This window comes from Pseudomonas sp. BRM28 (assembly GCF_002939405.1).
Taxonomy (GTDB): domain Bacteria; phylum Pseudomonadota; class Gammaproteobacteria; order Pseudomonadales; family Pseudomonadaceae; genus Aquipseudomonas; species Aquipseudomonas palmensis.
Genome location: NZ_PEFV01000001.1, coordinates 3,036,456 through 3,151,798 on the forward strand (window position 1 = coordinate 3,036,456; position 115,343 = coordinate 3,151,798).

Annotated in this window: 100 protein-coding genes and 3 pseudogenes (2 of these 103 cut by a window edge); 50 read left to right on the top strand and 53 right to left on the bottom strand. The window is 65.3% G+C overall.

Annotated elements, in window-relative coordinates:
* The 6 genes and pseudogenes from CR917_RS28090 to CR917_RS14400 all read right to left on the bottom strand — a co-directional run.
* Positions 1–329, bottom strand: partial view of a methyl-accepting chemotaxis protein gene (locus CR917_RS28090; protein WP_370409268.1) — the start only. 535 nt of this gene lie to the left of the window's left edge; 329 of the gene's 864 nt are visible here — the first part of the coding sequence; the start codon lies at positions 327–329; its stop codon lies beyond the left edge, outside the window.
* Positions 324–1,094 (bottom strand): annotated as a pseudogene (locus tag CR917_RS28095) (MCP four helix bundle domain-containing protein); the annotation flags it as partial. The pseudogene CR917_RS28095 and the gene CR917_RS28090, both read right to left, overlap by 6 nt.
* A 188-nt stretch (positions 1,095–1,282) precedes the next feature.
* Positions 1,283–2,050: a methyl-accepting chemotaxis protein gene (locus CR917_RS28100; protein ID WP_370409269.1), complete on the bottom strand. Its 768-nt coding sequence runs from the start codon at positions 2,048–2,050 to the stop codon at positions 1,283–1,285.
* Positions 2,051–2,137: 87 nt separating this feature from the next.
* Positions 2,138–3,223, bottom strand: a pseudogene (locus tag CR917_RS28105) (cache domain-containing protein); the annotation flags it as partial.
* A 141-nt stretch (positions 3,224–3,364) separates the two neighbouring features.
* Positions 3,365–4,003, bottom strand: coding sequence for a TetR/AcrR family transcriptional regulator (locus tag CR917_RS14395; RefSeq protein WP_088515110.1), 639 nt, complete (start codon positions 4,001–4,003; stop codon positions 3,365–3,367).
* A 123-nt stretch (positions 4,004–4,126) separates the two neighbouring features.
* A complete protein-coding gene (locus CR917_RS14400; protein ID WP_043860246.1) occupies positions 4,127–4,570 on the bottom strand; it encodes a bifunctional diaminohydroxyphosphoribosylaminopyrimidine deaminase/5-amino-6-(5-phosphoribosylamino)uracil reductase RibD in 444 nt (147 codons plus the stop codon).
* Between the two features lie 258 nt (positions 4,571–4,828).
* On the opposite strand from CR917_RS14400, the gene CR917_RS14405 reads away from it, so the two are divergent.
* The 3 genes from CR917_RS14405 (at position 4,829) to CR917_RS14415 (ending at position 7,643) form a co-directional block, all read left to right on the top strand.
* Positions 4,829–6,079 carry a DUF1835 domain-containing protein gene (locus CR917_RS14405; protein ID WP_104572518.1) on the top strand — a complete coding sequence of 417 codons (1,251 nt, stop codon included), beginning with the start codon at positions 4,829–4,831 and terminating at the stop codon, positions 6,077–6,079.
* A 136-nt stretch (positions 6,080–6,215) separates the two neighbouring features.
* On the top strand, positions 6,216–7,115 hold the full coding sequence (gene lpxO, locus CR917_RS14410; RefSeq protein WP_043860248.1) for a lipid A hydroxylase LpxO: 900 nt from the start codon (positions 6,216–6,218) through the stop codon (positions 7,113–7,115).
* Between the two features lie 183 nt (positions 7,116–7,298).
* Positions 7,299–7,643, top strand: a complete 345-nt coding sequence (locus tag CR917_RS14415) for a carboxymuconolactone decarboxylase family protein (RefSeq protein ID WP_078481264.1) — start codon at positions 7,299–7,301, stop codon at positions 7,641–7,643.
* Positions 7,644–7,662: 19 nt separating this feature from the next.
* Here CR917_RS14415 and CR917_RS14420 read toward each other — a convergent pair whose 3' ends face one another.
* Complete coding sequence (locus tag CR917_RS14420; protein WP_043860250.1) at positions 7,663–8,139, bottom strand: GNAT family N-acetyltransferase; 477 nt, start codon at positions 8,137–8,139, stop codon at positions 7,663–7,665.
* 58 nt (positions 8,140–8,197) lie between these two features.
* A complete protein-coding gene (locus CR917_RS14425) occupies positions 8,198–8,734 on the bottom strand; it encodes a hypothetical protein (RefSeq protein ID WP_104572519.1) in 537 nt (178 codons plus the stop codon).
* A gap of 130 nt (positions 8,735–8,864) precedes the next feature.
* On the opposite strand from CR917_RS14425, the gene CR917_RS14430 reads away from it, so the two are divergent.
* Positions 8,865–9,431, top strand: a complete 567-nt coding sequence (locus CR917_RS14430) for a GNAT family N-acetyltransferase (protein ID WP_043863946.1) — start codon at positions 8,865–8,867, stop codon at positions 9,429–9,431.
* Positions 9,432–9,434: 3 nt separating this feature from the next.
* Here the strand turns inward: CR917_RS14430 and CR917_RS14435 are convergent, their stop codons facing one another.
* Positions 9,435–10,187: an outer membrane beta-barrel protein gene (locus CR917_RS14435; protein ID WP_104572520.1), complete on the bottom strand. Its 753-nt coding sequence runs from the start codon at positions 10,185–10,187 to the stop codon at positions 9,435–9,437.
* Positions 10,188–10,436: 249 nt separating this feature from the next.
* Here CR917_RS14435 and CR917_RS14440 point away from each other — a divergent pair, with 249 nt between their 5' ends.
* On the top strand, positions 10,437–10,736 hold the full coding sequence (locus CR917_RS14440; protein ID WP_043863948.1) for an RcnB family protein: 300 nt from the start codon (positions 10,437–10,439) through the stop codon (positions 10,734–10,736).
* On the opposite strand, the gene CR917_RS14445 is transcribed toward CR917_RS14440, so the two are convergent.
* Positions 10,733–11,650 (bottom strand): LysR substrate-binding domain-containing protein, encoded by a 918-nt coding sequence (locus CR917_RS14445; RefSeq protein ID WP_104572521.1) that lies wholly within the window; start codon positions 11,648–11,650, stop codon positions 10,733–10,735. The genes CR917_RS14440 and CR917_RS14445 overlap by 4 nt on opposite strands.
* Positions 11,651–11,749: 99 nt before the next feature.
* On the opposite strand from CR917_RS14445, the gene CR917_RS14450 reads away from it, so the two are divergent.
* From CR917_RS14450 to CR917_RS14470, 5 genes are all read left to right on the top strand, one after another.
* Positions 11,750–12,841: a tartrate dehydrogenase gene (locus CR917_RS14450; protein WP_043863950.1), complete on the top strand. Its 1,092-nt coding sequence runs from the start codon at positions 11,750–11,752 to the stop codon at positions 12,839–12,841.
* A gap of 195 nt (positions 12,842–13,036) precedes the next feature.
* Positions 13,037–14,659 (top strand): BCCT family transporter, encoded by a 1,623-nt coding sequence (locus CR917_RS14455; protein WP_104572522.1) that lies wholly within the window; start codon positions 13,037–13,039, stop codon positions 14,657–14,659.
* 153 nt (positions 14,660–14,812) lie between these two features.
* Positions 14,813–15,934, top strand: coding sequence for an aromatic ring-hydroxylating dioxygenase subunit alpha (locus tag CR917_RS14460; RefSeq protein ID WP_043863952.1), 1,122 nt, complete (start codon positions 14,813–14,815; stop codon positions 15,932–15,934).
* A gap of 45 nt (positions 15,935–15,979) precedes the next feature.
* Entirely contained in the window at positions 15,980–17,428 is a 1,449-nt protein-coding gene (locus tag CR917_RS14465) for an NAD-dependent succinate-semialdehyde dehydrogenase (protein WP_104572523.1), read from the top strand.
* Between the two features lie 23 nt (positions 17,429–17,451).
* On the top strand, positions 17,452–18,423 hold the full coding sequence (locus CR917_RS14470) for a PDR/VanB family oxidoreductase (RefSeq protein WP_043863954.1): 972 nt from the start codon (positions 17,452–17,454) through the stop codon (positions 18,421–18,423).
* Positions 18,424–18,537: 114 nt separating this feature from the next.
* On the opposite strand, the gene glgB is transcribed toward CR917_RS14470, so the two are convergent.
* The 3 genes from glgB to CR917_RS14485 are packed head-to-tail and all read right to left on the bottom strand — an operon-like array spanning position 18,538 to position 26,094.
* Positions 18,538–20,751, bottom strand: a complete 2,214-nt coding sequence (gene glgB / locus CR917_RS14475) for a 1,4-alpha-glucan branching protein GlgB (RefSeq protein WP_104572524.1) — start codon at positions 20,749–20,751, stop codon at positions 18,538–18,540.
* Complete coding sequence (gene treS, locus CR917_RS14480; protein WP_104572525.1) at positions 20,752–24,060, bottom strand: maltose alpha-D-glucosyltransferase; 3,309 nt, start codon at positions 24,058–24,060, stop codon at positions 20,752–20,754.
* Positions 24,061–24,087: 27 nt separating this feature from the next.
* Positions 24,088–26,094 (bottom strand): alpha-1,4-glucan--maltose-1-phosphate maltosyltransferase, encoded by a 2,007-nt coding sequence (locus CR917_RS14485; protein WP_104572526.1) that lies wholly within the window; start codon positions 26,092–26,094, stop codon positions 24,088–24,090.
* Between the two features lie 142 nt (positions 26,095–26,236).
* On the opposite strand from CR917_RS14485, the gene CR917_RS27425 reads away from it, so the two are divergent.
* On the top strand, positions 26,237–26,392 hold the full coding sequence (locus tag CR917_RS27425) for a hypothetical protein (protein WP_167400188.1): 156 nt from the start codon (positions 26,237–26,239) through the stop codon (positions 26,390–26,392).
* A gap of 132 nt (positions 26,393–26,524) precedes the next feature.
* On the opposite strand, the gene CR917_RS14495 is transcribed toward CR917_RS27425, so the two are convergent.
* Positions 26,525–28,198 (bottom strand): AMP-binding protein, encoded by a 1,674-nt coding sequence (locus CR917_RS14495; protein ID WP_043863958.1) that lies wholly within the window; start codon positions 28,196–28,198, stop codon positions 26,525–26,527.
* Between the two features lie 204 nt (positions 28,199–28,402).
* Between CR917_RS14495 and CR917_RS14500 the strand changes: the two genes are divergently transcribed.
* From CR917_RS14500 to CR917_RS14515, 4 genes are all read left to right on the top strand, one after another.
* Positions 28,403–29,566: an isovaleryl-CoA dehydrogenase gene (locus tag CR917_RS14500; RefSeq protein ID WP_043863959.1), complete on the top strand. Its 1,164-nt coding sequence runs from the start codon at positions 28,403–28,405 to the stop codon at positions 29,564–29,566.
* A gap of 83 nt (positions 29,567–29,649) precedes the next feature.
* Positions 29,650–31,254 (top strand): carboxyl transferase domain-containing protein, encoded by a 1,605-nt coding sequence (locus tag CR917_RS14505; RefSeq protein ID WP_104572527.1) that lies wholly within the window; start codon positions 29,650–29,652, stop codon positions 31,252–31,254.
* A 3-nt stretch (positions 31,255–31,257) separates the two neighbouring features.
* A complete protein-coding gene (locus CR917_RS14510; RefSeq protein ID WP_043863961.1) occupies positions 31,258–32,076 on the top strand; it encodes a gamma-carboxygeranoyl-CoA hydratase in 819 nt (272 codons plus the stop codon).
* Complete coding sequence (locus CR917_RS14515; protein ID WP_104572528.1) at positions 32,073–34,031, top strand: acetyl/propionyl/methylcrotonyl-CoA carboxylase subunit alpha; 1,959 nt, start codon at positions 32,073–32,075, stop codon at positions 34,029–34,031. The genes CR917_RS14510 and CR917_RS14515 overlap by 4 nt, the downstream gene beginning before the upstream one ends.
* A gap of 72 nt (positions 34,032–34,103) precedes the next feature.
* Here the strand turns inward: CR917_RS14515 and CR917_RS14520 are convergent, their stop codons facing one another.
* A complete protein-coding gene (locus CR917_RS14520) occupies positions 34,104–34,721 on the bottom strand; it encodes a LexA family transcriptional regulator (protein WP_104572529.1) in 618 nt (205 codons plus the stop codon).
* Between the two features lie 132 nt (positions 34,722–34,853).
* Between CR917_RS14520 and CR917_RS14525 the strand changes: the two genes are divergently transcribed.
* The 3 genes from CR917_RS14525 to CR917_RS14535 all read left to right on the top strand — a co-directional run bounded on the left by CR917_RS14525 (position 34,854) and on the right by CR917_RS14535 (position 37,330).
* Positions 34,854–35,186 carry a DUF6124 family protein gene (locus CR917_RS14525; RefSeq protein WP_043863964.1) on the top strand — a complete coding sequence of 111 codons (333 nt, stop codon included), beginning with the start codon at positions 34,854–34,856 and terminating at the stop codon, positions 35,184–35,186.
* 434 nt (positions 35,187–35,620) lie between these two features.
* Positions 35,621–36,133, top strand: a complete 513-nt coding sequence (locus CR917_RS14530; protein ID WP_043863965.1) for a DUF4880 domain-containing protein — start codon at positions 35,621–35,623, stop codon at positions 36,131–36,133.
* A gap of 48 nt (positions 36,134–36,181) precedes the next feature.
* A complete protein-coding gene (locus CR917_RS14535; RefSeq protein WP_104572530.1) occupies positions 36,182–37,330 on the top strand; it encodes a M14-type cytosolic carboxypeptidase in 1,149 nt (382 codons plus the stop codon).
* A 106-nt stretch (positions 37,331–37,436) separates the two neighbouring features.
* On the opposite strand, the gene CR917_RS14540 is transcribed toward CR917_RS14535, so the two are convergent.
* Positions 37,437–37,892, bottom strand: a complete 456-nt coding sequence (locus CR917_RS14540; RefSeq protein ID WP_104572531.1) for a helix-turn-helix domain-containing protein — start codon at positions 37,890–37,892, stop codon at positions 37,437–37,439.
* A 96-nt stretch (positions 37,893–37,988) separates the two neighbouring features.
* Between CR917_RS14540 and CR917_RS14545 the strand changes: the two genes are divergently transcribed.
* Entirely contained in the window at positions 37,989–39,203 is a 1,215-nt protein-coding gene (locus tag CR917_RS14545) for an MFS transporter (RefSeq protein ID WP_104572532.1), read from the top strand.
* Here the strand turns inward: CR917_RS14545 and CR917_RS14550 are convergent.
* From CR917_RS14550 to CR917_RS14580, 7 genes are all read right to left on the bottom strand, one after another.
* On the bottom strand, positions 39,167–40,156 hold the full coding sequence (locus CR917_RS14550; protein ID WP_371920437.1) for a spore coat protein U domain-containing protein: 990 nt from the start codon (positions 40,154–40,156) through the stop codon (positions 39,167–39,169). The genes CR917_RS14545 and CR917_RS14550 overlap by 37 nt on opposite strands.
* On the bottom strand, positions 40,153–42,459 hold the full coding sequence (locus tag CR917_RS14555; protein ID WP_104572533.1) for a fimbria/pilus outer membrane usher protein: 2,307 nt from the start codon (positions 42,457–42,459) through the stop codon (positions 40,153–40,155). The genes CR917_RS14550 and CR917_RS14555 overlap by 4 nt, the downstream gene beginning before the upstream one ends.
* Positions 42,460–42,561: 102 nt before the next feature.
* The gene (locus CR917_RS14560) at positions 42,562–43,347 is read right to left on the bottom strand and encodes a molecular chaperone (RefSeq protein ID WP_078481711.1); all 786 of its coding nucleotides are present in this window, start codon (positions 43,345–43,347) and stop codon (positions 42,562–42,564) included.
* A 45-nt stretch (positions 43,348–43,392) separates the two neighbouring features.
* The gene (locus CR917_RS14565; RefSeq protein ID WP_043863969.1) at positions 43,393–43,890 is read right to left on the bottom strand and encodes a spore coat U domain-containing protein; all 498 of its coding nucleotides are present in this window, start codon (positions 43,888–43,890) and stop codon (positions 43,393–43,395) included.
* A gap of 3 nt (positions 43,891–43,893) precedes the next feature.
* A complete protein-coding gene (locus CR917_RS14570; RefSeq protein WP_043863970.1) occupies positions 43,894–44,427 on the bottom strand; it encodes a spore coat U domain-containing protein in 534 nt (177 codons plus the stop codon).
* Positions 44,428–44,443: 16 nt separating this feature from the next.
* Positions 44,444–44,977: a spore coat U domain-containing protein gene (locus CR917_RS14575; RefSeq protein WP_043863971.1), complete on the bottom strand. Its 534-nt coding sequence runs from the start codon at positions 44,975–44,977 to the stop codon at positions 44,444–44,446.
* Positions 44,978–45,005: 28 nt separating this feature from the next.
* The gene (locus tag CR917_RS14580; RefSeq protein ID WP_078481712.1) at positions 45,006–45,533 is read right to left on the bottom strand and encodes a spore coat U domain-containing protein; all 528 of its coding nucleotides are present in this window, start codon (positions 45,531–45,533) and stop codon (positions 45,006–45,008) included.
* A 215-nt stretch (positions 45,534–45,748) separates the two neighbouring features.
* Here CR917_RS14580 and zapE point away from each other — a divergent pair, with 215 nt between their 5' ends.
* Entirely contained in the window at positions 45,749–46,867 is a 1,119-nt protein-coding gene (gene zapE / locus CR917_RS14585; RefSeq protein WP_173925051.1) for a cell division protein ZapE, read from the top strand.
* A 3-nt stretch (positions 46,868–46,870) separates the two neighbouring features.
* Here the strand turns inward: zapE and CR917_RS14590 are convergent, their stop codons facing one another.
* The gene (locus CR917_RS14590) at positions 46,871–48,760 is read right to left on the bottom strand and encodes a propionyl-CoA synthetase (RefSeq protein ID WP_104572534.1); all 1,890 of its coding nucleotides are present in this window, start codon (positions 48,758–48,760) and stop codon (positions 46,871–46,873) included.
* 129 nt (positions 48,761–48,889) lie between these two features.
* Between CR917_RS14590 and CR917_RS14595 the strand changes: the two genes are divergently transcribed.
* On the top strand, positions 48,890–50,197 hold the full coding sequence (locus CR917_RS14595; protein ID WP_104572535.1) for a leucine-rich repeat-containing protein kinase family protein: 1,308 nt from the start codon (positions 48,890–48,892) through the stop codon (positions 50,195–50,197).
* A 28-nt stretch (positions 50,198–50,225) separates the two neighbouring features.
* Here the strand turns inward: CR917_RS14595 and CR917_RS14600 are convergent, their stop codons facing one another.
* Positions 50,226–50,933, bottom strand: coding sequence for a YebC/PmpR family DNA-binding transcriptional regulator (locus CR917_RS14600; RefSeq protein ID WP_043863975.1), 708 nt, complete (start codon positions 50,931–50,933; stop codon positions 50,226–50,228).
* Here CR917_RS14600 and CR917_RS27430 point away from each other — a divergent pair.
* Complete coding sequence (locus CR917_RS27430) at positions 50,907–51,188, top strand: hypothetical protein (protein WP_173925028.1); 282 nt, start codon at positions 50,907–50,909, stop codon at positions 51,186–51,188. The genes CR917_RS14600 and CR917_RS27430 overlap by 27 nt on opposite strands.
* 10 nt (positions 51,189–51,198) lie before the next feature.
* Here CR917_RS27430 and CR917_RS14605 read toward each other — a convergent pair whose 3' ends face one another.
* On the bottom strand, positions 51,199–52,479 hold the full coding sequence (locus CR917_RS14605; protein WP_104572536.1) for a Zn-dependent hydrolase: 1,281 nt from the start codon (positions 52,477–52,479) through the stop codon (positions 51,199–51,201).
* Between the two features lie 39 nt (positions 52,480–52,518).
* Positions 52,519–54,006 (bottom strand): NCS1 family nucleobase:cation symporter-1, encoded by a 1,488-nt coding sequence (locus CR917_RS14610; RefSeq protein ID WP_104572537.1) that lies wholly within the window; start codon positions 54,004–54,006, stop codon positions 52,519–52,521.
* Positions 54,007–54,353: 347 nt separating this feature from the next.
* Here CR917_RS14610 and hydA point away from each other — a divergent pair, with 347 nt between their 5' ends.
* From hydA to preA, 3 genes are all read left to right on the top strand, one after another.
* Positions 54,354–55,793 (top strand): dihydropyrimidinase, encoded by a 1,440-nt coding sequence (gene hydA / locus CR917_RS14615; protein ID WP_054914390.1) that lies wholly within the window; start codon positions 54,354–54,356, stop codon positions 55,791–55,793.
* Between the two features lie 126 nt (positions 55,794–55,919).
* A complete protein-coding gene (locus CR917_RS14620) occupies positions 55,920–57,287 on the top strand; it encodes an NAD(P)-dependent oxidoreductase (protein WP_043863979.1) in 1,368 nt (455 codons plus the stop codon).
* Complete coding sequence (preA, locus tag CR917_RS14625; RefSeq protein WP_043863980.1) at positions 57,288–58,562, top strand: NAD-dependent dihydropyrimidine dehydrogenase subunit PreA; 1,275 nt, start codon at positions 57,288–57,290, stop codon at positions 58,560–58,562.
* Here the strand turns inward: preA and CR917_RS14630 are convergent.
* Positions 58,544–61,033: a UvrD-helicase domain-containing protein gene (locus tag CR917_RS14630; RefSeq protein ID WP_104572538.1), complete on the bottom strand. Its 2,490-nt coding sequence runs from the start codon at positions 61,031–61,033 to the stop codon at positions 58,544–58,546. The genes preA and CR917_RS14630 overlap by 19 nt on opposite strands.
* 222 nt (positions 61,034–61,255) lie before the next feature.
* Between CR917_RS14630 and CR917_RS14635 the strand changes: the two genes are divergently transcribed.
* Positions 61,256–61,954: a pirin family protein gene (locus CR917_RS14635; protein ID WP_104573176.1), complete on the top strand. Its 699-nt coding sequence runs from the start codon at positions 61,256–61,258 to the stop codon at positions 61,952–61,954.
* Between the two features lie 90 nt (positions 61,955–62,044).
* Here the strand turns inward: CR917_RS14635 and pgm are convergent, their stop codons facing one another.
* The 5 genes from pgm to CR917_RS14660 all read right to left on the bottom strand — a co-directional run bounded on the left by pgm (position 62,045) and on the right by CR917_RS14660 (position 70,742).
* The gene (pgm, locus tag CR917_RS14640) at positions 62,045–63,685 is read right to left on the bottom strand and encodes a phosphoglucomutase (alpha-D-glucose-1,6-bisphosphate-dependent) (protein WP_054914389.1); all 1,641 of its coding nucleotides are present in this window, start codon (positions 63,683–63,685) and stop codon (positions 62,045–62,047) included.
* Positions 63,686–63,780: 95 nt separating this feature from the next.
* Positions 63,781–66,042: an ATP-dependent DNA helicase gene (locus CR917_RS14645; RefSeq protein WP_104572539.1), complete on the bottom strand. Its 2,262-nt coding sequence runs from the start codon at positions 66,040–66,042 to the stop codon at positions 63,781–63,783.
* On the bottom strand, positions 66,039–67,691 hold the full coding sequence (locus CR917_RS14650; protein ID WP_104572540.1) for a VRR-NUC domain-containing protein: 1,653 nt from the start codon (positions 67,689–67,691) through the stop codon (positions 66,039–66,041). The genes CR917_RS14645 and CR917_RS14650 overlap by 4 nt, the downstream gene beginning before the upstream one ends.
* A 71-nt stretch (positions 67,692–67,762) precedes the next feature.
* Entirely contained in the window at positions 67,763–69,172 is a 1,410-nt protein-coding gene (locus tag CR917_RS14655) for a hypothetical protein (RefSeq protein ID WP_104572541.1), read from the bottom strand.
* Positions 69,173–69,719: 547 nt separating this feature from the next.
* Positions 69,720–70,742: a zinc-dependent alcohol dehydrogenase family protein gene (locus tag CR917_RS14660; RefSeq protein WP_043863985.1), complete on the bottom strand. Its 1,023-nt coding sequence runs from the start codon at positions 70,740–70,742 to the stop codon at positions 69,720–69,722.
* A gap of 198 nt (positions 70,743–70,940) precedes the next feature.
* Here CR917_RS14660 and CR917_RS14665 point away from each other — a divergent pair, with 198 nt between their 5' ends.
* The 7 genes from CR917_RS14665 (at position 70,941) to CR917_RS14695 (ending at position 76,627) form a co-directional block, all read left to right on the top strand.
* On the top strand, positions 70,941–71,855 hold the full coding sequence (locus CR917_RS14665) for a LysR family transcriptional regulator (RefSeq protein WP_043863986.1): 915 nt from the start codon (positions 70,941–70,943) through the stop codon (positions 71,853–71,855).
* A gap of 342 nt (positions 71,856–72,197) precedes the next feature.
* Positions 72,198–72,497, top strand: coding sequence for a His-Xaa-Ser system protein HxsD (gene hxsD / locus CR917_RS14670; RefSeq protein WP_104572542.1), 300 nt, complete (start codon positions 72,198–72,200; stop codon positions 72,495–72,497).
* Positions 72,494–73,981 carry a His-Xaa-Ser system radical SAM maturase HxsB gene (hxsB, locus tag CR917_RS14675; RefSeq protein WP_054914384.1) on the top strand — a complete coding sequence of 496 codons (1,488 nt, stop codon included), beginning with the start codon at positions 72,494–72,496 and terminating at the stop codon, positions 73,979–73,981. The genes hxsD and hxsB overlap by 4 nt, the downstream gene beginning before the upstream one ends.
* A 5-nt stretch (positions 73,982–73,986) precedes the next feature.
* Positions 73,987–75,216: a His-Xaa-Ser system radical SAM maturase HxsC gene (gene hxsC / locus CR917_RS14680; RefSeq protein ID WP_054914383.1), complete on the top strand. Its 1,230-nt coding sequence runs from the start codon at positions 73,987–73,989 to the stop codon at positions 75,214–75,216.
* A complete protein-coding gene (gene hxsA, locus CR917_RS14685) occupies positions 75,213–75,821 on the top strand; it encodes a His-Xaa-Ser repeat protein HxsA (RefSeq protein WP_104572543.1) in 609 nt (202 codons plus the stop codon). Before hxsC ends, hxsA begins: the two co-directional genes overlap by 4 nt.
* Positions 75,822–75,872: 51 nt before the next feature.
* A complete protein-coding gene (locus CR917_RS14690) occupies positions 75,873–76,286 on the top strand; it encodes a hypothetical protein (protein WP_054914381.1) in 414 nt (137 codons plus the stop codon).
* Between the two features lie 32 nt (positions 76,287–76,318).
* A complete protein-coding gene (locus tag CR917_RS14695; protein ID WP_054914380.1) occupies positions 76,319–76,627 on the top strand; it encodes a hypothetical protein in 309 nt (102 codons plus the stop codon).
* Between the two features lie 315 nt (positions 76,628–76,942).
* On the opposite strand, the gene CR917_RS14700 is transcribed toward CR917_RS14695, so the two are convergent.
* The 10 genes from CR917_RS14700 to CR917_RS14745 form a co-directional block, all read right to left on the bottom strand.
* Entirely contained in the window at positions 76,943–78,403 is a 1,461-nt protein-coding gene (locus CR917_RS14700; protein ID WP_104572544.1) for an aldehyde dehydrogenase family protein, read from the bottom strand.
* Between the two features lie 21 nt (positions 78,404–78,424).
* Positions 78,425–79,606, bottom strand: coding sequence for a pyridoxal phosphate-dependent aminotransferase (locus CR917_RS14705; RefSeq protein WP_043864003.1), 1,182 nt, complete (start codon positions 79,604–79,606; stop codon positions 78,425–78,427).
* A gap of 44 nt (positions 79,607–79,650) precedes the next feature.
* Entirely contained in the window at positions 79,651–80,340 is a 690-nt protein-coding gene (locus CR917_RS14710; RefSeq protein ID WP_043864004.1) for an ABC transporter permease, read from the bottom strand.
* 10 nt (positions 80,341–80,350) lie between these two features.
* Entirely contained in the window at positions 80,351–81,064 is a 714-nt protein-coding gene (locus CR917_RS14715; RefSeq protein WP_043864005.1) for an ABC transporter permease, read from the bottom strand.
* A gap of 36 nt (positions 81,065–81,100) precedes the next feature.
* The gene (locus CR917_RS14720; RefSeq protein WP_104572545.1) at positions 81,101–81,877 is read right to left on the bottom strand and encodes a transporter substrate-binding domain-containing protein; all 777 of its coding nucleotides are present in this window, start codon (positions 81,875–81,877) and stop codon (positions 81,101–81,103) included.
* A gap of 80 nt (positions 81,878–81,957) precedes the next feature.
* Positions 81,958–82,737 carry an ABC transporter ATP-binding protein gene (locus CR917_RS14725; protein WP_043864096.1) on the bottom strand — a complete coding sequence of 260 codons (780 nt, stop codon included), beginning with the start codon at positions 82,735–82,737 and terminating at the stop codon, positions 81,958–81,960.
* Positions 82,738–82,810: 73 nt separating this feature from the next.
* Complete coding sequence (locus tag CR917_RS14730) at positions 82,811–84,412, bottom strand: 5-guanidino-2-oxopentanoate decarboxylase (RefSeq protein ID WP_104572546.1); 1,602 nt, start codon at positions 84,410–84,412, stop codon at positions 82,811–82,813.
* A gap of 186 nt (positions 84,413–84,598) precedes the next feature.
* Positions 84,599–85,600 (bottom strand): GTP-binding protein, encoded by a 1,002-nt coding sequence (locus tag CR917_RS14735; RefSeq protein WP_104572547.1) that lies wholly within the window; start codon positions 85,598–85,600, stop codon positions 84,599–84,601.
* A 14-nt stretch (positions 85,601–85,614) separates the two neighbouring features.
* On the bottom strand, positions 85,615–87,351 hold the full coding sequence (locus CR917_RS14740) for an amidohydrolase (RefSeq protein ID WP_043864009.1): 1,737 nt from the start codon (positions 87,349–87,351) through the stop codon (positions 85,615–85,617).
* 93 nt (positions 87,352–87,444) lie between these two features.
* The gene (locus CR917_RS14745; protein ID WP_104572548.1) at positions 87,445–89,028 is read right to left on the bottom strand and encodes a peptidase M20; all 1,584 of its coding nucleotides are present in this window, start codon (positions 89,026–89,028) and stop codon (positions 87,445–87,447) included.
* A 148-nt stretch (positions 89,029–89,176) separates the two neighbouring features.
* Between CR917_RS14745 and CR917_RS14750 the strand changes: the two genes are divergently transcribed.
* Positions 89,177–90,079, top strand: a complete 903-nt coding sequence (locus CR917_RS14750) for a LysR substrate-binding domain-containing protein (protein WP_043864011.1) — start codon at positions 89,177–89,179, stop codon at positions 90,077–90,079.
* A gap of 39 nt (positions 90,080–90,118) precedes the next feature.
* On the opposite strand, the gene CR917_RS14755 is transcribed toward CR917_RS14750, so the two are convergent.
* The 7 genes and pseudogenes from CR917_RS14755 to CR917_RS14785 all read right to left on the bottom strand — a co-directional run bounded on the left by CR917_RS14755 (position 90,119) and on the right by CR917_RS14785 (position 97,288).
* On the bottom strand, positions 90,119–90,448 hold the full coding sequence (locus CR917_RS14755; RefSeq protein ID WP_054914373.1) for a hypothetical protein: 330 nt from the start codon (positions 90,446–90,448) through the stop codon (positions 90,119–90,121).
* Positions 90,449–90,474: 26 nt separating this feature from the next.
* Positions 90,475–91,833 carry a dihydroorotase gene (locus tag CR917_RS14760; RefSeq protein ID WP_043864013.1) on the bottom strand — a complete coding sequence of 453 codons (1,359 nt, stop codon included), beginning with the start codon at positions 91,831–91,833 and terminating at the stop codon, positions 90,475–90,477.
* The gene (locus CR917_RS14765; RefSeq protein WP_054914371.1) at positions 91,830–93,086 is read right to left on the bottom strand and encodes a Zn-dependent hydrolase; all 1,257 of its coding nucleotides are present in this window, start codon (positions 93,084–93,086) and stop codon (positions 91,830–91,832) included. The genes CR917_RS14760 and CR917_RS14765 overlap by 4 nt, the downstream gene beginning before the upstream one ends.
* Positions 93,083–94,018: pseudogene (locus CR917_RS27735) on the bottom strand (dihydroorotate dehydrogenase). The gene CR917_RS14765 and the pseudogene CR917_RS27735 overlap by 4 nt, the downstream one beginning before the upstream one ends.
* Positions 94,018–94,848, bottom strand: coding sequence for a dihydroorotate dehydrogenase electron transfer subunit (locus CR917_RS14775; RefSeq protein WP_043864016.1), 831 nt, complete (start codon positions 94,846–94,848; stop codon positions 94,018–94,020). Before CR917_RS14775 ends, CR917_RS27735 begins: the two are co-directional and overlap by 1 nt.
* 186 nt (positions 94,849–95,034) lie before the next feature.
* The gene (locus tag CR917_RS14780) at positions 95,035–96,270 is read right to left on the bottom strand and encodes an MFS transporter (RefSeq protein WP_043864017.1); all 1,236 of its coding nucleotides are present in this window, start codon (positions 96,268–96,270) and stop codon (positions 95,035–95,037) included.
* Between the two features lie 163 nt (positions 96,271–96,433).
* Positions 96,434–97,288, bottom strand: coding sequence for a hypothetical protein (locus CR917_RS14785; protein ID WP_052504312.1), 855 nt, complete (start codon positions 97,286–97,288; stop codon positions 96,434–96,436).
* 218 nt (positions 97,289–97,506) lie between these two features.
* Here CR917_RS14785 and CR917_RS14790 point away from each other — a divergent pair, with 218 nt between their 5' ends.
* Positions 97,507–98,382, top strand: a complete 876-nt coding sequence (locus tag CR917_RS14790) for a helix-turn-helix domain-containing protein (RefSeq protein ID WP_052504313.1) — start codon at positions 97,507–97,509, stop codon at positions 98,380–98,382.
* A 45-nt stretch (positions 98,383–98,427) separates the two neighbouring features.
* On the opposite strand, the gene CR917_RS14795 is transcribed toward CR917_RS14790, so the two are convergent.
* Together CR917_RS14795 and CR917_RS14800 are read right to left on the bottom strand one after the other, a co-directional pair.
* Positions 98,428–98,646, bottom strand: a complete 219-nt coding sequence (locus CR917_RS14795; protein WP_043864019.1) for a hypothetical protein — start codon at positions 98,644–98,646, stop codon at positions 98,428–98,430.
* 81 nt (positions 98,647–98,727) lie between these two features.
* Positions 98,728–99,513: a PhzF family phenazine biosynthesis protein gene (locus tag CR917_RS14800; protein ID WP_104572549.1), complete on the bottom strand. Its 786-nt coding sequence runs from the start codon at positions 99,511–99,513 to the stop codon at positions 98,728–98,730.
* 221 nt (positions 99,514–99,734) lie between these two features.
* Here CR917_RS14800 and CR917_RS14805 point away from each other — a divergent pair, with 221 nt between their 5' ends.
* The 7 genes from CR917_RS14805 (at position 99,735) to CR917_RS14835 (ending at position 108,141) form a co-directional block, all read left to right on the top strand.
* Entirely contained in the window at positions 99,735–101,594 is a 1,860-nt protein-coding gene (locus CR917_RS14805) for an ABC transporter ATP-binding protein (protein WP_054914368.1), read from the top strand.
* Between the two features lie 146 nt (positions 101,595–101,740).
* Positions 101,741–102,571, top strand: coding sequence for an alpha/beta fold hydrolase (locus tag CR917_RS14810; RefSeq protein WP_104572550.1), 831 nt, complete (start codon positions 101,741–101,743; stop codon positions 102,569–102,571).
* Between the two features lie 92 nt (positions 102,572–102,663).
* Positions 102,664–103,194: a cupin gene (locus CR917_RS14815; protein ID WP_078481125.1), complete on the top strand. Its 531-nt coding sequence runs from the start codon at positions 102,664–102,666 to the stop codon at positions 103,192–103,194.
* Positions 103,195–103,330: 136 nt separating this feature from the next.
* Positions 103,331–103,882 carry a dihydrofolate reductase family protein gene (locus CR917_RS14820; RefSeq protein WP_104572551.1) on the top strand — a complete coding sequence of 184 codons (552 nt, stop codon included), beginning with the start codon at positions 103,331–103,333 and terminating at the stop codon, positions 103,880–103,882.
* A gap of 94 nt (positions 103,883–103,976) precedes the next feature.
* Positions 103,977–104,474, top strand: coding sequence for an RNA polymerase sigma factor (locus tag CR917_RS14825; protein ID WP_104572552.1), 498 nt, complete (start codon positions 103,977–103,979; stop codon positions 104,472–104,474).
* A 55-nt stretch (positions 104,475–104,529) separates the two neighbouring features.
* On the top strand, positions 104,530–105,510 hold the full coding sequence (locus CR917_RS14830) for a FecR domain-containing protein (protein ID WP_054914364.1): 981 nt from the start codon (positions 104,530–104,532) through the stop codon (positions 105,508–105,510).
* A gap of 126 nt (positions 105,511–105,636) precedes the next feature.
* Positions 105,637–108,141 (top strand): TonB-dependent receptor, encoded by a 2,505-nt coding sequence (locus tag CR917_RS14835; protein WP_158255590.1) that lies wholly within the window; start codon positions 105,637–105,639, stop codon positions 108,139–108,141.
* Positions 108,142–108,159: 18 nt separating this feature from the next.
* Here CR917_RS14835 and CR917_RS14840 read toward each other — a convergent pair whose 3' ends face one another.
* Positions 108,160–108,885, bottom strand: a complete 726-nt coding sequence (locus CR917_RS14840) for an SDR family oxidoreductase (RefSeq protein ID WP_104572554.1) — start codon at positions 108,883–108,885, stop codon at positions 108,160–108,162.
* A gap of 101 nt (positions 108,886–108,986) precedes the next feature.
* Between CR917_RS14840 and CR917_RS14845 the strand changes: the two genes are divergently transcribed.
* The 8 genes from CR917_RS14845 to CR917_RS14880 all read left to right on the top strand — a co-directional run.
* Positions 108,987–109,805 (top strand): LysR family transcriptional regulator, encoded by an 819-nt coding sequence (locus CR917_RS14845; RefSeq protein ID WP_104572555.1) that lies wholly within the window; start codon positions 108,987–108,989, stop codon positions 109,803–109,805.
* Positions 109,806–109,924: 119 nt separating this feature from the next.
* Positions 109,925–110,602 carry a thermostable hemolysin gene (locus CR917_RS14850; RefSeq protein ID WP_100632645.1) on the top strand — a complete coding sequence of 226 codons (678 nt, stop codon included), beginning with the start codon at positions 109,925–109,927 and terminating at the stop codon, positions 110,600–110,602.
* Positions 110,592–112,073 carry an AMP-binding protein gene (locus tag CR917_RS14855; RefSeq protein ID WP_054914360.1) on the top strand — a complete coding sequence of 494 codons (1,482 nt, stop codon included), beginning with the start codon at positions 110,592–110,594 and terminating at the stop codon, positions 112,071–112,073. The genes CR917_RS14850 and CR917_RS14855 overlap by 11 nt, the downstream gene beginning before the upstream one ends.
* Positions 112,070–112,741, top strand: coding sequence for a TenA family transcriptional regulator (locus tag CR917_RS14860; protein ID WP_058540320.1), 672 nt, complete (start codon positions 112,070–112,072; stop codon positions 112,739–112,741). The genes CR917_RS14855 and CR917_RS14860 overlap by 4 nt, the downstream gene beginning before the upstream one ends.
* Positions 112,728–113,537: an SDR family oxidoreductase gene (locus CR917_RS14865; protein ID WP_058540321.1), complete on the top strand. Its 810-nt coding sequence runs from the start codon at positions 112,728–112,730 to the stop codon at positions 113,535–113,537. Before CR917_RS14860 ends, CR917_RS14865 begins: the two co-directional genes overlap by 14 nt.
* Positions 113,534–114,178, top strand: a complete 645-nt coding sequence (locus CR917_RS14870) for a tetratricopeptide repeat protein (protein WP_078481133.1) — start codon at positions 113,534–113,536, stop codon at positions 114,176–114,178. The genes CR917_RS14865 and CR917_RS14870 overlap by 4 nt, the downstream gene beginning before the upstream one ends.
* 11 nt (positions 114,179–114,189) lie before the next feature.
* Positions 114,190–114,852, top strand: coding sequence for a response regulator (locus CR917_RS14875; RefSeq protein ID WP_054914356.1), 663 nt, complete (start codon positions 114,190–114,192; stop codon positions 114,850–114,852).
* On the top strand, positions 114,849–115,343 hold the beginning of the coding sequence (locus CR917_RS14880) for a sensor histidine kinase (protein WP_104572556.1). 873 nt of this gene lie beyond the right edge of the window; only the first 495 of its 1,368 coding nucleotides appear in the window; it begins with the start codon at positions 114,849–114,851; its stop codon lies beyond the right edge, outside the window. Before CR917_RS14875 ends, CR917_RS14880 begins: the two co-directional genes overlap by 4 nt.

Here is a 115,343-nt window from a genome sequence, read left to right on the forward strand (position 1 = left end):
AGGTGCTCGACCTGCTCGCAGGTGTGGGTCACGTCGTCGGTGAGCTGGCCGATGGAGTCGACGGTGCGCTGCACCTGCTCGCGGCCGTGGTGGGCGGTCTCGTCGGTCTGGCGCGAAGCCTCGGAGGTGCTCACGGCGTTGCGGGCCACCTCCTCCACGGCCGCCGTCATCTCGTTCACCGCCGTGGCCGCCTGCTCCACTTCGTCGTTCTGCTGCTGCAGCGCGCGATTGGAGTCGTCGGTGGCAGCCTGCAGCTCTTCGGCGGCCGAGGCCAGCTGGCTGGAGGAACTGGCAATTTTCTGCAGCGTGCCGCGCAGGCTGCCCTGCATGTCGCGCAGCGCCAGCAGCAGACGCGCCGGCTCATCCTTGCCGCTGATGCTGATCTCGTCGCACAGGTCGCCACCGGCGATGGTCTGGGCAATGCCCACGGCTTCGTCCAGCGGGCGCACGATGCTGCGCGTGAGCAGCACTGCCAGCGCCACGGTCAAAGCCAGCACCACGGCCAGAATCGCCAGCACCAGGCTGATGGCGCCATGGAATACCTCGGTGCTGCGTTGGGCCGCCTGCTCCCCGCCCTTGTCGTTGAGCGCAATGATTTCGAGCAGGTCGGTGAGCATGCCGTCGGCATTGGTCAGGTACGGGCCGGCGTCCACCAGCGCGATGGCGTCGTCCTTGCGCCCCTGCTGCAGTAATTGGACGACCTTGTGCTGATCGGCAAGGTAGCGCGTCTTGGCCTGCTGGTAGCGGGCGAACGCGGCCTGTTCCTGCGCCAGGGTGATCAGCCCGGCATAGGTCGCCTCCTGGGTGTCCAGCTGCGCTTCGAGCTGGTGCAGACGCGTGATCAGGTCCTGCAGGTCGTCGCCGTCGCGCAGTACCAGCAGGCGCAGGGTCAGGGTGCGGATCTGGGTGCTGGTCAGCGCTACGCCGTTGGCCGCGACAATCGAGGGCAGCCAGTTCTGGTCGACCTGGTTGGACTGTTCGTTCATTCGACGCATTTCCAGCAGCGACAGGCCGCCAAGGGCCATCGCCAGCAGGGCAATCAGCGCGAAGCTGAGGCCGGCACGCAGGGAAATGTTGAGGGAGCGCAGAAGCATGGGGTGTTCCTTGTGGCTGCAAAAGTACAACCCGCGCCGGGACAGGCGGCGCGGTCAGGTTCTGCAGGCAAGGCGGTGAAGCGGGAGGGCAGTGTTCTTTATGAGTGCTTGCTCCACTGCCGGCGGGATCACTCGGCGGCAGTGAAGCCATGATATCACATTGACATTAATTGTAACGTTGTCGGTGGTCAGGACTTGAAGCGGCCCACCAGTGCGTTCAATTCGGCCGACAGCGTGGACAGCCGTCCGGAGTCCTCCTGCGCCGAGCTGGCCAGGCTTTCGACCAGGCGCGCTTCGTCGTAGATCTGCTGGATATGCCGGTTGATCTCTTCGGCCACGCTGTGCTGCTCCTCGGCGGCGGCCGAGATCTGCAGGTTCTGGTCGCGGATCTCGTTGACCGACAGCTGGATGCCCTCGAAGCTGTCGCGCGCGCTTTCGATGGAGGTGACACTGGCCCGGGACAGGTCCTGGCAGCTTTGCATCTTCTGCGATACCTCCTGGGTCTTGCTGGCGAGGGTACCGAGCAACTGGTCGATTTCGCCGGTGGAGTCGGCGGTGCGCTTGGCCAGCGCGCGCACCTCGTCCGCCACCACGGCAAAGCCGCGGCCCTGGTCGCCGGCGCGGGCGGCCTCGATGGCGGCATTGAGCGCCAGCAGGTTGGTCTGCTCGGCGATGGCGCGAATGGTGCCCAGGATCTGGTTGATGCTGCGGCTGCCCTCCTCCAGCTCGACCATGGCCTGGGACGACTCGCTCAGGCGGTTGCCCAGGCGGTTGACGTTCTCGGTGGTCAGCTCGATCTGCTGCTTGCCTTCGGCCACCCGGCGATGCCCGCTTTCGGCGGAATCGGCGGCGTTGCTGCACGAGCGGGCCACCTCGTTGGCGGTGGCGACCATTTCGTTGAATGCGGTGGAAACCAGCTCCACCGCTTCACGCTGGCGCCCGGCCGCCTGGTTCATGTTGGTGGCCACCTCGCTGTTGACCTGCGAGGCGTCGTGCAGGTTGGTGGAGGCTGCGCCGATGCGCTGGATCAACTGGCGGATGGCCGCCAGAAACCGGTTGAACCAGCCGGCCAGCTCGGCGGTTTCGTCCTTGCCCTGCACAACCAGGTCGCGGCGCAGGTCGCCCTCGCCCTCGGCGATCGACTGCAGGCCCGTGCTGACCTGGCCGATGGGCTTGACGATCACCCGGGCGAACGCGGCGCCGATCAGCGCGAAGAAGATCGCCAGCACCACCACGATGATCCCGGCCAGGTAGGTCATGCGCGTGGCGGCGCCCATCACTTCGCGCTGCTCGATCAGGCCCACGAAGCGCCAGCCCAGGCCTGGGGAGGTCCATACGTTGGCCATGTAGCGAACCCCGTCGATCTCGACGTCGGCAGCCCCCTGTTCGGTGGCCGCGAGCCTGGCGTAGGGCTCGCCCAGGTCCTTGAGCGGCTTGAAGCTGTGCCCGTCGTCGCGCGGGTCGACCAGCACCACACCGTCCTCGATCAGCATCACGTAGCCGCTTTGACCCAGCTTGATGCTCTTGACCAGTTCGGTGAGGTTCTTCAGCGAGACGCTGACCACGAATACGCCGCGGGGCTTGCCGGCGCCGTCGAGCATGGCCCGGGCGGTGCCCACCAGGGCCACGTCGTCCTTGTCGTAGTAGTAGGCCGGGGTGCGCACGGTCTTGCCGGGGCTGGCCATTGCGGCCTTGTACCAGGGGCGCTGGCGCGGGTCGTAGTTGGCCAGTTGCGGGTCATCCGGCCACTTGGCGTAGGTGCCGTCTTCCAGGCCGATGGACAGGATGGCCGCCGCCGGGTGGGTGGCGCCAAAGCGTGCAAAGGAATCGATCACCCCCTGGGCCGGCGCTGGCAGGGGCTGGCTGGCGGCGTCGGCAGCGCGGTAGTCCTTGAGCGTCTGCACAGCGCTGTATACAGGATCGGCAGACATCTGATCGACGTTCTGCTGCATCCCGTCGAAGAACTGGCGCATGTTGCCGTCGATCTGGCGTATTTCCCGGGTGCTGCCATCGATGAACTGTTCAACCGCCTGGGTGCGGATATTCATCACGCTGACCACCGCGACCACCGTCACCGGGATGAAAGCCACCAGTACAAACGCAAGGACCAGCTTGTTTTTTATATTCATCGCGCGCTTCACCCTCCCCGGGCATGAGGCGCCAGTCACCCGTGCAGCGTGAGTTCTGGCAATTTGCTATCACCGCTGTTTCGGCTGGGGAGGTGAAAATCTTTAATACAGTTTCGTGTACAAAAAAATGCAGGATTGTTTCTAGTTGGTCGGCCGCATGGGGCGCGGCGCCGGCATGCCAGGCGTGGCGCCCTGCAGCACCAGGCGGGTGATGGTGGCGGCCGCCAGCGCGTAGTCGTCGCCCTGGGGCGCATGCACGCCCGTGAGCTGGGCCATGCGCCAGCCGAAATTGGTATAGGTGCGGGTGGCCGACCAGATGAACAGCATCAGGTGTTGCGGGTCGACCGGGGCGATCAGGCCGCGTTTGATCCAGCTGTTCAGGCAGTGCACGTTGAGCTGCGCCTCGGCGTGCAGCAGGTCGCGGCACACCCCGGGCAGTTGCTTGGCCCCGTGCAGCAGCTCGCTGCTGAACACGTTGGAGGTGTACGGGTGGTCACGCACGATGCGGATGCGCGCCTGGATGTAGGCCGGCAGCGCCACCTGCGGGTCATCGCTGGCGCGCAACACGGCGGAGGCCGCGAGCAAGGGTTCCAGAAAGGCCATCAGCACCCGGGTGTAGAGGTTTTCCTTGGTCTGGAAGTAGTAGTACAGGTTGGCCTTGGGCACGCCGGCGCGGGCCGCGATGTCGCGGGTCTGGGCGGCGTTGTAGCCCTTGCTGGCGAATTCCTCGCTGGCGGCCTCGAGAATCAGTTGCTGGTTGCGTTGACGAATGCTGGACATGGCGATGGCACTTCGGGGAAAGACCTTCGCAATATACAAAAATACATAGCGATGAGGCTATGCATGCCAGGTTGCGGGCGCGCCTTCGCCGGCAAGGCCGGCGGCTGGAGTGGGTGGGGCGCCTCAGGCCTCGGCCAGCAGGTAGGTGCGCAGGTCCCTGGAGACCTCTTCGGCCAGCAGCCCGACGATCACCTCGACACCGGCCTGGCGCAACAGGCGAACCCCGGCCCCGGCATTGCGCGGGTCCGGGTCGAGCATGCCGACGAACACCCGCTCCACCCCCTTGTCGATCAACGCCAGGGCACACGATGGGGTGCGCCCCTGGAACGAACAAGGCTCCAGGGTCACATACGCTGTCACACCCCGGCCCCCTTCCGGCAATTTCGCCAACGCCATCGCCTCGGCATGGGGCTGCCCCGGCGGCTGGGTGTGGCCCTGGCTGATCACCTGGTGATCGCGGACCATCACGCAGCCCACCGGCGGGTTGGGCCGGCACGCCGGCAAGGCACGGCGCCCCTCGATCAGGGCCAGTTGCATGAAATCGCTGTTGGAAGGGAGTATCGGCATAAGGTCCTTGCCCAGTGGGTTCCAGAATGAGCGAAGGCGACAGGGTACTCCTGCTGCACGGCGAGGGCACGATTTCTCCCGCATCGTGCGCTCACGCCGTTTGCCCGTTGTCGCTGCCGGCGGGCTTCGCTATAGTCACGCCCTGGCGTTCTCCGCGCCTGCCGTCCGCGCAAAGGGCCACGCCCCGGTACAGAACAGCCTCATTCGTCGATACGACTCCCGGCCTGCAAGCGGACAAGGCCCGACCCAGGAGATCGTATGCTCGCCGCCCTGCCCCCGCACATCTGCCATGACGGCAGAATCAACCTCGAACACCAGCGCAAACGCGCCAAGACCCTGCTCAGGCACCTGCTGGCCGGCACTGCGCCGGCGCACTTCAAGCCCCTGCCCCACAGCCGCGCCCCACGCCTGGCCGATGCGCAGTGGCTGATCGCGCAGGAGCTGGGCTTTGCCAGCTGGCCAAGGCTCAAGGCGCATGTCGACGCCATCGACTTTGCCGCACGCAACCCCGGCTTCGAAGCCGACGACGAAGCCCGCAGCGTGCATTGGCGGTGCGGCAACGACATCGCCCATACCCTGCGCCTGGCCGGTTTCAAGGGGGCCTTCCATACCTTCATCGACCCGCTGTGCATGGGCCCGGTACCGGCACTGCCGGCGCAACCGTTGCTCGCCCTGCGCAACGACTACATCAGCCGCGTGTTCGGCATGCCAGAAGCCGACGTGGCGCGGCGCAGTGCCGAGGAGTACGCCGCCCTGGCGCAGCTCGACGGGTGCCCGCACGCCGTGCTGTGGTGCGAGGCGGATGCCTATGACCAGTTGTTCCTGATCCGCGTGCTGGCGGGCATCGAGCAGTTGCCCGAGTGCCTGGAACTGATCGAGATCAGCCAGGTGCCGGGGGTGCAGCGTTTCATCGGCATCGGCCAGCTCGCGCCGGACCTGCTGGCCTGGCTGTGGCCCCAGCGTCGGCGCCTGGACGAGACAGCGCTGGCGCTGGCCCGGCGTGCCTGGGCGGCGTACTGCGCGCCCTCGCCACTGGCCTGGGCGCAGCTGGCCCATGCGCCAAGCCCGGCACTGCCCTTGCTGGCGCCGGCATTGCTGCGCCAGTTGCAGGAACTGCCGGGGCTGGCCGACGGCCTGTCGCTGACCGAGCGCCTGGCCCTGGGCATCGTCGCCGAGGCCGGCAGCCTGGCGTTCGGCCGGGTGTTCGCAGAGCTCATGGGCAGGCGCGAGCCACTGCCGTACCTGGGCGACCAGATGTTCCATGCGCTGATGCGCCCGCTGATCGATGCGCCCACGCCGTTGCTGATCGAAGCGGACGTTCACCTGCCCTGGCCGCAACGCAGCCTGACCCTCACGGCCCTCGGCCAGCAGGTACTGACAGGCGACGCCTACTGGCTGGACCACGCGGCCCCCGAACGCTGGGTAGGCGGTGTACGCCTGCAGGCCGGGCTGGCGCACTGGGCACTGGATGCCCATGGCCAGCCGGTGTGGCGCCATCAACCGTCCTGATGCCTGCCGAACGACCGCCGACCTAGCCAAAGGTCGGCACCCCAAAACGTAACAATATGTACAAAGCACGCGGTTGATTGTTTATGCTGGCCTGCTCATGCCATGGCGCATAGCCACATCGACCTGTTAATCGACCATGAAAATCTTTCTCGTTCTACTGTTTGTCTTCTCCATCGCCTACGTGCACCTGCGCGGGCGCGTGCGGCACAAGCTCACCCGCCAGCTGGGCGATCACTCCAGCTTCCTGGCCCCGATCAACGTGTTCCTCTACCTGTTCTCCCGGCTGCCGGCCAAGCCCTACCTGCCGGTGGAGGCCTTCCCCGAGCTCAAGCCGCTGCAGGACAACTGGCAGGAAATTCGTGCCGAAGCCCAGCAACTGCTGCACGTGGGCGAAATCAAGAGTTCGCAGAGCCATGACGACGTCGGCTTCAACTCGTTCTTCAAGAGCGGCTGGAAGCGCTTCTACCTGAAGTGGTACGGCGAAAGCCACCCGTCGGCCATGAAGCTGTGCCCACGCACCACCGAACTGCTGCAGGGCATCGGCACGGTCAAGGCGGCGATGTTCGCCACCCTGCCGCCGGGCTCCAAACTTGTGCGCCATCGTGACCCGTATGCCGGCTCCTACCGCTACCACCTGGGGCTGGACACGCCCAACGACGAGGCCTGCTATATCTGCGTCGACGGCGAGAACTACCACTGGCGCGACGGCGAGGCGGTGATGTTCGACGAAACCTACATCCACTACGCGGCCAACCACACCGAGCACAATCGCATCATCCTGTTCTGTGATGTGGAGCGACCGCTGAAGTACCGCTGGGCGACGGCGTTCAACCGCTGGTTCAGCCGCAAGGTGATGGCCGCCGCTGCGGCGCCGAACGATGCGGGCGACAAGACCGGCGGGATCAACCGGCTGTTCACGCGCATCTACAAGATCCGCGAGCGCGGCAAGGCGCTGAAGAAGCGCAACCGGCTGCGCTACTACTTGGAGAAGTGGGCGGTGGTGGCGCTGTTGCTGCTGGTGTTCATCTATATCTGAGGTGGCCCTTTCGCCGGTAAGGCCGGCTCCTGCAGACGGCGCGTGAGCCTGTAGGGGCCGGCCTTGCGGCAAAACGGCCCCTACCAAAGTACGCCCCCACCCCGACCATCGACCAACGGCGCCCCAGTGCCGAAAAAACTAGCTTCACTGTTCATTTTGTCGCAACACAAAAAGGTGAAGACGATGAGCATGATGGACTGGGATGGCTACCGCAAACAGCTGATGGCCGGTATCGGCGACCTCAAGCAACTCTCGCCCGGCACGGTCGACGGCTACATGACCGCCAGCGGCGCCGGGGCCAAGACCAACCACCTGGACGCAAAGACCCGCGAGCTGATCTCCCTGGCCGTGGCGGTGACCACCCGCTGCGACGGCTGCATTGCCGTGCACTCGGCGCAGGCGGTCAAGCAAGGCGCCACCCGTGAGGAAATCGCCGAGGCCCTGGGCGTGGCCGTGGCGATGAACGCCGGCGCCGCCCTGGTGTACTCGGCGCGCGCACTGGATGCGGTGGGCAAGGCCGGGGAGTAACCCGGCCCGGGGCCTGCGCTCATGGCTGCGCAGGCCGCTCCATCAGCACCACCTCGATCGGGTCGCCGCCCACCCCGTGGGAGAAGAAGTCGCGCCCCTTGGCGACAAACCCGTGACGCTGATAGAAGCCCTCGGCATTGAGCGTGGACTCGACCTTGATCACCTCCACGCCCGGCGCCCGGGCCTTGGCCAGGCCCGCCTCCAGCAGGCGGCTGCCCAGTTGCTGGCCGGCCGCCTGCTGCAGCACGAACAGGCGCGTGACTTCGCCAGGTTCAGCGTCGACAAAACCGACCACCGTCTCACCCTGACATGCCACCACCATCGAGCCCTTGGCAATGGAACGCTCGTAATCCTCATGGGTTCGCTGGCCCATCCAGCCGCGCAACTGCTCATCCGAATAGCGCCCACCCGCCAATTGCGTGATCGACTGGTGCGTCACCGCAAACACCGCTGCCCCATCGCCGGCCCGGGCCGCGCGCAAGGTGATCGACTCCATGGGTTCCCTTCCCCTGTGAATGCATGAGCCGCCACTCTAGCCGGCCTGCACGGTGGCCTCAACCACCCGGGTTGGTGAACTGGATGTACAGGCAGAAGGTGCCCAGCAACAGCCAGAAGCCGATGAACAGCCAGGGCGTGCGCATGGAGAACAGCAGCGACTTGCAAAAGCCCTTGTGGCTCGATTCCAGCTCGTTGAACAGCGGCGATTCGTCGTAGGCCAGGCCCATGGCCGGCTTGCTGTGCAGCAGGTTGCTCTGTTTGAAGTGCCAGTGATCGATGATCAGGTAGGCCGCGCGTATGCCCGGCCAGGCGTTGAGCGAACTGACGATGCCAAGCAGCGCCATCAGGCACGGCACCACCAGGGTGAACAGCTTGCCCCATTCGGGGTTGAGGTTGGCCATCGACGAGGCAAAGGCGATCACCAGGAACGACTGCGCCGTGAGGTAGGCGTTGGTCCGGTTGGACAGCAGGCTGGTTTCGTACTGGATCTCGCGCCGGTAGAAGTCCAGGCGCTCCTTGGGCGAGCCGAACAGCAACGGGTCGTCTTCGTCGCTCGATTGCACGGGCAAGGGCTGGGTGATGATTTTCGACATGTCTGGGTATCCGCAACCAGTGGTCGAATTTGGAGCCCGCCCCGGCGCCAGCGTTCAGTTGATTGCGCCGGTCGGGGCGCAATCCTTAGAATGGCGCCCCACCCGCCCCCTTCGCCCGCCAAGGATTCCCATGCTGCAGATCCGCCCGATGACCGCCGCCGATTTCGACCGCTTCTGGCCCACTTTCCAGGCCGTGATCGCGGCGCGGGAGACCTACGCCTACGACCCGAACCTGAGCCTGGAGCAGGCCCGGCACCTGTGGCTGGAGGTGCCGCTGCACACGCTGGTGGTCGAGGACGAGGGCCAGTTGCTGGGCGCGTACTACCTCAAGGCCAATGCCGCAGGCCCCGGCAGCCATGTGAGCAACTGCGGCTACATGGTCGCCGAGGCCGCCCGCGGGCGCGGCGTGGCGCGGCTGATGTGCGAGCACTCCCAGCGCCTGGCACGCAACGAGGGCTTCCTGGCCATGCAGTTCAACTCGGTGGTGGCCAGCAACGAGGTGGCCGTGGCGCTGTGGCACGCGCTGGGCTTCGAGACCGTCGGGCGCCTGCCCAGGGCCTACCAGCATGCGCGCCTGGGCCTGGTCGACTGCCTGGTGATGTACAAGTGGCTGGGTGAAATGACTGCGCCCGAACAGCCAAGGCTGATCGGGCGCAAGAACATCGAGGCGGTGGTGTCGCGCAAGCGCGGGCGCTAGCCCTTAGAACGCAAGGCCGACCTTGATGCCGAACTCGTCACGCTTGAGCTTGATGTTGTCGGCCACTTCCGAGTCTTCGTCCAGCTTGTACTCGGTGCGGGTGTAGTACAGGCCGGCCATCACCGGCATCGAGCCCTTCTGGTTCATCAGCAGGCTGACTTCGGCATAGGGGTTGGTACGGTCCTTGAGGTCGACGGTGTCGTTGCCCACGTCTTCGACATGCAGCTTGGCCTTGCTGTCCAGCGAACGGCGTGCACCGGCTTCCAGGCGCAGGGTCATGTCGTCGAACTGGTGGTTGTAGCCCAGCGCGGCCTTGGCGAAGGGGGTGCGACCGGTCAGCTTCATGTCGTAGCCGTTGGATTCCAGCTCGTAGCGCGACCAGTTGTAGCCGCCGCCCACGATCAGGTCGATCGAGTTGCGCGCATCGATCGCGGCGCGCCAGCCCAGGTCCACGTCGGCCTGGCCTTCCTTGAGCTTGGTGTCGTTGTGGTCGCCGTACTTGAGGTCGACACCGGCCTGGTAGATGAAGCCGGATTCAGCGGTGAGCTTGTTGCCGAAGTTGAAGAACAGGCCGCCTTCACCCATGCGGTCGGTATCGGACTCGCTGCCGCCTTCGAGCTTGAACTTGTTGTAGGCGCCGAGAACACCAAAGGTTGCAATCGGGTCGGTGGGGGCTGCGGCCAGCGCACTCAGGGGGGCGGCCAGTACCGCCAGGGCCGAGGTCTTGAGCAGCAGGTTGCCGAATCGCTTGGACATCACTTTCAGTCTCCATTTATGTGAAAGGCACTCGGGGTCGAATGCGACCTTTCGAACCCCGGGCGTTTCAAAAAGTTCAGACGAAGGCTCTGGGGTGCGGGTTGTGTCACAGAAACCGTGTCGGGCGTTCACAAAACCCTGTGGGAGCTGGCATTGCCAGCGAAGGCAACGCCGCAGATATACAGCCGATTGAATGTTTGCAGCAGCGCGCAGTCCGATTCTTCAAGCCCCAGCCATCAGGAGTACCGCATGACTGCACGCAAACTGTTCACCACCCTTGCCCTGCTCGGCAGTGTCGCGCTGGTCCAGCTCCCGGCCCAGGCCGCCGAGCCCAGCGTGGTCGCCCCCGAGTCTCCGACCCGCGAGCTGAAGGTGCACGACAAGGCCCCCGACCTCTACAAGCGCGACGACATGGCCCTGCGCGGCTGGAAGGAAAAGGGCCTGAGCCAGCCCGACGAAGACAGCCAGTGGGTCAAGATCCAGGACAACTACGTGCTGATCGAAATCACCAACGGCACCATCAAGAAGATCGTGCCCGCCAAGGGCTAACCCAGCGCCGGCAGGCTGTAGCGCTCGGCGAAGTACTGGCGCAGGAACTCGACCGCCACGCGTACTTTCGCCGAGCTGGCCAGGGGCGAGGTGTATACCGCCCAGATGTCCGCCGCCTGGTGATAGTCCTCCAGCACCGGCACCAGCCGGCCATCGGCCAGGCTGTCGTGCACATCCCAGTACGAACGCAGCAGTATCCCCCGCCCGTCCAGGCACCATTGGTGCGCCACCTCGCCGTGGTTGGTCGACAGCCCGCCGGTCACCCGCACGCTCTGCTCGCCCTGCGGCCCCTGTAGTTGCCAGACGCCGAACGGGTGGTCACGCTCCTTGATCACCAAACAGTCATGGCTGCTCAACTCGGCCAGTTGGCGCGGCGTGCCGCGCCGTTGCAGGTAGCCCGGTGCGGCGCACAGCACGCGCCGGTTGTGGGCCAGCGGCTTGGCGATCAGGTGCGGGGCAATCACGTTGCCCACGCGGATATCCAGGTCTACCCCCTCCTCGATCAGGTCCACCAGGCGGTCGTGCACGTCCAGGCGGATATCCAGCTGCGGGTAGCGCTCGGCCAGCTCCGATAGCGCCGGCGCCACGAAGCGCCGGCCCAGGCCCAGGCTGCTGGCGATACGCAACTGGCCCACCGGCACGCGGTGCTGGGTGCTGATGTCGTCGCCCATGCGCTGCACCGTCTCGAAGATTTGCAAGGCCCACTGGTAGACCCGCTCGCCCTCCTCGCTCAGCGACACCCGCCGCGTGGTGCGGTGCAGCAGGCGCACGCCCATCTGCTGCTCGAGCAGGCGCACACGCTTGCTGATGAACGCGGCCGACATGCCCAGTTGCTCGGCCACCGCGGCAAAGCTGGCGCGCTTGGCCACCTGGACAAAAATGTTGAGGTCTTCGAGGTTGGGCAGACTATTCACGATATGTGCACAAAGAATTCATGTTGGGCGAGATTATCTCTGACCCGATGGCTTATAGCATGCGCTCACCTGTTCCCAAACAACAACGAGTGAGCCGCCATGACCAAGACCTTCAAGATTGCCGCCATTCCTGGCGACGGTATCGGAAACGAAGTGCTGCCCGAGGGCATCCGCGTGGTCGAAGCCGCCGCGCGCAAGCACGGCCTGGACATCCAGTTCGAATTCTTCGAGTGGGCCAGCTGCGACTATTACCTGGCCCACGGCAAGATGATGCCCGATGACTGGTTCGAGCAGCTCAAGGGCTTCGATGCGCTGTACTTCGGTGCGGTAGGCTGGCCCGACAAGGTGCCGGACCACATCTCGCTGTGGGGCTCGCTGCTCAAGTTCCGCCGCGACTTCGACCAGTACGTGAACATCCGTCCGGTGCGCCTGTTCCCCGGCGTACCCTGCCCGCTGGCCGGTCGCGAGCCGGGCGACATCGACTTCGTGGTGATCCGCGAGAATACCGAGGGCGAGTACTCCTCGCTGGGCGGTCGCATGTTCGAAGGCACCGAAAACGAGTTCGTGCTGCAGGAGTCGGTGTTCACCCGCCGCGGCGTCGACCGCATTCTCAAGTATGCCTTCGACGTGGCGCAGACCCGTGAGCGCAAGCACGTGACCTCGGCCACCAAGTCCAACGGCATGGCCGTGAGCATGCCGTACTGGGACGAGCGCACCGCCGCGATGGCCGCCAACTACCCCGAGATCAGCTGGGACAAGCAGCACATCGACATCCTCTGCGCACGCTTCGTGCTGCAGCCGGACCGCTTCGACGTGGTGGTGGCTTCCAACCTGTTCGGCGACATCCTCTCCGACCTGGGCCCGGCCTGCGCCGGCACCATCGGCATCGCACCGTCGGCCAACCTCAACCCCGAGCGCAGGTTCCCGTCGCTGTTCGAACCGGTCCACGGCTCGGCGCCGGATATCTTCGGCCAGAACATCGCCAACCCGATCGCGATGATCTGGTCCGGGGCGCTGATGCTGGAGTTCCTCGGCAATGACGGCGCCGACCCGCGCTACCGCGCCGCCCACGACGACATCCTTGGCGCCATCGAGCGCGTGATCGCCGCCGGCGACACCACCCGCGACATGGGCGGGCAGAAGTCCACCCAACAGGTCGGCCAGGCCATCACCGCGCTGATCGAAGGGTGAAACAACGGGCCGGTTGTCTGAATTGCCAGACAATCCGGCCCGTCACCTCTTGCGAGCCCACAAGATTCTAGGCAGAATCTGTTAACCAAAAGATAGTAGTTAACTTATAGTTAACAGAAGGAGGACGCTTTACCGCATTACCCCCCGGATTGCCTGCCGGGTACAGATAAGAACGCCAACGTCCAGGAGACGATGATGTCGCACAAGAATAAAAAACAGATAGATGTGTTCCTGATTACCGTGAGCCTGATTGCCGTGCTGCTCACCGTGATCGGCCTCGCCGTGTTTCCCTCCCAGGCCGAACAGGCCGCCAACCAGTTGTTCGAGATTGCCACCCGTACCTTCGGCACCAGTGTCCAGGTGCTGGTATTCGGCAGTTCGCTGGCCGTGCTGTATCTGGCGTTCAGCAAGTACGGCAACATCCGCTTCGGCAGCGGCAAGCCCGAGTACTCCACCCCCACCTGGGTGTTCATGTTCATCTGTGCCGGCATGGGGTCCTCGACCCTGTACTGGGGCGTGATGGAATGGGCCTACTACTACCAGACCCCTGGTCTGAACATTGCCGCGCAATCGAGCCAGGCGCTGGAATACAGCGTCAGCTACTCGTTCTTCCACTGGGGCATCAGCGCCTGGTCGATCTATGCCCTGGCCTCGCTGGCCATGGCCTATCACTTCCACGTGCGCAAGAAGAGCGGCCTGAACCTGGCCTCGATCGTCGAGGCGGTGACCGGCTTCAAGGCCACCGGCCCGATCGGTCGCACCGTGGACCTGATCTTCCTGCTGACCATGATGGGCGCGCTGACCGTGTCGCTGGCGCTCACCGCCTCGACCCTGACCCGCGGCCTGCATGACCTGGCCGGCACCCCCGACACCTTCACCGTGCAACTGATGGTGATCGGTGCAGTGGCCATCCTGTTCTCGCTCAGTTCCTACATCGGCATCGATGGCGGCCTGCAGCGCCTGAGCAAGATGGTGTGCATCGGCGCGCTGGTGTTCGCCGGCGTGGTGCTGCTGGTGGGCCCGACCCAGTTCACCATCAACAACACCGCCAACTCCATCGGCCTGATGGTGCAGAACTATGTGCGCATGAGCCTGTTCACCGACCCGGCCGGCGACGGCGCGTTCACCCGCAACTGGACGGTGTTCTACTGGCTGTGGTGGGTGTCCTATGCCCCGGGCGTGGCCATGTTCGTGACCCGTGTGTCCCGTGGGCGCCAGCTCAAGGAAGTGGTGTTCGCCCTGCTCGCCGGTGGCAGCGTGGGCTGCTGGTTCTTCTTTGGCGCGCTGGAAAGCTACAGCATGCACCAGTTCATCAACGGCGCCATCGACGTACCGAAGATCCTCAGCGAGCAAGGCGGCGAATCGGCGGTCAGTGCCCTGCTGACAGCACTGCCGATGGGCAAGGTGTTCCTGGGCGTGTACCTGTTCATCATGGCGGTGTTCTGCGCCTCGCACATGGACGCTGCCGCCTATGCCGTGGCGGCCACCAGTACCCGCAACCTGCGCGAAGGCGACGACCCCACCCCCACCCACCGTCTGTTCTGGTGCGTGGTGCTAACCCTGGTACCGCTGGCCATGCTGTTCGCCAAGGCGTCGCTGTCGACCATGAAGACCGCCGTGGTGCTGACCGCGATCCCGTTCATGGTGATCCTGCTGATCAAGATCTACGGCTTCTTCAAGTGGATGCTGCAGGACTACGGCCAGGTGCCGGCCCACCGCATCGAGGAAGAGGCCGCGCGCCTGGCCGGCGAGCAGCCCGAACAGCCTGAACCCGTTGAACAACCCGCAGCGGCCCCGGTAACCGCGACGGCCCGCTGAGTCGCTGACCCCGACCCACCTGCACGGATGCAGGCCTGACGGTCCTTTTTTTTGCCTGTTCTGTTAACCAATAGATACACGTAAACCAATAAGTAAAAGCCAATTGAACAACGGTGCGCCGGCCTGGCTGGACGCCCCCGTGAGGAGATAGCAATGAACGACTTCAAACGCCTGCCCGCCGATTTCTGCGCCAGCGCAGACGAGGCCTTCACCATTCCGGCCAAGTTCTACACCCAGCCTGCGGTGTTCGAGCACGAGAAAGAGAACATCTTCGCGCGCAGCTGGATCTGCGTGGGTCATCGCAGCGAAGTGGCCGAGAACAACGCCTACATCACCCGCGAGATCATCGGCGAGAGCATCATCGTGGTGCGTGGTCGCGACAGCGTGCTGCGCGCCTTCTACAACGTGTGCCCGCACCGTGGCCACCAGCTGCTCAGCGGCAGCGGCAAGGCCAAGAACGTGATCACCTGCCCGTACCACGCCTGGACCTTCAAGCTCGACGGCGAACTGGCCCACGCACGCAACTGCGAGAACGTGGTCAACTTCGACAAGCAGAACTCCACCCTGGTGCAGCTGCGCGTGGAAGAGTACGCAGGCTTCATCTTCATCAACATGGACATGGACGCCGGCAGCGTCGAAGACCAGCTGCCCGGCCTGCAGGCACGCATGCGCCAGGCCTGCGCGGTGATCGACGACCTGCACCTGGCAGCACGTTTCGTCAGCGATACCCCGGCCAACTGGAAGTCCATCGTCGACAACTACCTGGAGTGCTACCACTGCGCCCCGGCGCACCCGGGCTTCTCCGACTCGGTGGACGTCGGCCAGTACAGCCACACCACCTACGGCAACTGGACCCTGCAATATGGCCTGGCCAAGCCGTCGGAGCAGTCGTTCAAGTTCGACGAAAGCGTCAAGGACCCCTCCTTCGCCGGCTTCTGGGCATGGCCGTGCACCATGTTCAACGTGCCGCCAGGCGCGAACTTCATGACCGTGATCTACGAGTTCCCGGTCGACGCCGAAACCACCCTGCAGCACTACGACGTGTACTTCCTGAACAAGGACATCACCGAAGAGCAGCAGAAACTCATCGACTGGTACCGCGAGGTGTTCCGCCCCGAGGACCTGCGCCTGGTCGAAAGCGTGCAGAAGGGCCTCAAGTCCCGCGGCTACCGTGGCCAGGGCCGGATCATGGCCGACCGTGAGCGCAGCGGCATGAGCGAGCACGGCATCGCCCACTTCCACAACCTGATCGCCGTCGCCCACCTCAACGACTGACAACGCCCGCCCCCGGTACGCCGGGGGCGGCATGGAGTGCCTTGCGTGAAACTCAACGATCCCACACTGATGCGCCAACAGGCGTACATCAACGGCCACTGGTGCGATGCCGACGACGGTCGTCAGGTCGAGGTCTGCGACCCGGCCAACGGCGAGCGCCTGGGCAGCGTGCCGCTGATGGGCGGCGCCGAGACGGTACGCGCCATCGAAGCCGCCGAGGCCGCGCTGCAAGGCTGGCGCGAGCGCACCGCCAAGGACCGCGCGCAGGTGCTGCGCCGCTGGTTCGAACTGCTGCTTCAACACGAAGACGACCTGGCCCGGCTGATGACCTTCGAGCAGGGCAAGCCACTGCACGAGGCACTGGGCGAGATCCGCTACGCGGCCTCGTTCATCGAATGGTTTGCCGAGGAAGGCAAGCGCGTCTACGGCGATGTCATCCCCAGCCCTTCCAACGACAAGCGCCTGCTGGTGATCAAGCAGGGCATCGGCGTGTGCACCGCCATCACCCCGTGGAACTTCCCGGCGGCGATGATCACGCGCAAGGTGGCCCCGGCCCTGGCCGCCGGCTGCACCATCGTGGTCAAGCCGGCCAACGAAACCCCCTTCTGCGCCCTGGCGCTGGTGGAGCTGGCCGAACGTGCAGGCATCCCGGCCGGGGTGTTCAGCGTGGTCACCGGTGATGCGGTGGCCATTGGCGCCCAGTTCACCGGGCACCCGGCCGTGCGCAAGCTGAGCTTTACCGGCTCCACCCCGATCGGCCGGCTGCTGATGGGCCAGTGTGCCCAGAGCATCAAGAAGGTGTCGCTGGAACTGGGCGGCAACGCGCCGTTCATCGTGTTCGACGATGCCGACATCGACGCCGCCGTCGAAGGCGCGCTGGCAGCCAAGTACCGCAACGCCGGCCAGACCTGCGTATGCGTCAACCGTTTCTACGTGCATGACAGCGTGTATGCGCAGTTCACCGAACGCTTCGTGGAGCGCGTGCGCGCCCTGGGCGTGGGCCACGGCACCAGCGCCGCGAGCCAGGTCGGCCCGCTGATCAGCGACAAGGCCGTGGCCAAGGTGCGCAGCCTGATCGACGACGCCGTGGCCAAGGGCGCCGACCTGCTGCTGGGCGGCGAAGCCCATGCGCTGGGCGGCAACTTCTTCGCACCCACGGTGCTGGCCAACATTGCGCCGGGCACCCAGCTGTTGCAGGACGAGATCTTCGGCCCGGTGGCGGCCATCGTGCGCTTTCGCAGCGACGAAGAGGTGATCGCCCAGGCCAACGACACCCTGTATGGCCTGGCGGCGTACTTCTACAGCCGCGACATCGCCCGGGTGTTCAAGGTGGCCGAGGCACTGGAGTACGGCATGGTCGGTATCAATACCGGGCTGATCTCCAATGAAGTGGCGCCGTTTGGCGGCGTCAAGCAGTCGGGCCTGGGCCGCGAAGGCTCGCGCTACGGCATCGAAGACTATCTGCAAATCAAGTACCTGTGCCTGGCCGTGTGAGCCAGTGGCAGTCGAGGTGAATCATGGCCAACAAATACGAGATGTTCAGTGTGCAGGTAACCGCCGTCGAGCAGGCGACGCCGCTGATCAAGCGCTTCACCCTGGCCCGTGAGGACGGCGCGCCGATGCCGGCATTTACCGGTGGCAGCCACGTGATCGTGCAGATGCAGGGCGCCGACGGGCGCCAGTTCAGCAACGCCTACTCACTGATGAGCGACCCGCGCGACACCCGCAGCTACCAGATCGGCGTGCGCCTTGAAGAGCAGTCCAAGGGCGGCTCGGCGTTCATGCACCAGCAGGTCGAGGTGGGCAGCGTGCTGACCATCTCCAGCCCCAACAACCTGTTCGCACTGGACCCGAGCGCGGGCCGCCACGTACTGATCGCCGGCGGCATCGGCATCACGCCGTTTCTGGCGCAGTTGCATGAACTGGAGGCCGGCAGCACCGCCTACGAGCTGCACTATGCCTTTCGCAGCCCCGAGCATGGCGCGTTCCAGGCCGAACTGAGCAGCGGGCCGCATGCGGCCAACACGCAGTTCTACATCGACAGCCTGGAGCGCAAGCTGGACCTGGCCACGCTGTTTGCGGGCCTGGATGACGCGGCGCATGTGTATGTGTGCGGGCCCAAGCCGCTGATCGATGCGGTGATCGCCACCGCAGCATCGCTGGGCATTGCCGAGCAGCGCGTGCACTGGGAGCAGTTTGCCGCGGCGCCGGTGACCGGTGCGGCGTTTACCGTGGTGCTGGCGCGCTCGGGGCAGGAGTTGCAGGTGGAGGAAGGCATGACCATCTTGCAGGCCATCGAGAAATCCAAGGCGGCCAAGGTGGAATGCCTGTGCCGCGAGGGTGTGTGCGGCACCTGCGAGACCATGATTCTGGAGGGTGAGGCCGAGCATTTCGACCAGTACCTGAGCGATGAAGAGAAGGCTTCGCAGCAGAGCATGATGCTGTGCGTGTCGCGGGCGCGCACGGCCCGGCTGGTGCTGGACCTGTAGATCGAATCGCGGGTCAAGCCCGCTCCCACAGGTGCAGCGCAGTTCCTGAAAACACTGCAATCCCTGTGGGAGCGGGCTTGACCCGCGAATGGCCTGCGCAGCAGGCCCAAGGTCTCAAGCCGGGCGCAGCACCAGCACCGCCAGTGGCGGCAGGTTCACCGCCAGCGACAGCGGCTGCCCATGGCTGGGCAAGGCCTCGCTGCTCACCGCCCCGAGGTTGCCGTAGTTGGACCCGGCATACACCTGGGCATCGCTGTTGAGCACCTCCACCCACTGTTCGCCAAACGGCACCCCGATGCGATAACCCTCCCTCGGCACCGGCGTGAAGTTGGCCACCACCAGCAACGGCTCGCCCTCGGCGCTCCAGCGCAGCCACGCATACACGCTGTTGCGCGCATCGTCGCCGATCAGCCACTGGAACCCTTGCGGCACGCAGTCCTGCTGATGCAGCGCCTTCTCGTCGCGGTACAGCCGGTTCAGGTCGGCCACCAGCGACTGCACACCCTTGTGCTCGGGGTACTGCAACAGGTACCAGTCCAGTTCCGCGTCATGGTTCCACTCGCGCCACTGGCCGAATTCGCAGCCCATGAACAGCAGCTTCTTGCCCGGATGGCACCACATGAAGGCCAGGTACGCGCGCAGGTTGGCGAACTTCTGCCAGCGGTCGCCCGGCATCTTGTCGATCAGCGAGTGCTTGCCGTGCACCACCTCGTCATGGGAAATCGGCAGGATGAAATGCTCGGAATACGCGTAGATCAGGCCGAAGCTCATCTCGTTGTGATGATGCGCACGGTGGATCGGGTCGTTCTGGATGTAATGCAGGGTGTCGTGCATCCAGCCCATGTTCCACTTGTAGTTGAAACCCAGGCCGCCCTGCTGGGTCGGCTGGCTGACACCCGGCCAGGCAGTGGATTCCTCGGCGATCACCAGCGCCCCCGGCGCCTCCTGGGCCACCACGTCGTTGAGGTGGCGCAGAAAATCGATGGCCTCCAGGTTCTCGCGCCCGCCGTGGCGGTTGGGCACCCATTCGCCGGCCTTGCGCGAGTAGTCGCGGTACAGCATCGAGGCCACCGCATCCACCCGCAGCCCGTCGATGTGAAAATGCTTGAGCCAGTGCAATGCCGAAGCCAGCATGAAGCCGTGCACCTCGTTGCGCCCCAGGTTGTAGATCAGCGTGTCCCAGTCCTGGTGGAAGCCCTCCAGCGGGTTGGCGTACTCATACAGTGCGGTGCCGTCGAACTGCGCCAGCCCATGTTCGTCGGTGGGAAAATGCGCCGGCACCCAGTCGAGGATCACGCCGATGTGGGCCTGGTGGCAGGCGTCGATGAACGCGGCGAAATCCTCGGCCGTGCCATAGCGCGCGGTGGGCGCGAACATCGACAACGGCTGGTAGCCCCACGAGCCGCCAAACGGATGCTCCATGATCGGCATCAGCTCGATATGGGTGAAGCCCAGCTCCTGGATGTAGGGCACCAGCCGCTCGGCCAGTTCGCGCCAGTTGTAGTAGCGGGCCACTTCACCGCTTTCATCCAGCTCGCATTGCCAGGAACCGGCGTGCAGTTCGTAGATCGACAGCGGCGCGTTGGTGGCCTGGTGCGCCGCACGCACGCGCATCCAGCCCTGGTCCTGCCACACATGGCCCAGCGCGGCGGCCACCTTCGAGGCGGTGCTGGGCGGCAGCTCGGTGGCCAGTGCCAGCGGGTCGGCCTTGAGCGGCAGGATGCCGTCGGGCCCGAGCAGTTCGTACTTGTACGTCTCGCCGGCCTGCAGGCGCGGGATGAACAGCTCCCACACACCGCTGGGCACGCGCTTGCGCATCGGGTGGCGGCGCCCGTCCCAGTTGTTGAAGTGACCGACCACCGACACCCGCCGCGCATTCGGCGCCCACACCGCAAAGCGCACCCCGTCGATGCCGTCCACCTGCGCGGGCTGCGCGCCGAATACCTTGGCCAGGTCGCGATGATTGCCTTCGGCGAACAGGTACAGGTCCATCTCGCCCAGCAGCAACTGGGTAAAGCTGTAGGGGTCTTCGGTGACCTGCTCGCCCCCTGCCCAGTTGATGTGCAGGTCGTACGCCTGCGGTTGCTGCAACCGCCCGCTGAACAGCCCGGGCACACTGCCCTGCTCCAACTCCAGCAGCACCTGCCCGCTGTCGCGGGCCACCGCCCGGGCACTCAGGGCATCGGGCAGGTAGGCGCGTATCCACTGCCCGCCCGCGCCATCCGGGTGCGGCCCGAGCACCGCGAACGGGTCGCCGTGCCTGGCATTGACCAGGTCATCGATATCCCTTGTGCCCAACCCAGCCTGTTCCCGCTTGTGCGCGCTCATTCATTCTCCCCACGTACTGACAAGCCCATGGAGGCCATGCAAGGGCACGGCCAACCAGCTCGGGCGATTCTCGGCTTCATACATAATTTCGTAGGCAGCCTTTTCCAGGCTGAACAGGTCCAGCGCCGCGCGTGCCCCGCCGGGCTGTTCCCAGGCGTGCGGCAGGTCGGCGGTGGCCAGATCGTAGGCCTGAACAAAGGCATGCCGGGCCTGGTGCAAGTAGCGCCGCGCCACGCGCTGACGGGCCTGGCGGGCCGGCGGCGAGACGTCCACCCCCGACGCGCTGCGCAACACCATCGCAGCAGCATAGTCGAACGAACGCAGCACGCCGCTGACGTCCTTGTACGGGCTGTGCTTGCCGCGTCGCTCCTCCAGCGGGCGCGCCGGCTCGCCTTCGAAGTCGATCAGATAGGCATCGCCCTGCACCACCAGCACCTGGCCCAGGTGCAGGTCGCCGTGTACCCGTATCAGCACGCCACCGACCGCCTGCATGGCCAGTTCGCTGACCTGTTCGAGCAGGCCCTTGCGCTGCTTGCCCAGGTCGTCGACCAGCGCCTGGCTGTCGGCATCCAGCTCATCGCGGTGCTGCTCCAGCAGGTCGAACGCCTGGTTGAGCTGGGCACTGACCTGCTTGCCCCAGGCCTTGCCATCGCGCACGCTACTCACCCGCGGCTTGAACGCCGGGTCCTGGGTGGGCGCGGCCAGCACCTGGTGCATCTGGCCCAGGCGCTGGCCCAGCTGCGCGGCAAAGGCCTGCAGCTCCTGCAAGGCATCGGCATGGGCCTGCGGGGCCTGGATGCCGGGTTCCATTTCGTCGCGAATCGCGCGTTCCAGGGTGTTCTGGGTCCAGTCCCAGGCGTCGCCCTGGTTGCTCAGGTAGCCCTGGGCGATCATCAGCAGGTGCGGCTGCCCGGTGGCGTCCACCCGGCTCAACCAGCCCAGCAGCGGTGATATGTTCGGGTAGCCGGCGGCAGTGAGGTAGGCGCTCATCTCGAGCTCGGGGTGGATGCCGCCATTGACCCGGCGGATCAGCTTGAGCACCAGGCTGCCCCCTACCACCACCGAGCTGTTGGACTGCTCGGCCGACAGGTAGCGCACCGCCGGCTCGTCGCCCAGCTCCAGGGCGGCCAGCTGCTCGGTGGCCTGGAACTGCAACTCGCCGTCGCTGCAGCTCAGGCGCGTGCCATCGGCAAAGCCGGCCAGCACCGCGCGAATGAAGCTTTCGAGCACGAAACCATCGGTGATCAGGCCCACCTGGCGCCCCCGGCGTACCCGTGACAGGGCCAGTTGCTGGGGCAATGCGCTGGTCAGCTGGTCTTCGCCGATCAGGCCGAACGGCAACTGATAGCGGCTGGTCTGCCCGCCGCTGTCGACCTCGATTTCACTGAGCAGCACGGGGCTGGTGGCCGCACCGAAGCGCACGCCATAGGCGATGCGCACCTTTTCCAGCGCGGCGCCCTTGCCCGCGAACCAGCGGCGCTTGGGCAGGTACTGCGGCAGGATGGCGTCTTGCAGGGTGTCGCGCGACGGCGATTCGAGCAGCTCTTCCATGCGTTTCTTGAGCACCACGGTGGTGAACTCCGGTAGCGGCTGCGCGGGCTGCACATGCCAGCTGGGCATCTGGTCCCTGGGCGCGAGCAGGAACCAGTAGAAGCCATAGGGCGGCAAGGTCAGCAGAAACGGCAGTTGGCCGATCGGCGGGAACGCGCTGCCGCCGAGCATCTCCACCGGCACCTGGTCGACATAGGCCGAGAGGTCCAGCTCTGCCGCCTGGGCGGCGCGGGACACGTTGGCCACGCACAGAATGGTTTCGCCCTTGCCGTCGCTGCCGGTGAATTCGCGGACATACGCCAGGATGCGGCGGTTGCTGGGCGAGAGCATGGTCAGGCTGCCGCGGCCAAAGGCCTTTTGCTGCTTGCGCACCGCCAGCAGGCGACGGTTGAAGTTGAGCAGCGAATGCGGGTCGCTGGCCTGGGCCTCGACGTTCACCGACTGGTAGCCGTACAGCGGGTCCATGATCGGCGGCAGCACCAGGCGTGCCGGGTCGGCGCGGGAGAAGCCGCCGTTGCGGTCGATGGACCATTGCATCGGCGTGCGCACGCCGTCGCGGTCGCCCAGGTAGATGTTGTCGCCCATGCCGATCTCGTCACCGTAATACAGGGTCGGGGTGCCCGGCATCGACAGCAGCAGGCTGGTCAGCAGCTCGACCCGGCGCCGGTCGCGTTGCAGCAACGGTGCCAGGCGCCGGCGGATGCCCAGGTTGATGCGCGCGCGACGATCCTGGGCGTAGTAGTTCCACAGGTAGTCGCGCTCGCGGTCGGTGACCATCTCCAGGGTCAGCTCGTCGTGGTTGCGCAGGAAGATCGCCCATTGGCAGTTGGCCGGGATCTCCGGGGTCTGGCGCAGGATGTCGGTGACCGGAAAGCGGTCTTCCTGGGCCAGCGCCATGTACATGCGCGGCATCAGCGGAAAGTGAAAGGCCATGTGGCACTCGTCGCCCTGCCCTTCGCCGAAGTACAGCTGGGTATCCTCGGGCCACTGGTTGGCCTCGGCCAGCAGCATGCGGTCGGGGTAGTTGGCGTCGATTTCGGCGCGGATCTTCTTCAGCACCTGGTGGGTTTCGGGCAGGTTCTCGTTGTTGGTGCCATCGCGCTCGATCAGGTACGGGATGGCATCCAGGCGCAGGCCATCCACGCCCAGGTCGAGCCAGTAGCGCATCACCCCGATCACCGCCTTGAGCACCTGCGGGTTGTCGAAGTTGAGGTCGGGCTGGTGCGAATAGAAGCGGTGCCAGAAGTACTGGCCGGCAACCGGGTCCCAGGTCCAGTTGGAGTGCTCGGTGTCGAGGAAGATGATGCGCGTGCCGTCGTACCTGGTATCGGTGTCGGACCACACATAAAAGTCCCGCGCCCTGGAGCCGGGCTTGGCGCGCCGGGCCTTCTGGAACCACGGGTGCTGGTCGGAGGTGTGGTTGATGACCAGCTCGGTGATCACCCGCAGGTTGCGCTTGTGCGCCTCGGCGATGAAGCGTCGCACGTCGGCCAGGGTGCCGTAGTCGCTGTGCACGGCCTTGTAGGCGGCGATGTCGTAGCCGTCGTCGCGCCGTGGCGAGGGGTAGAACGGCAGCAGCCACAGGGTGTTGACCCCAAGCTCGGCGATGTAGTCGAGCTTGGCGATCAGGCCGGGAAAATCACCGATGCCGTCGCCGTTGGAGTCGAAGAACGACTTGACGTGCACCTGGTAGATGATCGCGTCCTTGTACCACAGCGGGTCGTTGATGAACGTGGCTGGGCGGGCTTTCTTCGCCATGTACGACTCCTTCTGGTTGGCGGGGGGCTAGCGGGCCGGGGTGATGCGCCAGATGCCGAACGGCTGGTGCCAGGGTTCGATGCGCATCCACTGGGTCTTGCCGTACCAGCTCCAGCGATGGCCGCTCATCAGGTCTTCGCCGAAGGTTTCGGCGTCGTCCTCCAGGCCCAGCTCCCACAGCGGCAACTCGAAGTGCGCCTCCTGGGCGTTGTGCGGGTCGAGGCTGACGGCCACCAGGATCAGGCTGCCGCTGGCCGGATCGCCCTTGGCGAAGTACAGGATGTTGTCGTTCCAGGCGTTGTAGAAGCGGATGCCCAGGTGGGTCTGCAGCGCCGGGTGCTGGCGGCGGATGCGGTTGAGCTGGGCGATCTCGGCAATGATGTTGCCGGGCTGGGTGTAGTCGCGCGGGCGGATCTCGTACTTCTCCGAGTCCAGGTATTCCTCCTTGCCCGGTATCGCCGCCGCCTCGCACAGCTCGAACCCCGAATACATGCCCCACAGGCCCGAGCCCATGGTGGCCAGCGCTGCGCGAATCAGAAAGCCCGGGCGGCCGGAGTCGTGCAGGAAGAACGGGTTGATGTCCGGCGTGTTGACGAAGAAGTTGGGGCGGTAGCAGTACGACCACGGCGGCTGGTTGAGTTCGCTGAAGTACTGTTGCAGCTCGGCCTTGTTGTTGCGCCAGGTGAAGTAGGTATAGCTCTGCGAATAGCCGACCTTGCCCAGGCGCGCCATCATCGCCGGCTTGGTGAAGGCCTCGGCGAGGAAGATCACCTGCGGGTGCTGGCTGCGCACGTTGGCGATCAGCCACTCCCAGAACGGCAGCGGCTTGGTGTGCGGGTTGTCCACGCGAAACTGGGTCACGCCCTCCTGCACCCAGCCCAGCACCACGTCGCGCAGGGCCAGCCACAGGGCGGGCACCGCGTCGGCGGCATAGAAGTCGACGTTGACGATGTCCTGGTATTTTTTCGGCGGGTTCTCGGCATAGCGGATGGTGCCGTCGGGGCGCCAGCTGAACCAGCCCGGGTGCTCGGTGAGCCAGGGGTGGTCCTGGGAGCACTGGATGGCGAAGTCCAGGGCGATTTCCAGGCCATGCTCGGCGGCGGCGGCCACCAGCCGGCGGAAGTCTTCGCGGCTGCCCAGCTGCGGGTGGATGGCCTCGTGCCCGCCGTCGGCGCTGCCGATTGCGTAGGGGCTGCCGGGGTCGTCGGGGCCGGCCTGCAAGGCATTGTTGCGGCCCTTGCGGTGCTGGGTGCCGATGGGGTGGATGGGCGGGAAGTACAGCACGTCAAAGCCCATGTCGCGGATCATCGGCAGGCGCTGATGCACGTCGTTGAAGGTGCCGTGGCGGGCCGGGTCGTCGGTGACCGAACGCGGGAACAGCTCGTACCAGCTGGCAAAGCGTGCGCGCTCGCGCTCCACCTCAAGGGGGAACTCGGCGCTGCGGCTGAGGTAGGCACGGTGGTCGGCGCGGCCCATCAGGGCGCGGGTGTCGTCGTGCAGCAGCAGCTCGACGCCGGCCTGGGCAGGCAGGCTGGCCAGTTGCAGGGCCACCGCCTCCAGTTGCGCACGCAGCGGCTCGCTGCTGCGCTCGGCGCTCTGCATCAGGTGGCGGCGGCCCTCCTCCAGCTCCAGGCCTACGTCGACGCCGGCGGCGAATTTCTTCTCCAGCTCGTAGCAGTAGCTGGCGTACTGGTCGATCCAGGCCTCGATCATGAACAGGTGGCGGCCCACCTCGCTGACCGTGAAGCGCCCCTCCCAGCTGTCGTTGCCCAGCAGCGTCATGGGCACTTCGTGCCAGTTGGGGTGCTGCAGGCGGCGCCAGCTCAGGCGCACGGCCAGCACGTCGTGGCCGTCGGCGAAGATCTTGCTGGTAACGGTGACCTGTTCGCCCACGGTACCCTTGACCGCATGCTGGCCGGCGTCGAGCACAGGTTCGGTGTTCTCGATCACTATGCGCGGCAGCAGCAGCGCCCTGGCCAGGGTCAGGGTGTGCTCGCTGGTTTCATCGGTGCTGAAAGGCTCATCGCGGGTCATCGAACATCGCTCCGTTACGCTGTGACGGTAAGGTTCAGAGCAATGGCAGGCGTGGGGGTTCAATAAAAAATGAGCGATGCGGCGCGGCCACGGTCGAAGAATGGGTCAGCCTTTGAACAGCCCTTTATGTGAGGTTCGGCCCATGAATATTCCTATTCCTGCTGAAACGCCCGATCCGAATATCGATGACCCCAATCTGCCACCACCGGTGCCCGAGAAGGAGCCTGAGCCGCCCAAGGAGCAGGAGCCCGTGGGCGACCCGCCCAGTGAAGAGCCGCCGGTGAAGGTGCAAGCGTAGACCGGGATCTGGCAGTTGCACTGCGGTGTGCCCATCGCGGGTCAAGCCCGCTCCCACAGGAGTGCGGTGGTTTACAGAAATGCGCGATACCTGTGGGAGCGGGCTTGACCCGCGATGGCTGAAACGCCGAGCTCAACGGTTGCACAACTCCTCGATGCTGATCTCGCGCATGCGAAACTTCTGGATCTTGCCGGTCACCGTCATCGGAAACTCCTCGACGAAACGAAAATGTCGCGGCGTCTTGAAGTGCGCGATGCGGCTCTTGCACCAGGCCTGCAGCTCCCCATCGGTGGCGCTGTGCCCAGGGTGCAGCTTGATCCACGCCACGATCTCCTCGCCGTAACGCTCATCCGGAATGCCGATCACCTGCACGTCCGCCACCGACGGGTGGGTAAAGAAGAACTCCTCCAGCTCGCGCGGGTAGATGTTCTCGCCACCGCGAATGATCATGTCCTTGTTGCGCCCGGCAATGCACACGTAGCCCTGCTCGTCCATGCTCGCCAGGTCGCCGGTGTGCATCCAGCCCGCCGGGTCGATCGCCTCGCTGGTGGCCGCCGGGTTGCCCCAGTAGCCCAGCATCACGCTGTAGCCGCGGGTGCACAGCTCGCCGATGGTGCCACGCGGCACGATGCAGCCGTGTTCGTCGACGATCTTGCTCTCCAGCTGCGGCTGGGTGCGCCCCACCGTGGTCACGCGCAGCTCCAGCTCGTCGTCCGGGCCGGTCTGCAGCGACACCGGGCTGGTCTCGGTCATGCCGTAGGCGATCTGCACCTCGCCCATGTGCAACTGGTCGATCACCCGACGCATCACTTCGATCGGGCAGGTAGCACCGGCCATGATGCCGGTGCGCAGGCTGCTCAGATCGTAGTCGCCGCGCCGCGGCTGGTCGAGCAGCGCGATGAACATGGTCGGCACCCCGTACAGCACGGTGGCGCGCTCGCGGGCTACGCCTTCGAGGGTCAGCAGCGGGTCGAAGGCGTCGTTGGGGTAGATCATGGTGGTGCCGTGGGTGATGCAGCCCAGGTTGCCCATGACCATGCCGAAGCAGTGGTACAGCGGCACCGGGATCACCATGCGGTCATGCTCGGTCAGGCCCAGGCTCTCGCCGACCATGTAGCCGTTGTTGAGGATGTTGTAGTGGCTCAGGGTCGCGCCCTTGGGGAAGCCCGTGGTGCCGGAGGTGTACTGGATGTTCACCGGCTGGTCGAACTGCAGGCTCTGCTGGCGCTGCTGGTACTCGGCCGGGGCGACCTGCTCGGCCATGCCGGCCAGCGCCGCCCACGGCAGGAAGCCGCCCGGCGGCGCGTCGTCGAGGCTGATCAGCCCGCGCAGGTCGGGCAGGCGCTCGCCATTGAGCTGGCCTGGCGCCTGGTGCGCCAGCTCCGGCAGCAGTTCGCCGAGCATGGCATGGTAGTCGGAGGTCTTGAAGGTGCCGGCGCAGATCAGCCACTGGCAGGCAGACTGGCGCAGCACGTATTCCAGTTCGCTGGTGCGGTAGGCCGGGTTGATGTTGACCAGGATCACGCCGATTTTGGCGGTGGCGAACTGGGCGATGCACCACTGCGCGCAGTTGGGCGCCCAGATACCCAGGCGGTCGCCGGTCTTCAGGCCCAGCGCCATCAGGGCGCGGGCATGCAGGTCGATGCTGTCGGCCAGTTCGCGCCAGCTGTAGCGCAGTTGCTGGTGGCGTACCACCAGTGCCTCGCGCTCGGCAAAGCGCGCCACGGTGTTGTCCAGGGCCTGGCCGATGGTCATGGCCAGCAGCGGTTTGTCCTGGCGACCCTGGGTGTAGCTCGGTTGATTCATGACGACCCCGTATTGTGATTGTTGTGGGTGCTGATTCACGCGAGACCTAATGTGGCGCAAATTAACGTTAACGTAAAGGTCATGGGGAGATTGACAGTGTTCGGTGCGGGGTTTACGTTAACGTAAAGGTGACAGATCGCAGCGCCTTGATCGCGGGTCAACCACCACGCCACTCAAAGAACAATCGACAAGAAAGGTGCCAGCATGCGTTATCCGACCCTGAACTTCGCCCTGGGCGAAACCATCGACATGCTCCGCGACCAGGTGCAGGCGTTCGTCGCAGCCGAGCTGGCCCCGCGTGCGGCGCAGATCGACCAGGACAACCTGTTCCCCGCCGACATGTGGCGCAAGTTCGGCGACATGGGCCTGCTGGGCATCACCGTCAGCGAAGAATACGGCGGCGCGGGCCTGGGCTACCTGGCCCACGTGGTGGCCATGGAAGAAATCAGCCGCGGCTCGGCCTCGGTCGCGCTCTCCTACGGCGCCCACTCCAACCTCTGCGTCAACCAGATCAACCGCAACGGCACCGCCGAACAGAAAGCCAAATACCTGCCCAAGCTGATCAGCGGCGAGCACATCGGCGCCCTGGCCATGAGCGAGCCCAACGCCGGCTCCGACGTGGTGTCGATGAAACTGCGTGCCGAACAGCGCGGCGACCGCTTCGTGCTCAACGGCAGCAAGACCTGGATCACCAACGGCCCCGACGCCAACACCTACGTGATCTACGCCAAGACCGACCTGGAAAAGGGCCCCCACGGCATCACCGCGTTCATCGTCGAGCGCGACTGGGCTGGCTTCAGCCGCAGCAACAAGTTCGACAAGCTGGGCATGCGCGGCTCCAACACCTGCGAGCTGTTCTTCGACAACGTCGAGGTGCCCCAGGAGAACATCCTCGGCCAGCTCAACGGTGGCGTGAAGGTGCTGATGAGCGGCCTGGACTACGAGCGTGTGGTGCTCTCCGGCGGCCCTACCGGGATCATGCAGGCGTGCATGGACCTGGTGGTGCCCTACATCCACGACCGCAAGCAGTTCGGCCAGAGCATCGGCGAGTTCCAGCTGATCCAGGGCAAGATCGCCGACATGTACACCCAGCTCAATGCCAGCCGCGCCTACCTGTATGCCGTGGCCCAGGCCTGCGATCGCGCCGAGACCACCCGCAAGGACGCCGCCGGGGTGATCCTCTACACCGCCGAGCGCGCCACCCAGATGGCCCTCGAGGCAATCCAGATTCTGGGCGGCAACGGCTACATCAACGAGTTCCCCGCAGGCCGCCTGCTGCGCGACGCCAAGCTGTACGAGATCGGCGCCGGCACCAGCGAGATCCGGCGCATGCTGATCGGTCGCGAGCTGTTCAACGAGACGCGCTGAGGCGCTCAGCGGCAACGCCGCCATAACGCAGACCCACTCTTGCAGCTTGGAGCTTGCCGCTTGAAGCTGCGCCAGGAGCCACGATGATTCTGAAGTCTCAGTTGAACCCCCGCGCGCCCGAATTCGCGCTCAACAGCGCGGCCATGCTCGAACAGGTGCAAGGCCTGCGTGACCTGCTCGCCAGCGTGCACCAGGGCGGCGGGCCCAAGGCCCAGGAGCGCCACACCTCACGCGGCAAGTTGCTGCCGCGCGACCGCATCGACCGCCTGCTCGACCCGGGTTCGCCGTTTCTGGAGATCGGCCAGCTGGCCGCCCACGAGGTGTACGGCGAAGACGTGCCTGCCGCCGGCGTGATCGCCGGCATCGGCCGCATCGAGGGCGTGGAGTGCATGATCGTGGCCAACGACGCCACGGTCAAAGGCGGCTCGTACTACCCGCTGACCGTCAAGAAGCACCTGCGCGCCCAGACCATCGCCCAGCAGAACCGCCTGCCCTGCGTGTACCTGGTGGACTCCGGCGGCGCCAACCTGCCGCGCCAGGACGAGGTGTTCCCCGACCGCGAGCACTTCGGCCGCATCTTCTTCAACCAGGCCACCATGAGCGCCCAGGGCATCCCGCAGATCGCCGTGGTGATGGGCTCGTGCACCGCCGGCGGTGCCTACGTGCCGGCCATGGCCGACGAGGCGATCATGGTGCGCCAGCAGGCCACCATCTTCCTGGCCGGCCCGCCGCTGGTCAAAGCCGCCACCGGCGAGGTGGTCAGCGCCGAAGACCTGGGCGGTGCCGACGTGCACTGCAAGGTCAGCGGCGTGGCCGACCACTATGCCGACAACGACGAACACGCCCTGGCCATCGCCCGGCGCTGCGTGGCCAACCTCAACTGGCGCAAGCTGGGCCAGCTGCAGGTGCGCACCCCGATCGCCCCGCTGTACACAGCCGACGAGCTGTACGGCGTGGTGCCGGCCGATGCCAAGCAGCCGTTCGATGTGCGCGAGGTGATCGCGCGCCTGGTGGACGGCTCGCTGTTCGACGAGTTCAAGGCGCTGTTCGGTACCACGCTGGTGTGCGGCTTTGCCCACCTGCACGGCTACCCGGTGGCGATTCTGGCCAACAACGGCATCCTGTTCGCCGAGGCCGCGCAGAAAGGCGCGCACTTCATCGAGCTGGCCTGCCAGCGCGGCATCCCGCTGCTGTTCCTGCAGAACATCACCGGCTTCATGGTGGGCCAGAAGTACGAGGCCGGCGGCATCGCCAAGCATGGCGCCAAGCTGGTGACCGCAGTGGCCTGTGCCCAGGTGCCCAAGTTCACCGTGATCATCGGCGGCAGCTTCGGTGCCGGCAACTATGGCATGTGCGGGCGTGCCTACGACCCGCGCTTTCTGTGGATGTGGCCCAACGCGCGCATCGGCGTGATGGGCGCCGAACAGGCCGCAGGCGTGCTGGCCCAGGTCAAGCGCGAACAAAACGAGCGCAGCGGCCAGGTTTTCAGCCCGCAGGACGAGGCGCAGCTCAAGCAGCCGATCCTGGACCAGTACGAACACCAGGGCCACCCCTACTATTCCAGCGCCCGGCTGTGGGACGACGGCGTCATCGACCCTGCGCAAACCCGCGAGATTCTCGGCCTGGCCCTCTCGGCAGCCCTCAATGCCCCGATCGAACCGAGCCGTTTCGGCATTTTCCGGATGTGACCGATGAGCGACTTCTCTACCCTTGAACTGATTCGCGACCCACGCGGCTTCGCCACCCTGTGGCTGAGCCGCGAGGCCAAGAACAACGCCTTCAACGCGCAGATGATCCGCGAACTGATCATCGCCATCGACCAGATCGGCAACGACGCCAGCCTGCGCTTCATGGTGCTGCGCGGGCGCGGCCGGCACTTCAGTGCCGGCGCCGACCTTGCCTGGATGCAGCAGTCGGCGCAGCTGGACTACAACACCAACCTGGACGACGCCCGCGAGCTGGCCGAGCTGATGTACAACCTGGCGCGGCTCAAGGTGCCGACCCTGGCGGTGGTCCAGGGCGCAGCCTTCGGCGGTGCCGTGGGGCTGATCAGTTGCTGCGACATGGCCATCGGTGCCGACGACGCGCAGCTGTGCCTGTCTGAAGTGCGCATCGGCCTGGCGCCGGCGGTGATCAGCCCGTTCGTGGTGCAGGCCATGGGCGAGCGCGCCACCCGCCGCTATGCCCTGACCGCCGAACGCTTCAGCGGCGAGCGGGCCCGCGAACTGGGCCTGCTGGCCGAAACCTGCCCGGCCGCGCAGCTGGATGCCGAGGTCGAGCGCTGGGTCGACAACCTGCTGCTCAACAGCCCGCAGGCCATGTGCGCCAGCAAGGAGCTGCTGCGCGAAGTGGGCAATGGTGAGCTCACCCCTGCCCTGCGCCGCTACTGTGAAGGCGCCATTGCGCGTATCCGCGTGAGCGCCGAAGGCCAGGAGGGCCTGCGCGCCTTCCTCGAAAAACGCACGCCAGCCTGGCAAACCCCCGCTTCGGACAAGGAGCCACGCCCATGAGCCGCCCTCTGCTGACCACCCTGCTGGTCGCCAACCGTGGCGAGATCGCCTGCCGCGTGATGCGCACCGCCAAGGCCATGGGCCTGACCACCGTGGCCGTGCACAGCGCCATCGACCGCGATGCGCGGCACAGCCGCGAAGCGGATATCCGGGTTGACCTGGGTGGCGCCAAGGCGGCCGAGAGCTACCTGGACATCCCCAGGCTGATTGCCGCGGCCAAGGCCAGCGGCGCCCAGGCGATACACCCGGGCTACGGCTTTCTGTCGGAGAACGCAGGCTTTGCCCGGGCCATCGAAGAGGCCGGGCTGATCTTCCTCGGCCCGCCGGCCAGTGCCATCGACGCAATGGGCAGCAAGTCGGCGGCCAAGGCGCTGATGGAAGTGGCCGGGGTACCGCTGGTGCCTGGCTACCACGGCGAAGCCCAGGACCTGGAGACCTTCCGCGCGGCCGCCCAGCGCATCGGCTACCCCGTACTGCTCAAGGCCACCGCCGGTGGCGGTGGCAAGGGCATGAAGGTGGTCGAGCAGGAAAGCCAGCTGGGTGAAGCCCTGGCCTCGGCCCAGCGTGAAGCGCTGTCGTCGTTCGGCGATGCACGCATGCTGGTCGAAAAGTACGTGCTCAAGCCGCGTCACGTCGAAATCCAGGTGTTCGCCGACCAGCATGGCAACTGCCTGTACCTGAACGAGCGCGACTGCTCGATCCAGCGTCGTCACCAGAAGGTGGTCGAGGAAGCCCCGGCCCCCGGCCTGAGCCCGGCGCAGCGCCAGGCCATGGGCGAGGCGGCGGTACGTGCGGCCCAGGCCATCGGCTATGTGGGCGCAGGCACGGTCGAGTTCCTGCTCGATGCCCGCGGCGAATTCTTCTTCATGGAAATGAACACCCGCCTGCAGGTGGAGCACCCGGTGACCGAGGCGATCACCGGCCTGGACCTGGTGGCCTGGCAGATCCGCGTGGCATGCGGCGAGGCGCTGCCGCTGACGCAGGATCAGGTGCCGCTGCACGGGCATGCCATCGAGGTACGCCTGTACGCCGAGGACCCGGCCAACGACTTTCTGCCGGCCACCGGGCACCTGGCGCTGTACCGCGAGTCGGCGCCGGGCGAAGGGCGCCGGGTCGACAGCGGCGTGTGCGAAGGTGACAGCATCTCGCCGTTCTACGACCCGATGCTGGGCAAGCTGATTGCCTGGGGCGAGAACCGGGAACAGGCACGCCTGCGCCTGCTGGCGATGCTCGACAGCTTCGCCATTGGCGGCCTTAAGACCAACATCGCTTTCCTGCGCCGCATCCTGGCCCACCGCGCCTTTGCCGAGGCCGAACTGGATACCGGGTTCATCCCGCGCTATCAGGATCAACTGCTGCCCGCCCCCGTCGCGTTGCCGACAGCGTTCTGGCAGGCCGCCGGGCAGGCCTTCCAGCAATCGCGCCCCGCCTGCGTGCGCGCTGATGACCGGCACTCGCCGTGGGCAGCCGCCACCGGTTTCAGGCCGGGCGTACCGGCGCAGACCGCCCTGCACCTGCGCTGCAATGGCGAAGACCGGGCACTGAGCCTGAACCCCGGATCGGTGTCCGCGCGCATGGACGGCGAGCACCTGGTGATCGAGCACGAAGGCGTGCGGCGCAGGCACCTGGCCGTGCGCCGTGGGCAAACGCTGTATCTGGAGTGGGATGGCGAGCTGCACGGGGTAAGCGCTTTCGACCCGATTGCCGAGGCGGACGCCGGCCATGCGCACCAGGGCGGCATGAGTGCGCCCATGAACGGCAGCATCGTGCGGGTATTGGTGGAGGTCGGTCAGGTGGTCGAAGCCGGCACGCAACTGGTGGTGCTGGAGGCCATGAAGATGGAGCACAGCATCCGCGCACCCCAGGCGGGGACGGTCAAGGCGCTGTATTGCCAGGAAGGCGAGATGGTCAGCGAAGGGGCCGCGCTGGTGGAGCTGGAGGTTCAGGAAGGCTGACGGCGCTGCACCTGCACAGGGTTTTGTGGGCGCCACGAAACCCTGTGTGGGCCGGCTTGCCAGCGACGCTTTTCAGCCCAGCCGGATAGACGCCTGCACCACCACACCGAGCACCTCGGTGCCCTCCTCCCACGTCAGTTTGGGCCAGGTGGGATTGAGCGGCTGCAAGTACCGCTGACCAGCCTCCTCGACCAGCTGGCGAAACACCGCGACAGGATTGCCGGGCAGGCGCGCGATCACCAGCGCGCCGATCTCGGCAGTTCGACCGCTGTCCACCAGCACCATCATGCCCGCCGGCACGCTCAGGCCCATGGGCGAATTCATCGCGTCACCTTCCACCGTCAGCCAGTAGCACGGGCCATCGGCCAGGTGGTCGCTGAGCACGGTCGGCGCGCCTTCGACAGGCTCGCCCAGGTGCTCCCAGTCCGACAGCGGGTAGCGGAATGCACCCAGCGCCGGTGTGGCATACACCCCGGACGGCTCCGCGACGGCGTCGTCGCAGACCACGCCCATGCGCCCCATGCCCAGTATCCGCAGGATTTCGTCGATGGTGGCCAGCGGTGGGTTGTTCCTTCCCCGAATCCAATGGCCAACGCCACCTTGGGTCACCCCGAGGCGTTCGGCCAGTTTCTCCTGCGTGAGGCCCAGCTCGCGCATTCTGGCTTTCGCCAGTTCATTCCATTTTTTCATCGCTGGCACGATACGGACTGACAGCAGCGACTCAATACATAATCTGTAGTATTTAAGCGATGGAATACAATACAACATGTACTTAGGATTGAAGGGTAATCTTTTCCTACTCACCACAAGGAAGGCAGCCCCATGACCCCACCCCCTTTCAACGACCTGGACAGCGAAGCGGCACGCCGCGCACTGGACTATTACCTCAACCCTACCCCATCTACGGTCAGCCACACGGACGACCAGCTGTTCATCGCCCGCCAGGACCTCTCGGCCGAAGCGGCCACCGAACACGCCTCGAGCATGCTGCGCTGCGCCGCAGCCAGCGCCTACGAGTCGGCCGACAACCTCAAGGGCAACCCACGGGACATGGCCTTCTCGGTGATGCACATGATCAACATGGCCAGGGCGCTGCTGGACCGCAGCCTCGCGGAACAGGCCAGGCGGCAGGAGCTTCAATCAAGGGAGGGATGATGGCAACGGGAACGGCGGTGGGGCAGGCCGTGGTTCAACGACCAGGCACAGCGATGCGGAATTTTTTGCTGGATAACAGAAAATTCATTTGACTTGAAAATGAGAACGATTATTATTGCAAACAACTGGTCGCGAGACTGGTTGGATAACTGAAAGCCCTTAGGTCGGACTCTCAGATTATCTCCTCATCAGGCTAATCACGGTTTTTGACCCGGCTTTTTGCCGGGTCTTTTTTTTTGGCTCTTCAGGCTAATGAAGGCGGGTGGTGCTTGAATGGCAGCGATGATAGCAAATGTATGTCTCGATATGTAACCCCGAGGGAAGCCTTTGCCGATTCAGCACTTGAGAATCAATCTCATGTAGATTAAGCTGTCGCAGCGTCAGGGAAGACGCCCCCTTCTCTTCAGTCGTTTCTTTCTGCAAGGAGCTCGTACATGACCCGTCTGTTGCTGCCCCTTGAACACCATCACGATAGCGCCGACCTCGGCGAAGATGCCCTGCTCGTGCGCCTGAAAAAGCTGCCACGCCGGGTACAGCAGGTGTTCCTGCTCAATCGTCTCGATCAACTGTCGTTCGCCGCCATCGCCCAGCGCCTGGATATCGGCGCACCGACCGTGGAACGGCACATGGGCCAGGTACTGCAAGCCGCCCTGCCGGTGCGCAGCGCCTCCAGCACTGCGGCGGCGCAATGGTATGTGCGCCTGCAGAGCCCGGACATCACCGCCAGCGAGCGCATCGACTTTCGCCGCTGGCTGGATGCCGCCCCCGAACACCTGCATGCGTTCCATGCCACCGAACTGCGCTGGCGCAACCTGCTGGCACCGGCCCGGCAACTGGGTGATGGGCACTGGTATCGCCAGGCCTGGGCCGGTGTTTCGCTGGGAGGCTGCTCGGTGGCGCTCGGCCTGGGGTTGGCAGCGGCGCTGGCGATCGGTTTCTGGTCGTGATCCAGGGGTGTAGAGTGGTTGGCACAACAACTCTACCGGAGCTTGGCCATGACCGTGACGCTGTCCCCCGTTAGCATCGATTGCGCATTCGATGCCGGCAACATCCTGCTCGTCGATGCCGGCAACCCGTCCCGGATTCACCTGAACATCCGCCCCGACACCCACAGCGGGCATTTCCAGTGGTTTCACTTCAAGGCCAGCGGGCTGACGCCCGGGCATACCCACGCCTTCAGCCTGGACAACGCCAGCCAGTCGTCCTATAGCGCCGCATGGGAGGGCTACCAGGCGGTAGCGTCCTACGACCAGCAGAGCTGGTTTCGCGTGCCGACCCGCTACGACGGCAAGGCCCTGCACTTCAGCCTTGAGCCCCGCGAAACACAGGCCTGGTTCGCCTACTTCGAGCCCTACCCGCGCGCGCGGCACAATCAGCTGATCGAACGCGCCAGCGCCTTGCCGGGCGTCGAACTGCTGGCCACCGGGCGCAGCGTCGAAGGGCGCGATATCCCGTTGCTGCGGGCGGGCGACGGGGGCGCGGGCAAGCGCAAGCTGTGGATCATCGCCCAGCAGCACCCCGGCGAGCACATGGCCGAGTGGTTCATGGAGGGCGTGATCGACCGCATACAGGGCAACGATGCCACCGTGCAGGCCCTGCTGGCGGTCGCCGACCTGTACCTGATCCCCAACATGAACCCGGACGGTGCCGCTGCCGGGCACCTGCGCACCAATGCCAGGGGCAAGGACCTCAACCGCGCCTGGCAGGATGCGAACATCGAACACACCCCTGAGGTGCTGTTCGCCCAGCAGCAGATGAAGCTGTATGGCGTGGACCTGTTCCTGGATGCCCATGGCGATGAGGAAATACCCCATGTGTTCACGGCCGGGTGCGAAGGCAACCCGGGCTACACGGATCGGATCGCGGCACTGGAGGAGCGTTTTCGCAGCACCCTGTGCAGCGTGACACGGGACTTCCAGACCACCCACGGCTACCCGCGCAGCAAGCCTGGGCAGGCCAACATGACCCTGGCATGCAATGCGGTGGGCCAGGCGCATGACTGCCTGTCGCTGACCCTGGAGATGCCGTTCAAGGATCACGACGACGCGCCCGATGCGGTGACCGGCTGGTCGGGTGAACGCTCCAAGGCGCTGGGCAGCGCGGTGATCGACACCTTGGCGAAGCTGGTCGCAGCGCTGCGCTAGGGGCTGGCGCACCGTCGCCCCGCAGCGCTCCCCATCGCGGGTCAAGCCCGCTCCCACAAGGCTTGCAGTGCCCTGTAGGAGCGGGCCTGACCCGCGATGAGGCAGGTCAGCCCGGCGGCGGCCCCGCCACCCGCACACAATCATCCGGCCCCAGCACCCGCCCATCCGCCGCTCGCAGCTGCAGCGGGCCCACCGGCGCCCCGCTCTGGCGGTCCACCAGCACCGAATGCGCCTCGCCAGGCTGGTAGAAAAACGCCTCGCCCCACTGGCGCAGCCCCACGATCAAGGGAAACAACCCGCGCCCCTTCTCGGTCAGCACGTACTCCTGGTACGCGCTGCCATCCGACGCCGGCACCAGCTCCAGAATCCGGTGCTCCACCAACTGGCGCAAGCGCGAGGCCAAAATGTTCTTGGCCATGCCCAGGTTGCGCTGGAACTCGCCAAAGCGGCGCAAGCCATCAAACGCATCACGCACGATCAACAGCGACCACCAGTCACCGATCGCGTCCAGTGACCGGGCCACCGGGCATTCGGCATCTTGCAGGCGGGTACGTTGAACCATGATCGCTCTCGGCAGGCTGAAAAAAGTAGTTGCAATATAAAACCGGTCCTCTCAGCATACAACCAGTTTCATTATGCAACCACATAGGATATCGCCATGCCCGCCTCCCCTGCGCCCCGGCTTTCGCCGTGGCTCGCCCTGCTGTTCTCCGTCGCCTGCGCACTGGCGGTGGCCAACGTGTATTACGCCCAGCCACTGCTGGACGCGATGGCCCGCGACTTCGCCATCGACCCGGCGCTGGTGGGGCTGGTGGTGACCCTGACCCAGGTGGGCTACGGCCTGGGCCTGATACTGCTGGTGCCTCTGGGCGACCTGTTCGAGCGGCGCCGGCTGATCGTGCTGCAGTCGCTGCTGTCGGTGCTGGCCCTGCTGATGATCGCCCTGGCCACCAGCAGCGCCTGGCTGTTTGTCGGCATGGCCCTGACCGGCCTGTTGGCGGTGGTGGCGCAACTGCTGGTGGCGCATGCCGCCAGCGTATCGGCCGACACCGAACGCGGGCATGTGGTGGGCATGGTCACCAGCGGTATCGTGATCGGCATCCTGCTGGCCCGCACCCTGTCCGGGGCGATGGCCGATCTGGCCGGCTGGCGCTCGATCTACGCCCTGTCGGCAGCGCTGACCCTGCTGATGACCCTGCTGCTGTGGCGCGTGCTGCCCGCACACACGGCTGCGCGCCCCAACACTGGCTACGGCGCGCTGCTGGTGTCGTTGTGGCAACTGGTGCGCGAGCAGCCGGTGCTGCGCCAGCGCGCCCTGCTGGCGATGCTCAGCTTCGCCTCGGCCATGGTGCTGTGGACCCCGCTGGTACTGCCCCTGAGCGCCCCGCCGCTGTCGTTGTCGGCAACCGAGGTGGGCCTGTTCGGCCTGGCCGGCGCAGCCGGGGCGCTGGCCGCCGCGCGTGCCGGCGGGCTGGCCGACCGTGGCCTGGGGCAACGGGTCAGCGGCCTCTCGCTGCTGCTGATGATCGGTTCATGGGGCGCCATCGCCCTCACCCAGCAATCGCTGTGGGCACTGCTGCTGGGGGTGGTGGTGTTCGACCTGGGCCTGCAGGCGCTGCACGTGGCCAGCCAGAGCCTGATCTACCGCCTGCCGGCCGATACTCACAGCCGGCTCACCGCCGCCTACATGCTGCTCTACTCCATCGGCAGTGCACTGGGCTCGCTGGCCTCGACGCTGGCCTACGCCTGGGGCGGCTGGCTGCTGGTATGCGTGCTGGGTGCGGGGTTGAATGTGCTGGCACTGGGGTATTGGTGGCGCACCGTGCGCCAGCCGGCTCAGAACTGCACGTCGAGTATCACGCTGTCCAGGTAGTCGCCGGCCGGCGGCGTGGCCTGGTCGGTGTAGACCCTGGCGTTGTAGTTGAACACCTGGCTGCCGGCCGCGCTGCCACTGCCATTGCCGTTGCCCGGGTTGATGTCGGCGTCGCTGCTGGCGCGCCGCGCACTGCTCAGGCTGCCCCAGCGCACGCCCCCGCCACTCTTGAAGATGTCATAGGCCAGGTAGTTGCCGGCGCTGGATTTCATGCGCCGACGCCCGCCTGCCACGTTCTGCCCGTCATCCAGCCCCACCGTGTAGGCACTGCCCTTGGTACAGGCCAGGTTGACGTTCTGGCTCACCGTGGCGAACCCGCTGACCACCGGCGCGCTGCCGAACACGATGTTGGGCGAGCTGATCTGGCAGTCGTTGGTGACGGTCAGGTTGATGGTCAGGGTGGTAGTGGCGTTGAACACCTGCCGCCCCAGACAGGCGCTGCCCAGACCCAGCCCCCAGCAATAGTCGATGCTCCAGGCCACGGTGAACGTCTCCTGGTACAGGCCGGCCGCCACGTTGCTGGTCATTTGCGTGCGCAGGTAGATGGGCACGGTCTTGGGCGAGGTGCCGCCGAGCAGGCCCAGGGCATCGATGATGCCGTTGCGCGCAAAATCGTAGGGCTGGCCCCGGGTGATCGGGTAGCTGGTGCTGTTGTTGGCGTACAGCGTGTAGAGGATGACGTCGCCGGTGGGGCCCACCAGCCCGGTGGTGCCGTTGTTGGCGGTGAAGGTGGCCTTGAAGGAGTCATCCGAACGCAGCAGGGTCAGCAGCGAACCGGTGCAGCTCAAGCCGGCACTGGGCGCCGTGGTGGTCTGCACCGTGGTGCGTATCAGGGTGGAGTTGACCAGGCCGAAAGTGGCCGGCGTGGTTGCCAGGACCTGGCACAGCGCCTGGGCGCGCATGCCGGCCAGCAGTGCCAGCAGCGCAAGCAGCCCCGTCAGCCAGCGCTTCACTGACACACCAGCGGGCCGATCAGCGGCACCTGGTCGGCCTGCGCCTTGAGCTCGAACTGCACCCGGCAACTGCCGCCTCCGGCCAGTTGCACCACCAGGCTGTTGTGTTCGCTCAGGTCCTCCAGGTACACCAGGCCATCCCAGCCCACCACCGCCAGCGCGCCGCTCTGCTCGTGGCGTACCTGGCTGCCCACGGCCAGTTCGTTGTTGCTGGCATCCACCAGCACCACGCTGGCGGCCAGTACCCGGCGCAACGGAAATTCCAGCAGGTAGCCGGCGCCGCGCCTTACCGCCACACGCTGCTCCACATTTGGCGAGCGCACATCGGGGGGCAGTTCCAGCGGGTCGATCTCGTACTTGCCGCGGTAGTAGCCGCTGCCGTAGGGCACCAGCAGGTGCCCCTGGCTGTCGGTGTGCCCCACCACCTGGTTCTCGTAGCGCACCGGCACATCGGCAAAGCCTTCGGTGCTGACCAGCACGAAGGCGTCGTCGATGCGATTGGCCGCGAACACCCCGGCGTCCATCAGCACCACCGAGCCGCTGGCGTCGGCCCAGCGGGTCATGTTGTCGCTGCTGCCGTACACCCCGGCCTGCAACTGCACCGATTGCAGGCGCCAGGTCAGGTCGGCCTGACGGTAGGTTTCACGGTCGCCACCGGCATAGCCCAGGTTGAACCCCACGCCGCCCTGGGCGGGTACGGCGCGGCTGTAGTTGACCCGCTGCAGGTTCTCGCCCTGCTGGTTGCGCTCCAGGCTCAGGGCCAGCGTGCCGTGCAGGTCGAAGGGCACCACCACCTGCGCCTGCACCGCCCACTGGCTGTCGTCCAGGTCGCGGTTGGCCGACAGGTACAGGCTGCTGTTGCCCCACAGCGGCTTGCTCCAGCTGAGGTTGAGCAGGCGCGTGCGCGAGTTGTCGGCGGCGCGCACGTCGAAGTAGCCCGCCCCCAGGCTGCCATAGCGTTGCAGGTTGAGGCTCAGGGTGACCTGCTCGCTGCGCTGGCTGAGGCGGATATACGGGCTGTCGACCAGCGACAGGTCGGCGTAGTCGCCATGACGCTCCAGGCGCTGGTAGTTGAAGCCCAGCCAGCGGTTGTTGTACTGGTAGCCCAGGCTCAACTGCTGGCCACTGCGACCTTCGAAGCGGCTCTGGCTCAGCGCCGTGTTGAGCACGCCGAAGTTGCCCACCCGCAGGTTGCCGCCCAGCCCGCCCAGGCCCAGGGACCCGGCCGCCTCGGCATGGCTTTCCAGCGTGAAGTAGTCGGTCAGGCCATAGCGCAGGCTGCCCGCCGCAACGCCTGGGCCGTAGGCAAAGTCGCGCACGGCATAGTCGCGGCGCAGGGCGCCGGCCGCCACCGAGAAGTCCGCCAGCCCCTGTTGCAGCAGGCTGCTGGTGACGTAGAACGGCAACGTGGTCGAGACCTGCCGGCCAAGGGCGTCGGTGGTCACCACCACCGCCTCGCCGGCACCGTTGATGAACGGCACGTTGGTCAGGGTATAGGGGCCTGGCTGCAGGTCGGCACTGGCGCTCTTGTAGCCATTGATGAACAGGTCCACCGACGAGGGCACCGCGGCTTCACCGGCGAAGGCCGGCAAGGGGTAGGTCACCAGGTCCGGGCGCACGGCAAAGTCCCGCGACAGCTGCACCCCGCCCACCCGCACCGAGCTGGTCCAGGGCAAGGCGCCGGTCAGCACATCGCCGGCCTCGAAGGTCAGCAGGCGCGCCTCGTCGGTGTAGCGCCAGGTGGTGTCGTACCGCCGAAAACCTTCCTGGGCGCCTTCGTAGCCTGCCCCGCCGAGGCGCTGGCGCCACTGCCCGGTGGTGGAGAAGGTGCCCCAGCTGTCGAACACCCGCAGTTCGTTCCAGGCCGCCAGGTAGGTGCCCCCCTCATCGGTGTCGTTGAAGTAGGCGTCGTAGTTGAGCAAGGCGCCGAAACTGCTCAACGCCTCGCCGGCCGGCCCCAGCGAGCGCTCGCCGATGCGCTGGTTGGGCAGCCACGCCGCCGGCACCTGCACCAGCAGCCGCTGGTTCTGGCTGTCGTACTCGCTGTGCAAGCCATCGATGGCGTCCAGCGCCAGTTCCGGGCCGGGCTGCCCGGGCAGTTGCACGCCCGCCGCCTGCAGGTCGTCGGTGGCCATGTACAGGCGCCCGGCCCGCTGGTGTACCAGCACCACGCTAGCGCTGCTCATCTGGTTGACCACCAGTTCCAGGTACAACGGCGCATCGGCGACAGCCTCCATACTCGCAGGGGGTGGCGGCAGTTCGCCTGCGACCGCGCTGCCCGCCAGCAGCACCGCCAGCGTCATGCTGCGGGTGCAGGCCAGAGAAGTACTCACGCACGCCGTCCCACCATGTCCGGGTCCTCCCTGGCCCCTGCTCCATCTTCATGCGCCCTTGAGGCGCCGGGCTCAGTGGCCCTGGTTGATGGTCTGGGGCGGCTCGGCCCCGTTGACGCGCCCTTTGAGCACACTGGCCGCCGAGGCTGCTGCAGGTGCCGGCCAGCGCATGCTCGCGCCGGGCAGTACATAACCCAGCAAGCCGTCGACCAGCGGCTTGCTCTGGGCGCCCTGCTGCATCACCACATCGGTGAGGCGCGCATGCACCGGCCCCACGTTGCGGATCTCGACGAAGGGCTTGCCCTGCTGCGATACCTGTCGCCAGCTCAGCAACGGCGTGCCCACGCCCGCTGCATCACGCTTGCCCTCGGCGTCCGGCTTGCTCCACAGCCCCTGGCCGTAGACGAACAATGGCACCGAGTAGCGCATCTGGAAGCGGATCTGCGCCTGGGAAGTCTGCGCATCGCTGGCCGGCAGGGCGGGTGGGATTTCGTCGATGATGATGCGGTAGGCCTGTTCCTGGCCGGCCGGCGACTGGCCGGTGCGGGTCAGGCGAATCAGCTGTTTCTCGCCCGGCTTGATGGTCGCCACCGGCGGGCTGCCGATGATCTCGCGCTGGGGCTGGAACTGGTCGTCATACCCGTCCTGGCGCCAGGCGAACACCCTGACCTGCAGGTTAGCCGGGGTGGTGCCACGGTTTTCCAACCACAACGCCCCGGCCTTCTGGTCGGCCTCCAGCACCGGGTCGATCGGCCAGATCAACACCGATGTGGCCGCCTGGGCGCCCCCTGCGCCGAGCAAGGCGCCCACCAGCAGCCACTTGCCCATCCCTTGCCATCCACGTGCGTACAGCGCCATGCACCCTCTCCTTTGGCTTGTTCCGATACAACCCCGGGAGCGCACTCACCAGGACAACACCACTTGCACCACGTCGGTGTAGGTGCCCGCCGGCAACACGCCGGGTAACTGGGCTTGCGCATACACCGGCAGCTTGATCGCCGTCGGATCGCTGTAACTGACCGCCACGAGCTGACCGATGCCCAGCACCTGGGACAAGGCCGCGTCGCGGTACAACTGATAGGCCACCAGCGAGGTACCGCTGGTGCGCTTGAGGTTGCGTACCCCGTTGTTGTTCAGGCCACCGTCGACGCTCATCTTCAGGGCCACCCCGGGCGTGCATTGCAGGGTCACCGTGGTGCCTGCCAGCTGGGTGTTCACGCTGGCAGCGCCGAGCGCCGGACGGGTGCCGAAGTCCAGGGTGCCGTAGTTGCTGGCGCCGCCCACCACCAGGCAACCTGCCGCAATCGTTGCGCTGACCTGAAGCGTGCTGGTGAGCGCGGCATCCAGCGGCATGGGCACTGCCCAGGCCAGCACCGCAAGGCCACCGAGCAACCGGCGCATGACCTAGAAGCTCAGCTCGACCGCCACCGTGTCGGTGTACACCCCTGGCGGCAGCGACGGCTTGCCCACGGCGCGGCCGTACAGGTTGACGGTCTGCGCCACCCCGGTGCTGGTGGCGAGGGTGATGGTGCCGTTGATTGCCAGCAGATTGGTGTGCCCGGCATCGGTATAGAAGTCATAGGGCACGTAGTTGGTGCCCATGGCCAGCGCGCGGCTGCCACCGGTGGTGGCCGCGTCATGCGCGCCTGCGCCCACCTTCACCACCGGCGTGGCACCGGGCGAACACAGCACACTGATGGCGCCGCCACCACCGGTGCCGATCACCTGGGCGCTGGCCTCGGTGAACAGGGCAATCTGCGAGCCGAAATCCAGGTTACCGAAGTTGACCCCGGTGGTGGCGGTCGAACCGTTCACCTGACAGGCCGCGGTCAGGGTCAGGGTGGCGTTGATGTTGCCCGTGACCGTGGCCGCCTGGGCCTGGCTGGCAAGGGCCAGGCCAAGCCCGGCGAAGAGTATGCGTGAGACGTTGGGATGCATGAGTCACTCCTTGTTGTTACCAGTCCAGGGTCACCATCAGGGTGTCACGGTAGATGCCGGCCGGCAGCGCCCTGGGGTGTGCCACCACGGCGCCGTAGATCGGTATGGGGATTTGCGCAGCGCTGCTGATCGAGAAGTTGCGCTGCTGGCCGATGCCGTAGCGCACTGCACCGCTTGGGTCGGCCGCCAGCTGGTAGGGGATGAGCTCGCTGCCGTTGCGCAGGCGGCGCACGCCGTTGGCATCGTTGCTGCCGCCATTGATGCTCACCGTGAAGGCCCGCACCGAGGGGTTGCAGCTGACCTGCAGGGTGCCGCTGCCGCCGGTCTGGTCGAGGTTGGCGCTCAGCGGGCGGGCCCAGCTTGGCCCCTGGGTGCCGAAGTCCAGCAGGCCCAGGCCGCCACCGGCCGGGCTGTCGTCCGGCACATTGCTGATCTGGCAGGCTGCGCTGATCACCAGGCGTGCCTGGATATGCCCGCTGAGGGCGGCATTGGCCATCGGACACAACAGCAAGGGCCCGAGGCTGATCAACAGAATCTGCGATGTCTTCATGCTGCCAGTTCCTTTAGCACGCACAGGGTCACCAGGTGACGGTCACCTTGAGCAAGTCCGAGTAATGGCCGACACGGGGCACCTGGGCCAGGGTGTCGATGCGGGCGTACAGCGGCAGTTCCACCGACCCCGAGTCGGGTACGCGTGCGTGCTGGGCGATGTTCACCGCCAGCGGAGTGCGCCAGGCCGGGTCCTGGTAGAGGCGGTACGGGATGGGACGGGCCTGTGGCGTGTCGCTGGCCAGGTAGCGCACCTCGCCGACGCCGCCATGCTGGCCGCCATCGACCTTTACCTGGTACAGCGTATCGGGGTTGCATTCCAGACGTGGGGGGCGTTGTTGCAGCAAGGCGCCGGTCAGCGGGCCTTGCGGATCGTCCAGGCGCGCGGTACGGCCGAAGTCGAGCAGGCCCTGGGCCTGGGCGCCGGCATCGCGGGTCTGGTGCACCAGCTGGCAACCACGCTGTACATCCACGCGAACTTCCACCAGAAAATCTGCGGCGGCGGCAGCGTCTGCGACAACCAGCCCGAGCAGCGCAGCCAGAGAGCGTCCCTTCACCGTTACCCTCCTTGCAATGCAGGATCCATCTGTTCCAGAGGGTAGCAGCCGAAGAAAAACCTGCCAGCAAGCTCGGAAATGTATAGGCCGCGTACAAGAACCTTCCTACATGACCTGCCAGGCACGACATGACTGGCAGCCCAACCCCCTATTCGGTACATTAGCGCCGCCCACTCAGCCGGCCCCTGTGCCCGGCACCCCCAAGGAGCCTGAGATTGACCGCCTTACCGCCGTCCTGGATCCGTTCGCCGCTGCGCGCCCTGCGCCAGCGCCTGGCTGCCCGTGGACACCCGCCGGCCAAGCGCCTGGCGGCTGTTGAAGTCGATGAATTCTTCCGACGAAAGGCCAATGAGCAGGGCTATACCTTGAGCCACGGCCAGCAGCGGGTGATCGCCTGCATGGCCGAGCAGGCCGCGCACCTGGCTGACGGCACGGCGCGCAGCCTGTACCTGTACGGGGCGGTGGGACGGGGCAAGAGCTGGCTGCTGGACGGCTTCTTCCAGTCACTGGAGCATCCGCACAAGCGCCGCCTGCACTTTCACGATTTCTTCGCCCAGTTGCACGAGGGCATGTTCCGCCATCGCCAGCAGGACGATGCGCTGGGCGCGACCCTGGACGAGCTGCTGCAAGGCTGCCAGGTGCTGTGCTTCGACGAGTTCCACGTGCACGACATCGGCGACGCGATGCTCATCACCGGCCTGTTCAAGGCGCTGTTCGAGCGCCGCGTGTTCGTGCTGCTGACCTCCAACTACCCGCCTGCCGGGCTGCTGCCCAACCCGCTCTACCATCAGCGCTTCGAACCGGTGATCCGCCTGATCGAGGCGCACATGCAGGTGCTTGAAGTGGGCGGCGAGCAGGACTACCGCAGCCACCCGGCCTCCGGCAGCCAGCAGCGCTTCACCCAGGGTCACTACCTCTGGCCCGGCAGCCCGGCGCAGCGCCATGCCGCCGGCCTGGATCAGGCCGGCGCGCCGGTAAGGCTGCAGGTGGGCAAGCGCTCGCTGCACGCCCTGTTCAGCCAGGAGCGCGCGGTAGGCTTCAGCTTCGAGGCGATCTGCGAGCAACCCACGGCGGTGATGGACTACCTGGAGCTGGCGCGCCGCTACGACCACTGGGTGATCGAGCACCTGCCGGACCTGGCGCAGTGCTCGATGGCGGCGCAGCAGCGCTTCATCAACCTGGTGGACGTGCTGTATGACCAGGACAAGCACCTGGTGCTGGTCGGCCAGGCCTCGCTGTGCGAAAGCCTGGGCGGCAGCGCCATCGACCTGGCCCGCACCCGCAGCCGGCTGGGCCAGCTCAATGTGCTGGGCCCGGTAGCCTGCCCGGGTTGACCCTCAGCTGGCCCGCGCCAGGCTGGCCAGCACCCCTTCGATCTCGGCCAGCACGGCCGGGTCGTCCAGGGTCGAGGGCGGGGTGTAGGGCTGGTGGTCGGCGATCTTGCGCAGCACCGCCCGCAAAATCTTGCCCGAGCGGGTCTTGGGCAGGCGCTTGACCACCCGCACCTGGTTGAAGCAGGCCAGCGCGCCGATCTGCTCGCGCACGCTGGCCACCAGTTCGGCCTGCAACTGCTGCTCGCTCAGGCTGACCCCGTCCTTGAGCACCACCAGGCCCAACGGCACCTGGCCCTTGATTTCGTCGCGCACCCCCACCACCGCGCACTCGGCAATCGCCGGGTGGCGCGCCACCAGGTCTTCCATCTCGCCGGTGGACAGCCGGTGCCCGGACACGTTGATCACGTCATCGGTGCGCCCCATGATGTAGACGAAACCGTCCTCGTCGAGGTAGCCGCCATCGCCGGTGTGGTAGTAGCCGGGGTGGCTATGCAGGTAGGCCTGCAGGTAGCGCGCATGGTCGCCCCACAGCGTCTGGCTGCAGCCGGGTGGCAGCGGCAGTGCGATCACGATGGCACCCTGCTCGTTGGGGCCCAGAAGGTGCCCGTCGTCGTCCAGCACGCGCACGTGGTAACCCGGCACGGCGCGGTTGCTCGAACCCGGACGCACCCCGCAACCTTCCAGCCCGACGCAGGGCGCGGTCACCGGCCAGCCGGTTTCGGTCTGCCACCAGTGGTCGTGCACGGCCTTGCCGCTGGCCGCCTCCAGCCATTGATGGGTGCTGGAGTCGAGTTTTTCCCCGGCCAGGAAGATCTGGCGCAGCGAGCTCAGGTCATGGCGCTTGAACAGCTCGCCCTTCGGGTCTTCCTTGCGGATTGCGCGCATGGCCGTGGGTGCGCAGAACAGCCCGTTGACCCGGTACTGCTCCACCACGCGCCAGTAGGCGGCAGCGTCCGGGGTGCGGATCGGCTTGCCCTCGTAGAACACCGTGGTGCAGCCGTTCATCAGCGGCCCGTAGACGATCAGCGAGTGCCCCACCACCCAGCCCACGTCGGAGATGCCCCACCACACATCCCCCGGCTGCATGCCGTAGATATGGCGCAGGGCAAAGCGCAGCGCCACGGCGTTGCCGCCGTTCTCACGCACGATGCCCTTGGGTTTGCCGGTGGTGCCGGAGGTGTACATGATGTACAGCGGGTCGCCTGCGGCCAAGGCCACCGGTGGCACCGGGCTGGCCGCAGCCACTGCCGCCTGCCAGTCCAGGTCGCGGCCTTCGCGCAGCTCGGCGCGGGCCTGCGGGCGCTGCAGCACCAGCACCTGGCGCGGCTGGTGGGTGGCCAGTTGCAGGGCCTTGTCCACCAGCGGCTTGTATTCGATCACGCGGTCGAACTCCAGCCCGCAGGAGGCGGTGAGCAGCAGCGCAGGCCGCGCATCGTCGATGCGCAGGGCCAGCTCGTTGGCGGCAAAGCCACCGAACACCACCGAATGCACCGCGCCGATGCGGGCGCAGGCCAGCATTGCCATGGCCGCCTGCGGCACCATCGGCATGTAGATGATCACCCCATCGCCCTGCTTCACCCCCAGCTCGCGCAGCAGGCCGGCCAAGCGCGCCACCTCGTCGCGCAGTTGCACGAAGGTGAAGGTCTGGCGGGTGTCGGTGACGGGCGAGTCGTAGATCAGTGCGGTCTGCTCGCCACGGCCCTGCTCTATCTGGTGGTCGAGGGCCAGGTAGCAGCTGTTGAGTTGCCCGTCGGCAAACCACTGGTGGGTGCCGTCGGGGTTGGCCACAAGGGTCTGCGCAGGCTTGCGGTACCAGGCCAGGTGGTCAGCCTGTTCGGCCCAGAACGCGGCGGGGTCGGCAATGGAGCGGTCGTAGCTGTGCTGGTAAGTCATCGATCGGTAACCCTGAACTTTGTTGTTATTAAAAGGGCGAATATCGAGTATGGACGCCAATTGCGCGCCTGCCATGGTACTTAAGTCGGGTATCATCGCCGCCGTCTTCATTGCCCTTGCAGCCCCTTCATGCACACCCTCGACGACCTCAGGCGCGGCCGCCTGGCAGGTGCCACCCGCCTCGACCTGAGCTGCGGGCTCACGCAGTTCCCGGATGAGATCTTCGAACTGGCCGACAGCCTCGAAGTGCTCAACCTGAGCGGCAATGCGTTGAGCAGCCTGCCCCATGACCTGGGCCGGCTGCACCGGCTCAAGGTGCTGTTCTGCTCCCACAACCGGTTCACCGAGGTGCCGGCCAGCGTAGGCCAGTGCCTGCGCCTGGAAATGGTCGGGTTGCGCAACAACCGCATCACGCACCTGCCGGCCGCCGCATTGGGCCCCAACCTGCGGGCACTGGTGCTGACCGAGAATTGCCTTGAACAGTTGCCCGACGCACTGGGCGACTGCCAGCAGCTGCAAAAGCTGATGCTGGCGGGCAACCGCCTGCGCGCCCTGCCGGCCAGCCTTGCGCGGTGCCAGCGGCTCGAACTGCTGCGGGTGTCGGCCAACCGGTTGAGCGAACTGCCCCAGTGGCTGCTGACGATGCCCCGCCTGGCGTGGCTGGCGTATGCCGGCAACCCCTTGCCCCAGGGCCTTGCGGCGCCGCAGGCGCCGGGCCGGTGCGACGCCATCGACTGGCACGCCCTCGAGCTGGGCGAGGTGCTGGGCCAGGGCGCCTCCGGGGTGATTCACCGCGTGCAGGTGGCGGGCCGAAAGGCGGCGCTCAAGCTGTACAAGGGCCAGATGACCAGCGATGGCTCGCCGCTCAACGAAATGCAGGCGTGCGTGGCAGCTGGCGCCCACCCGAACCTGATCCCGCTGCTGGGGCAGGTAGCCAACCACCCGCACCAGGTGCCGGGGTTGCTGATGGCGCTGGTGGGCACCCACCTGTCTGCCCTGGCCGGGCCGCCTAGCCTGCAAACCTGCACCCGAGACGTCTACCCGCCTGACCTGTGCCTTGGCCTGCAAGCCGCAACCCGGCTGGCGACGGCCATCGCGTCGGTCGCAGCGCACCTGCACCAGCGCGGCATCACCCACGGCGACCTGTACGCGCACAACATCCTGTGCGATGCACAGGGCAACGCGGTGCTCGGGGACTTTGGCGCGGCATCGTTCTTTGCGCAGGATGGCAGTGTTGCAGCAGACGCATTGCAGCGTATCGAGGTGCGGGCGTTCGGGGTGTTGCTGGGGGAACTGCTGGCGTGTTGCGGGGAGGCGTCAGAGGAACTGGCGGACTTGCAGGCGAGCTGTGTTCAGCCGCAGGTGCTGGCAAGGCCGGATTTTGCGCAGGTTGAACGGGTGCTTCGCCGGCAAGGCCGGCTCCTGCAAGAGGCGTAGGAGCAGGCCATGCCGGCGAAGTGGGTTATCAGCCCGCCAGGCCGACGTACACGTTCTGCACGTCGTCGTTGTCGTCGATGGCTTCCAGGAATGCCTCGACTTCAGCCATGTGCTCGTCGCTGAGCCCGCTGACCGGGTTCTTGGGGGTGTAGCCGATCTTGGCCGAGATCACCTTGAAGCCCTGTTGCGGCAAGGCCTTCTGTACCGCGTCCAGGTCGGTGGTGTCGGTGATGAACAGGGTCGAGCCCTCTTCTTCACCTTCAGCGAAGTCCTGTGCACCGGCTTCGATGGCGGCCATTTCCGGGTCGGCATCAGGGGTTTCAGGGCTGGCTTCGATCAGGCCGACGTGGTTGAAGTCCCAGGCCACCGAACCCGAAGCGCCCAACTGGCCCTTGCGGAACAGCACGCGAATCTGCGCCACGGTGCGGTTGACGTTGTCGGTCAGGCATTCGACGATCAGCGGCACCTGATGCGGGGCGAAGCCTTCGTAGGTAACGTGGTGGTACTGCACCGCGTCGCCATCCAGGCCCGCGCCCTTGCGGATGGCGCGTTCCAGGGTCTCTTTGGTCATCGAGGCCTTCTTGGCCTGTTCCACGGCCAGGCGCAGGCGCGGGTTCATGTCCGGGTCGGCACCGGCCTTGGCCGCGATCTGGATCTCCTTGGACAGCTTGCCCATGATCTTGCCCTTGGCGTTGGCTGCTACTTCTCTATGCTTGGCTTTCCACTGTGCGCCCATCTCGATTCTCTTGTTTCAGCTGCCGGTTCAGGTAGCGACCAGCAAGGTGGCGTGCAGTTTATACAGGCTGCGCCGGGCAATCGACAAAAAAACGCTGGGCTGTTGCCGGGCCTGGTGAACCCTTCGCCGGCAACGCCAGCTCCTACTGGCGTTGCAGGAGCCGGCCTTGCCGGCGAAGAGGCCAGCATCCACAACCTAGAAACCACTTTAAGTTTTGATTTTTATTTCATATACATCAATCAGATAAGCCAATAACCTCATGTAGTTAAGCAGCTTCACGCTGCGCCACCGCCTGCGCCGCCGCCAGCATTGCCCTGAGCAGCACTGCGCACCCGGCCGCCAGGTCCTTGGGGTCGGCATTCTCGATTTCGTTATGGCTGATGCCGCCCTCGCACGGCACGAAGATCATCCCGGCCGGGCCCAGTTCGGCCAGGAAGATCGCGTCGTGCCCGGCCCCGCTGACGATGTCCATGTGCGACATGCCCAGCCCCTGCGCCGCGCTGCGCACCGCCTCCACGCAGCCCTTGTCGAAGTACAGCGGCGGGAAGTCCGCGGTTGGCGTCAGCGTGTAGGTCAGCCCGTGCTGCTGCGCGGTCGCGGCGATCACCTCTCGCACCTGGGCGATCATCGAGTCCAGCCGCGCCGGCTCCAGGTGACGAAAATCCAGGGTCATGCGCACCTCGCCGGGGATCACGTTGCGCGAGCCCGGGTACGCCTGCAGGCAGCCCACCGTGCCGCACGCATGGGGCTGATGCTCCAGAGCCACGCGGTTGACCGCCGCCACCACCGCACTGGCGCCTACCAGGGCGTCCTTGCGCAGGTGCATCGGGGTCGGCCCGGCGTGGGCCTCGACACCGCGCAGGGTGAGGTCGAACCATTTCTGCCCCAGCGCGCCGAGCACCACGCCGATGGTCTTGCGCTGGTCCTCCAGGATCGGCCCCTGCTCGATATGCGCCTCGAAATAGGCGCCCACCGGGTGCCCACTGACCGCGCGGGTGCCGGCGTAGCCGATCGCATTCAGCGCCTCGCCCACGCTCACGCCCTGGGCATCGCGCTTGGCCAGCGTCTCCTGAAGGGTGAACTTCTCGGCGAACACGCCCGAGCCCATCATGCACGGCGCGAAGCGCGAGCCCTCCTCGTTGGTCCACACCACAACCTCAAGTGGCGCCTCAGTTTCTATCTGCAAGTCATTGAGTGTACGAAGAACTTCCAGCCCGGCCAGCACCCCGAAGCAGCCATCGAACTTGCCGCCGGTGGGCTGGGTGTCGATGTGGCTGCCGGTCATCACCGGTGGCAGTTGCGGGTTGCGCCCGGGCCGGCGGGCAAAGATGTTGCCCACCCCATCCACGCTGACGGTGCAGCCGGCAGCCTCGGTCCATTGCACGAACAGGTCGCGGGCCTGGCGGTCCAGGTCGGTCAGGGCCAGGCGGCATACGCCGCCTTTGGCGGTGGCACCCAGTTGCGCCAGCTCCATCAGCGACTGCCACAGGCGCTGGCCATCGATGTGGGCCTGGGTACTTTGCAGAACGTCCTTAGCGGTTTGCATGAGCATCTCCTGCTTGGCCGGCCTCTGCAGGCCGTGGGGTTACACGGTGGGTTTGAGGCTGGTGGCACGCGCGCCCTTCAGGCTGCCCAGGGCGTAGTAGATCACCCCGCCCAGCGCCGAGCCGGTGAACCAGCCGAAGTCGTAGAACCAACTGAACGCCGGGCTGTGCAGCGACAACAAGGTCAGCACCACCGGCACGCCGAAGGCGATGAAGCCGGTCGCGTTCCAGGCCGGGTACACGTCGTCGCGGTACAGCCCGGCAAGGTCGAGGGTCTGCTTGCGCAGCAGGAAGTAGTCCACCACCATGATCCCGGCAATCGGCCCCAGCAGGCTGGAATAGCCCAGCAGCCAGTTGGAATACACCGACTCCAGGCTCACGTCCGAGACGATCAGGCCGAGTTTCTTGAGCAGCTCATGGGCCATCAGCAGCAGGCCCACCAGCCCGGTCAGCAGCACGGCGGTGGTACGCCCGATCCACTTGGGCGCCAGGTTCTGGAAGTCGTTGGTGGGCGAAACGATGTTGGCCGCGGTGTTGGTCGACAGAGTGGCGATGATGATCAGCGCCATGGCCAGCGCCACCCACAGCGGGCTCTGGATATGCCCGATCAGGCTCACCGGGTCGGACACCGTCTCGCCCACCAGCGAGGCCGAGGCAGCAGTCAGCACCACCCCCAGCGCGGCAAACAGGAACATGGTCAGCGGCAGGCCGAAGACCTGCCCCAGGATCTGGTCCTTCTGGCTTCGGGCATAGCGGCTGAAGTCCGGGATGTTCAGCGACAGCGTGGCCCAGAAACCCACCATGGCGGTCAGCCCGGCGAAGAAGTAGCCGGTCACGCTAGCGCCTTCGGGGCGTTTGGGCGGCTGCGCCAGCAGTTCGCTGAACGACACGTTGGGCAGCGCCCACACCAGCAGCCCGGCACCCACCAGCACCAGCAGCGGTGCCGACAGGGTTTCGAGCCACTTGATCGACTCGGCGCCGCGCAGCACCACCCACAGGTTAAGGCACCAGAACAGCATGAAGCCGATGACCTCGCCGGTGCCGCCCAGCGCCTTCCATTCCGGCCAGAACGAGCCCAGGAAGAGGTGGATGGCCAGCCCGCCGAACATCGTCTGGATACCGAACCAGCCGCACGCCACCAGCGCGCGGATCAGGCACGGCACGTTGGAGCCGATGATGCCGAACGAGGAGCGCAGCAGCACCGGGAACGGGATGCCGTACTTGGTGCCGGGGAAGGCATTGAGCGTCAGCGGGATGAGCACGATGGTGTTGGCCAGCAGGATCGCCAGCAGCGCCTCGCCCACCGTCAGGCCGAAATACGCCGTGAGCACCCCGCCCAGGGTGTAGGTGGGCACGCAGATCGACATGCCGACCCACAGTGCGGTGATGTGCCATTTGTTCCAGGTGCGCTGCCCCACCTTGGTCGGGGCGATGTCATGGTTGTAGCGAGGGCTGTCGAGGACGTCGGTGCCGGCGTCGAGCTCGAACAAGCCGTCACGCTCGCTCACTTGCGATTGGGTCTGGTGCATTGGCCGCTCCACTTTTCTGGTTATGTGCACCTCGCGATGAGGCGCCGGAGTCTTGCGCGTGCAGGTAAGGCAATCACGGTCAGGTGATCTGAGAAATCTTGACCATTTACGCATCCTGTCAAGCAAGACAGGACTCGCCAGAAACCTTTCCTAACCCGTAAAAAGAAGTTTTATTCTTATTTTTCAATAAGTTAAAAACAGAATAAGCATAAAAAAAATACTCTTGCCCAATCCCGGATCGCCAACTAGATTCAATTCTTGACGGCGATGACAGGATTACTCCGGCGCCGATCACGACAAAAATCTAGAGCCGGTAGCAACCGGTCAAGCCTGCGAGGAGCTTCGTGATGACGCTTTTGATTCGTGGCGCCACCCTGATTACCCATGACGAGAGTTACCCGGCCGACGTGTACTGCGCAGACGGCCTGATCCAGGCCATCGGCCACAACCTCGACGTCCCCGCCGGCTGTACCGTGCTCGATGGCAGCGGGCAGTACCTGATGCCCGGCGGCATCGACCCCCACACCCACATGCAGCTGCCCTTCATGGGCACGGTGGCCAGCGAGGACTTCTACACCGGCACCGCCGCCGGCCTGGCCGGCGGCACCACCTCGATCATCGACTTCGTGATCCCCAACCCGCAGCAATCGCTGCTCGAAGCCTTTCACCAGTGGCGCGGCTGGGCCGAGAAATCGGCGGCCGACTACGGCTTTCACGTGGCCATCACCTGGTGGAGCGAGCAGGTGCGCGAGGAAATGGCCGAGCTGGTCAACCACCACGGGGTGAACAGCTTCAAGCACTTCATGGCCTACAAGAACGCGATCATGGCCGCCGACGACACCCTGGTCGGCAGCTTCGAGCGCTGCCTGGAGCTGGGCGCGGTGCCCACGGTGCATGCCGAGAACGGCGAGCTGGTGTACCACCTGCAGCGCAAGCTGCTGGCCCAGGGCATCACCGGCCCCGAAGCGCACCCGCTGTCGCGCCCTTCGCAGGTGGAAGGCGAAGCGGCCAGCCGTGCCATCCGCATTGCCGAAACCCTCGGCACCCCGCTGTACCTGGTGCACGTGTCCACCCGCGAGGCGCTGGACGAGATCACCTATGCCCGCGCCAAGGGCCAGCCGGTGTACGGCGAAGTGCTGGCCGGGCACCTGTTGCTGGACGACAGCGTGTACCAGCACCCCGACTGGCAGACGGCGGCCGGCTATGTGATGAGCCCGCCGTTTCGCCCGCGCGGGCACCAGGAGGCCCTGTGGCACGGGCTGCAATCGGGCAACCTGCATACCACCGCCACCGACCATTGCTGCTTCTGCGCCGAGCAGAAGGCCGCGGGGCGTGACGATTTCAGCCGTATCCCCAACGGCACGGCGGGCATCGAGGACCGCATGGCGGTGCTGTGGGACGAAGGCGTGAACACCGGCCGGCTGTCGATGCAGGACTTCGTCGCCCTCACCTCCACCAACACCGCCAAGATCTTCAACCTGTACCCACGCAAGGGTGCGCTGCGGGTCGGCGCCGATGCCGACCTGGTGCTGTGGGACCCGCACGGCACGCGCACCATCTCGGCCAAGACCCACCACCAGAATGTCGACTTCAACATCTTCGAAGGCAAGACAGTGCGCGGGGTGCCCAGCCATACCATCAGCCAGGGCAAGCTGGTGTGGGCCGACGGCGACCTGCGCGCCGAGCGCGGCGCCGGGCGCTATGTCGAACGGCCGGCATACCCGGCGGTGTTCGACCTGCTGAGCAAGCGTGCGCAGCAGTGCAGGCCCGGCGCGGTCAAGCGCTGAGCCTTTAAAGCATCGCGGGTCAAGCCCGCTCCCACAGGTATCGTGCGATCCCGGTGGGAGCGGGCTTGACCCGCGATGGGCGCGCCAGCGCCCCGGTTTCTATAAAAAAACAAAGAGGCCACTACCGTGATCAACGCCTTGAACCATCTTCCGCACCCGCAAGACGACAACGCCACCCTCGCCACGCATTTCAGCGACCTGGCTCCGCCCCTCACCCCGCGCCAGGCCGCCGTGGAAAGCGCGCGCTGCCTGTACTGCTACGATGCCCCCTGCGTCGACGCCTGCCCCAGCGACATCGACATCCCCTCCTTCATCCGCAACATCCAGCAGGACAACGTGCAGGGTGCGGCCATCAAGATTCTCTCGGCCAACATCCTCGGTGGCAGCTGCGCCCGGGTGTGCCCCACCGAGATCCTCTGCCAGCAGGCCTGCGTGCGCAACAACGCCCAGGAATGCGCCCCGGTGCTGATCGGCCTGCTGCAACGCTACGCGGTCGATCATGCCGAGTTCGCCGAGCACCCGTTCCAGCGTGCGCCCAGCACCGGCAAGCGCATCGCCGTGGTCGGCGCCGGCCCCGCAGGCCTGGCCTGCGCCCACCGGCTGGCCTGGCACGGGCATGAGGTGGTGATTTTCGAAGCACGGGAAAAGGCCGGCGGCCTCAACGAATACGGCATCGCCAAGTACAAGCTGGTGGACGACTTCGCCCAGCGCGAGCTGGACTTCGTGCTGCAGGTGGGCGGTATCGAGATCCGCCACGGCCAGGTGCTGGGCGACAACCTCAGCCTGGGCGAGCTGCAACAGCAGTTCGACGCGGTGTTCCTCGGCCTGGGCCTGGCCGCCAGCCGCCAGTTGGGCCTGCCCGACGAAGGCGCCCCGGGCCTGCTCAGCGCCACCGAGTACATCCGCGAACTGCGCCAGGCCGACGACCTGAGCACCCTGCCCCTGGCCGAACGCTGCATCGTGCTCGGCGCCGGCAACACCGCCATCGACATGGCAGTACAGATGGCCCGCCTGGGCGCCCATGACGTCAACCTGGTGTACCGCCGTGGCCTGCAGGACATGGGCGCCACCCAGCATGAACAGGACATCGCCAAGGCCAACCAGGTGCGGCTGCTGACCTGGGCCCAGCCCGAGCAGGTGCTGCTCGACGACCAGGGCCGGGTGCGCGGCATGCGCTTTGCCCGCACGCACCTGGTGGACGGACGTCTGCAAACCACTGGGCAAACCTTCGAACTGGCGGCGGATGCGATCTTCAAGGCCATCGGCCAGGCCTTCGACGGCCAGGCCCTGAGCGACCCGCAGGCCCTGCAACTGGAGCGTGATGGCGAGCGTATCCGCGTGGACGACAACCTGCGCACCAGCCTGCCGGGCGTGTACGCCGGCGGCGACTGCACGCACCTGGGCCAGGACCTCACCGTACAGGCCGTGCAGCACGGCAAGCGGGCCGCCGAGGCCATCCATGCCCAACTGACCCTCAACGTGGAGGCCGCATAAATGGCAGACCTGTCGATCGAATTCGCTGGCATCAAGGCGCCCAACCCGTTCTGGCTGGCCTCCGCACCGCCCACCGACAAGGCCTACAACGTGATACGTGCGTTCGAGGCCGGCTGGGGTGGCGTGGTCTGGAAAACCCTGGGCGAAGACCCCGCCGCCGTCAACGTGTCGTCACGCTACTCGGCGCACTTCGGGCCCAACCGCGAGGTGCTGGGCATCAACAACATCGAGCTGATTACCGACCGCTCGCTGGAGATCAACCTGCGCGAGATCACCCAGGTGAAAAAGGCCTGGCCCGACCGCGCGCTGATCGTGTCGCTGATGGTGCCGTGCGTGGAGGACGCGTGGAAAACCATCCTGCCGCTGGTGGAGGCCACCGGGGCGGACGGCATCGAGCTGAACTTCGGCTGCCCCCACGGCATGCCCGAGCGCGGCATGGGCGCGGCGGTGGGCCAGGTGCCGGAGTACGTCGAGCAGGTGACACGCTGGTGCAAGACCTACTGCTCGCTGCCGGTGATCGTCAAGCTCACCCCCAACATCACCGACATCCGCCAGTCGGCCCGCGCCGCGCACCGGGGCGGCGCCGACGCGGTGTCGCTGATCAACACCATCAACTCGATCACCAGCGTCGACCTTGAGCGCATGATCGCCCTGCCGATCGTCGGCGAGGCCAGTACCCACGGTGGCTACTGCGGTTCGGCAGTGAAGCCGATCGCGCTGAACATGGTGGCCGAGATCGCCCGCGACCCGGCCACCCACGGGCTGCCCATCAGTGGCATCGGCGGCATCGGCAGCTGGCGGGATGCCGCCGAGTTCATTGCATTGGGTTGCGGCTCGGTGCAAGTGTGCACCGCGGCGATGCTGCATGGCTTTCGCATCGTCGATGAAATGAAGGACGGCCTCTCGCGCTGGATGGACAGTCAGGGCTACCACAGCCTGCAGGACTTTCGCGGGCGCGCGGTGGGCCACACCACCGACTGGAAGTACCTGGACATCAACTACCAGGTGATCGCCAGGATCGACCAGCAGGCCTGCATCGGCTGCGGGCGCTGCCACATTGCCTGCGAAGACACCTCGCACCAGGCCATCGCCAGCCTGGTCAAGGCCGAGGGCGGGCACCGCTACGAGGTGATCGACGCCGAGTGCGTGGGGTGCAACCTGTGCCAGATCACCTGCCCGGTCGAGGGCTGCATCGAGATGGTGCCCCAGGACACCGGCAAGCCGTTCCTGGACTGGCTGCACGACCCACGCAACCCCTACCGCGAGGCGTCCTGAGGCTGCGCCCCGCGCAGGTCTTCGAAGCAGGCCTTGTTCCCGTCCACCTGAACAGACGCCCGGGGCAGGTTCGCCGCCTCCCCGGTCGGCGTCTCCACATGCCAGTAGCAGTGCTTGATCGCGCGGGTGATGGCCACGTAGGCCAGGCGCAGGATCTCGTCCTTCTGGGCGTTGTCGTAGCCTTCGGGGTCGCCCGCCCGGCCCAGCCCGGCCTGGCGGTACACCTGGTTCTTGTACGGCGAGCGCGTCAGGTGCTGGCAGTCACCGAGCATGAACACCGCATCGGCCTGCAGGCCCTTGGCGCTGTGGTAGGTGAGCTGGCGGAACCGCCGCTGCGCCGCCGGCAGGCTGGCCTCGTGGTTGAGCAAGGGCTGCAGGTGCTCGGCAATCACCGACTTGTCGACGCTCTTGCGGTACAGCAGCATCACCGACTCGCCATCGCGGTAGTGGTCCATCAACTGCCGGGCCAGTGTGGCTTCGTCGCGCTCCATCACCATCACCGGCACCGGCTGCTCGGCCGCCGGGCCGCAGGCACGGGCCTTCTTGCCGGCAATTGCCGGGGCCGACTTAACGATATGCTCGGCTGCATCGATGATGTGCTGGTGGCTGCGGTAGTTGTCGGCCAGCATCACGCGGGTGGTGCTGGGGGCGACGAACTGCTTGGCGAACTCCATGAAGTACTTGGGCGAGCTGCCGCGCCAGCCATAGATCGACTGCCAGTCGTCCCCCACGCACAGCAGCGAGGAATGCTGCGCCACCTGCCCCACGTGCATGGCCGGGCCGCGACGGCGGATCTCGCGCAGGCAGGCGCGAAGCCACGAGACGATCTGCGGCGACACGTCCTGGAACTCGTCGATCATCAGGTGCGACAACGGGCGCAGCATCGGGTCGGGCAGCAGGCGCAGGTTTTCCGGGTTGTTCTCGCCGAACAGGGCGAACATGCGGTTGTAGCTCATGATCGGCGGCGACTGTGCCAGCAGGTGCGCCTCCAGCGCCTTCCAGTACAGGCTCAGGGCCTCGAAGAACAGCGCGTCGGTGTCGCCCTGCGGGAAGCTCATGCCGCCCACCGCCACGCTCACATCCAGCCCCAGGTTCTCGATGAACCCGGCAGCGCCGACGAAGGCATCCAGCAAGGGCGCCGCGCCCAGCTCGCCTTTTACCTTGTAGTCAAAGCCTGGCCCGGCCACTGCATCACCGGCCAGCGAGGCGGTGAGGCGTTTGGCCGCCGCGTAGTTTTCCAGCCAGATCACCGGCTTGTCGCAGAACGCCTGGAACAGCGTGCGCTTGATCACCCATTCGGCCCACACCGGCAGCTTGGCGCCGGGGCGCTTGTACTGCTGATTCTCCTTGGGGTCGAAACCCAGCACCACCCAGGCGTCAAGCTCGGCGATATGGCCGTGGAAATGAAAGCGGCTGCCGTTGATTTCGACGGTTTCGCGGCTGGGCTCGATGCCCTTGATCGGCCAGGCACCCGCCTGGAACCACAGGTCTTCGATCACGTCGCACAGCTCTTCGTCGCGCCCGGACGACAGCTGGGTCACCGCCACGCGCTTCTGCACGTCGGGGTGGTCGCGGTCCAGGGCCTTGAGCTGCAACGCTTCGCGGCGCAGCCCGGCAATCAGCTCGGCGAACCGCGGGCTGGTGTGCAGCAGGTCGCGATAGCACAGGTTGAGTTGCTGGCGCTGGGCATCGTTGATGCGCAGGTCGAACGGGTTGCTGTCCACGCCCGCCTCGCTGCCCGCGGGCTGCTCGCTGCCCAGGGTCTCGAACGCCCGCACCTGGCTGAAGCCCGGCAGGCTGCGCACCAGCGGCAGGATGCGCGAATGGAAGGTGCGCACCAGATCACGCGCCTGCACCGGGCTCAGGGCCAGTTGCCACAGGCCGAACACCTGCATCAGGCGGGCAATGAAGTCCTTGCGCGACTCGCGGGTGAAGGTGACCACGGTCATGGCCTCCAGCTCGAAGCCCAGGTAATGGCGCAGCAACAGGATACGCAGCACCAGCGAGGTGGACTTGCCAGCGCCGGCGCCGGCGATCACGCAGGTGGACGGCGTGTCGCTGAAGATCATCTTCCACTGCGCCGCGCTGGGCTGGGCGTGGGCCGGCAGGCGCGCGGCGACATCGGCCTTGAAGCGCTTCTTCAGCTCGGGGGTCAGCGGCAGGCGCCAGTCGTCGAACAGGGCATCGTCCAGCCCCGGCACGCCGTGGGCATCCGGGCGCGTATCGCGGATCACCAGCACCTGGCGCCCGGCCTCGAAGCCGTCCACGCGCCCTTCTTCATAGCCTTCACGCAGCCCGTCGGCATGCCCGGTGCGCTGGCCGTTGGCATGGCCCTGGAACCACGAATCGCGGTGCTGTGCCTGCAACCGGCTCAGGCCACGGCCCAGCAGGCGTGCGGCCAGACGTCTGACCCAGGGCAGTTGCGCGGGTGGGGTTAGATCCGTGGGTAGCTTGGGACGCTCGTGTGACACACCGACTCCGGCAATCAATTCAATCAGCGGCTATGTTCGCCTTATCACGACCAAATCACCAGCCGAATGCTTTCAGATCAGTGGATTAGGCGACGAAACAGCGAAACTACCGCAGGTTATATATCGAACATAACGATCATATTTAGTCGATATTTACGCTTTTTTTCGATGTTTATCGAGAGGATCATCAGCGCCATCCACCTGATTACCGAGGACACGAGCATGCTGCAACTGCGCCCCTTCGACACCCTTGGCCACGCCAACCATGGCTGGCTGGATGCCCACCATCACTTCTCCTTTGCCGAATACCACGATCCGCGCCGCATGAACTGGGGCACGCTGCGGGTATGGAACGACGACCTGATCGCCGCCGGCAGCGGGTTCCCGCCGCACCCGCACCGCGACATGGAGATCATCACCTATGTGCGTGAAGGCGCGATCACCCACCAGGACAGCCTGGGCAACAAGGGCCGTACCGAAGCCGGTGACGTGCAGGTGATGAGCGCCGGTACCGGCATCACCCACAGCGAGTACAACGTGGAGGCCGTGGACACGCGGATCTTCCAGATCTGGATTGTGCCCCAGAGTGTGGGCCAGGCGCCGTCGTGGGGCGTGCGGCCGTTTCCCAAGGGCGAGCGCGGCGAAGGGTTCGTGACCCTGGCCAGCGGGCGCGAGGGGGATGAAGGCAGCCTGGGGATCCGCGCCGATGCGCGGCTGGTGGCGGCAACGCTGAAGGCCGGGGAAAGCGCCGAGTACCGCATCGATGCGGGTCGCCGGGCCTACCTGGTGCCGGCCAAGGGCGTGATCGAGGTCAATGGCCTGCGCGCCGAGGCCCGCGACGGGGTGGCGGTGGAGGATGAGCAGGTGCTCAGGGTGGTGGCGCTGCAAGACAGCGAGATTGTGCTGGTGGATGTGGCGTAGGTACCGACGTCATCGCGGGTCAAGCCCGCTCCCACAGGGTTTGCGAACGCCGCAAAACCTTGTGGGGAGCGGGCTTGACCCGCGATGCTTTTAGGCGATGGCCGCGTCCACCAGCTCCTGCGCCTCACCCACCAGGCGCTGCAGGTGCGCGTCGTCGACGAAGCTCTCCGCATAGATCTTGTAGATGTCTTCGGTGCCCGACGGCCGCGCCGCGAACCAGCCGTTGGCCGTCATCACCTTCAAGCCGCCAATCGCCTGGTCGTTGCCCGGCGCATGGCTGAGAATCTGCTCGATCGGCTCGCCTGCCAGCGTGGTCGACTTGACCTGCTGCGGCGACAGCTTGCCCAACTGGGCCTTCTGCTGCGGCGTGGCCTTGGCATCCACCCGGGTGGAGAACGGCCTGCCCAGCGCCTCGGCCAGCGCCTCGTATGCCTGGCTTGGGTCGCGCCCGGTACGGGCGGTCATCTCTGCCGCCAGCAGCGACGGGATCAGGCCGTCCTTGTCGGTGCTCCACACCGTGCCGTCCTTGCGCAGGAACGAGGCGCCGGCGCTCTCCTCCCCACCAAAGCCCAGCGAACCGTCGAACAGGCCATCGGCGAAATACTTGAAGCCCACCGGCACTTCGTACAGGCGACGCCCCAGGCGTGCCGCCACGCGGTCGATCATGCCGCTGCTGACCACGGTCTTGCCCACGGCCGCATCGGCGCGCCATTGCGGGCGGTTCTGGAACAGGTAGTCGATGGACACCGCCAGGTAGTTGTTCGGCGCCAGCAGGCCGCCTGACGGGGTGACGATGCCGTGGCGGTCATGGTCGGGGTCGCAGCCGAACGCCACGTCGAACCGATCGCGCAGGCCGATCAGGCCCTGCATGGCGTAAGGCGAGGACGGGTCCATGCGGATCTGGCCGTCCCAGTCCACGCACATGAAGCGGAAAGTGGGGTCGACCTCGGTGTTGACCACGTCCAGGTCGAGCTTGTAGTGCTCGGCAATCGCCGACCAGTAACGCACCCCGGCGCCGCCCAGCGGGTCGACACCCAGGCGCAGGCCCGCACCACGAATCACATCGAAATCAATCACATTGACCAGGTCGCTGACGTAACTGCCCAGGTAGTCGTGACGGTGCGTGGTGCTGGCCTTGAGGGCCTGTGCATGGCCCATGCGCTGCACGCCCTTGAGGCCGTCGGCCAGCAGTTCGTTGGCCCTGGCCTCGATCCACTTGGTCACGTCGCTGTCGGCCGGTCCGCCATTGGGCGGGTTGTACTTGAAGCCGCCACTTTGCGGCGGGTTGTGCGACGGGGTGATCACGATGCCGTCGGCCAGGCCACGGCTGCGGCCACGGTTGTAGCAGATGATGGCGTGGGAGATGGCCGGGGTCGGGGTGTACTCGTCATCCTTGGCCAGCATCACCTCGACGCCGTTGGCTGCCAGCACCTCCAGTGCGGTAGCCGCCGCCGGGGTCGACAGCGCATGGGTGTCGATGCCGATGAACAGCGGCCCGTCGATGCCCTGAGCCTTGCGGTACAGGCAGATGGCCTGACTGATGGCGAGCACGTGCGCTTCGTTGAAGCCCAGGTCCACGGAGCTGCCGCGGTGCCCCGACGTGCCAAAGGCAACGCGCTGGGTGGCGACGCCTGCATCGGGCTGGCCGGTGTAGTACGCGGTCAGCAGCTGGGGGATATCGACCAGCACGGAGGCTGGCGCCGGTTTACCCGCCAAGGGACTGAGCTTCATGCAAAACCTCAAGTAAAGATGTACAGGGTGATGAAAATACGCAGTTTACTGGCACTTCGACCACAACGCGACGGCGGCGATCCCGCCCGCCGCGACTATTTGTACTGCGGTGCCCACCAGCCGGGAAACATCCGCTGCACCCGGGGCTCGGCAAAACGGTCGTCGATCAGCATGACCACACCGCGATCTTCAGTGCCACGTATCACTCGCCCGGCCGCCTGGATCACCTTCTGCACGCCGGGGTACAGGTAGGTGTAGTCGAAGCCCGCGTCGAACAGAGCGCCCATGCGCAGCTTGAGCTGCTCGTTCACCGGGTTGACCTGGGGCAGCCCCAGGGTGGCAACGAAGGCGCCGATCAGCCGGGTGCCCGGCAGGTCGACCCCTTCGCCGAACGCCCCGCCCAGCACGGCGAAGCCCACGCCCTGCCCGTCTTCGACAAAGCGTTCGAGAAAGCCCTTGCGCTGCGCCTCGTCCATGCCGGGCGACTGCGACCATTGCACGATGTGCGGGTAGCGCTCGGCCAGCAGCCGCGCCACCTGCTGCTGGTAGTCGAAGCTGCTGAAGAACGCCAGGTAGTTGCCCGGCTGGAGGCGGTACTGCTCGGCGATCAGTTCCACGATCGGCGCCAGTGACGCCTGCCGGTGCTGGAAACGCGTCGACACGCTGCTGATCACGCGCACCTGCAACTGCTCGGCGGCAAACGGCGAGGCCACGTCCAGCCACGCGGTGTCGGCCGGCAGGCCGAGCAGGTCGGCGTAGTAATGGCGTGGGCTGAGGGTGGCGGAAAACAGCGTGACGCTGCGCGCAACGGCCATGCGCGGGCCGATCAGCGGCGCCGGCACCACGTTGCGCAGGCACAGGGTGGACAGGCTGCGCCGGCCCGGGCCGTCGCGCTTGCTGATGTCGAACACGAAATGCTCGTCGAACACCTCACACAGGCGCAGGAACTGCGAAGCCTGAAAGAAGAGCTGCAACAGCGGCCCTTCGACGCCGGCAGGCTGCTGGTTCATGCTGTCCTGCACATGGCTGACAAAACGCTGCAGCGCCTTGAGAAAGGCCTCGGGCAACTGGCCGGTGGCGCGGTAGGGAACGTCCTGGTCCTTGTGCACGGCGTTCCAGGCCCGGTCAAGGCGCTGCAAGGCATTGGCCATGCCTGCCGGGGGATCACGCCGCAGGGCCTTCAATTGCCATTGATCGAGGCTCACGCTGTACATCTGGCGTGCACGCTCCACCAGGTTGTGCGCCTCGTCCACCAGCACCGCCACCCGCCACTGGTCGAGCTGGGCCAGGCCGAACAGCAAGGCGCTCTGGTCGAAGTAGTAGTTGTAGTCGCCCACCAGCACATCCACCCAGCGCGCCATCTCCTGCCCCAGGTAGTACGGGCACACCTGGTGCGCCAGGGCTACCTCGCGCAGGCGGGCCTGGTCCAGCACCGGCTGCTGCGCGGCGGCCTGGCGGGCGGCGGGCAAGCGGTCGTAGAAACCCTTGGCCAACGGGCAGGCTTCGCCGTGGCAGGCGGTGCCGGGAAACTCGCAGGCCTTTTCCCGTGCCACCAGTTCCAGGCTACGCAAGGCCAGCTCGGGGCTGCTGTGCATGACCCGCTGCACGGCCTCCAGCGCCAGCGCCCGCCCCGGCGTCTTGGCGGTCAGGAACAGCACCTTGTCCAGTTGCTGCGGCACCATCGCCTTGAGCAACGGGAACAGTGTGCCCAGCGTCTTGCCGATGCCGGTGGTGGCCTGGGCCATCAGGCAGCGGCCGGTGCTTACCGCCTTGTACACGGTTTCGGCCAGCTCGCGCTGCCCGATACGAAAGCTGGCGTGGGGGAACGCGAGCGCCTGCAGGCCGCTGTTGCGCAAGGCCTGGCGTTGCATCTGCTGCTGGGCCCAGCGCAGGAACAGCGTGCACTGGGCGATGAAGAACTGCTCGAGTTCGGCGGCGGTATGGCGGGCCTCCACCAGGGTTTCTCGGTCGCTGTCCACGTCCAGGTACACCAGCGCCAGGTTCACCTCGGCCAGTTCTCGCTGCTGGCACAGCAGCCAGCCATACACCCTGGCCTGTGCCCAGTGCAGCTGGCGGTGGTTGTCGGGCTGGCTGGCCAGGTCGCCGCGGTAGGTCTTGATCTCTTCCAGGCGGTTGAGCGCCGGGTTGTAGCCGTCGGCACGCCCGCGTACCTGCAACTGCTCGAACTGCCCCGCCAACGCCACCTCCGACTCATAGCCCCGGCCCCGGCGCGTGACCACCGTGCGGTGGCCGGTGATGCCCTCCTGGGCCGAGGGCGATGGGGTGAAGCGCAGGTCCAGGTCACCGACCTTGGCGGTGAACTCGCACAGCGCACGCACCGCTACCTTGTAGCTCATGCTGCCGGCTGTGCCCACTGCACGTGGCACACCTCGACGGGCAGGCCGTGCTCGGTGCAGAAGGCGATCCAGCGCAGCTGGTTGTCCTGCAGGCGATCGCCCGGGCCCTTCACTTCGATCATGCGGTAGCGCCGTTGCCCGGGCCAGAACTGGATCAGGTCGGGCATGCCGGCGCGGTTGGCCTGGATATCCTCCAGCAGGCGCTCGAAGCAGCGCTTGAGGTGCGCCGCCGGCAGGCAGTCCAGGGCCTGCTGCAACAGCGTGGCATCCAGCAGTTCCCAGTACACGAAGGGTGATTGCAGGCCGTGCTTGGCCTGGTAGTTGGCCAGGATGGTGTGGCGGTAGCGCTCATCGTCCAGTTGCCCCAGGCAGGCGGCAAAATGCTCGGCGCGGCGCGCCTGGAAGCCGGCATCGTGCAGGTCCAGCGGGCCGCTCTGGAACGGGTGGAAGAACGCGCCGGGCACGGGCGCGAAGATGGCTTCCCAGCACAGCAGCCCGAACAGGCTGTTGAACAGGGTGTTCTCGACGTAGTGCACCGGCCCGTCTTCGGCCGCCAGGTGCACCTGCACCGCCTGCTCCACGCCAAGCGTCGACAGATCGACAGGCAGGCACAGGTCCAGCCGGCTGATCGCTGCCGGGGCGCGCCGACGCTGTGGCGGGCCGCCCAGCTTGCGCTGCAGGCGGGGCAAGATGCGCGCCAGCGCCTGGACCTCCAGCGCGTTGGCTGGTTTGGCGCCCACTACGCTGGCAAGCTCCAGGGCGGCGGCATGATCGGCGCTGCGCTCCAGCACGCGGATATGCCGGATGCGTGCCTGGGGGTGGTTGCTGCGGGGGTAGATGTTCAGGGCCTGGGCCCAGTCGCCGCTGCGCTCGCAATGCTGGCCAAGCTGGAACAGCAACCTGGCGCGGCGCCGCTCCAGCCACGGGTTGCTCGGCTGCAGGCCGTCCAGCAGTGCCAGCACCTGCTCGACCGGCTGCCCGGCCTCGAACTGCTCGGCACAAGTGTGCAGGGCCAGGCACAGGTCGATATCGGCGCGCTCGCGCAGCGCCCGGGAATCCTCGCCGAACGCGACCTGCTCGTAGCGCAGCAGGCCAAGGTCGGCGAGCACGAACTCCGACCAGTCCTGGTGCAGGTTGCCGAAAAACAGCAGGCGCAGACGATCGCACAGCGCCTGCAGGTGCAGCACGTACACCGGTTCGTCGAATTCGGGCCACCACTGACGCAGGGGCCTGGCCTCGGCATACAGCGCCGACAACTGTTCGAGCAGTTCGCCCTTGGCAGCCCGCGGGCGCTCCAGCACGTCGGCGAAACAGCGGGCGATTTCGTCCTTGCGCAGCAACTGGAACAGGTGGTCCAGGCCCAGGCTCGGCTGGTCGTCGAGCCAGCCCAGCGCCACCAGCGGCGCGGCGGCAGGCTCGATTGCGCCGATTTCCAGGTAGGTCAGCTTGCTGGCGCGAAACATCACCCCCTTGCGCATCACCATGCGTACCAGCAGGGCCTGGGAGGCCTGGCCCAGCGTCGCGAACTGTTGAATGAAGGCGTGTTCGTGTTCATCGAGCAGGTCGGCGTAGCGCAGTTGCACCCAGGCCAGTACCTGCTGAAAGTTGCACAGGTAATAGAACGGGTCGGCGACGGAATGGGCGATCACGGAGCGGGTAACCAGCAGAAGGAATCCACTGGTTATACATACAGACAGGCGGGCTTGGCAACCTCAGCGGATCAATGGCGCAACCGGCCCGGATCGCTGTCGCGGGCCCGCGCCAGCAGCGAACGTCCACCGGCGGCCGCTTCACTTTCGCGCTGGTAGAGCATCTGCAGCGTGCTCAGGGACAAGCCGCTGATCTCCTCCAGCCATTGCACCATGGGCTGTGGCGAGGGTGCGCCCTTGAGTGCCTTGTGCAGGTAGGGCAGCGCCGCCTGCATGCCGGGGTGCCGCGCCTGTACGAAGCGCTCCAGGTTGCGCCCGCGGTCGACGAAGGGCGCGAACAGCAGGCAGGCCAGCTGTTCTTCGTTGAGGTTGTAGCCCTGCAGGGCGAAGTTGTCCGCCAGGCGGCGGCGCTGGCCGTGGCGCTCGCGGTCTTGCCAGGTTTCCATGGCCAGTGCCTGCAGCGCCGCCGGCACCGGTTTGCGCCGCAGCTGGGCCTTGACCTGCTGCAGGTGCTCGGCAATGCCCAGCGCATAGTCCTGCCCCTGCACCCACTGCGCGCGCAGCCCGGCAAGGTGTGCCATCAGCAACGGGTTGGCACAGGCCGACTGGCTGAACCCCAGGGCCAGCTCGTCATAGCGAAACTTGAGAAATTCGAGCAGCAGCACGCTCTGCCCCTGCTGGCTGTCCTGCAGCAGGTCGGCGATGTCGATGAAGCGCGGGATACGGCGGGGGGCCGGGACCTGCCGAAGGGGCTCGGCTGGCAGACCCAGCACCTCGTTGAGGTAGATGCGGCGCAGTTGGCCAAGGCCCTGCAACAGGGCGCCGGGGTGTGAGTGGGCCGGCCTTGCACTGCTCAACCCGGCCTCGCGCATCATGCGGCGGCCCCACGCCAGGTAGCGTTTGCGCTCGGGCATCGGGTCGGCGTTGATCAATGCGTCCACCCCGCCCTCCCAGCCCATGCCCTGGCGGTACAGTTCGGCCAGCGCCAGGTAGAAGCGATTGCAGAACATCGGCCGCACCTGGCCGGCGGTCAGGTGCCCGGCAACCAGGGTGTCGAAGCGCTCGACCTGCTGCTGACGCGGCGACAGCGGCTTGAGTGCATCGAAGTGCTGGAGGCCGCCGTCGTCCAGCACCAGCAGCTCGACCCGCAGGTCGTCATGCAGCACCAGCGCCGAATAGCCACGCTCGATGTTCTCGATCACCGCCGTCGACATGCCCACATGGCGGGCGGTGACCACGCGCAGCTCGAAGGTGGCCGGCGCACGCGCCGCAATGCTCAACTGCGCGGCGCGCAGAAACGCCAGGGCGAAGGAGCTGTCCTTGCCGCCGCCATGGGCCAGCATCACCTTGAAGTCGCCTATGCGCTCGATCCCGCCGGCGGCCACCAGCATGCGCTGGATAAGCAATTGCAGCGACGCGCGCTGGCCCTGGGTAAGGCACTCGAGCAGTCGCTGCAAGACCTGCTGGTAAATGTGAGTCATGGCTTGATCGTGGAGGGTACTCATGGTGTATACCTGATTCGATAACGACTGCCGGCAGCCGGAAGTTACCCGATGCGGGTAACAGGACATCGTTGCGTAACAACGGCAAAGTGAATTAAAAAAAGAATGATGGTCTTAGGATGTTTCTTACAACTTCCTACGATTATTCCGACTCAGGTCGAAACAGCATCGCCCGATGACCACCCTTGCCCCGGACAGCGCCCCCCCGGCGCGTTGCGTGCGAGGGCCCCACCTCCATGAACAGTACAGCTGGCACACCATATCTCGCTCCTTGAGATGATTGATGGTTGGATGAACAGCGCCGCCTTAGGCACGACAGTGCCCGACGCCCATAGGAAACAGCAGCCCTTCCACGCGAAGATGTAATTTTACGGACACCGGAAAGTCTTTATTCCCACGCCCACAACATAACGCAAGCGCCGTACTTAGTCCGCACAAGTTAAATAGGAAACATCTGAAACTTTAATAAGAAATTTCCACAAAAAAGCCCGAGACTCGGCTCGGGCTTGGCGTGTCGCGCAGCCTGTCAGGCGTCAGGCAGCACCAGTACCACGCGGCCTCCACACGGGCACTCGTCCATGTGGCGGTGTGCGGCGACGACCTCGTCGAACGGGTAGGCCTTGATGATGTGTGGCAATACCTGGCGGTCGGCGGTGAACTGGTTGATATCGCGCAGTGCGCGCTGCAGCGCCACCTGGTCCTGGGTGATGCCCAGCTCCGGCTTGCCGGTGAAGTTGCTCACGCAGTGCACGAAGAACTGGATGTTCTTCTGGAACGCCGCACAGGCCGGGAACGGCGTCTGGTTTCCGCCCTGCAGGCCGTACAGCACCAGGCTGCCGCGTGGCGCCAGCACATCGCCCAGCAACGACATCTGCGGGCCGCCCAGGCCATCGAGCACCATGTCCACGCCACGGTTGTCGGTGTACTTGTTGATCTGCATGAGCAGGTCCTGCTCTTCGGTCACGATGACCTTCTCTGCCCCCAGCTTGAGCAGGTTGTCGCGCTCGGCGCTGTCCTTGGTTGCGGCGATCACCTTCAGGCCCAGGGCCTTGCCCAGTTGCACGAAGGCCGGCCCGGCGCAGTGGCTGGCGTCGGTGACCAGGGCGGTCTGCCCGGCCTTGGCCCGGGCCAGGTCGACATAGGCGAAATAGGCGATCAGCAGCGGCGTGTAGTGCACGCTGGCCTCGATCGGGCTGAGGATATCGGGGTAGCGGGTCAGTGCATTGCGCGGCAACACGATGACCTCGCCATACACCGGGTGCTCGTTGGGGCTGGTGGCCGGAAAGCTGGCGACCTTGTCGCCGATGGCCAGGTCGTCGACGCCGGCGCCGAGGGCGGTCACCACACCGGCCATTTCGTGGCCGATGCCGGCCGGCAGGCGCGCATGGGACGGCGCCAGGTTCTGCCGCCACAGCACGTCGTACCAGCTGATGCCGATAGCCTGCACCCGCACCTGTACTTCACCGGCAGCCGGTTGCGGCGTGGCCACGTCCTCGCACTTGAGCACCTCGGCCTGGCCGAATTTGTGAAAACGGATCATGCGGGACATCGCAAACCTCGCCTAGTGAACCTCTAATACCCGCAACTCTATCGGGGCTATAGCGGTTAGACCATCAGTGGCCATTAATAGTCAACATGCCTGTCATTGATTGGTGATAGCGCCTGCTGCGCAATTTATGCGGTGCAGGGTACCGTCTTTGCCCTTAAGATTCACCCCTGCCCCGACCAGACCTATGAAGCGAAGCCGATGAACCGTAACGACTTGCGTCGCGTCGACCTGAACCTGCTGATCGTGTTCGAGACCTTGATGCACGAGCGCAGCGTCACCCGCGCCGCGGAAAAACTGTTCCTCGGCCAGCCGGCCATCAGTGCGGCGCTGTCGCGCCTGCGCAGCCTGTTCGACGACCCGCTGTTCGTGCGTACCGGGCGCAGCATGGAGCCCTCGGCGCGGGCGGTGGAGATCTTCGCCCTGCTCTCCCCGGCGCTGGACTCCATCTCCACGGCGGTAAGCCGCGCTGCCGACTTCGACCCGGCCACCAGCACGGCGGTGTTTCGCATCGGCCTCTCCGACGACGCCGAGTTCGCCTTGCTGCCGCAACTGCTCAAACGTGTGCGCGCCGAGGCGCCGGGCATCGTGCTGGTGGTGCGCCGGGTCAACTACCTGCTGATGCCCTCGCTGCTGGCGTCGGGTGAAATCTCGGTGGGCGTGAGCTGGACCAGCGACCTGCCGGCCAACGCCAAGCGCAAGGTGCTGCGCCGCAGCAGGCCCAAGGTGCTGCGTGCCGACAGCAAGCCGGGCAGCCTCAGCCTGGATGAATTCTGCGCACGCCCGCATGCCCTGGTGTCGTTTGCCGGCGACCTGAGCGGGTTCATGGACGAGATCCTCGAGAAGCTGGGGCGCAAGCGCCATGTGGTGCTGGCCGTGCCGCAGTTCAACGGCCTGGGCAGCCTGCTGACCGGCACCGACATCCTCGCTACGGTGCCGGACTACACCGCCGAGCAGCTGACCGCCGCCGGCGGCCTGCGCGCCGAAGACCCGCCGCTGGAGGTGCAGAGCTTCGAGCTGCATATGGCGTGGCGCGGGTCGCAGGACAATGATCCGGGGGAGCGGTGGTTGCGGTCGCGGATTCAGATGTTCTTCGGCGACCCTGATAGTCTTTAGGGGCTTCGCACATGCTTGTTAGCTGGTCATTTCTACTTTTTCCGAGCCTCAAAGAGCCATTTACTTCCAGCTAATTGCTACATTTTGGGCATATTTGAGGGCATGCTTTGGATGGTTTGAAAAGGATGCCCCCAGTCTGGCGGCAAGCAGGCTATTGATGAGGGTGAATGGACTGAAGGGATATGAGCCCCCGCCCCTACCCGCATCAATGGCCGAGTCGTTGTGAGCGCGCCATCCACCACGCTGAACAAATGCGTGCAAATGTAAAAAATTATGATGGCATAATGCCTCTTCAATCGGCAAAATCCACACGCCCCCAAAGGATTTGAAGGACCGGTTCCGATGACATGGCCAGTCACGCTGAAACTCGACAGCGCAGCCTACCCGCTCAACGTGGTACAACGCACCGCTTATTCCCTTGCCGATACTTTCACGATCCAGGTCGGCATTGAAGCCAATCAGATAAGCCTCACGGTCCACCCCGCTAAAGCAAGGTTAATGCTTTCCCCGGAGCAGGCCCACTCGCAGATCCTTCAGCATCTGAACGACTTCGCCCTACGCGACCATATCAACCGCGAAACAGCAGGGTTGCACGAAGTCTTGGCCCGAGCCGCGCTCGCTGGATGTGGGATTTCCCAGTGACACTGATTGCGACGGACGCCAAGCATTATCGCTTGCTGCCTTTTCGTTTCATGCGCATGAACACGGGACATGACCGTGACATCCTGCTCACCTCCGATACCGGTGAGTACATGCACGTGAACGACGCGCAATTACGAGCCCTCAGTTACTTCGACGTTCAAGCAAGTACGCCTTTTTACAAGGACCTTCTGGCCCGCCACTTCATCTACGAACCAGGCTGCCACGACCCGTTCCCGGAAATGGCAGCGCAGTATCGCAGCCGCAAGGACTTCCTCTTCCAGGGCCCTGCACTGCACTTGTTCGTGGTTACATTGCGCTGTAACCACACCTGTCAGTACTGCCAGGTGTCGCGGGCCCCTCTGGGAGGATCCGGACACGACCTGTCGGAAGCGGATGCGCAGGCGGCGGTCGATCGCCTGTTCGAATCGAACGCTCCCGCACTGACTGTGGAGTTTCAGGGTGGCGAGCCGCTTCTGGCCTTCGAGCGCGTCCGCCAGATTGTCGAATGGGTCGTTGAACGGAACGTGGTCGAACAGCGGGATATCCAATTCGTCATTACAACCACGCTGCACCACCTGACGGAGCAAATACTCGACTTCGCAGAACAACATCGCATCCAGTTTTCGACCTCGCTCGATGGGCCGGCGCCCTTGCACAATGCCAACCGCCCTACTCCTTCACGAGACTCCTACGAACGTACTGTAAAAGGCATCCAGTGGGTCCGTGAGCGCCTTGGCCAAGATGCAGTTTCCGCGCTGACCACGCTGACTTCCAGAAGCCTCGAACAGCCTGAAGCGATCATCGATGAGTATGTTAGCCAGGGTTTCTCCAGCATTTCGCTTCGGCCTCTTAGCCCTTATGGCTTTGCCACCAAGAGTGCCCATCGACTTGATTACCCTATTGAGCGATATCTGGTCTTCTACAAGAAGGCACTGGCCTATTTGCTGAATATCAATCAACAGGGCATATACCTTTGCGAAAGTTATACGAGCCTGTTGCTGAAAAATATCCTGACACCCTTTTCCTCCGGCTACGTAGACCTGCGTTCCCCTGCTGGCGCTGGCACTGCGGCGCTGGTTTACAACTATGACGGTTACGTCTATCCCTCGGACGAAGCCCGAATGCTGCTGGAGATGGGTGAAGAAGGCTTGAGGCTCGGCACCGTGCAGCAACCCTTGTCTGAATTACTCACATCGCCCGTCATGAATGCGTTGCTCGCCAGTGGTGTTGCAGAGGCGCTGCCGGGCTGCTCCGATTGCGCACTTGTCCCGTACTGTGGCGCTGACCCCATCGAACACTATGCCCGCCAAGCTGACCCGATCGGACACCGAGTGTTCAGCAGCTTCTGCAAGAAGAACATGGGGCTGCTGAAGCATCTTTTCGGCCTGCTTCGCGATGGCGACGACAACGTGCAGAGGGTGCTGCTGTCTTGGTTGAACAGGCGCTCTTACAGTGATGTCCGGTTCCCGGGGTACAAGGGCTGAAGGCGATGCTGCGAAAAGATACCCACTTCGAAATCCATAACCTGAATGAGCCGAAACTGCTCAAGGTCATCACTCTGGATGAGTTCATCGAACAAGGCCTGGCTGTTTGTGCCGGAAGTGCTGAGTTCGGTGACCTGCTGCTTTGGCTGCCAAACGAAGAACGGCTACGGAGCCCGCATCTGCTCTCGTTACCAGTGGGTGGATTCCTGATCCCGGAGCCATTGATCGGCGACTTCGACAGCGCGCGGCCACACCTGCACACCCCTAAAGATGCGGATGTCGTGCAGCCCGGCGATGTCATTGCCATCACACCAGGCAACGCGATGGTGCGAGTGCTCTATCGACGAGGCTCAGACAGCAACCTGCTGTTCATGACCGATCGTTGCAACAGCCTCTGCCTGATGTGCTCGCAGCCGCCCAAAGATATCGATGACCGTTGGCACATCGAAGAGAACCTACGGCTGATCGACCTGATGGACCCGGGCGAGGAAAATCTGGGAATCAGCGGCGGAGAACCAACGCTTTATCGCGACGGCCTGCTCGAAATCCTGGCCAAGTGCAAAGCCGTCTTGCCGCAGAAATCCATTCATGTGCTCAGCAACGGGCGTCTGTTCCACGACACGAACTGGATCGCAGCGCTCTCTGCAATCGGCCACCCTCAGTTGAGCTGGGGCATCCCGCTGTATGCCGACAATGCCGAAGACCATGACCATGTAGTGCAGGCTCCAGGCGCGTTCAGCGAAACCTTGCAAGGTCTTTACAATCTGGCGCGCGCCAACCAGATCATCGAGGTACGCGTGGTGCTCAACCGCCTGACCACGCCACGCTTGCCAGAACTCGCCCACTACGTGTTCAGGAACCTGCCCTTCGTGCGGCACGTTGCACTGATGGGTATCGAAAGTACCGGCCTGGCCAGGAAGAACTACGAAGAACTGTGGATTGACCCGCTGGACTATCAGGAATCATTGAGCCAGGCCGTGTATTTCCTGTTCAACCGCGGAGTGCCGGTTTCGATCTACAACTTGCCCCTGTGCCTGATCCCGGCACACCTCTCGCGTTTCGCCCGCCAGAGCATCTCGGACTGGAAGAACCTGTTCATCGATACCTGCCAGCAATGCGCTGCGGTGAAACATTGCTCTGGCTTCTTCAAATCGCACACCGACCGCTGGCAGAGCCGCGGCATACAACTACTATCGACCGAGGCCTTTAGCGCCTATGCAAGGAGTGCACAGTGAAATTGCTCGACCGCTGGAAAGTCCTGATCAGTGGGATCAGTTTGATGCCAATGGCAGGTACCACCCTGGCACAGGCAGGCCATCTGTCGCTCGCCGATGCGAACTGGCAACCCAACGACAAGCTACAGCCCCCAGTATTTGCCGATACGCTCAATGCGCCAGACACCGTCAACATTTATGCGGCACATCGCTCGCACAGTTCACACCGGTCCCACAGCTCGCACAGTTCTCACTACAGCGGCTCGGGTGGCTATAGCGCACCTCGCTACTACAGCCCACCCGCTACCAGCACCCGAAGCTACAGCGCGCCGAGTGCTTCGAGCGGCACGTCCAGCAGCAACAGCCTTTATCAGTCGACTGGCACTACCAGCGGGACGAGTTCGAGCACTTCAAAGAGCCGCGCGACCAATGAGCAGAAAAGCAACCTGGTAACCCGTGTGCAGACCGCGCTGATGGTGCGTCAGTATTACCAAGGCGCCATTGATGGGGTGATGGGCAAGGCGACACGTGGTGCGCTGATGGCCTTTCAGATGGACAGTGGGCTGACCGTGAATGGTCGGATGGATACGCCATCGCTGAATGCGTTGGGTATCAAGATTCCATAAGTCGCCTCAGGGCTAAAGCTAGCGTCCATTCAGCAACGAAGGAGTTATCCAATGCAGCACATCATTCAAGTCGACAACACTCTCTGGGCATTGATCAGCCGCCTACAAGGCAAGGAACTGCAAACACCGTCGCGTCGCGCCCGTTTCCGGATCACGACCGTTGATGCAAATCGTGTTGTGATTGAGACCGGATCGGAAGACTCGCAGTTGGCGCTGACTCGAGCAGCTTTTCAGCAAACGCTGGACTACCTCGCCGGTAACAATCATTTCGGCCAAGCACACGCTGTGCAAATCGGCTCCAATCACAACTACGAAGAAGCTGGCCCACTCTGCCGGGCGGCTCGTTATAGAGCAGAAGGCCAGCCGGGCCCTACCAACATCACCTACATTCTGCCGATTCTGGAGCAGTGCCAGGCAGTCGGCATCCGGTCAACCACCCCAAACAGCACTTGGCTGCTGCCCTGAACCGCTGCTGATATCTTTACAAGGACGCCAACATGTACGCCAAAATGGACACCTTCCGCCCCGGCAGTGCCGCTTCGTTCGATCAACCCTGCAAGGTTACGATCGACATCGAGTTTATCACCGTCTCCTATGACGACGCGGGGCAGACCTGGCAATACCGAGGCCAGGCAAAAGGCCCGGGGCATTACGAACTGCAAGCAGAAGGCTTCGACGGTAGAGCAACGCTGCACCGCTTCGAAGGCTCGAATGTGCTGGAAGGCACTTGGGTCGAAGACGGCGTACGCGGGATGTGGCGAATTGTCTGCCAGCCGATTGATTCGCCATTCGTGCCAACTAAATAAGCTGAACGCGTGGTGGCTTGAAGGGCCGCCACGGGGTCATCTGCCTGAGCTGGCAGAACAAGAGGTACTTAATCGCCCCGGACTCTCTAGACACTTTGCAAACTCATTTAAATTTTTCTGCCTGCCTAGAGCCTTGTCAAAAATGTTCTGTGCCCCCCCTGACAGCCTGCAACAGCCCCCTGCCGGCCTGCCACATCACGACAAGCCACAGACGGACCGCCAGTACCAGCTGGCAACCGAGCGACAGGATGCAGCCCCTCAAAGCTGCCGATGCAGTGAATCATCGACGCAACAGCACGCCATCAGCCCCCCCAATCAACCAGCACTCACCACATGCTTCAACTCCTGAAACGCTGCCAGCCCCCAGGGGCCGAGCTCGCGCCCGATGCTGCTCTGCTTGTACCCACCCCAGGCGGTCTGCGGGAAGATCACCTGAGGCGCATTGATCCAGACCATGCCGGCCTGCAAGGCATCCGCTACCCGGTTGGCCGCAACTCGGTCGCGGCCGACCACCGTGGCCACCAGGCCAAAATCACCCTGGTTGGCCAGCGCAATGGCCTCGGCTTCGGTGCCGAAACGGCGGATGCAGATCACCGGGCCGAAGATCTCCTCGTTCCACAAGCTGCTGTCCAGCGCCACGTCGGTGAACACCGTCGGCGCAACGTAGAACCCCTGCGCCAAGCCCTGCGGGCGCCCACCACCGCACTCGAGCCGGGCGCCGGAAGCCAGCCCGCGCGCGATGTGCGCCAGCACACGCTCGTACTGGGCACGGTTGACCAGCGCACCCATCTGCACCCCGTCGACAAAGGGGTCGCCAACGGTGATCGCCTGGGCGCGGGCCCTGACCTTTGCCACGAAGGCGTCCGCCAGGTGCTCGGCGACCAGCACCCGGCTGGTGGCCGAGCACATCTGGCCGGCGTTGTAGAAGCCGCCGCCACAGGTCAGCTCGACCGCCAGTTCCAGGTCGGCGTCCTCCAGCACGATCAACGCAGACTTGCCGCCCAGCTCCAGGCTGACACCCTTCACTGTCTCTGCCGCGCGCTGCATTACCTGAACCCCCACCGCGTTGCTGCCGGTGAAAGAGATCTTGGCCACCTGCGGGTGCGCCGACAAGGGTGCGCCCACGGCCAGGCCGGTACCACACACGATGTTCAACACGCCCGCCGGCAGGCCCGCCTCGAGAATGATCCGCGCCAGTGCAAGCTCCGGCAACGGCGTGACCTCCGATGGCTTGAGCACCACCGTGCACCCCGCCGCCAGGGCCGGCGCCAGTTTCCAGGCCGTGGTGACCATGGGGAAGTTCCACGGCACGATCAGCGCAACCACGCCACACGGCTCGCGGCGCAAGCGCGCGGCATAGTCGCTGGCAGGTAGCTCCACGCCACGGTCCTGTGCAGCGTCAAGGCCCTGGGCCAGGTCGGCGTAATAGTCAAAGGTGGCTATCACGTCGTCCACGTCCAGCCCCGCTTCGGCCAATGGCTTGCCGTTGTTGCGCGATTGCAGCGTCATCAGGGCTTGGCGGTTCTGCTGTATGCCCCGGGCAATGCGGCGCAACACCTGGGCACGCAACGCGCCAGTGCTGGTTGACCACTGCGCAAACGCTGCAGCGGCGCTTTGCACGGCAAGCTCGACGGTTTGAGCATTGCCCCCGCCTACCGTGGCGATCAACGCCTCGGTGGAGGGGTTGATGACCTCGAGCGGCGGGCCGTCGGCGAGCCATTGCTCGCCGATCAGCACGCCGGCGAGCACTTCGGATGAACATTCAGGAGGGAGCATCGTCATTCCTTCGCAAGCGGCTCAGAGGCCGGCCTGCAGCTTCTCGATGAACTGGCGGATCCGCTGGCAGGCGTCCAGCAGGTCCTTGTCGGCGACGGTGAACGACACCCGCACGAAGCCCGCGCAACTGGCGCCAAAGGCCTGGGCATCGAGTACCGAGACGCCGGTCTCGCGGAACAGCGCCCAGGCAAAGTCGACACCCGACAGGCCCGTGGCACGAATGTCCAGCAGCATGAACATGCCCGCCTCGGGCACCTTGCCCTTGATCAGCGGCACCCCGTCCAGCTCCCGGGCGATCAGGTCACGGCGGCGGGTGTAGAGTTCGCGGGCCGAGGCGACGATCTCATCGTCCAGCTCGATGGCCTTGAGCGCGGCTTCCTGAACAAAGCCCGGCAGACCGTAGAGCATGCACAGCAGCAGGTTGTCCAGGTGCTGGACAAGGCTCGTGGGCGCCACCACCCAGCCGACCCGCCAGCCGGTCATCGCGTGGGATTTGGACAGGCTGTTGAGCACCACCGTGCGCTCGGCCATGCCCTCCAGGCTGGCGATGCTGATGTGCGGCGCGTCGTAGGTCAGCTGGCAGTAGACCTCGTCCGAGATCACCCACAGGTCGTGACGCCGGGCCACCTGCGCCACCGCCTCCAGCTCCTCGCGGGTGTAGACGTTGCCGGTGGGGTTGTTCGGCGTGGCCAGGGCGATGCCACGGGTGTTGGGGGTCAGTGCGGCTTCAAGCGCCTGGGCCGTGAGGCGAAAATCCTTCTCGGCAGGCTGCTCGATGCACACCAGCCGCGCACCGGATGCCTGCACGCTGGCAGCGTAGGTCAGGTACATCGGCTCGGGCACCAGCACGTCATCGCCGCTTTCGAACAGGCACATGGCTGCGGCGTACAGGCCGTTCTGCGCACCGGCCACCAGCGCGACGTTCTCGGCGGCCACCGGTATGCCCAGCAGCTTGCGCTGCTTGGCCGCGATGGCTTCGCGCAGCTTTTCCCGGCCCACTACCGGGGTGTAGTGGGTATCGCCGGCCTTCAGGGCCTGGATCGCGGCCTCGCAGATCGCATCGTCCGTCGCGAAATCGGGGTCGCCGATGCTGAGGATGATCGCGTTCTCGCCCCGCTCCTGCGCCTGGCAGGCAGCATAGTGAATGTCCCATGCGGCTACGCTCTCGCCGCTGATGCGTTGAACCAGAGATGAATACTTCATTTGAATTCCTTGTGGCGTACAGACCGACGCCAATACGTTAGCCACTAGACTCGACGCTGCGAGGTGGTGCCCATCAACTTGAAGCTCTTTTCGATGATCAGGGCCAGGACGATGTAGGTGATCGCCACCAACAGCAGCGGCTCATAGACCCGCAGGGTCTGCGAACGCACGATGTTGGCGGCGCCGAGCAGGTCGGTAACCGCGACGGTGGAGGCCAGCGCCGTGGATTTGAGCAGCATCACGCTCTCCCCCGCCAGGGTCGGCCTGACCATCTGCAATGCCCGCGGCAACCAGACCCTGCGCAGGATCTGCCCGCGGCGCATGCCATAGGCGCGTGCCGCTTCAAGCTCGCCCCTGGGTACGGCGCGCAGGCCACTGCGCAGCACTTCGCCCACATACGCCCCCACGCTCAAGGTCAGTGCAAGGGCCACATACCAGAACCCTTCGCGCAGGTAGGGCCACAACACCCCGCCCCTGATCAGCGGGTAGCTGGCCAGCACGCTGCCGACGCCGTAATACAGGATGTAGATCTGCACCAGCAGCGGCGTGCCGCGAATCACGCTGCTGACAAACCGGCAGGCGTTGGCCAGCACGACGCTGTTGGACAGGCGCCCCAGGGCCATCGCGATGGCCAGTACAAACCCGAAGCCTGCCGAGATGAGCAGCAACTGCACGGTCAGGCCGGCACCGCGCAGCAGTTCACTGGAAAAATCATTCAGCCAAGTCAAATCCATGATCGTCCCCTTATACGTTCCTGGGCATCCAGCGTTCGAAGCCGGCCTCGAACTTGCGGAACACCATGCTGGAAACCAGGGTGATGACGTAATAGAACGCCGCGACCACCAGGTAGAACAGCAGGTAGTGCTTGGTGCTGGCCGCCGCCTGACGCCCGGCGGTCAGCAGTTCGCTGTAGCCCACCACGCTGATCAGCGCACTTTCCTTGACCAGCACCAGCCACAGGTTCGACAGGCCCGCGATGGCGAACGGCAACATGCACGGCAGGATGATCCGGCTCAACAGCTTTGCGCGCGACATGCCGTAGGCCCTGCCGGCCTCCACCAGCCCCGCAGGAATGGCCTCGACGGCGCCGCGAATCACCTCACCCGAGTAGGCGCCCTGGACAATCCCCAGCACCACGACCGCAGCCAGAAAACCGTTGATCTCGACACTGGGCCGGCCCATCGCGGCCATCGCCAGGTTCAGCAGGTCGGTGCCTGCGTAGTACAGCAGCAGGATCAGCAGCAGTTCCGGCACGGCGCGGTACAGCGTGGTGTAGCAGTTGGCACAGGCGACCATCCAGCGTGGCCCCCTGAGCTTGATCAACGCGACGAGCAGGCCGATGCACAGGCCCAGCGCGAAGGCCCCCAGGGAGATACCCAGGGTTTTCACCGCGCCCTGAGCCAGGGTTTGAATCCAGCCCTCGGCGAACAGCAGATTGGACATTTCAGAAATGGTCATACAGGCACCCGATCACCCGCGCAGGTTTCAACCGCCTCATTGGGCGGCTGTGACACTGGATTTGAAGTAGCGCGCACCGATGGCGTCGTAGGTGCCGTCTTCACGCACGGCCTTGAGCGCCTGGTTCAGCTTCTCGCGCAGGGCATCGTCGCCCTTGCGCACCGCCGCGCCGATGCCCTTGCCGAACAGCGGGTCGGCCGGCGCGACGCCCTTGCCGGCCAGCATCGCGTTGTCGGGCAGTGCCAGCATCGGCTCCACCGAGATCTTGTCGGCCAGCATGATGTCGATGCGGCCGCTGCGCAGGTCGGCCAGCAGGTCGTCCTGGTCGTTGTAGTAGCGGATGGTCGAGCCTTTGCCGAAGTACTCCTTGACGTAGGCCGAATGGCTGGTCGAGCCCTGCACGCCGATGATCTTGCCCTTGAGCCCTTCCGGGGTGGGCGTCAGTTCCAGGGCGGCATCCCCGACCCACAGTGCGGGCGTCTCGATGTACGGGTCGCTGAAGTCCACCACCTGCTCACGTTCGGGGGTGATGGACATCGAGTTCATGATGACGTCCACCTGCTTGGAGCGCAGCGCCGGAATCAGGCCGTCCCAGGCCATTCCCTTGAGCGAGCACTCGGCCTGCATGCGCTTGCACACTTCGCTGATCAGGTCAGGCTCGAAACCGCTCCACGCACCATTGCTGTTTCTGAAGGAAAACGGCGGGTAGGGTTCCTGGGAAATCGCGAACACCACCTTGTCCTGGGCGTGAGCGACATTGATCGCCCCGGCCAGCAGGAGCGAGTGCACGACAGCAACGAGTGTCTTTTTCATTTAACAGTCCTTATGCAGCTATTGTTTGGTTTTTGGCAGCGGACAATGCAGGGGCACGCCCCCGCGGATGAATAGTGTTGTTATGAGCGATTGTTCTGCGCCATCACGAACTGGCGGCACCGCTCGCTGTGCGGGTCAAGCATCACCTGTTGCGGTGGGCCCTGCTCTTCGATCTGGCCCTGGTGCAGGTACACGACCTGGGTGGAGACATCCCGCGCGAACGCCATCTCATGGGTCACCAGGATCATCGTGCGGCCCTCCTGCGCGATGTCGCGGATCACCTTCAACACGTCGCCCACCAGCTCCGGGTCCAGCGCCGAGGTAGGTTCGTCGAACAACATCACCTTGGGGCGTACCGCCAGTGCCCGCGCGATGGCGACCCGTTGCTGCTGGCCACCGGACAGAAACGAGGGGTAGTCGTGGCGCTTGTGGGCCAGCCCGACCTTCTCCAGCAACTGCTCGGCATGCGCGATCGCGTCCTGGCGCTTCTCACCCAGTACATGCACCGGGGCCTCGATCACGTTCTCCAGCACGGTGCGATGCGGCCACAGGTTGAAGTTCTGGAACACCATGCTCAGGGTCGCACGCAGCCGCTCGACCTGGCGCAGGTCGGCGATCTCGCGCACCCCGCCACGCCCCTGCCTGAACCTGACTTCCTCGTCGTTCACGCGCAGGCTGCCGGCGTTGGGAATCTCCAGCAGGTTGATGCAGCGCAGCAAGGTGCTCTTGCCCGAGCCGCTGGAACCGATCAGGGACACCACGTCCCCTTCATGGGCACGCAGGGAGATCCCTTTGAGGACGTGATGGTCGCCGTAGCTCTTGTGCAGGTCATCGATGGCGACGACGGGGGTCGACTGCATGCTTGGCAGCCCTTTTTCGTGGATCATGCTTCGATGTCCCATTGTTGTTGATCAACCCGACCGGACAGCCCCGTCAGGCAGGCAGAAAGTCCGAGGCGTTCAGTTCGATGACATGCGGCTCGCCGCTCTCCAGGCCTTGCAGCAGATCGCGCAACCCGTCCAGGCTGCCGGCGGTGTGGTACTGCACATGACAGGAGCGTGCGAAGGCCGCGAAGTCCGGCGTGAGGATGTCCACGCCCAGGGGCGCAATGTCGCGCGCCGTCATGTAGTCGCGAATTTCGCCGTAGCACTGGTTGTTCCACAGCACCAGGATGACCCCGATGCCGTGCTCGCGCGCCGCGATCAGTTCGGCGCTCGAGAACTGCAAACCACCATCGCCCACCAGCGCCACCACGGCACGTTCAGGCAGGGCAACCTTGGCACCGATGGCCGCCGGCAGGCCGTAGCCCAGCGTTCCGTACCCGGTACCGGCGTTGAACCAGGTGCACGGGGCCGGTGCGCGATAGCCCAGCGCGCCCTGGTACACCGGCTGCGTCGAATCGCCAACCAGGATCGGCGCCGGCAGGCTGTCGCGCAGCGTATCCAGCAGCGCCTGCATGGCCTGCTGCCTGCCGGTCCAGCTGCCGCGCTCGGCGGCATTGACCCGCTGCACGTTCAACGCGGCCCAGTCACTGTCTGCGGCCGCCCCGGGCAGCGCTGCGATCAGGGCCTGCAGCCCCAGCCGTGCGTCGCCAAGCAGCCCGACGGCTGCGCGTTGCACGCCCAGGATCTGCATCGGGTCGATGTCCAGGCGAATCACCGGCACCTGCAGGGCCAGTGGCCCGAGGCCGAAGAAGTCGTAGTCGGTTTCGCCCAGCTCGGTACCCACCGCCAGCACCACATCGGCCTGGGCAAAGAGTGCACGGCCATGGGCGGACGATTGCACGCCATCGAGCAGCAGCGGGTGCGCAGGCGGCAGGATGCCGCGTGCATTGGTGGTCAGCGCAACGGGAGCCTGGAGGCGCTCGGCCAGTGCCCGCAGTGCATCACTGGCACCGCGCGCGCCGCCGCCGGCGAGAATCAGCGGCCGGCGTGCCGCGCCCAGCAAGGCGGCGGCCTGCTGTACGGCCGCCTCGGCAGGCGCGCTGGCCAGCGGCAATGCGCGAGGGCTCAGGTCCAGGCCATCGGCCGGCATTTCCAGCACATCCAGCGGGATCTCGATATGAACCGGGCGCGGCCGGGCGCAACCGAACAGCGCGAAGGCCCGGGCAATCACCTCCGGCAGTTCCTGCGGGCGCTGCAGGGTATGGCTGAAGGCGCACACGCCGGCCACCATCGCGCGCTGGTCAGGCAGTTCGTGCAGGTAACCGTGCCCCAGCCGCTGGTGCTCGCGACGGCTGGTGGTGGAAATCACCAGCATCGGCACCGAGTCGGCGTAGGCCTGGCCCATGGCGGTCAGAATGTTGGTCATGCCGGGGCCTGTGATGATGAAGCACACCCCCGGCTTGCCACTGGCTCGGGCATAGCCGTCCGCCATGAACCCTGCGCCCTGCTCGTGGCGAGGGCTGACATGGCGAAGCCGGCTACCGTGCAATCCGCGATACAACTCAACAGTGTGCACGCCCGGAATACCGAACACGGTGTCCACACCATAACCTTCAAGCAGTTTGACGAGCGCCTGAGCACAACTAGTCATTGGGTCTTCTCCTGTTATTTTTACCAGACCGCCGAGGCATTTTTCAGTAGATGCTGGGCAACCACAATCGAATTAAATTTGGCTGATTGTTGATATCTGCTCACCACTCCTGCCCCCTCCGCACAGGCCAGAAGGCCACTACCACCCATATTGCTGAACCTGCCGGAGGCCGTCGCCAATTCAGCTTCACCCATGATGTGAATAAAGCTTGTCATTTGTGTGGATAACGCACGCCTGGAAGCCGGCTTCGAGCGCCTCGGGGGCCAGGGTGCCGCGCTTGCCGATGCACACGAGCCGGGTGTGGGGCGTTTCATCGCCCCAGGCGCGGTCGGGCAGGATCTCGCAGCGGCTGCCGACCAGGTGCATGATGAACCGCTTGCCCGGCACTTCGGCGATGTGCAGCGTGCCCTTGGCCCGATAGATCGACGCCGGCAGCTGCGCCAGCGTCGCGCGCAGCGTGTCGAGCGCCATCGGTCTGTCGCTGGCGAAACTCCAGGACTCGAACACGCTGGCGTGATCTGCCACGTGCCCGCCCAGGCTCGGCGCTGAGGCCGCCTTGGCCGGCGTGAACGACGCCAGCGGGTTGCCGCGCCCCACGCCCAGCACCAGCTCCAGCGGTACATCGCCATACTGGCATTCGAGCATTCGCGCCCGGGGGTACAGCCAGCGGCTCTTGAGCGCCTCGATCTGGCTGCGTTCGACCCGGTCCACCTTGTTCAGCACGATGATGTCCGCCACGTCCAGCTGGTCCATGGCCAACTGCGCCATCTCGCCCTCGAGCTGCCCGAACTGCTCGGTGTCCACCACCGTGATGATGCTGTCGATCGACAGCGCATCGCGAAACTGCGGGTACTTCAGCGTGCGGGCGATCTTGCCCGGGCTCGACACCCCGCTCGCCTCGATCAGAATGTACTCCGGGCGGTTCTGCCGGTCGCCGAGCAGGCGCCCCAGTTGCTCGATCAGGTCGCTTTCAACCGTGCAGCAGATGCAGCCGTTGGCCAGGCTGAGGGTGGTCTGGGTCTGGCTGACGATCAGCTCGCTGTCGATGTTGATCGCGCCAAAGTCATTGACCATCACCGCCATGCGCAAGCCATGATCGCTGCCCAGGATCTTGTTGAGCAGGGTGGTCTTGCCGGAGCCGAGAAACCCCGACACCAGCGTCACCGGAATGGGAGACTGCTTGTTCATCAAAACGGCCCGCCTCAGAAGTTGGGGAGTTCACGGCGCCAGGTGGCCGCGTGGGTGCCGGCATCGAACTCGCCGTTGCGGTCCCAGGTGATTTCACCTTCGAGCACGGTGATCTGCACCTGGGTGTTGTGAATGTTGCCCTTGGGCTCCACCTCGAACAGGTTGCGATCGAGCACGATCAGGTCGGCGGACTTGCCCGTCTCGATGGAGCCGGCCTTGTCCTCGATACCCATGCACCACGCCCCGTTGATGGTCATCACGCGCATGGCCTGCTCCAGGCTGATGGGCGAGCCGTAGAAACTGCCCTGCTCCTCGCCGAACGGGTTCTGCCGGGTGACCATCGCCTCGAAGCCGATCCAGGGGTTGATGCTGGACACCGGCCAGTCGGTGCCCATCACCGCGACGCCGCCATGCTCGAACACGCCCTTGAAGTTGTAGGCGCGCTGCATGCGGTCCTCACCGAACACGGCGCGGGCGTTGGCGAACGATGAAGGGAACCAGCCCACCGGGGAGAACTCGGCGGTGACGTTGAGCGCGGCAAAACGCGGCAGGTTGGCATCCAGCAAGGTGGTGCTGTGGGCGCACTGGTGGCGCACGCCGTCGGGCCCGTTCTTGGCCCGCGCCATGGCCACGGCATCGAGGAACAGGTCGGAGGCGCCGTCACCGGTGCAATGGGCGATGACCCGGATACCCCGGCGGTCCATGTCCACCACCATGTCGGTGATGTGCTCGGGGGTCAGGTTGAGGTGGCCGCGCCAGCGCTCCTCGCCCGGCCATGCGCTGGACAGGTACGACGAGCGCGATTCGTGGGTGCCGTCGAAGTGGAACTTGACCGCATTGGCGTTGAGCCGTGCGCTGCGATAGAAGTGACGCTCACCCGCCAGCAGCTCCCAGCGACGCTTGACCGGGAAGATGTCGTCCTGCCAGCTGATCGCGGCCTCCACGCGCACCGACAGCTCGCCCGCCTGGTCGATGGCCTTGAGCGCATTGAGACGGTGCTCGCACACGTGCACATACTTGGTGCCCACCACCCCATGACCGCTCTGGAACCACACCCCTTCGCGATAGGCACGCTTCAGGGCGTGTTGCGGCGTGGGCGGCATGGCGGCGTGCATCAGTGCATAGGCACCGTCCACCAGGATGCCGGTCGGCTCGCCGGTGACGCTGTCGCGCTCGATGTAGCCGTGGCGCGGGTCGATGGTGTCGGCGTCGATCCCGGCGATCTCGAGCGCTCTGGAGTTGACCATCATGCAGCCCCAGGAGCGATCCAGGATCGCCACCGGGCGGTCCGGCAGCACGCTGTCCAGCCATTGGCGCGACGGCACCAGCCCGGCCTGCTTGAAGGTGTAGCGCACGAAGTACTGCCCATACACCCAGCCGTCGCCCGGGTGCTCGGCCGCATAGTCGAGAATGGCCTGGCGCACCTGCTCCGGGGTCGGATCGCTGACGCCGACTTCGAGGTAGCCGGAGTACCCGGGCGCAAGCTTGAGGTCCGGGTGGGTGTGCATGTCGTAGATACCCGGCATCACGAAACGGCCGTCCAGGTCCACCACCTGGGTGCGCGGGCCGACGAACGCCTTCGCCTCGTCGTTGCTGCCCACCGCGACGAAGCTGCCATTGCGAATGGCCACGGCTTCGGCCCAGGGGGCAGACTCATCGACCGTATAGATGCGGCCATTCAGAAACACCAGGTCGGCGGCGCCTTGGGGGCCGGGCACATGGCTGGAGCGGTAATCGGTCATCGCACTCATCGCAGGGAACACCTTTGCATGGCACCGTCGCGCGGTACCAGTCCAAGAAAACCAGGTTGGGTAAAAGGCGCCGCAGGCGCCGTCGCCGGTCGGCTATTCGTCGTCCCGGGCCGGAATCCACCACTCCTCGCCACGGGCGGTGCGGATGTATTCGGGCCAGCGGAAGTCATGCGGGACCTTGAAGTCCCGGGGTAGCAGCGGCGCCTGCCAGCGTGTGCCGCCAATGCCGCCGCCGGTACGCTCGGTGAATTCCTGGCGGGCGGCGGCCAGCAGCTCCGGCCGCGTGAGCAGGTCGATCAGGGTGGCACCGATGGTCTTGGCCGCCACCTGGATCATCGGGTCGATGGTCTGGCGGATGCCGCCCAGGGCATTGGGCACCCAGTCCGGGTAGGTGTAGCCGGGCGGCGCCGAGAGCATCGGGCGGGCCACCAGCAGGCGCACGGTCGGGCAATGCCAGGTGTATTCGGGGTAGTCGTCCGAGGTCAGGTGCTTTTGCCAGGCGGGCATCTGCTGGCGCAGCAGGCGCTCGCACTCCTGTGGGTCGATCAGGGTTTCGGTTTCGGGCAGAAACGGCCGGGCCATGGGTTCGAGCCCCAGGTTGCCCTGGATCTGCTGCGCGATGGCGATGGCCTCGTCGTCCCAGGTGGGGGCGCCGATGGCCTGCAGGTTGTCGTAGGTGGCCTGCGCCAGCACATGGTTGGGCAGCCCGCCACGGGACTTGCACACCCAGGTCTTGTTCCACTGGCAGCCGGTGGCCAGGGCGGCGGCGGTAGCGTTGTTGTCCATCACCTGGGAGATGGCCTCGGCCTGCTCGAGCGAGTCGCAGCGCGACAGGTACTGGATCTGCGCGATGTGCGGCGGCAGGTTGTCGGCCGTGGCCTGGCCGGCGGTGAGGATCGCCTCGTTGTAGCTCCACAGCCCGGTGAACGGCAACGTGGAGCGGCGCATGCTTTCGTTCAGGGTATAGAAGTGCACCAGCGCGTCGTTGGCCCCAGGCGCCCTGGCGGCCAGGTGGTTCTGCGGGATCGGGCTGTACTTGTCCGCTGCGATCCAGTCCTGGGGCGAATCGCAGGTGAAGGTATAGATGTAGGCGTAGGCGATGCCGCAGTGCGTATCCCAGGTAGTGGTGTTGTTCAGCGGCAGCATGTACGTGGGGTGGAAGCTGATGGCCGCGTCCAGGTCATCGTAATAGCCCTTGGCCGCGTGCACCGGCTTGGAGGCGCGCAGCTTTTCCGCCGGCTCGCCGAAGAATTTCAGCGTGCCCGCGATGCCATGTTCGAGCATGGCGGCCTTGGCGGCCAGCAGGCCCCCCAGGGCACTGATGCCCAGCGCCGAATGAGGGTCGGTATGCCCCGGGGCGAAACGCGACAGCCCTTCGCGCGGCTGGCGCCGGGTGGTCGCCGCCTGGTTGTTGCCCGGCACCGCGTCGTACTCCGCGTAGGTCGCCAGCACAGGGCCGTCGCCGTTGCGAAACGTGGCACAGAAAGCGGTAGGCATGCCGCCGCTGCCCTCCTCCACCTCGAACCCTTGCCTGCGCAGCAGCTCGACGTACCAGGCGCAGGACTTGTACTCGCGAAAGGCCGGCTCGGCATAGTGCCAGATCACCTGGTGCCAGTCGGACAGGGTCGTTTGCTGTTGGTCCACCCAGTTCTGGGCAAAGGCCTTGGGCTCGATCATGCAGGGCATTCCTTATTGGTATGTGACCCCGCTGAGCGGCTCGGACCCGCAGGGCCTGCCTAGTATTGTTGAACCAGAAAATACGACAATCGATTTATTTCGCCATTAATGTTTATATTTGCTCAACAATAAGTCAGTGGAGCGCCCCATGCGTCTACCCTCGATGCCCGCGTTACGTGCCCTGGAAGCGGTTGCCCGGTTGGGCAGCGTGACTGCCGCGGCGCTTGAGCTCAACCTCACCCGCAGCGCCATCAGCCATCAGATCACGGGCATGGAGGACACCCTCGGCTTTGCCCTGACCGAGCGCCAGGGCCGGGGTATCTCGCTGACGTTTCGCGGCGAACGCTACGCCCGGGAGATCCAGCGCCTGCTGGCCAACCTGGAGGATGCAGGCCGGCGGGTCGATGACCAGGAGGTGTATGGCAAGTTGACCATCAGTTGCAGCTCGGGGTTTTCCACCTACTGGCTGTGCCATCACATCGGCGGCTTCGTGAAGGAATACCCCCAGGTCCAGTTGCACATGGTCACACCGACCACGGCGGATGACGTAAGCAACCACAACGCCGACCTGTTCATCTCCTACGGTATCGGCGACTGGCCTGGCATGCAGGTGGAGCAGATAGCGGCGCTGAACTACTTTCCGGTCTGCAGCCCGCGGCTGATCAACGCCCTGGGCGGGCTCAAGGCCCCGCAGGACCTGGCCGCGTTCCCATTGCTGCACATGAGCGACTACAGCGACTGGCGGGTGTGGCAGGCGGCGGCGAACACCCCGGAGCTGAACGTGGCCACGGGCATCCTGTTTTCCGATGCACATTGCGCACAGGCGGCGTGCATCGCGGCCCAGGGCGTTGCCATGGGCGACAACCTGCTGTGTGGCGACTCCATGGCCAAGGGGCTGCTGGTGCGCCCCTTCGATATCGTCATCCACTCGCACCGCGGCTACTACCTGGTCACCGACCTGCAGAAGTGCGAGCGGCCCGCCGTGCGGGCCTTTACCAACTGGATCAAGAACCAGCTGCAGGCTTCGAGGCAGTCCTGGACGGCGCTCTAGGCCGTTGGCTCCGGCCTGCTGGCGCCGCCAGCCGCCGCCCTAGAAAATCCGCTCGCTCCTGGCGTAATGGGTTACCACCTCGATCAGCGCCTGGTGCGCAATCGCGTGATCGCACGTCGCCAGGGCCGCCTGCAGGCTGTTCATGTACTCGAGCAGCTGGCGCTGGTTGCGCAGGGCGAAGTCGTGCTCCAGCCCCTGATCCTCGTAGATGAGCACGTAGCTGCGGCAAAAGCCCGCGACCAGAAAGGCCGCGCCGGCCTGGAACGGCTGGTCACGGATGATGGCCTCACAGTCGGCGTTGGCCTGCTTGAACGAGTCGGTGCCCGGCAGCGCGGCGGCGAAGCGTTGCACCATTTCATGAAAATTCATCGTTGTTCGTACCTCTTGTTGCGCCACTAGGCAGGCGTGGCGCGGTTGAAGGAAAGTCGTTGCCCACGGACTGCACTGTTCACCGTGGCGCCGTCCCACACCCGTTCGCCATTGACGAACGTGGCGACGATGCTCGATGAGAACTCGGTACCGGCAAACGGCGTCCAGCCGCATTTGGACAGCACCTGGCCATTGCTCACCCGGTGCGGGCGCTGCGGGTCGACGAGCACCAGGTCGGCGGCGTAGCCCTCGCGCAGGTAGCCCCGGCCACTGACCTGGAACAGCTGCGCCGGTGCGTGGCTGACCACCTCGACCAGGCGCTCCAGGCTCAGCTCCCCGCAGAAGACACGCTCCAGGGCGGCCTGCAGCGCGTACTGCACCAGCGGAATGCCTGACGGCGCCTTGGCGTAGGTGCTGCGCTTTTCTTCGAGCAGGTGCGGGGCGTGGTCGGTCGCCAGCACGTCGAGCCGACCTTCGGCCAGCGCCTTGACGATGGCGTCGCGGTCACTGGCCGACTTGATCGCCGGGTTGCACTTGATCAGAAAGCCCAGCCGCTCGTAGTCCTGATCGGTGAAGTGCAGAAAGTGCACGCAGGTTTCGGCGGTGATGCGCTTGCCGCTGAGGGGGCCGGGCTCGAACAGCTGCAGCTCTTCTGCCGTGGAGATGTGCAGCACATGCAGGCGCGTGCCGTGCTTGCGCGCCAGCTCGATGGCCAGCCGAGTGGACCTGATGCACGCCTGGCGCGAACGGATCAGCGGGTGCTCGCGGGCCGGAATGTCCTCGCCAAAGCGCGCCCTGGCCTTTTCCAGCTCGGCATTGATCATGGGCGTGTCTTCGCAATGGGTGATGATCGGCACTGGCGAAACCCGGAATATCTCGTTCAACACCTCGGGGTCGTCCACCAGCATGTTGCCGGTCGAGGCCCCCATGAACACCTTCAGCCCTGGCGTGCTGGCCGGGTCGATGGCGCGAATGGCGGCCAGGTTGTCGTTGCTTGCCCCCATGTAGAAGGCGTAGTTGACCGCGCTCGATGCGGCGGCGATGGCGTACTTGGCTTCAAGGCTGGCCCGATCGAGCGCGGGCGGGTTGGTGTTGGGCATTTCCATGAAACTGGTGATGCCGCCCGCTGCACAGGCCCGCGACTCGCTGGCGATGTCCGCCTTGTGGGTCAGGCCGGGCTCCCTGAAGTGCACCTGATCGTCGATCATTCCCGGCAGCAGCCACAGGCCGTGCGCCTCGATCACGCCCTCCCCGGCAAGCGGCTGCAGGGCCTGCCCGATGCAGTCGATGCGGCCCTCGCGCAGCCGCACATCGGCCGCCCAGGTGCGGCCTTCGTTGACCAGGGTCGCGTTGCGGATCAGCCAGGCATTGCGGGGTACGCTCATGGTGTCAGCTCCAGTGTCGTGTGATAGAGCACCTCGGTGGCCACCAGAAAGTCGTCCAGGGCCATGGCCTCGTGGGGGTTGTGCGAGCCGTGCTGGTTGCGGATGAACAGCATGGCACTGGGGATGCCGACGTTGGCGAAAACCGCAGCGTCATGGCCGGCCCCGCTGGGGGTGAGCACGCCCTGCCAGCCTTGTTGGCGGGCCTGGCGCACCAGCGCCTCGACCCAGGGGGCGTGCATGGCCGCCGGGGCAGTGTCGATACGCAGGTCGAACTCGAAGCGAACCTGGCGGGCCTGCTCGATGGCCTTTGCCTCGTGCAGCGCAACCGCGTGAAAGGCCTCGAGCGTAGCCATGTCGAGGCTGCGCATCTCGAGGCTGAAGCTGACCTCGCCGGGAATACGCGAGACGGCATGGTGCGCCGCGTTGGTCCCCAGTGTGCCGACGGTAACCACCAGGTCTCGCCCGGCCGCGAGGTACTCACGCCAGCATTGGTCGATGCGGGCCACCAGCTCGCTCACGGCAAACACGGCGTCGTGGCGGTCCTCCCGAGCCACGGCGCCCGAATGACCATCTTCGCCCAGGCAGCGAACCTGGTTATGGCGCAGGTTGCCGCGGATGCCGGGCACGATCCCCACGGCCTGCCCCATGCGCTCCAGCGACTGCGCCTGCTCGATATGCACTTCCAGATAGCCGGCAAACTGGGTGCGATCGACCAGCCACTGCTGACGGCCAATCGCTGCCAGGTCGGCGCCCACGGCCTGCATGGCCTGGCCCAGGGTGCGCTGGCTGAAGCGGTTAGTCAGCTGCAGGTCGTGCTCGCTCAACCCGCCGACCAGCGCACGCGAACCTATGTACGACTTGCCGTACCAGGCGCTCTCCTCGCCACGCAGCCCGATGACCCGCACCGGCTGCGCCGTGGCCACGCCCTCGCGGTCGAGCCGGCACAGGCACAGCAGGCCCGCCACAACGCCGGCCAGGCCGTCGTAGTTGCCGCCCTGGGGCACCGAGTCCAGGTGCGAGCCGTACCACAGTGCGGGCTGGCCATTGTCGCTCTTGCGCGTGAAGATCACGTTGCCCGCACGGTCGGTTGCCACCTCCAGCCCCTGGGTCAAGGCGAAGTCGCTCAGGCAGGCGATGGCGTCACTCTCGCCGGGGCCGTAGCTTTCGCGGGTGATCCCCACCTGGGCATCGCGTGACAAGGCGGCGATGGTGTCGAACAGTCTGGCGGCCTGTTCAGGCCATTGCGCGATCATGGCAAGGCTCCAAACGGCTCGGCGGGCAAATCGTCGAGGGCGCCGATCAGGGTGCTGATCGAGGCAACGCCCTTGCGCCGGCAGTAGGCCTCCAGTTCAGACACCATGGTGTTCATGGTTTTCGGGTGCAGGAAGGTGGCCGTACCCACTTGCACCGCCGAGGCACCGGCATAGATGAACTCCAGCGCATCGTCGGCCGTGGCAATGCCACCGCAGCCAATCACCGGAATTTCCAGCGCCTGGGCGCATTGATAGGTCAGGCGCACCATCAGCGGGCGAATGGCGGCGCCGGATATGCCGCCCATGAAGTTGCCCAGCCGCGCGCGGCCTCGCTCGATGTCCACCGACAACCCGAGCAGCGTGTTGCCCACCACGACGGCATCGGCCCCGGCCTCCTGCGCAGCCAGGGCAACCGGCACCACCTCGCCGGCATTGGGAGTCAGCTTCACCCACAGCGGCAACGAGGTGACCTAGCGCATCAGCTCCACCACGTCGCGGGTACTTTCAGCCTGCATGCCGAACGACTGGCCATGCGCTTCCAGGTTGGGGCACGAGATATTGGCCTCGATGCCGGCCACGCCTGGCACATCGCTCAGCCGCGCCGCCAGGTCGGCAAAGCCCTGGGCCGTGGGCGCCGAAATGCTCACGATCAACGGCGCGTCGTAGTCGCGGTAGAACGGCACCACCTTGTCGATGAACAGCTGCGCGCCTTTGCTGGGAATGCCGATGGCATTCATCATCCCGTCGTTCAGCTCGCAGACCCGCGGCATCGGGTTGCCGCTGCGCTTTTCGGTGGTGATGGTCTTGGTCACCAGTGCACCCAGCTGGTTGAAGTCCAGCAGGTGGGCAAGCTCTTCGGCAAAGGTGCCCGATGCCGGCATCACCGGGTTCTTCAGGCGCAACCCGCCGACCTGTACGCTCAGATTGATCATCACACCACCTCCGCCAGGTCGAATACAGGGCCTTCGAGGCACACCCGCTTGCCCACCCTGAGCCCGTCCACCTCGAACACCTCGACGCAGCACTGGCACATGCCCAGGCCGCACACCATCTGTTGCTCCAGCGCAACCTGGCCCACCAGGCCGAGCTCGGCGCTCAGCTTCTTCAGCAACTGGGTCAGCCGCCTGGAGCCACACGTGAACAGCGCATCGGTGCCTTCACGGGCGATGATCTGGCGCAGCAGCGGTTCGAGCCGTTCGGGCGAGCTGCTGCCATCCTCATCCAGCACCACCCGCACGTCGGCCCCCAGCGAGGCGAAGCGCTCGCGGGAAAGCAGGCTCTTCTCGCTTCGGGCACTCAGCACTGCGGTCAGGCGGATGCCCAGCCGATGCGCCGCTTCGGCCAGCGGCGCCAGGGTGGCCAGCCCCACGCCCCGGGCCACGATGATCATGTGCTGCCACCCCGGCTGCAGGTCGAAGCCCTTGCCCAGCGGGCCTAGGATCTCCACGGTCTGCGCCTGGCCAAGCGTCTCCAGGCCATAGGTGCCCTTGCCGGTCACCTTGTACAGAAACTCCACCTGGCCCGTGGCCGGGTCGGCCTTGTAAGTGCTCATGGGGCGACGGAAGTACGGCTTGTGCTCGCCTTCACTCGGGCACAGCAGGTTGAAGAACTGCCCCGGAAGCGACTGGCTGGCGGCGCCGTCGGCCTGTAGCACCAGGCGCTTGTATTCATCGTTGACCCATTGGTTGGAAATCACGACCGCCAAGGTGTCGTCTGGGGGAGTCAGGGCACTCGCCTGGCAGCAGCCGGAAATCACGTTCATTGAGGTGGCCTCGCATTTGTCTAAATTTTTATACAGCACGGTCAAAAGTAAATGCCGCCTCAGTGACGAAGCGGCAGATGAAGCGGTGTTTCAGCGATTGCTTAAGCTGACTGTACTGCAGCTCGGTGTTTCTGTCTAATTTTTGATACGAATAAGCCAGGGCAACTTCATAACCATCCCGCCGGGCTAGGCCGGCTGCGGCTTCGGCACGTCGTGGGCCTGGCAGGCGGGAAGCAGCAACACCGTCGCGAGCATCGCCACCCCATACAACGAGGCAAGCAGCATGATGGCCGCCGAGAACGAATAGTGCAGCGCTACGGCGCCCACCACCAGCGGCCCGAAGCCACCGGCGGCCCTACCCACGTTGAACAGCACGTTCTGCGCCGTGGCACGGATCTGCGCGGGGTACAGATCGGAGATCAATGCGCCGTAGCCACCGATCATGCCGTTGACGAAGATGCCCATGATCGCGCCGGCAAACAGCATGACCGTGGGGTTGTCGAGGTTGGCATAGGCGATGACCATGAACGCTGCGCCGGCCTGATACAGCAGGAACATGCGCTTGCGTCCGAAACGGTCGGCCAGGTGCCCGAACAGCCAGATACCGAACGCCATGCCCAGCACCGTCACTGCGGTCCAGGTTCCGGAGGCCATCAGCGAGAAGCCGAACTTGTTCGACAGGTAGCTGGGCATCCAGATCATCAGCCCGTAGTAGCCGAAGTTCTGCACCGAGGTGAGCACCATCACCCCCAGGCTCGCCTTGCTGGTCTGCCGGTCCTTGAACAGGTCGGTGAAGCGCCGTGCGAAGGGCACCGGGTCGGCTGCGGCCTTCACGAACTCTGCCGGCTCGCTCATGGTATGGCGAACCACGAGCGAGACGAACGCCGGCAGCAACCCGACCAGGAACATGCCGCGCCAGCCGATGTAGGGCAGCAGCAATGGTGTGAGCAATGCAGCGGCGAGCACGCCGGCCTGCCACCCCATGCCCACATAGGAAGAAGCACGATTGCGCCGGTTGGCCGGCCAGGTTTCGGCGATCAGTGCCATGCCGATGCCGAACTCCCCGCCCAGGCCGAACCCGGCCAGGGTTCGATAGATCAGCAGGTCCCAGTAGCCCTGGGCGAATGCGCACAGCCCGGTGAATATCGAGAAGGTGAGGATGCACAGGGTCAGCATGCGTACCCGGCCATATCGGTCGCTCAGTTGGCCGAAGATCAGCCCCCCGGCCACGGCGCCCAGCAACGTCCATGTCACCAGCGAGCCAGCCTCCGAGGAACTCAGACCGAGACCGATGGTGATCGCCGGCAGCATGAACCCGAGAATCAGCAGGTCGAAGCCGTCCATCGCATAGCCGGTCACGCTGGCTATCAGGGCCTTCTTGGGTGACGCGTCCTTCTTCGGACGCTTTTCGGAAGAAGCCATCTTGGTTTACCTCTTGTTTTTGTATGGTTTTTTAGACAGCTGACGCCTGAACCTGCCCAGGATCGCCGCCGGTCCGCCCGTGCAAGGCTTCACAAAGCGTACTGCCAGCCTGCGCGATTGTCTAAATATTTAGATTGTTGGCTCGCAAAAAAAAACGCCGCGCTCAGAAATGCCACTCCAGGTTGATCGACAAGGCGTCCACGTCGATACCGTCGCCACGGCGGTTGCCGAACTTGTTGCGCCAGTACTCGTATCCGGGCCCGACCCATAGCGTGTTTCTTGCGCCGCCCAGCACAGCCCCTGCATCCAGCATCAGCGAGGTGCGCATCAGCTGTTCATCCGCCGTCGGGTTGCGCCGGTAGTCATCGCCCTTCTCGCCGCTGTAGCTGTAGAAGCCCTGGAACTTCATCGGCAGGCTGCCCAGCGCGAACGGTATGCCCCAGGTCAGGTTCAACTGGTAGAACGGGTCGAACGCCATGCGCGAATGGTTGCCCGGCTGCCGGCAGCTGTCGAGCCCGCAGTGGTTCCATTCCCTGGCATAGAACAGGCTGAGGTCGAGAAACCCTGCCGGCAGCGCGAACTTGAGGGTCGGGCCTATCAAAATCATGCGCTTTCGCGACTGGAACGCGTTGTTCTTGGTGTTCCAGTCCAGGCCCAGGGTCAGCGCGACGTCCTTCACCGGCCCGAACGCCAGCGGCCGATCGAACACCCGTGCATGCTGCAACTGATTGCGGTAGGTCAGGTAGACCTCGGTGGCGCCGCTGCTGCTGTCCTTGCGCGGGTCATCGCGGTCGGACTTGAACACATCCACGTTGGCGAACTGCTGGCCCAGTGCGTAGCTGCTCACATGGGCAAGCTGGACAATGTGCTTGGCTATGTCCTGGCGCTTGCCCGGGTCCGAGAAATGGCTGCTGTAGCGATAGCCGATAAAGGTATCGCTGAAGGCTGGCGGCGGGCCAGCCATCACCATCGGGGTCATGAAAAGCGCGAACGCGGGCGCGCCGATGCGAGTCTTCATCAGGGAAGCTCCTATCAGGTAGGGGGTGGGGTTGTGGTATCAGGTGGCAGCGCAGGCGATGCCGCAGCAGGTGCAGGGTGGTGTGGACATGTGTCGGCCTTTTTTATATTTTTTGGACAAGCAACAGTTCATGTCTAAATATTGATACACTCGCGCCATGGCCTCGTCAAGCCGATCTGGTAGAACATGCCACCACGAAAAACGACAAGGATCCCCCAGTGAACCAGATTGATTACCAGGCAATCGGCGAGCGCCTCCGGGCCTTTCGCATCGGCCGCCAGCTCAACGCCGACCAGGTGGCCGACAAGCTCGGCATCTCGCGGGCTGCGGTGTACCGCCTGGAACTGGGCAAGATCGTCAAACTCGACACCCTGGAGCGCCTGGCCGACCTGCTGAAGGTGTCGCTGACCAGCCTGCTGGGTTCCGATACGGAGTACTTCGACAACGCCCTCGGCTACTTCGAGCGCATGCGCCAGCTGGAGGCCCGGTCGAGCAGCGTCATCTCCTACTTCGACCCGTTTTCCTACCTGCTGACCACGCCCGAATACTCGGCGCTGTTTCAGACCATGCTCCACGAGGCTCGACCGCAGGGCTTCAGCCCGGCACAGGAAGCGATGGAGAGCCAGATTCTGAGCATTCTGGACGAGCGCAAATCCACCTTCTTTCGCGAAAAATTCCAGGTCAGGTCGATTGTCAGCCTGCGTCAGATCGAGCGTTACCTGCACATCGGCCTGGTAGGCCGCCTGGACCTGCCCCCCAGCGTGCGAATGGAGCGCGCCCTGCTGGCACGCAAGGAAATCGAGAACCTGATCTCCATCGTCGAGACCAACAGCGATCACCCGGGTATCTACCTGATCGACGAGGCACTGCCCAGCGCCACCTTCCAGATCTTCGAGCAGAAGACCACCAGCTACGTGGCGGTGAGCCCTTACCGGCTAGGGGAGCTGCCCAACCTGCATGTGGGCATTGCCAGCGTCACCTCCTCTGCCCAGGCCGTGGACATGTACAAGAACATGTCCAGCGACCTGCTCAGCCGCGCCTGTTCCGGGCGCGAAGCCACGAAAAAACTGCAGCACCTGCTCGCCAAGCTGTGACTGGCGCTGGCACGCCAAGGCACGCAGGGCCCGGCAGGGCCGCTTTCAGCCCTTCCTTTGCGCCTCGGCCAGGCGCCGCTGGATTTCGCGGGTCTTTTCTTCCTGCTCCTTGATGGACGTCGGCGTGATCACCTTGTCCACTGCCTCGGTATCCGGGTCCGGTTGTTCCAGCACCGGGTCGGGGGATGGCGTGCCCTTCTGCGCCTGGTCCGACGAGAGTGGCCGCGGGACCTTGTCGCCCTGCTTGGTATCGGTGGGTTTCATCGGGTTCTCCTTCAAGTGCGGGGTGTTACTAAGCAGAACCCGTGAGGTAGGAAAAGTTTGAAGTGATTTGGCCGGCCGGCCTCAGATGAAGATGGTGCCGCGCAGGTAGAGCGCCGCGTGACCGCTGATGATGACCCGGTCGTTGTCCAGGACTTCGCAGTGCAGTTGGCCCTTGCGCGCCCCGCCCTGCTCGGCACTCAGGCTGCGCTTGCCCAGGCGTTGGGCCCAGTAGGTCGCCAGCGAAGTGTGGGCCGAGCCGGTGACAGGGTCTTCGTTGACCCCCACTCGCGGCCCGAACCAGCGCGAGACGAAGTCCATGTGACGACCCGGCGCGGTCACGGCAACCCCGCGTACCTCGAATGCGGCCAGGGCGGCAAAGTCGGGGTCGAGCCCGGCGACGGTGCTTTCATCCTCGACCACTACCAGGTAATCGTCCGTGCGATACAGCGCCTCGGCCTGTTGCAGCCCCAGGGCCTGCAGCAGGCCAGGCGGCAGGGCTACGGCTTCAGGCTGCTTGGCCGGAAAGTCCATGGCCAGGCGACCGCCTTCGCGGCGCACTCGCAATTCACCGCTGCGGGTGGAAAACCGCAGCGTGTCGCGGCATTCACCACGCTGTTCGAACAGCACCCAGGCGGCGGCCAACGTGGCGTGCCCGCACAGATCGACCTCCACTGCGGGGGTAAACCAGCGCAGCTCGAACACCTCACCGTTGCGTACCCAATAGGCCGTCTCGGACACATTGTTCTCTGCTGCGATCCGTTGCAGCGTTGCATCAGGCAGCCAGGCGTCCAGCGGGCACACAGCCGCCGGGTTGCCGCCGAACGTCTCGGAAGAAAAAGCGTCCACCTGGAAAATATCGAGTTGCATCGGGCACCCAAGTAATGATCGTCTGGCCCAGAAAATATCAACCAGGCGTTGAATTATCAATTTATTGTTGAAATCCTGAAACGGGAACCCGCGTTGGGTCGATTGCGGCCTTTCTCTCAACCAGCGCAGCACACCACCACCGCCTCTTCACTCCCCACAAGTCCCGCAAGCCCGCCGTTCGATGTCAGAATTACCCCCATTCGATCGTTTTGGAGACCACCATGCTTCGTGCATTTGAACGAAGGCTCGACCCTTTCCCTCCTGACGAGGTGCCCCCGCCGCCCGTGGGCCTGGCACGCTTTCTGTGGGCGTGCACGCGGGGTGCGCGCGGCTACATTCTGGCGTTCGCACTGCTCAGCGCTGCGGTGTCCATCTATGAAGCCTGGCTGTTTTCGTTCCTGGGCCAGGTCGTGGACCTGCTCTCCACCTGGCAGGCCGGGGGCGATGCGGCAGCGCAGGAACGCCGCGTGCTGTGGGGCATCGGCATCGTGATGCTGTGCAGCGTCGGGCTGGTGGCCCTGCGCACCATGGTTCAGCACCAGATACTGGCAATCAACCTGCCCTTGCGCCTGCGCTGGGACTTCCACCGCCTGATGCTGCGCCAGAGCCTGTCGTTCTTTTCCGACGAATTCTCCGGGCGCGTCACCACCAAGGTCATGCAGACCGCACTGGCGGTGCGCGACCTGCTGTTCACCCTGATCGAGATCGCCCCCGGCATCGGGGTGTACTTCATCGCGATCATCGCGCTGGCCGGCGGCTTCGCGCTCAAGCTCATGCTGCCCTTCGTTGCCTGGGTGGTGCTGTTCGGCCTGGCCATGCTGTACTTCGTGCCGCGCCTGGGCAAGGTCGGACAGGAGCAGGCCAACGCCCGCTCGATGATGACCGGGCGCATTTCCGACGCCTACACCAACATCACCACGGTGAAGCTGTTCTCCCACTCCAACCGCGAGGCGCACTTCGCCCGTGCGGCGATGGAAGACTTCAAGCAGACCGGCTTTCGCCAGATGCGCCTGGTCAGCCAGTTCGAGATCGTCAACCAGGCACTGGTGGTGGCCCTGATCATGGCCGCCGGCGGCTATGCCCTGTGGCTGTGGCACCAGGGCGAGGTCGGCGCAGGTGCCGTGGCGGCGATCACCGCCATGGCGCTGCGCATCAATGGCATGTCGCACTGGATCATGTGGCAGATGACCTCGCTGTTCGAGAACATCGGCACCGTGCAGGACGGCATGGCCACCCTGACCCGCGGCCCCAAGGTCAAGGATGCCCCGGACGCCAAGGTGCTGCAGACCCGCGGCGGCGCGGTCACCTTCGACAAGGTGAGCTTCAACTACAACGGCGAGCGCCAGGTGCTCGACGGCCTGAGCCTGAGCATTCGCCCGGGTGAAAAGATCGGCCTGGTGGGGCGCTCCGGCGCGGGCAAGTCCACGCTCATCAACCTGCTGCTGCGCTTCTATGACGTCGACAGCGGCCAGATCCGCATCGACGGGCAGGACATCGCCCATGTGACTCAAGACAGCCTGCGCAGCGCCATCGGCATGGTCACCCAGGACACCTCGCTGCTGCACCGTTCCATTCGCGACAACATCGCCTATGGCCGGCCCGACGCCACCGACGAACAGGTCCGCAGCGCAGCCGCCAGTGCCCAGGCCGACGGTTTCATCAGCCAGTTGAGCGACCAGCAAGGCCATAGCGGCTACGACACCCTGGTGGGCGAGCGCGGCATCAAGCTGTCGGGGGGCCAGCGCCAGCGCGTCGCGATCGCCCGAGTAATGCTCAAGAACGCCCCGATCCTGCTGCTGGACGAAGCCACCAGCGCACTGGACTCCGAGGTCGAAGTGGCCATCCAGGAAAGCCTCGACGAGATGATGCAGGGCAAGACCGTGATCGCCATCGCCCACCGTCTGTCCACCATTGCGGCCATGGACCGGCTGGTGGTGATGGATGACGGGCGCATCATCGAGCAGGGTACCCACGCCGAGTTGCTTGCCAGAAATGGCACCTATGCGCAGCTGTGGCACCACCAGAGTGGCGGGTTCCTGGGTGAGGATCAGGGGGTAGCACAGGCCATGCACCAGGACTGAGCCGTACAAGCCTGCGGTGGTCCGTGGTCAACGGCTATCGCAGCGTCTGCGCAGGCCGTTCATCCGCTGATCTGCACTTTGTTCACCTGGTCATGATCACAACACGATACTGACCACGCCCTCCACTTCACTCGGGAGCCACGAACATGGGGTATGTCACTACGCGGGACGGTGTCGAGATCTTCTACAAGGACTGGGGCCCACGCGATGCCCCGGTGATCGTCTTTCACCACGGGTGGCCACTCAGTGCCGACGACTGGGATGCGCAGATGCTGTTCTTCCTTGATCACGGCTACCGGGTCGTCGCGCACGACCGCCGCGGCCACGGGCGCTCCAGCCAGGTGTGGGACGGGCACGACATGGATCACTATGCGGACGACATTGCGGCCGTGGTCGACCATCTTGGCGTGCAGGGTGCAGCCCACGTGGGGCACTCCACCGGCGGCGGCGAGGTGATCCGCTACATCGTTCGCCATGGCCAGGAGCGTGTGTCGAAGGCTGCCCTCATCAGTGCCGTGCCACCGCTGATGGTCCAGACCCCGAACAATCCGGACGGCTTGCCCAGGTCGGTATTCGATGACTTGCAGGCGCAGCTCAAGGCCAACCGCGCACAGTTCTACCATGACCTGCCGTCAGGCCCGTTCTATGGCTACAACCGCCCAGGCGCAAACGCCAGCGAGGGCACCATCCTGAACTGGTGGCGCCAGGGCTTGATGGGCTGCGCCAAGGCACACCTTGACGGGATCGTGGCCTTCTCCCAGACCGACTTCACCGACGACCTCAAGCGCATCACGATTCCCGTCCTGGTGATGCACGGGGACGATGACCAGATCGTGCCCTATGCAAACTCAGGGCCGCGGTCAGCGAAGCTGTTGCAGAACGGCACCCTGAAAACCTATGCGGGCTTGCCGCATGGCATGCCGACCACCGACGCCGACACGATCAACGCCGATCTGCTCGCGTTCCTGCGAAGCTAGATGACCGGGGCAGGCATCCACCTGCCCCTTCCCTGTCACCACGCCGGGCTGGCAACCCGATGCCGCCCCGGCTTCATCGCCGAGGGTCGACCATGAACACTCGACACACACCTTCAACAGCCTCGCAGGTACTGAGGCTGCAACCCGACGACTGGGTGCCCAACAACACCCGGCTGCCGGTGCTGATCTACCCCCACGCGATTGCGCTGCATGGCAGTGATCCGGCGGCGCAAATCGAACGCACTTTCGAGGCCAATGGCTGGCCGGCGCAATGGCGCGATGGCATCTACGCCTACCACCACTACCACACCGAGGGCCACGAAGCGCTCGGCGTGGTGTGTGGCCAGGCAAGGCTGATGCTGGGCGGCCCGCGGGGCCGCGAAGTACAGGTGAGTGCAGGCGATGTGCTGTTGCTGCCCGCCGGCACGGGCCACTGCAAACTCGATTGCAGCCCGGGCTTTCTGGTGGTGGGGGCCTACCCGCCCGGGCAGCACGCAGACATCCGACGCGAAGCGCCAACCCAGGCCCAGCTTGCGTGTATCGCCAACCTGCCCTTTCCCGATCACGGCCCGGTGCAGGACCCGCAAGGGGCCTACCAGCAGCATTGGCTCAACCAGCGTTGAAGGGCAGCGTCTGGCTCCAGCAGGCCCAGGCCCTTTGGCTGATGACTGGTAACGAGCTGGCAACGCGGTACATTCGGTCGCCAACCAACCGCCCGTTTTCAAAGGCGTGCCTACAGCAACGAGGAATTCACGTTCAATGACAATCAAGTGCTCCGTATTCATCGCCGCGAGCATCGACGGCTTCATCGCGCGCCCCGACGGCGACATCGAGTGGCTGCACCGCCCCGACTATGAAACCGCTGAGCTCAACGGCGTGACCTACGAACAGTTCATCGCCGGCATCGATGCCCTGGTGATGGGCCGCAAGACCCTGGACAAGGTGCTGTCCTTCCCCGAATGGCCGTATGCAGGCATCCCGGTTATCGTGCTGTCCAACCGGCCCGTGGACATGTCTGCGCACCCGCAGGCCAACGTCGAGGTGCTGGCAGGCGACGTGACCGACATCGTCGAGCAACTGGCAGCACGAGGGCTCAAGCACCTCTACATCGATGGCGGCCAGACCCTCCAGGCGTTTCTGCAGGCCGGGCTGATCGACGAATTGATCATCACGCGCATTCCGGTACTGCTTGGCCAGGGCATTGCGCTGTTCAGCCACGCAGGCAGCGAACGCCAGCTGCAGCATGTCGCCACCTGCGCGTCGGACAACGGTTTCGTGCAGAGCCACTACCGATTGCTCCCGAACCGCTAGAGACGCTACCCCAGCGCCTCGGCCGCGTTGTTTTAAATGATATTAATTCCTGTTATCTTCCTGCGCTCCCTGACCCCCAGCTCGCAGGTGTTTCGTGTCAAGCGCAGACCTCAAGGCGTTGTACCTTGCCCACCGTGAAGAAATTCAGGACTACCTGAATCGTCAGGTGCGCTGCAAGGACACCGCCGCAGACCTGACACAGGAAACCTTCATACGCCTGTCCGAACAGCTGGGGCGCACGCCCATCGATAACTTTCGCGCATACCTGTTTCTGTGCGCGCGCAACCTGTTCATCGACTACCTGCGTCGCGAGCGCCACCGCAAGGGCGAGGTGGTCGAGCCCACCGAGCTGCAGGCGCTGGAGCAGAAGACCCCGAGCCTGGAACGCACGGTGATCGCCCAGGACCAGCTGGCCACGCTCAACCGCGTGATGCAGCGCATGCCCGAGCCTTGCCGCGAGGTGTTTCTGCTAGCGCGCGGCGAAGGCCTGACCTACGTGGAGATCGGTGAACGCCTGGGCATTTCGCCCAAGACCGCCTACAGCCGCATGGTGCGGGCACTGGAATTGCTCAAGCTGGGCATGGCCGAGTGAGAGTGGACTATCATGCGCCCCTGTATACATCGCCGCCCGCACAGTGACCCGACCCATGGCTGAACCGCCCTTCCCCACGCCGGCCCCGGCCTCGCCCGACGAGCCCCAGGCCGACCCCATCTCGCAGCAGGCCTGCGCCTGGTTCGCGCTGATCTTCGAAGGCTCGGCCAGCCAGGCCGAGCACGAGCAGTGGCTTGAGTGGATGCTGGCCGACCCGCGCCATGCCAAGGCCTACCTGGAACTCGAAGCGCTGTGGGCCCTGGCCGCCGAGCTGCCTGCCGTGCAGGCGCCGCCTGCCCCCAAGGCCCGCGGCGTCTCGCGGCGGCGCTTCATGCAACTGGCCATGGCGGCGTGCACCGCCGCAGTGGCCACCGGCTCGGCCACGCTGTGGCTCAAGGGCGACGGCCTGTCGTTTGCCGACCTGCACACGCGCGTGGGTGAAACCCGCACCGAGCGCCTGCCCGATGGCAGCGTGATCGAACTGGCCGGCAACACCGCCCTGGACCTCGACTTTTCCGGCACCACGCGGCGCCTGCGCATGCTGCGTGGTCAGGCCTATTTCAAGGTGGCCGCCGATACCCGCCCGCTGCGCATCGACACCGAGGCCGGCACCGTGGTCAGCCACCAGGGTGCGTTCTGCCTGTCCTGCGACGCCGGCAGCGCCGACCTGGCCGTCAGTGAGCACAATGCCGGGGTGCAAATCCCCGGCCAGCAGGCACAACTGGGCCAGGGCGAGGCCGTGACCTTCGGCGCCGCCGGGCTCGGCCCGGTGCAGCGCGCCGAACTCGACCAGGTGCTGGCCTGGCGCAACGGCAGCCTGGTGTTCTTCGACACGCCCCTGGCCAAGGTGGTCAATCACCTGCAGCGCTGGCGCGAGGGCCGCATCTTCATCGCCGACGAGCGCCTGGCGGCACGCCCGGTGAGCCTGATCCTCAATCGCCAGCACCCAGAGCAGATGCTCGATGTGCTGGCGCGCACCCTGCCGATCCGCCTGAGCCGCTACACCGACCTGGTGACCATCATCCGCCCTGCCTGACCCGCCGATGGCTGATTGAAAATTATTTGCAGTACCCATCAGACATTTGCACTCCTCGTGCGTCATCACCAGCAGATGAAACCCATTCGCAAACAGGCGAAGTCGTTCTGCCGAGGAGTCAAGGAAATGGCAACACCCCAGACGTTGTTCCCCCAGGGTTCATGCTGGCGCATGTCGGCGCTGGGCGCCGCGATCAGTTGCGCGCTGCTGGCACAACCGGCCCAGGCCCAGGTGCCCGCGCCCGGTACAGGGGCGGTCAGCGTGCACACGGCATTCGATATCCCCGCCCAGCAACTGCGCCAGGCATTGCTGGTTTTCAGCCAGCAGACCGGGCAGAACGTGATGCTCGACGGCAACTTGGACGCCGGCCTGCGCAGCGCACCGGTCAAGGGCAGCTACTCCGCCGATCAGGCCCTGGCCCAACTGCTGGCCGGCAGCGGCTTCACCTTCGGGCGCAGTGACGCCTCGACCCTGTACCTGGTACCGCTGCCAGACAGCGCCGGCAACAACATCGAACTGGGTGCCACCACCATCAACAGCGCCTGGAGCCTGGGCAGCACCACCGAGGGCAGCGGCTCCTACACCACCGGGCAGACCAGCACCGCCACGCGCCTGGACATGTCGCTGCGCAAGACCCCGCAGTCGATCAGCGTGATCACCCGCCAGCAGATGGACGACCAGGGCCTGAACAACCTGTCCGAGGTGATGCAGCAAACCCCGGGCATCACCGTCAACCGCGAGAACTCCGAAGGCTTCACCTTCTACTCGCGCGGCTTCGAGATCCAGAACTTCCAGTATGACGGCGTGCCCAGCCTGAGCACCGACGCCGGCAACCTGCGCGACAACTACAGCATCACCAACTCGGTGATCTACGACCGCGTCGAGGTGCTCAAGGGTGCCACCGGGCTGGTCAACGGCATCGGCTACCCGTCGGGGGTGATCAACCTGGTGCGCAAGCGGCCCACTGCCCAGTTTCAGGGCCATGTGTCCGCCGGCGCAGGCTCGTGGGATCACTACCGCACCGAGCTGGACGTGTCCGGACCGCTGCTCGACAGCGGCGCCCTGCGCGGGCGTTTCGTCGCGGCCCGTGAACAGCAGCACACCTTCATCGACTACCAGAAGCAGCAACAGGACATCTTCTACGGCGTGCTCGACGGCGACCTGTCTGACGCCACCGTGCTGAGCGTGGGCTACGAGTACCAGCAGAACGACAACGACGCGTCCTCCACCACCCACCTGCCGGCCTTCTACAAGAACGGCACGCCGGTGCGCTTCTCGCGCTCCACCAACCCGGCGGACAAGTGGGCCTACCGCAACCATCGCACCCAGCGCGCATTCGCCAGCATCGATCACCAGTTCGACAACGAGTGGTCGCTCAAGGCCACCGCCAGCTACCGCAACTATGCCTCGCGCGAGATCATCGCAGGCCTGGCCACCGCCCATGTCGACCCGAACGACAACAGCGTCGCCCACGGCTACTACCCGGGCGGTGCGGCCAAGTTCAACACCGATACCGACGAGAAGTCCTTCGATATCTACGCCAAGGGCCCGTTCTCGCTGCTGGGCAGAAGCCACGACCTTGTGGTGGGCTACACCTATGCCCACACCACCGCGCAATCGGACCGTACCGACGGCAGCACCGACGCCGTGGCACCCGATGCCTTCGACTGGAACAACAACGCCGCCTACCCCACCGACTGGGCCTGGTGGTCGACCTTCGATATCAAGACCACGCAGAAGGTCGGCTACGCTGCGGTCGTGCTCAAGCCCACCGACGCACTCAACCTGGTGCTGGGGGCGCGGGTCACCGACTACGCGTGGAGCCTGGACAGCATCAACGCGCTGCCGCGCAGCAGCCGCACCGCCACCCGCGACACCGGTGAAGTGATCCCCTATGCCGGCATCACCTACGACCTCGACGACCAGCACACCGTGTACGCCAGCTACACCGACATCTTCAAGCCGCAGCCCTACAACCGGGGTGCCGACAACAAGCCGCTGGACCCGCTCACCGGGCAAAGCTACGAAGTGGGAATCAAGGGCGAGTATTTCGACCGTCGCCTGAATGCCAGCCTGGCGCTGTTCGAGCTCAAGCAGGACAACCTGGCGCAGTCGACCGGCACCACCGGGGAGTTCGGCAATGAAGTGATGCGCGCCGTGCAGGGCGCCACCACCCGCGGTGTGGAGCTGGAAATGTCCGGCGAGATCCTGCCCGACTGGAACATCAACGCCGGCTACGTCTATCAGGCCTCCTACGACGTCGATCACCGGCGCGTGGCGACCAACCAGCCCCAGCACCTGCTCAAGGTCGCCACCAGCTACCGCCTGCCGGCCGAGCTGAACAAGCTCACCGTGGGCGGCAACTGGCAGTGGCAGAGCCGCACCTACTTCGTCGACGACACCTTCTACGACGACGTCAACGACGTGGCGCTGCCCAGCCACAAGTTCTTCCAGGACGCCTACGGCGTGGTCGGCCTGATGGCCGCGTATGACGTGAGCAAGCAACTGAAGGTGTCGGCCAACCTCAACAACCTGTTCGACAAGACGTACTACAGCGGCATCGGCAACTACTACTCGGTCTACTACGGCGACCCGCGCAACGTGATGTTCAACGTCAGGTACAGTTTCTGACGCGCAACGCGCACGCCATCAGGCCTGCTGGCGGGTCGCCGTCAGCACGATCTCGCGGATGCACACGCCCTGAGGCTGTTCGTAGGCGTAGCGGATCGCATTGGCCACATCGTCCGCCGACAGCACCACGCCGCCCATGCCGGCCTTCCAGTCCTGGTAGCCGGACTTGATCGCCTCATCGGTGGTGTGGCCGAGCAGCTCGGTTTCCACCGCACCCGGCGCGATGGTGATGACCCGCACGTTGTGCGCCGCCACTTCTTCGCGCAGGTTTTCCGAGATCGCGTGCACGGCAAACTTGGTGCCCACGTAGGCCACATGGTTGGGGAAGGTCTTGCGCCCGGCCACCGAGCCGACGTTGATCACCGTGCCGTGGTTGCGTTCGATCATGCCGCCCAGTACCGCATGGATGCCGTTGAGCAGGCCCTTGACGTTCACATCCAGCATGCGCTCCCACTGCTCGGGGGCCTGGGTGGCGGTATCTCCCAGCAGCATCACCCCCGCATTGTTGACGATCGCATCGGCCGGGCCGTACTGCGCCTCGGCCTCCTTCACCGCAGCCAGCAGCGCCTCGCGGTCGGTGACATCGACACCCTTGCACAGGGTGGCGGGCAAGCCCAGTGCGAGCAGGCGCTCCACGCGCCGGGCCAGCAGCAGCAGGGGGTGGCCCTGGGCAGAGAACAGGCGCGCGACTGCTTCGCCGATGCCCGAGCTGGCGCCGGTCACGATGATCAGGGGTTTGTTCATGAAAGTGCTTCCGTCATTGGTTTATCAGATGACGCAAAGCGTATAGTGCCGGCCACAGCAGATAAAATGCTTAATTCCTCTTGCAGACATCGGCCTTACCTATGGATATCCGGCACCTCAAAGCCTTTGTGGCGGTGTTCGAAGAACGCAACATCACCAGCGCCGCCCAGCGCCTGTGCATCAGCCAGCCGACCTTGTCGGTGACCATCCGCCAGCTCGAAGAAGCCCTGGGCGCCACCCTGTTCAACCGCCAGTCGCGAGGGGTGGAGGTGAGCGAGGCGGCGCGTTCGCTGTACCCGCAGGCCTGCGCGCTGGTCAGCGAGGCCGAGGCCCTGCGCCAGCGCTTTCGCACCAGCGATGCGCGCCAGCACCTGAGCCTGGGCATCGAGCCGGACCTGAGCCCCGCGCAGGTCGCTGCGTTTCTGCGCTTTGCCCACCAGGTGGTGGCGCACCTGTACATCACGCTGCACGAGGGCTGTGCCGGCGATGCGCGCCTGGCGGTGGAAGAACAGTGCTGCGAAGACGAGCTGTTCCTGCCGGTGTGGGACGACCCGTTCGTGCTGGTGAGCACAGCCGGCAGGCAGCCGGGCACGGTCACCAGCCTGTACCCCTGGGTCATCTGCCCCGAACACCCCTCCCACCAGCGCCTGATGGCGCTGTATGGCAACTCCACCGCGTCGGCGGTGGCCAGCAGCGGCTCGCTGCAGCAGTCGCTGCTGCTGGTGGCGGCCGGGGTCGGCGTGGCGGCGCTGCCGCACTCGCTGGTGAGCGCGGCACAAGGGGTGCAGGTGCATGCGCTCAACAGCCCGCTACCCAGTCGCCGGGTGGGCCTGTGCTACAGCGGCACTGCGCTGGAGCACCCGGTGCTGCGCCTGCTGCACGCCGCGCTGCGCGACGCCCCGGCCGGTACCTGGCAATGATGCGACAGGCATCGAAAGCCGCGGTCTGAACAGACCGCTGGCTGTTTTCGCGATCTTCAGACTCCGTTAAGAATTGCCTCGGATACTCCTCCCGACACACACCCCGGGAGGCGTGATCGATGCCCGATTCTGACTGGAACATCCCCCTGCCCCTGCACTTCGCAGCCGCAGGCGGTTCGGTGATGAGCCTTGCCAGGGCCTTGCCCGGCGATAGCCTGCGCCCGGCCTACGAGGCCTTCATCCAGCAGCGCTTTCGCAAGGCCCATGGTGCGCATATCGCACAGTTCATGCCGCAGCTGTTCGGCATCAGCGATGCCTCCGGCGCGCTGTGCGCCGTGGCCGGTGTGCGGCTGGCCAGCAGTGAGGCGCTGTTTCTGGAGCGCTACCTAGACGAGCCGATCGCCCCCTTGATCAGCGCCACCGAGAACAACCCTGTCGATCGCAGCGCCATCGTCGAGGTCGGCAACCTGGCGGCCGCCGATACCGGCAGCGCGCGCCTGAGCATCATTGCCGTTACCTACCTGCTGGCCATGGGCGGTCTGGAGTGGGTAGCGTTCACCGGCAGCATCGGCCTGGTAAACAGCTTCCACCGCCTTGGGCTCAAGCCAGTGAGGCTGTGCACGGCCGACCCCCTGCGCCTGGGCGAAGAACGCCATAACTGGGGCAGCTACTACCAGAGCCAGCCCCAGGTGCATGTTGGCAACATCCGTGCAGGCTTCATCCATTTGCGCAACATGGGCGTGTTCACACGCCTGGGCCTGCCTACCGCCGTCGGGGAGGCCTGTCATGTCGCCTGAACTGCAGCATTTCGAACAGGTGCTGCGCAGGCACGCCGAACACACGCCCAACGCCATTGCGTTGTGGGGCGACCAGTTGAAGCTCGACTACGCCACGCTGCAGGCCGAGGTGCAGTACCGCCAGCAACGCCTGCGCGATGAGTCGGCCAGGGTCGTGGCACTGGCCCTGGATAACGGTGTGGAAGCCATGCTGTGGGATCTGGCATTGCTGTTTGCAGGCGTGACCTGCGTGCTGCTGCCGCCCTTTTTCAGCCCCGCACAGCGCAGCCATTGCCTGGCGCAGAGCCAGGCCAGCCTGGTGATTGCCGAGCCGGCCCTGGCCCCCGAACTGCTGGCGTGCGGCTATGTCGAAGACGGCGCGTTCTGGCGCAGGCAATGGTCGGGGCCCGACCTGATGCCCGAGGGCACCGCCAAGCTGACCTTCACCTCCGGCACCACCGGAACCCCCAAGGGCGTATGCCTGGGCGCCGAGAGCATGCTGCGCGTTGCCCGGGCGCTGGAGCAGGCCAGCCGAATCACCGCGCCACAGCACCACCTGACCCTGCTGCCGCTGGCGATCCTGCTGGAGAACCTGGGTGGCTACGCCGCGCTGATGGCCGGGGCCACGGTGAGTGTCCCCAGCCTGGCGGCTCTGGGCATCCAGGGCGCAAGTGGCGTCGATGCTGCGCGCCTGCTCGGCACCCTCGCCGACCGTGCACCCCACAGCCTGATCCTGGTGCCGCAACTGCTGCTGGTGCTGGTCAGCGCCGCTGAACAGCGCGCCTTCGACCCGCGCACGTTGCGCTTTGCCGCGGTGGGCGGGGCCAGGGTCGCCACCGAACTGCTGATCCGCGCGCAGCGCATCGGCCTGCCGGTGTATGAAGGCTACGGCCTGTCGGAATGCGCCTCGGTGGTGTGCCTGAACCGGCCACAGGCCCATCGCCCCGGCAGCGTGGGTCAGCCACTGCCCCACCTGCAGGTCAGGCTGGCCGAAGACGGCGAGGTGCTGATCAAGGGCTCGGCCCTGCTCGGCTACCTGGGCCAACCGCCGCACACCGACGCCTGGTGGCCCAGCGGTGACCTGGGCGAGCTGGACGCCGAAGGGTTCCTGTACATCAAGGGGCGCAAGAAACACCAGTTCGTCACCAGCTTCGGCCGCAACATCAACCCCGAATGGGTCGAAGCCGAATTGACCCAGCGAGGGGTGTTCGCCCAGGCCTTCGTCTATGGCGAAGCCATGGCTTACAACCACGCATTGCTGTGGCCACATCAACCGGGCTGCACCGACACCGAACTGGCAGCGGCCGTGGCCCAGGCCAATCAGGCGCTGCCCGATTACGCCCAGGTGCATCGCTGGACGCGCCTGGAACAACCGTTCACGACCGCCAATGGCCTGCTCACGGCCAATGGCCGCCCGCGCCGCGATGCCATCGTCGAGCGCTACCGCTCCCAACTCACCGACCCCCTTGCCTGCGAGGCTACCCGACCATGAGCTTTTTCGACACGCTGCAAGAAGCAACCCATCAGCAACGCCATGCGCTGTTCAGCCTGCCGGTGATTCGCGATGCCCTCGAAGGCAAGGTCAGCCTGGATAGCTACCAGGCCTTCCTGGCCCAGGCCTACTACCATGTGCGTCACACCGTACCCTTGATGATGGCATGCGGCGCCCGCCTGCCCTCGCGGCTGGAGTGGCTGCGCAAAGCCGTGTGCGAGTACATCGAAGAGGAGTATGGCCACGAGCAATGGATACTCAACGACATTGCTGCCTGCGGCGGTGACAGGGATGCCGTGCGCGAAGGTCGGCCTTCACTGCCGATCGAGCTGATGGTCGCCTACCTCTACGACCTGATCGCGCGGGGCAACCCGGTAGGGCTGTTCGGCATGGTCAATGTGCTGGAAGGTACCAGTATCGCCCTGGCCACCCATGCCGCGCACAGCATCCGCGCGCGCCTGGCGCTGCCGGAGGCCGCCTTCAGCTACCTCAGTTCCCATGGCTCGCTGGACCTCGAGCATATGCAGACCTATCGCCGTTTGATGAACACCCTGCAGGCCCCTGATGACCAGGCCGCGGTGATCGATGCGTCGCGCGTGGTCTACCGCCTGTATGCCGACATGTTTCGCGGCCTGCCGCACGATGGAGCACAGCATGCGCCTGTCTGACGCCCGCGTGGTCCTGACCGGTGCCAGTGGCGGGATCGGCCTGGCCATAGCCGCCGCCCTTTGCGCCAACGGCGCCCGCGTGCTGGCGGTGGCCCGGCATGCCGAACCCCTGCAATCGCTGCTGCAAGAGTACCCCGCGCAACTGACCTGGATGGGCGCCGACCTGACCTTTCTCGTGGACAGGCGCAAGGTGCTCAACGCGGCCCAGGCCCTGGGCGGCGCGAACCTGCTGATCAATGCTGCGGGCGTGAACCATTTCGCCATGTTCGAGCAACTGGACGACAGTGACATCAATGCCATGCTGGCAGTGAACATCAGTGCCCCCATGTGCCTCACAAGGCTGTTGTTGCCGCTGCTCAAACAGGCCGACAGCGCCATGGTGGTCAATGTCGGGTCTACCTACGGCTCGATCGGCTACCCCGGCTACGCGGCCTACTGCGCGAGCAAGTTCGCCCTGCGCGGGTTTTCCGAAGCGCTGCGCCGGGAACTGGCCGACACCCGGGTCAACGTCCTGTACGTCGCCCCGCGGGCCACCCGCACCCCCATGAACAGCCCGGCGGCGCAGGCCCTGAACGTTGCCCTCAAGGCCAATGTCGATGATCCGAAAACCGTGGCCAGCGCCGTGATTCACGCCATTGCCGGTGATCGGCGCGACCTTTACCTGGGTTGGCAGGAGCGTTTTTTCGTGCGCCTGAACAACCTGCTGCCGCACCTGGTGGACCGCGGTCTGCGCAAGCAGTTGCCACTGATCCGCCGCCTCAGCCACAAGACCGACCGCGAGCCGCCCAAACCATGAAAAAGATTGCCACCTGCCTGCTGGTCTGGGGCCTGAGCCAAGGCGCCTGGGCCCTGGACAATGCCGACCAGCAACGCCTGAACATGCTTCAGCAAAGCTGGGCACACATCCAATACCAATTGCCGCCAGACCAACGCGCGACAGCCTTCGAGCAATTGTCCAGCCAGGCCTCGGCGTTTACCCGGGAACGTCCGACCACGGCTGAAGCCTGGATCTGGTCGGGCATCGTCACCAGCAGTTGGGCCGGTGCGCAGGGCGGGCTGGGCGCGCTGGGCAAGGCCAAGACGGCCAAGGCCGACCTCGAAAAGGCGCTGACGCTGGACCCCAGGGCGCTGCAGGGCTCCGCCTACACCAGCCTTGCAGCCCTGTATGATCGCGTACCAGGCTGGCCAATCGGCTTTGGTGACGCCGACAAGGCCGAACAGCTGCTCAAGCAGGCCTTGCTGATCAATCCCGATGGCATCGACAGCCTGTACTTCTGGGGCGATCACCTCTACCGTCAAAAGCGTTACCCCGAGGCCAGGGCAGCCTTGCTCAAGGCACTGCAAGCCACACCGAGGCCAGGGCGTGAAATCGCCGATAGCGGACGTCGCCATGAAATCAACGCGCTGCTGGCGGACATCGACAAGAAACTCGACTGACAGGAGTCACCGTGCGCTTGCTGCTGATAGAAGATGACGTGGCCCTGGGTGAAGGCATTCATCAGGCCCTGGGGCGCGAAGGCTACACCGTCGACTGGCTCCGGGACGGCAGCAGCGCCCTGCATGCGCTGCTCAGTGAAACCTTCGACCTGGCGGTGCTCGACCTGGGGCTGCCGCGTATGGACGGCCTCCAGGTGCTGCGTCGCCTGCGTCATAGCGGCTCCACCCTGCCGGTGCTGATACTCACCGCGCGCGATGCCACAGAAGACCGCATTGCCGGGCTGGATGCCGGTGCCGACGACTACCTGATCAAACCCTTCGACCTGGCGGAGCTCAAGGCGCGCCTGCGGGCCCTGCTGCGCCGCAGCGCCGGGCGGGCCAAGGCAAGAATCGAGCATGCAGGCATCAGCCTGGACCCCGGCACTCAGCAGGTGTCCTTCCATGGGCAGAACGTGCCCCTGACGCCCAAGGAATATCAGCTGCTGCATGAGCTGCTTTCACCGCCGGGGCGTGTCATGACCCGCGAGCGGCTGACCCAGTTGCTTTACGGCTGGAACGAAGAAGCAGAAAGCAACACCCTGGAGGTGCACATCCATCACCTGCGCAGAAAATTCTCCGCCGACCTGATCCGAACCGTACGCGGCGTGGGTTATCTGGTGGAGGAGCGCCGATGATGTCGATCCGACGCCGTACCCTGACCCTGATCATCGGCCTGATGCTTACCGGCCTTATGATTCTCAGCGCCTTCAACCTGCATGACAGCAACCATGAAATAGCCGAGGTGTATGACGCACAACTGGCCCAGAACGCGCGGCTTCTGCAGGGCGTCATGCGCATGCCGCTGGCTGGCGACCAACACACCGAACTGTACCAGGCGTTCAACCAGGCCCTGAGCGAAGCCACACCCAGGCTTGACGGCCACCCTTATGAAAGCAAGATCGCGTTTCAGGTGTGGGATGCGCAGGGCCAGGTGCTGGTACATACCAACAGCGCCCCCGCCTTCACCTCGCCACCGTCGGCACCGGGCTTCAGTGACGTGCATGACCTGCATGGCCGGCAGTGGCGCGCCTTCCTGCTCGAAGACAAAATCAACCAGGTGCGGATCTGGGTGGGCGAGCGCGACGACGTACGCACTGACCTGGTCGACCGCATCGTACGCCACACC

Bases quoted from the DNA above. Each gene is read 5' to 3' on its own strand.
- CR917_RS14485 (WP_104572526.1), bottom strand. From the start codon at position 26,094: ATGACCCGCGATGAGCCTTTCAGCACCGATGAAACCAGCGAGCACACC.
- lpxO (WP_043860248.1), top strand. From the start codon at position 6,216: ATGAAAATCTTTCTCGTTCTACTGTTTGTCTTCTCCATCGCCTACGTG.
- CR917_RS14735 (WP_104572547.1), bottom strand. From the start codon at position 85,600: ATGAACAAGCAGTCTCCCATTCCGGTGACGCTGGTGTCGGGGTTTCTC.
- CR917_RS14510 (WP_043863961.1), top strand. From the start codon at position 31,258: ATGAGCGACTTCTCTACCCTTGAACTGATTCGCGACCCACGCGGCTTC.
- CR917_RS14700 (WP_104572544.1), bottom strand. From the start codon at position 78,403: ATGCTCCCTCCTGAATGTTCATCCGAAGTGCTCGCCGGCGTGCTGATC.
- CR917_RS14505 (WP_104572527.1), top strand. From the start codon at position 29,650: ATGATTCTGAAGTCTCAGTTGAACCCCCGCGCGCCCGAATTCGCGCTC.
- CR917_RS14395 (WP_088515110.1), bottom strand. From the start codon at position 4,003: ATGTCCAGCATTCGTCAACGCAACCAGCAACTGATTCTCGAGGCCGCC.
- CR917_RS14730 (WP_104572546.1), bottom strand. From the start codon at position 84,412: ATGACTAGTTGTGCTCAGGCGCTCGTCAAACTGCTTGAAGGTTATGGT.
- CR917_RS14460 (WP_043863952.1), top strand. From the start codon at position 14,813: ATGAACGACTTCAAACGCCTGCCCGCCGATTTCTGCGCCAGCGCAGAC.
- CR917_RS14865 (WP_058540321.1), top strand. From the start codon at position 112,728: ATGCGCCTGTCTGACGCCCGCGTGGTCCTGACCGGTGCCAGTGGCGGG.
- CR917_RS14540 (WP_104572531.1), bottom strand. From the start codon at position 37,892: ATGGTTCAACGTACCCGCCTGCAAGATGCCGAATGCCCGGTGGCCCGG.
- CR917_RS14660 (WP_043863985.1), bottom strand. From the start codon at position 70,742: ATGTCCCGCATGATCCGTTTTCACAAATTCGGCCAGGCCGAGGTGCTC.
- CR917_RS14515 (WP_104572528.1), top strand. From the start codon at position 32,073: ATGAGCCGCCCTCTGCTGACCACCCTGCTGGTCGCCAACCGTGGCGAG.
- CR917_RS14590 (WP_104572534.1), bottom strand. From the start codon at position 48,760: ATGACTTACCAGCACAGCTACGACCGCTCCATTGCCGACCCCGCCGCG.
- CR917_RS14725 (WP_043864096.1), bottom strand. From the start codon at position 82,737: ATGCAGTCGACCCCCGTCGTCGCCATCGATGACCTGCACAAGAGCTAC.
- CR917_RS14415 (WP_078481264.1), top strand. From the start codon at position 7,299: ATGAGCATGATGGACTGGGATGGCTACCGCAAACAGCTGATGGCCGGT.
- CR917_RS14690 (WP_054914381.1), top strand. From the start codon at position 75,873: ATGCAGCACATCATTCAAGTCGACAACACTCTCTGGGCATTGATCAGC.
- CR917_RS14805 (WP_054914368.1), top strand. From the start codon at position 99,735: ATGCTTCGTGCATTTGAACGAAGGCTCGACCCTTTCCCTCCTGACGAG.
- CR917_RS14455 (WP_104572522.1), top strand. From the start codon at position 13,037: ATGTCGCACAAGAATAAAAAACAGATAGATGTGTTCCTGATTACCGTG.
- CR917_RS14610 (WP_104572537.1), bottom strand. From the start codon at position 54,006: ATGCACCAGACCCAATCGCAAGTGAGCGAGCGTGACGGCTTGTTCGAG.
- CR917_RS14750 (WP_043864011.1), top strand. From the start codon at position 89,177: ATGCGTCTACCCTCGATGCCCGCGTTACGTGCCCTGGAAGCGGTTGCC.
- CR917_RS14785 (WP_052504312.1), bottom strand. From the start codon at position 97,288: ATGAAGACTCGCATCGGCGCGCCCGCGTTCGCGCTTTTCATGACCCCG.
- CR917_RS14755 (WP_054914373.1), bottom strand. From the start codon at position 90,448: ATGAATTTTCATGAAATGGTGCAACGCTTCGCCGCCGCGCTGCCGGGC.
- CR917_RS14420 (WP_043860250.1), bottom strand. From the start codon at position 8,139: ATGGAGTCGATCACCTTGCGCGCGGCCCGGGCCGGCGATGGGGCAGCG.
- hxsC (WP_054914383.1), top strand. From the start codon at position 73,987: ATGCTGCGAAAAGATACCCACTTCGAAATCCATAACCTGAATGAGCCG.
- CR917_RS14830 (WP_054914364.1), top strand. From the start codon at position 104,530: ATGGCTGAACCGCCCTTCCCCACGCCGGCCCCGGCCTCGCCCGACGAG.
- CR917_RS14800 (WP_104572549.1), bottom strand. From the start codon at position 99,513: ATGCAACTCGATATTTTCCAGGTGGACGCTTTTTCTTCCGAGACGTTC.
- CR917_RS14575 (WP_043863971.1), bottom strand. From the start codon at position 44,977: ATGAAGACATCGCAGATTCTGTTGATCAGCCTCGGGCCCTTGCTGTTG.
- CR917_RS14855 (WP_054914360.1), top strand. From the start codon at position 110,592: ATGTCGCCTGAACTGCAGCATTTCGAACAGGTGCTGCGCAGGCACGCC.
- hydA (WP_054914390.1), top strand. From the start codon at position 54,354: ATGACGCTTTTGATTCGTGGCGCCACCCTGATTACCCATGACGAGAGT.
- CR917_RS14570 (WP_043863970.1), bottom strand. From the start codon at position 44,427: ATGCATCCCAACGTCTCACGCATACTCTTCGCCGGGCTTGGCCTGGCC.
- CR917_RS14605 (WP_104572536.1), bottom strand. From the start codon at position 52,479: ATGCAAACCGCTAAGGACGTTCTGCAAAGTACCCAGGCCCACATCGAT.
- CR917_RS14595 (WP_104572535.1), top strand. From the start codon at position 48,890: ATGCACACCCTCGACGACCTCAGGCGCGGCCGCCTGGCAGGTGCCACC.
- CR917_RS14600 (WP_043863975.1), bottom strand. From the start codon at position 50,933: ATGGGCGCACAGTGGAAAGCCAAGCATAGAGAAGTAGCAGCCAACGCC.
- CR917_RS14495 (WP_043863958.1), bottom strand. From the start codon at position 28,198: ATGAATCAACCGAGCTACACCCAGGGTCGCCAGGACAAACCGCTGCTG.
- CR917_RS14740 (WP_043864009.1), bottom strand. From the start codon at position 87,351: ATGAGTGCGATGACCGATTACCGCTCCAGCCATGTGCCCGGCCCCCAA.
- CR917_RS14860 (WP_058540320.1), top strand. From the start codon at position 112,070: ATGAGCTTTTTCGACACGCTGCAAGAAGCAACCCATCAGCAACGCCAT.
- CR917_RS14435 (WP_104572520.1), bottom strand. From the start codon at position 10,187: ATGTCCAAGCGATTCGGCAACCTGCTGCTCAAGACCTCGGCCCTGGCG.
- CR917_RS14430 (WP_043863946.1), top strand. From the start codon at position 8,865: ATGCTGCAGATCCGCCCGATGACCGCCGCCGATTTCGACCGCTTCTGG.
- CR917_RS14405 (WP_104572518.1), top strand. From the start codon at position 4,829: ATGCTCGCCGCCCTGCCCCCGCACATCTGCCATGACGGCAGAATCAAC.
- CR917_RS14850 (WP_100632645.1), top strand. From the start codon at position 109,925: ATGCCCGATTCTGACTGGAACATCCCCCTGCCCCTGCACTTCGCAGCC.
- CR917_RS14760 (WP_043864013.1), bottom strand. From the start codon at position 91,833: ATGAGCGTACCCCGCAATGCCTGGCTGATCCGCAACGCGACCCTGGTC.
- CR917_RS14535 (WP_104572530.1), top strand. From the start codon at position 36,182: ATGACCGTGACGCTGTCCCCCGTTAGCATCGATTGCGCATTCGATGCC.
- CR917_RS14545 (WP_104572532.1), top strand. From the start codon at position 37,989: ATGCCCGCCTCCCCTGCGCCCCGGCTTTCGCCGTGGCTCGCCCTGCTG.
- CR917_RS14500 (WP_043863959.1), top strand. From the start codon at position 28,403: ATGCGTTATCCGACCCTGAACTTCGCCCTGGGCGAAACCATCGACATG.
- CR917_RS28100 (WP_370409269.1), bottom strand. From the start codon at position 2,050: ATGAACCAGGCGGCCGGGCGCCAGCGTGAAGCGGTGGAGCTGGTTTCC.
- pgm (WP_054914389.1), bottom strand. From the start codon at position 63,685: ATGAAGCTCAGTCCCTTGGCGGGTAAACCGGCGCCAGCCTCCGTGCTG.
- CR917_RS14840 (WP_104572554.1), bottom strand. From the start codon at position 108,885: ATGAACAAACCCCTGATCATCGTGACCGGCGCCAGCTCGGGCATCGGC.
- CR917_RS14695 (WP_054914380.1), top strand. From the start codon at position 76,319: ATGTACGCCAAAATGGACACCTTCCGCCCCGGCAGTGCCGCTTCGTTC.
- CR917_RS14705 (WP_043864003.1), bottom strand. From the start codon at position 79,606: ATGAAGTATTCATCTCTGGTTCAACGCATCAGCGGCGAGAGCGTAGCC.
- CR917_RS14440 (WP_043863948.1), top strand. From the start codon at position 10,437: ATGACTGCACGCAAACTGTTCACCACCCTTGCCCTGCTCGGCAGTGTC.
- CR917_RS14720 (WP_104572545.1), bottom strand. From the start codon at position 81,877: ATGAAAAAGACACTCGTTGCTGTCGTGCACTCGCTCCTGCTGGCCGGG.
- treS (WP_104572525.1), bottom strand. From the start codon at position 24,060: ATGGCGAAGAAAGCCCGCCCAGCCACGTTCATCAACGACCCGCTGTGG.
- CR917_RS14745 (WP_104572548.1), bottom strand. From the start codon at position 89,028: ATGATCGAGCCCAAGGCCTTTGCCCAGAACTGGGTGGACCAACAGCAA.
- CR917_RS14870 (WP_078481133.1), top strand. From the start codon at position 113,534: ATGAAAAAGATTGCCACCTGCCTGCTGGTCTGGGGCCTGAGCCAAGGC.
- CR917_RS14555 (WP_104572533.1), bottom strand. From the start codon at position 42,459: ATGACGCTGGCGGTGCTGCTGGCGGGCAGCGCGGTCGCAGGCGAACTG.
- CR917_RS14530 (WP_043863965.1), top strand. From the start codon at position 35,621: ATGACCCGTCTGTTGCTGCCCCTTGAACACCATCACGATAGCGCCGAC.
- CR917_RS14815 (WP_078481125.1), top strand. From the start codon at position 102,664: ATGAACACTCGACACACACCTTCAACAGCCTCGCAGGTACTGAGGCTG.
- CR917_RS14780 (WP_043864017.1), bottom strand. From the start codon at position 96,270: ATGGCTTCTTCCGAAAAGCGTCCGAAGAAGGACGCGTCACCCAAGAAG.
- CR917_RS14775 (WP_043864016.1), bottom strand. From the start codon at position 94,848: ATGAACGTGATTTCCGGCTGCTGCCAGGCGAGTGCCCTGACTCCCCCA.
- CR917_RS14560 (WP_078481711.1), bottom strand. From the start codon at position 43,347: ATGGCGCTGTACGCACGTGGATGGCAAGGGATGGGCAAGTGGCTGCTG.
- CR917_RS14810 (WP_104572550.1), top strand. From the start codon at position 101,741: ATGGGGTATGTCACTACGCGGGACGGTGTCGAGATCTTCTACAAGGAC.
- CR917_RS14645 (WP_104572539.1), bottom strand. From the start codon at position 66,042: ATGAGCTACAAGGTAGCGGTGCGTGCGCTGTGCGAGTTCACCGCCAAG.
- CR917_RS14525 (WP_043863964.1), top strand. From the start codon at position 34,854: ATGACCCCACCCCCTTTCAACGACCTGGACAGCGAAGCGGCACGCCGC.
- CR917_RS14795 (WP_043864019.1), bottom strand. From the start codon at position 98,646: ATGAAACCCACCGATACCAAGCAGGGCGACAAGGTCCCGCGGCCACTC.
- CR917_RS14400 (WP_043860246.1), bottom strand. From the start codon at position 4,570: ATGCCGATACTCCCTTCCAACAGCGATTTCATGCAACTGGCCCTGATC.
- CR917_RS14635 (WP_104573176.1), top strand. From the start codon at position 61,256: ATGCTGCAACTGCGCCCCTTCGACACCCTTGGCCACGCCAACCATGGC.
- CR917_RS14565 (WP_043863969.1), bottom strand. From the start codon at position 43,890: ATGCGCCGGTTGCTCGGTGGCCTTGCGGTGCTGGCCTGGGCAGTGCCC.
- hxsD (WP_104572542.1), top strand. From the start codon at position 72,198: ATGACATGGCCAGTCACGCTGAAACTCGACAGCGCAGCCTACCCGCTC.
- glgB (WP_104572524.1), bottom strand. From the start codon at position 20,751: ATGAGCGCGCACAAGCGGGAACAGGCTGGGTTGGGCACAAGGGATATC.
- CR917_RS14765 (WP_054914371.1), bottom strand. From the start codon at position 93,086: ATGATCGCGCAATGGCCTGAACAGGCCGCCAGACTGTTCGACACCATC.
- CR917_RS14520 (WP_104572529.1), bottom strand. From the start codon at position 34,721: ATGAAAAAATGGAATGAACTGGCGAAAGCCAGAATGCGCGAGCTGGGC.
- CR917_RS14835 (WP_158255590.1), top strand. From the start codon at position 105,637: ATGGCAACACCCCAGACGTTGTTCCCCCAGGGTTCATGCTGGCGCATG.
- CR917_RS14820 (WP_104572551.1), top strand. From the start codon at position 103,331: ATGACAATCAAGTGCTCCGTATTCATCGCCGCGAGCATCGACGGCTTC.
- preA (WP_043863980.1), top strand. From the start codon at position 57,288: ATGGCAGACCTGTCGATCGAATTCGCTGGCATCAAGGCGCCCAACCCG.
- CR917_RS27430 (WP_173925028.1), top strand. From the start codon at position 50,907: ATGCTTGGCTTTCCACTGTGCGCCCATCTCGATTCTCTTGTTTCAGCT.
- CR917_RS14450 (WP_043863950.1), top strand. From the start codon at position 11,750: ATGACCAAGACCTTCAAGATTGCCGCCATTCCTGGCGACGGTATCGGA.
- CR917_RS14710 (WP_043864004.1), bottom strand. From the start codon at position 80,340: ATGGATTTGACTTGGCTGAATGATTTTTCCAGTGAACTGCTGCGCGGT.
- CR917_RS14665 (WP_043863986.1), top strand. From the start codon at position 70,941: ATGAACCGTAACGACTTGCGTCGCGTCGACCTGAACCTGCTGATCGTG.
- CR917_RS14845 (WP_104572555.1), top strand. From the start codon at position 108,987: ATGGATATCCGGCACCTCAAAGCCTTTGTGGCGGTGTTCGAAGAACGC.
- CR917_RS14470 (WP_043863954.1), top strand. From the start codon at position 17,452: ATGGCCAACAAATACGAGATGTTCAGTGTGCAGGTAACCGCCGTCGAG.
- CR917_RS14655 (WP_104572541.1), bottom strand. From the start codon at position 69,172: ATGACTCACATTTACCAGCAGGTCTTGCAGCGACTGCTCGAGTGCCTT.
- CR917_RS14425 (WP_104572519.1), bottom strand. From the start codon at position 8,734: ATGTCGAAAATCATCACCCAGCCCTTGCCCGTGCAATCGAGCGACGAA.
- CR917_RS27425 (WP_167400188.1), top strand. From the start codon at position 26,237: ATGAATATTCCTATTCCTGCTGAAACGCCCGATCCGAATATCGATGAC.
- CR917_RS14715 (WP_043864005.1), bottom strand. From the start codon at position 81,064: ATGACCATTTCTGAAATGTCCAATCTGCTGTTCGCCGAGGGCTGGATT.